This window comes from Phyllobacterium sp. T2-21, from assembly GCF_055378485.1.
This window is the reverse complement of the sequence record NZ_AP027916.1, coordinates 342,498-455,436: the sequence shown is the minus strand read 5'-3', so window position 1 is coordinate 455,436 and position 112,939 is coordinate 342,498. Positions and strand designations below refer to the sequence as shown.

The following is a 112,939-nucleotide window of genomic DNA, read 5'->3' as shown; positions in this document are numbered from 1 at the left end:
CGCTGGTATAACCGTAACCGCCCAGAACGCGGCCCGCCGTTGCTGTGCTCACTCCAGCCCGCTTCGCAACTTCGGTAATCGTCACTTTGTCAGCGCGTTTGTCTGCCATTCCACTTTCCCGTCACTGACTGCATCAACATCTTCACCGCTGAAAATCGACCGGACCTCGGCGGGAATGAAAGCGACGAATGCGGTCGGTCGGTTTCGGATACAACGCCAGGCCTATATTTGACAGGCCCCTTTGTTGGAATTTCCAGACGAAATGGCATTCGTGAACTTTATCCCTTGACGGATGCGAAAAACAGATGCTTGTATTGTGAGAACGTTCGCACAATTGGATCACAGGTTCAATCTCCAATTTTGAGTGGCCTGTTTCCGGTGCGAACCGGAGGAGCAAATAAAGACAAGAAAGGGGAATGACATGACGATCAAAGCTCTTGCCAGCAAGCTTCTTGCCGGAACGGTTCTGGTCATCGCCATAGCGGCATCAGCCAATGCCGCGGGCGTCGATCAGAAATTGCACGGCGCAGTTCCGTCGGAATACCAGAAGAATGGTGTCAATGTGGCTGCGTTTAACGACTGGCCACCCGATGAATTCGTCGAAACCGGCGAGTTGAAGGGATGGAGCATCGATATGGCGAAGGCCATGTCGGAAAAGCTCGGTGTCGAATTCAAGTTCACGCCGACGAGTTTCGATGCCATCATTCCAGGGCTGGCTAGCAAGCGTTTCGATGCTGGTTTCTCCTCCTTTGGCGTCACCGAGGAGCGGCTTGAGGTCCTTGATTTTGTACCACAACGCAAGGAAGGAACGGCCTATGCGTTCCTTAAGGAAAAGAGCCTGGACATCCAATCGGAGAAAGATCTTTGCGGTCATTCCGTTGCTGTTCTGACCGGTGCCTGGGATTTCCAATACTTGACCAAGGTCAGCGTTGAAACTTGCGCCAAGGAAGGTGCTGCGTCGATCGACCTGCAACAGTTCACGACACAAAATGCGGCGGAGCTAGCGGTTTCGTCTGGTCGTGTCGAAATGGTCGCGGCAGGTTCGGCCAAATTGCAGTATCTTGCCAAACAGACCGGCCGCTTTGGTGTATCGAAGCTGACCAGCAATGCCGTCTTCAACGGCATCGGCGTGCGCCGTGACGATCCGCTTGGGCCAGTTCTCAGGGACGCGCTTCAAGCAATGATCGACGACGGCACCTACACGGCGCTGATGGCGAAATGGGGTGTCGACGGTTCCGGCATGCTCGACAAGGCATTGCTCGTCAATAAGGCAAACCCTGTCACGAAGTAAGGGTGGATGATCCGCTCGATTCAATATCGCGGAGCCGTATGCAGCGGCTCCGATCCTTTTCTGCCAGAGGTGCAAATGGCTCACGACAAGAAACCCCCAGCATCGGCGCGTCCCAATATTCACGAGACCAAACCGGTGCCACTGCGCCATCCATCCTGGTGGATTGGCGGGGTTGCTCTTTTGATCTTCGTGGTCATGTTCATTCGCCTCCTGGTCACGAATGAGAACCTGCATTGGGAGGTCGTCGCGCAATATATGTTCAGTGCGGAAATCCTGGCTGGGCTCGGACGCACTCTGCTGCTGACCTTCATCGCCATGATCATTGGCCTTGTAATCGGAGTGGTGCTTGCCATCATGCGTCTGTCGCGCAATCCAGTGTTCCAGACCGCAAGCTGGGTCTGGATCTGGTTTTTCCGTGGTGTACCGCCCCTCGTTCAACTGATCTTCTGGTACAATCTGGCGCTGCTGATCCCGACTGTGTCGATTGGTGTTCCCTTCGGACCTGAACTCTGGTCCGCCAGCATGAATTCGCTGATCACGCCCTTCAGCGCAGCCGTTCTCGGACTGGCCTTGACTGAAAGTGCCTATGCCGCCGAAATGATCCGTGCCGGCATTCAGGCAGTCAACGCTGGACAAACGGAGGCGGCCGCAACGCTCGGGATGACCCGCTCCCAAACGCTGCGGCGCATCGTGCTGCCGCAGGCGCTGAAAATCGTCATTCCGCCGATCGGCAACGACACCATCTCCATGCTGAAATTCACCTCGCTGGTCAGCGTGCTCGCGCTTCCGGACCTGCTTTATTCCGCGCAGATGATCTATTCGCGCACCTATCAGACCATCCCGCTGCTGATCGTTGCGACGATCTGGTATCTGGTGCTTTCAACTATCCTGACCCTTATTGAGCATTACATCGAACACCGTCTGAACGACGGCAAGTCGCTGGAACTCAGCCTTGTCCTGTCGTCCCTGTTTTACAGCAAGTTCTGGGCGCCGCGCCGCGCGAAGGTTTCCGCATGATTGCCACCATGCCTCTGCTCAATGTCGAGCGCCTCTCCAAGAGTTTCGGAACGCATCGGGTGCTCCACAGCATCGATATGAGCGTCAAGCTGGGCGACGTCACCTGCATCGTCGGGCCGTCGGGCTCCGGTAAGAGTACGCTGCTGCGCTGCCTGAATTATCTCGAAGTGCCGGATTCGGGCGTCGTTTTTCTCGACGGGAACCCTGTTGGCATGCGCTGGCACGGCGACACGCTGCGTCAGATGTCGTTCAACGAACTGGCAATCCAGCGCCAGCGCATGGGTATGGTTTTTCAGAGTTTCAACCTCTTTCCGCACAAAACCGCCCTTGAGAACATCATCGAAGCGCCGATCATCGTCCAGCGTCGCAAGAAGGCTGAAGCCATCGAGGAGGCGGTAGCGCTGCTCGACAAGGTTGGCCTTAGCGATCGCGCGCACTACTATCCGAAACAGCTTTCCGGCGGGCAGCAGCAGCGCGTGGCGATCGCCCGCTCGCTCGCGATGCGGCCAGCGGTGATGCTCTTCGACGAGCCGACCTCAGCTCTCGATCCGGAACTGGTAGGTGAGGTCCTGGCCGTGATGCGTCAGCTCGCAGAGGACGGCATGACGATGGTCGTCGTCACGCATGAAATGAGCTTTGCCCGTGACGTTGCCGATCACCTGATCTTCATGGATGGTGGCGTCATCGTCGAAGCAGGTCCGCCGAAGGAGGTGCTGTCCAATCCGCAGCACGCTCGTACAAAGTCTTTCCTCGCTCGCGTGCTCTGAGCCAGATATCCAAATCCGAAAGCGCCCCATGCAGCATCTGAATGCCGATACCGTCCATGCCCTGCTCGACTATCCCCGCCTGGTCGAGGCCCTGCGTCGTGCCCACCGCGATGGCACGATGCCCCAATCCCGCCTACAGGTTCTGAGCGACACTGGCAACGAGGCCAACAAATTCGTTTCTCTGATCGCCTGGGCGTCAGGGGACGTGATTGCGATCAAGCTTGTCGGCGTGTTTCCCGACAATCCTTCGCTCCCGGTTCCAGAGCCGTCGGTACAGGGTCTGGTCACGCTGATCAACGGCAAGACGGGCGCGCCGCTGATGACCTGCGACGGTGCGGCCCTCACCTTCCGCAAGACGGCGGCCGACTCGGCACTGGCCGTCGATCTTTTGGCCCGCAAGGATGCCGAAGTGCTGCTCGTTCTCGGTGCCGGCGGTCTCGCGCCGCACGTGATCGAGGCGCATATGACCGTGCGCCCATCGATCACCCGGGTAATGATCTGGAACCGGCATCCGCAGAAGGCGACCAACCTTTCGGAAAACCTCAGACATCTGCCTGTTGACATATCTGCCGTCGATAATCTGGACAACGCCCTGGCGCATGCCGACATCGTGTCCTGTGTAACCATGGCGACGGCCCCGCTCGTGAAGGGTGCCTTGCTCAAGTCCGGCTGCCATGTCGACCTGATCGGCGCCTACTTGCCCGAGATGCGCGAAGCGGACGATCAAGTTGTACGGCGAGCCGGCCGCATCTTCGTTGATACCCGGACCGCCTGCGAAGGATCCGGTGACGTGGCCGAACCGCTTGCCCGTGGGCTGATAACGCGCGAGCAGATCGCCGCCGACCTGTTCGATCTGTGTCAGGGTCGACATCCAGGGCGCAGCGACAATGACGAAATCACAATGTTCAAAAATGTCGGTGGCGGTCATCTTGATCTCTTCACCGCGCGCCACTTGCTTGGTCGAGCAGACATTGTCGGATGAGCCGTCGCCGCTTGCTCGCGCCAGGAAGGGTTCTGAATGGGGTGACCGCCCCTCGACGGCATCGATGTGCCAGGATGGAGACGTTGATCACCATTTAAGGGGGGCGTCCACCCCATCAGAACCATATGATCTCCCCAGGCCAAAGAAGAGCGCGGTTTAAGTGCTCCAAGGATATCCCTATCTTGGTCATCTGCCGCTCGAATGAAAACTTCCATCACCGCTCCTGTGTGAATTGCTATCATTACACTTTGGCCCATTTTCTACCTTGGCGGTCGTTCGAGCCAAGGGCTTCGTAAACTTAACCTGAGGTATTCCCCTTCTGTCCAACGGCAAGGCATTCGGCAACCATCAAGCGATGCGCCGACAGACTTAGACAACGCAAAGTAACTCCAGCTTCGGCTCACATGCCGGTTGACTGGTTCTGTTGCAAATGTTTCGTCAATGAGATGGATGTAGCGTTTGGGCTTTATCTGCAGAGTATAATCGATGTTCAAAGGCCGCCATTTCGACAAATCCGTCATCCTTCTGTGCGTGCGATGGTATCTGACTTAGAATCTGAGCCTGCGTGATTTGAAGGAGATGATGGCTGAGCGCGGCATTGCTATCGACGATTCGACCGTGCATCGCTGGGTTTTACATTTCAGCCCCAAATTGCTTGAGCGCTTCCATCGCAGGAAGCGCCACGTTGGGCGGAAATGGAACCTCGACGAGACCTACGTGAAGGTCAAAGGTGAGTGGATGTATCTGTATCGTGCCATTGACAGCAACGCAGATACGGTTGAGTTCTATTTCAGAAGAAATCGCGATCTCCAGGCCGCAAAGCGCTTTTTGCGCAAGGCTTTGGCCCGTCATGGCAGGCCAAAGCGGATCACCATTGACGGAAGTCAGACCAATCGCACGGCAATCATGCAGTGCGATGCAGAGAACCGGCTTTGGCGAGGTGGTCATCCCATCGCCATTCGCTCCAGCAAATACATGAACAATGCCATCGAGCAGGATCACCGCCGGGTCAAACGCCGGATAAAGTCCATGCTCGGTTTCAAATCCGAGCAAGCCGCTGGGATCAGCCTTGCCGGTATCGAACTCATTCACATGATGCGCAAACAGCAGGGTGTCTTTGCAACAGCGAAAACCTTATCGCTCAGACAGCAATTCGCGGAACTCACTGCATAATTGCGTCCAGTGGTAAGCCGCGCTCCCTCAAAACCGATTTTTTGCAACAGATCCCAACATTCCCTTTTACACACAAGACTTTGTTAAAGGGGCTGTATTGGTCGGCGCCCTGGCTATTTCCTACGGTATTGGCCGGAGTTCATATTCCTGAACGTCTGAGCGATGGCGGACATCGCGGCAATGATATTGCTTATTTCAAAGGACCGCAGCACCACAGGTCGTTTCAAGAGCTGAAACGACTATGCGAAGCCGCAGGCCAGTCTGGTGTTCCTTTAACGGGCGCGCTTATGAAACAGCTTGGATGGTCCTGATCTTCTCAAGCCCTCCGACAACCGGTGCAAATTGCTCCCAGACGCCTTGTGCACCGCTTTCCCATGCAACCCTATTTTCCGGCTGGAGAACTTTTCCTCCATGATCAGCGGCGGTCTTTACCGATCCGGCCTCATCCTCGACAATCAATTGGCTGAAGTAATCGGCGCCGGCGGCTGACGCGTCAAGGAAGACCTGCTTCTGCTCGGCGTTGAGGCTGCTCCAAAACGCCGCGGAATAATAGACGACGCCGGACGCCCAGACATGGCCTGTCTCGGTCAGATAGGGCACGACTTCGTACAGCTTGAAACCCGCATAGGCCGATTTCGTCAGATCCATTGCGTCGGCAACGCCCGTTGACAGGGCATTGTAGGTTTCAGTGATTGGGATACCGATCGGCGTGGTGCCGAATGCCGCCCAGAGCTTAGTATGCAGAGGGCTCTGGATAACGCGGATACGCTTGCCCTTGAGCTGCTCCGGTCGCGTGACAGGTTCCTTGGTCAGGAGGTGGCGCGCGCCGTAGTTGATATAGCCGCCGACGACAAAATTCTGCGCAAGAAGCTTCTCCTTGAGCCCCGTTCCCACCTCTCCCTGCACGACTTTGCGCACATGCCCGGCATCGCGGAAGAGGAACGGCAGATCAAGAATCTGTAACTCGGGCACCCAGCCGGAAAGCCATGACACCGTTGACTGGCTGGCCTGGATCGAGCCGAGCCGCACGCCTTCCGCGACTTCCTTCTCGCCCCCGAGCGCGCCATTCCTGACGATATTGAACCTGAACTGGCCGGGCAGTTTCGCTTCGACAAGGTCGCGAATTTTGAACCATATCCTGGTTTCCGGTTTGTCATCGCCAAACAGAGAGGCAACCGTGATCGTTCGGGTTTGAGCGGCGGCACGGCCGACAAGCGCTGGGGCGGCAAGCACTGCCGTTCCAGCGACGGCGACGGACTTGATGAAGGTACGGCGATGCATGGTCATTGGATGGCTTCCTGATTTCTAGAAAATGATGGCCCAGGCGCAGATGATCGCCAGAGCTACAAGCAGTGCGAAGAGATAGGGAACAACAGCGCGAAACAGCGCCGATGCCGGCAGACGCGTGACACCGCTGACGACAAAGATCAGCATGCCAAGCGGCGGTGTCAGCCCATGGATCATCAGATTGACGACGATGATCACGCCAAAATGAACGGGATCGATACCAGCCACCACCGCGGCAGGGAGCAGGATCGGGCCAAACAGAAGTATTGCAGCCCCGATATCGAGCACCAGACCGACGACGAGCAATATGAGATTTGAAAGCAGCAGCACGGCGATTGCACTTCCGCCGAGCGCGGAGGTCAGGTTCGAGATAAGCCCGGAAACATCGTCCACCGCCAGCAGGAATGCAAACGGCCCCGCGGTTCCGATCAGCAGTCCGATGGCCGAAGCTTCCGTCGCCGCCTGTCGGAACGCGCTGAAGAGCGAACCGAACCGCAGACGCGCCCCGATCCCGAGAAGCAGGGTATAGATCGCCGCAAGCGCCGCCGCTTCCGTCGTCGTGACGACGCCCATGCGGATACCGACAACGACGATGATGCCGAGGCCAAATGCCGGAATTGCGCCGATGGCGGCATTCCAGCGTTCTGCCCTGCCCGCACGCGGTTGCGGCTGTTGCTCGCGAACGGTGAGGTGGATGGCAACTGCTAGACAGATGGCCATCACACCACCGGCAAAAAAACCGCCGACAAGCAGCGATCCCACCGAGAGATTGGTCGCTGCGGCCAGGATCAGGAACGCGACGGACGGCGGTATGATGTTGTCAAGAACCGAGGTGGAGGCGATGATGGCGGCAGCCTGCGCCGGCGGGTAGCCGCGCTTGACCAGTTCGGGCTGGAATGTCGATGCACCAAAGGCCGCATTGGCAACCGATGAACCGGACGCACCGGAAAACAGCACGCTGGTCAAAAGTGTCGTCTGCGCCAATCCGGCGCGGCGATGGCCGACAAGCGCGGATGCGAACCGCACCAATTGGTTGGCAACACCCGAGGCCGTCAGCAATCCGCCAGCCAGCAGGAAGAAAGGAATGGCTAGAAGCAGAAACTTTGACATGCCGGTGACCGTAGAGGCGACAACGGCAGGCTCGGGCAATGTACTGCCGAAGGCAATCACGACATAGGCGGCCGCAAGAAATGCGTGCGGCAGCGGCGCTGCCACCACCAGACCTATGGCCGCGATCAATCCGAGAACAATGCTTGGAGGCCAGGCGCGCCCCAAATCGAGGTGCGGAATAGCAAAGTAAAGGGCAGCCCCGATAATGCCGGCTGTGACGATCTGCACCGCTTTGCCGTCTGCCAAGCGTTGCAGCAGCACAGCGGCAAGCAACAATGAGCCGCCCGCGCCTAGGAAGCCGAACCGTATCCACTCCGGCAGCCCCAATGTCGGTGAAACGCCGCCGAGCATTGTCATGATCTCGCTGCCGCCGAAGCTCAGGATAAGTCCGGTCAAGACGGTAAAAATATCAGCGATGGCATTGGCAACAATCCTGCCGGATGGAGGCAACAGGTCGGCAAAGACGTCAAGCCGCATGGCCAGGGCGCTGTTCAGGCTGAGAGGCGCACCGAAAGCGATGAGCGCAACGTGCAGCCACACCGACAGATCCTCCGATCCCATGAAGCCGGCGCTGAAGACGTACCGCAGCACGACCGTTGCCAGGACAACCGCGAGCAGGATGGCGAGCAAAGCGGCACAGAGCCAGCCAAGCACGGCCTCCAATCGCCTGAGCAGTTGGCTTGAAATCCGGGCAAGCCCTTCACCGGGCAGAGGTTCTGTGGTCTCGATAAGGGTCACGTATCTGTCTCTTTCGCTCAAGTGGCAAAAACTTATGCGGATTTGGCACTGCCCAGGTCTCTGTCGAACAATGTCGACCAGGTGAAATGTTTCGCCTGCGAAACCTCTCGCGTTACGTCGAGACGCGGCAATACGAGTTCGCCGAAGCGATATGCCTCTTCCAGAAGCGGCATCCCGGAGAGAATGAACGTGTCGACGCCTGCCAGCCTGTAAGCGTCCATTGTCCGTAGAACGGTATCGGGAGAACCAACAATGGCAGTCCCGGGCCCTGGGCGGACGAGGCCGATTCCGGCCCACAGATTGGACGCTATTTCGAGATCGCGCAGATCGTCCGGTTTGTGGCCGCCATGCAGCGCGCTCATGCGTTGCTGACCGACGGAATCGCTCTTGGAAACAAATCGCTGGTTGGCAGCGATCGCAGCGGCATCCATGCGCGCATAGAGATCATTGGCCGCATCCCACGCCTTGGCATCGGTCTCCCGTACGATGACGTAGAGCCTGATCCCATATTCGAGCGTCCGGCCGAGCCGGGCCGCCCGCTCCTTGACCGCGTCGATCTTCTGCCTGATCTGGTCGGGTGTTTCGCCCCAGGAGAGGTAAACGTCGACATGTTTGGCCGCAACGTCGAGCGCCTTGTCGGACGAACCGCCGAACCAGAGTGGCGGCGGGGCGATGCCGGTTCCAACGGGAAGGGCGAGTTTGGCACCCTCCGTTGAAAAATACTTGCCCTGATGGGTCACGCTTTCGCCGGCAAAGAGCCGATGCCACAGGGTGAGATATTCGTCCGCCATGTCGTAACGCTGGTCGTGCGGCAATGTCATGCCATAGGCACCCAGCATTTTGGCATCGCCCGAGACGACATTGACGAGCAGGCGGCCGCGCGAAAATTCCTGGAACGTTGCCGCCATTTTGGCCAGCAGCGTTGGCGCAATCAGACCGGGATGCACCGCCACCAGAAATTTCATGCGCTCGGTATAGGGAAGAAGCGCACCCGCGAGCACCCAGACGTCATGAGCCCCGGTTGCAAAAAGTGCTCCGGTATAGCCGAGATGATCATAGGCCTGCGCCAATTGCCGGTAATAGCCGTAGTCAACCTGACGCGAACCTTCCGGCTGCCAGGGATATGCACCATCCGGTGCGCACATGTACCAAAGTACGTTCATGACATTCTCCTCCGCTCAGACGCTGCAGGCCAATTGTCCAAGGCGGACGGGGTTCTTGAAATATCCATGGCGATACAGGGTATCGGCCTCTTCCTGCTGCTCGGCGATGATGTCCGCATCGGCCGCCACAACGCTGAAGTCCCGGGATCGAACCACGCGCTCCCACGCATCAAGGTCGGCATCGCCGGCACCATTCGCGACAAGCCGTTCGGCAGCAATGCGCGTATCCGCTGCCACCTCACGGCCGATGCGGGACAATTCCGCGACAATGCCCTGACGCGTTTCCCGGGACAGCCGGCGATCGTCCGTCGTCCAGAACAGGGAGCGGTTGGGAATTGTCGAGCCACAGCGCGCAATCAGACGAATGTCGCTGCGTTCCATCGCCTTTTCCAGACGTGGCGCCATGGCAATCCAGGCATCCACACGTCCTTCAAGCAGGGCTGGCAATGAATCTGCGGCCCCGGTCTCGAGGCGGCTGACATCCGGCAGCCGCAGCCCTTCGCCTTCAAGGGCTCGCGCCAGAAGATAGGTATGAAACGAGCCATCGATCAGGGAAATGCGTTTTTCCCTTAGATCGGCAATGGAACGGATCGGGCTGTCCCTGGCAACGAAAATACCGCCATTGGCTGGCCGCGGCGCGGATGCCGCGATGTAGGTGACATTCCAGCCAGACGCTTCGGCAGCAATCGGTGGCGTCGATCCGGTGCCGCCAAAATCAATCTGACCATTGCCGATCAGTCTGATGGTATCGCGGCCTTCGTTGTAATTGACGAACTCCGGCTCAAGTCCCGAAAAAGCATCGGGCCAGGCCTGCGCGAGACGCAAGTGCAAGTTGCTCGGATGAACGCCGATTTTCATGCTGATGTTCCAATAGGATTGAAATGACTGCTGAAAACAATTTATATTTTTATATATCGTTCAGGAAAGGCGGCCATCCCAATTCATACACAGCGGCGAGACAAGATTTCCAATGGCCCGGGAAAAGAGAGAACAATTTTGCATTCTTATCAAAGGCTGCTTTTGCGCATTGAAAGCGAAGACACCTCAATCTATCTTTTTATGAATGATGAGGGACACCAGTCATGGCAAAAACGATTTCGCCCAAACTCTGCCGCAGCGTGGGAGACGCAAGCGAGCTGCTCAAGCACATTGCCAATCCCAACCGCCTTTCGATCGTATGCTATCTGATGGAGCAGGAAAGCTCCGTGTCACATCTTGAGGAGGAGCTCGGCATTCGCCAGCCCACGCTTTCCCAGCAGTTGAGCGAATTGCGCGATGCCGGCATTATTGAAGGGCGGCGTGACGGCAAGACCATTTTCTATCGTGTCGCCGACCACAGGATTAAAAGACTGGTGCAGACACTGCGCGACCTGTTTTCCGGACTGGACGATGTTACCGGCAAGCATTCGATGAAAAATTCTGGCGGCGTCCCCGTCGATGAAATGATGTTCGACTGAAGCCGCCGTGATTGACCTTTACACATGGATCACCCCCAACGGATTGAAGGTTGCCATCGCGCTCGAAGAGTTCGGCGTGCCATACCGCATCCAAGCCATCGACATCACCAGGGGAGAACAGTTTGCCGCCAGCTATCTCGATATAAACCCCGGCGGGAAAATACCCGCAATCATTGACAATGAAACCGGTATCAAACTCACGGAATCGAGCGCAATTCTGCTCTATCTGGCGGAAAAAACCGGAAAGTACCTGCCACGCAAGGGCGTTCCGCGTGTGCAAACCCTGGAGTGGCTGATGTGGCAGACCGGCGGGCTGGGGCCGACGCTGGGGCACGCGCATCACTTCCTGACCTACCACGAGGGGAAGGCTCCATTCGCAGAGGATCTTTTCCGCAACGACACCCGCCGTCTCTATGGAACACTGGACGCGCGACTGGCTGGCCGGCCTTATCTGGCCGGCGACTATTCGATCGCCGATATGGCGACGTGGCCGTGGGTTTCACGATTCATACGTCACAAGATTGCTCTGAACGACTACCCTCACGTGAAACGGTGGTATCTTCACATCGCCGGACGGGAAGCCGTCCAGCGCGGCTATCGTGTGCCCCATTTCACCGGAGAAATTCCGCTACCTTGACGAATCCGGTGCGGTCTGGACTTGCTTCAGAGAAGTGGAGAGGTTTTCTTGAGTTGGAAGGAAACCGGAATGCCGAAGCAGAAGAATTTTACCAAGGAATTTGAGAAAGAAGCGGTGCGCCAAAAACTGGCCCATTATCAAAATGGAGACGTTGCCGCCGCACGGTACGCATTTGGCAAAGGCCGCGCAGCTTTGATCGGACCTCATCCCGAAGCGACCCAGGATTGGTACGATGATTACGGCTTACACAATCCAGACGGAGTGAATTCGAAACTCATCCAAGGATTGCTGGACGCGGCAATGGCAGACAAAGGTATGCGTAGCAGGGGGCGCCTCATGTTTGCTTTCCCACAAGCGCGGCCATATTGGGACGTCGCTATCAATCCTTATAACGGGGCAGCCATTCAACCACCGATCCTCGCCGACCGGCATAGTCAATGTGTATCTCTCTACACTCAATCCAGCCGCCTGAGGTCACGTTGCCTTGCGCAGATGCCTCTCGAGCCACAGGCTGTAACGAGACGCCGCATAACAAATAATAAAATAGATAAGACCGGCAAACAGGTAGCTCTCATCATAGAAGCCGAGCCAGACCGGATCATTTGCGGCGTTCTTGGCTGCATTCAACAGATCGAAAATACCGATAACAGCAACCAATGTGGAATTAAGGAGGATACCGGTGGCCAGATTAACGAGTGCAGGAATTACTGCCCGCAAGGCCTGCGGAAGAACGATCAGCCATATAATGGGCCAATAGCCAAGACCCAGCGCGTAAGCTGCTTCCGCCTGTCCATAGGGAACCGCGTGAAACCCTGCGCGCACCACCTCCGCCAGATAGGCAGATACAAAAAGGGTCAATCCGATTTGCGCGCGCACCAGAGCCTCCGGCGAAAACCGTGCCGGCAGCATCATCGGCACCAGCAGCATGGCCACATAGAGAATGGCGATCATCGGAACACCGCGAACGGCTTCAATATAAAGGATTGCCAATATCCGGACCCCTGCCATTTTCGAGCGACGCGCCAGGGCGAGCAATACTGCAATGGGAAATGCACAGGCAAAGCCGACCACGGATATGAGGAGCGTTAACGCCAGACCACCCCAGCGGCCGGTCGGCACTTTCGGCCCGACGACCAACCCTGCCATCAGCATCCACACAAAAACAACAACCGCTATCCAGAGATAGACGAGATGGAGCGTCCAGAAACGAGGCATTCCCGTGATTGCAAGCAGTGCAACAATTGTAACGACAGTGACTGCAGGTCGCCAGTCAAGTTCCGGAGGATACAGCGCAAATAGAATAAAGCGCAGCTTCGCACCTATGAACGCCCAGCAGGCACCTGAACTGGCGGCACAGTCCTTGGCTGTGCCTGTCCATATCGCATCAAGCAAGGCCCAGCGGACCAGCGGCGGAATTGTCCACAACAGCAGTGCAACGGTCGCGAGGGTAACAATGGCATTCACCGGCGTGCCAAACAGTCCATGTCGCAACGCGGCACAATGCTGCTGCCGTTTCATCCTGATATCCGTGCGGTTGACGATAGGGCTCATCGTGGCAAGTATCCCTGACGCTCGATGCGCTTGTTGTACCAATTCATCAGTGTCGAGACCGAGAGATTGAAAGTTAGATAGCAGATCACGATAATGGCAAGCGCCTCCAATGCCTGACCGCTCTGGTTGGCTGTCGTGTTGAGAACGCTGACAAGATCGGGAAAGCCGATGGCAACGGCCAGGCTGGAATTCTTCGTCAAATCAAGATAGCTAGACGTCATCAGCGGGATGATCACACGCAAGGCCTGAGGCAGCACGACGAGCCGCATGATACGGGCGGGTTGCAGGCCAAGAGAGCGGGCTGCCTCCCATTGCCCCGACGGCACCGACTGAATACCGCTGCGAACGATTTCGGCGATTGTGGCGGATGAATTCACGACCAGGCCAATCAGCAATGCGGCAAATTCCGGGGTCAGATTGAGCCCGCCGACGATGTTGAACCCTTTCAGCGCCGGTACGTCGATCCGGATACTGACGCTGGAAAGACGAAAAACCAACCCGATACCGATGAGCGTCAAAAGCAGTATTCCCGCACGTTCTGTCATGGTCACAGCATTTCCGCTACGCCGCCGCAATGAGAAATAGGCGCCGGAAACGATACATAGTCCCACCGAAACAAGCAGCGTTTTGAGCGATAAGTGCCCAGCCCCGATGCTCGGAACAAAAATTCCCCTGTTGCTCAAAAAGATCGCTGTGAAAATGCTGAATGCCTGTCGCGGCGCCGGCAAGGCGTGGGTGACGGCACTCCAGAAGAACAATTGCAGAAGCAAGGGCGTGCTGCGCAATGTCTCGACATAAATCCGCACCAAGCCGGCCAGAAGCACGTTGCCGGAGAGCCGGGCTATCCCCAGAAACACCCCGAGGATTGTCGCAAGAATGCAGCCGGATATGGCGATCGCTACCGTGTTCAGCAACCCGACGAGGGCCGCGCGGCCGAAGCTGTCGCTGGGCGAATAGGCTATCAGGCTTTCGCCAATAGCGAAATTTGCGCTTTGTCCGAGGAATCCGAAACCTGGCGTGATCCCGAGCCGGTGCATGGATTGAAGCATGTTCGATCCAAGCAGCCAGAAGATGGCGGCAAGGGCGAGAAAGACGCCAAGCTGCGTGACGGGATAACTCCCCCACCAGCGCAGCAGGGAAAGGCGAAAACCGGACCCTTGCGGGCCCGGAATCCGGTAGTTCAAAATCGGCGTATCTGCAGACATGATCGGGACTGCACTCAACGGAACGGCGGAGAGTACAACAGTCCCCCCTTCGTCCACGGTTGATTGTAACCGCGCTCGAAACCAACCGGCGATCCCTTGCCAATGGTGCGTTCGAAAATCTCGCCGTAATTGCCGAGTGTTTTGACAATGTTGTACGCAAACTTCGGATCAAGTCCGATGGCTTGGCCCAATGCCGGATCTGTCCCAAGGAACCGTTTGATCGCTGGATCTTCACTGGTCAGGAACGTGTCGATGTTGTTTTTGGTGATACCGAACTCTTCAGCCTGAATGGTTGCGTAGACCGTCCAGTTGACGATTTCGAGCCAGCGGTCGTCGCCCGAAGCAATAGCCGGTGCCAACGGTTCTTTCGAAAGGCGCTCCGGCAGCAATACGAAGTCATCAGGCTTCGAAAGTAATGTACGGCGCAAGGCAAGATCGGACGCATCCTGCGTCAAGGCATCCACGCGCCCTGTCTCAAGCGCCTTGAGGAATTCATTGCTGTCTTCGATGGTTACAGGCGTGAATTTGTGTCCTGATTTGCGGAAGAAATCGGCAATGTTCAACTCGCCCGTCGTTCCGCTCTGCACACCGATCGTGGCGCCATCCAGATCGCTCCCCTTGGTTATACCAAGAGACTTGCTCACGAGAAGACCTTGTCCGTCATAGAAGATGGTCGGTCCGAAGTGGAAACCAAGCTTGAACGCGCGCGTGATCGTCTGGGTAACACCCGAAAGCAGGATGTCGAACTCGCCCGACTGCAAGGCAGGCAACCGTTGCTGAGGCGACGAAGACGTGAATTCGACCTTGTCCGGATCGTTGAAAACGCTGATTGCCAGCGCCCGTCCGAACTCGACGAAAAAGCCCTGCCATTTGCCGTTGCCGTCAGGGGCGAAGAAACCCGGTGAAGTGCCGACACCAACCTTGATCGTACCGCGATCCTTGATTTTGTCCAGAGTAGGACCTGCCAGCGCGACACCACTGAACAATGTGGATGCTGCGACAAATCCGGCGACAAGCCTCGTTCTCCAGATGCCGTACCGTTTGTTATTCTTCTGCATTCAATCTCTCCTTTGGCAGAGCGTTCTTGGGTCAGGTGAGATTTGATCCTGCGATCACCCCCTGCATTCCCGCTGTCGAAAGGGTAGAGAAGAACAGTATCGGGAGGAGATATCGTTTTGCGCATGAATGACTATCTTTGCAGTAACATGCTCAAGGAGCGGCAATTTTCGGCTTTATTTCTCAAAGGGTTTGCCTATGAAGTTCCGAAACCCAATTCATCATTGCCTGACTTCATGACAGGCCGGCGAGCAGATCGCCAGATTCCAGTCTCTGGCCAAGGGCACGACAATGACCGCCGAAGGTGCCCCCTCAATGGTCAGCTTGCACATTATGGCAATGCCCTCGTCGCATCTTGGACTGCTCACGGTACAGGTACCGTTTTGAGCCTCCCCCGGCGGGTTATCAGGTGCCGGGGAAGAGCCGCTGTCGAACCGCAAAAATCCTGAGTTGTTGCTCCGAGGTGATAATCATCGGGACCACACGGCCGTTGCCGGGAAATCTTGCGTAACACACGTCCGGCCAGATTTTCTGTGTCTGGCTTTAATCTCAAAACAAAATTACCGTTATGATGAAACAATTGAAACACGGTTCTGAATTCCGGACTACCTCCTGTACTCAGGATGTGGGACATATTTGCGAAATTTTGAGCGGCGATGTTCCACAGCCGGTCAATGGAGCAGCCAGTCTGTGCCCGCAATCTCAAACCAAAATACAACAACCATAAGAAAAACAGGAGCTCTCGCAATGTGCCTTCCCATCAGCCGAACGAAATTGCTCGGCGCGGTATTCAGTCTTGGCCTGGCATTTGCCGCCACGGCGGCTCAATCGGAAACGCCTCCCAATGTTCTGGTTGTCGCGCAGTCCATTGACGATGCTGTCAGCTTTGATCCTGCCGAGGGATTTGAACTTACAACGGTTCAGTCATTCAACAATATTTATCAGCGCCTGGTGCAGGCGAACCGGGATGATGCGACGAAAATTGAGCCAGCCCTTGCTGCATCCTGGGAGATTGGCTCTGACGGGAAGAGTTTGACTTTCGCGTTGGCGGCCAAGAGCGCCTTCGCCTCTGGCAATGCGGTTCGCCCTGAAGATGTCATCTTCTCCCTCACCCGCGCCGTTAAACTCAACAAAACCCCGGCGTTTATTCTCAATGAGCTTGGCTGGTCGGCTGACAGCGTGGATGCTGCTGTCACGAAGGTGGATGACACCCACGTCAAGATCAGCTGGAGTGCAGATGTCGGACCGGCATTTGCTCTGGCGATTTTGACAGCACCCATCGCAAGTATTGTTGATACGCAAGTGGTCACGGCACAGGCCAAAGACAACGATTTTGGCAACAGCTGGCTGAAAACCAACTCGGCTGGCAGCGGACCCTTTAAGATTGCCAATTACACGCCCCACGAGGCACTCGTGCTTGAGGCCAATCCCACCTCGCCCAATGGGGCACCCAAACTGGCGAGCCTTATTATCCGCAATGTCCCTGATGCAGGTGCGCGCCGCTTGCTTGTCGAACAGGGTGACGCCGATATTGCCCGGGGCCTCGGCGCGGATCAGATTGATGCGCTCAAGCAAAAGCAAGGCATTGAGGTCCTCGCTGTTCCCTCGGCGCGGACGGATTATTTGCTGATCAACTCAAAAGCCAATGCCACACTCGGCAATCCGGCCTTTTGGGAAGCGGCCCGTTACCTGGTCGATTACAACGGCATCTCCAAGGATCTCCTGCGGGGGCAGAGCCAAGTTCACCAGGCGTTTCTTCCGGTTGGATTTCCGGGCGCTTTGACCGACACGCCATTCAAACTCGACATCGACAAGGCCAAGAAAATTCTTGCCGATGCGAAGATCGCAACACCGATCAAGGTTGACTTCCCGGTGTTCAACGACCAGCCATTTCTTTCCATCGCGCAATCCCTGCAGTCGAGCTTCGCCAAAGCAGGTATCGAACTTGACATCCAGCCCGGCGTCGCCAGCGAAATCTACGCCAAGGGCCGTTCAGGAAATTACCAGTTCACCCTGCGCTACTGGATTCCCGACTACTTCGACCCTCACTCGAATGCCAGCGCATTTGCAATCAACAAGGATAGTTCATCCAATACTGTGGCCAAGCAGGCGGGTTGGATAATTCCCGAGTTAACAGCCGAAACGCTCGCTGCCGTTAAAGAACAGGACCCGGCCAAACGCGCCGTCCTTTACGGCGAACTGCAGAAGAAAATCCAGGCAAGCTCACCCTATGTCTTTCTGTTGCAGGGCAGCGATCAGGTGGTTTTGCGCGATGTCGTAAAGGGCTATAAGCAGGGACTCAACGCGGATCAGGTTTACTACGATAGGGTCGAGAAGTAATTGCCACAAAAACAGGGTTTGTCCCTTGGTGAGAATGTGGACTCCCGTCAGCTGCGAGGCCGGCGGGAGTTGCGACTTGTATGGCGGCTCGCCAGCTGGTTGACATCGATGGCGATCACCCTGCTTGGCCTTGCTGTCGTGACCTTCGCCATGACAAGACTCGCGCCCCTCGATCCGGCCCTGCAGCTGGTTGGAGATCATGCCAGCGCGTCCACCTATGCCGCAGCCCGGGTGGAGCTTGGTCTTGACCAGCCTCTGCCGGTCCAGTTCGTGCGTTATCTCCAGGCCGCATTATCGGGCAATCTTGGCCAATCGATTGCTACCGGACAGCCGATCGTCAAGGACATTGCCCGCACCTTCCCGGCAACCATCGAACTTGCAACCGTGGCAATCATCCTCGGTGCATTTTTGGGGGTGTCCCTCGGGATTCTCGCCGCCGTGAAGCCGGGTAGCTGGGTTGACGGGCTGATCCGTCTTGTCGCCCTCATTGGCTATTCCGTTCCCATTTTCTGGCTGGGTTTGCTGATGCTTTTGCTGTTCTACGCAAAACTGCGATGGGCTCCCGGCCCTGGCCGCCTCGATGTGGTTTTCCAGTACACGATCCCATCGAGAACGGGCTTTGCTCTCATCGATACATGGCTTTCCGGCAAGGCTGGAGCTTTTCGCGATGCGATTGCCCATCTTGCATTACCTGCAACAGTTCTCGCCTTTTATTCGCTTGCAGGCATATCGCGACTGACCCGGTCCCTTATCCTGGCAGAAATGGGACAGGAATATGCGCTGACGGCCTCTGCCAAGGGTGCGGCAATCCATCGTGTTATATTCGTTCATATTCTGCCCAATATTGCCGGCGCTCTCATCACTGTTATCGCGCTCTCCTATGCGAGCCTGCTCGAAGGAGCAGTATTAACAGAGACAGTATTCGCCTGGCCCGGTATCGGACGCTACCTGACCGTTGCCATGTTTGCCGGTGACATGCCGGCAATACTGGGAGGGACACTCGTTGTGGGTGCATCTTTCGTCATTCTCAATACACTGACCGATCTTCTGGTGTCCAAATCGAAACCGGGAGATCGTCTATGACATCGAGCATTGCAGCGACGTCCAACGAAACAGGCTTTATCCGCCGATTGCTGAGATCACCGTCAGGCCTGATCGGGGCAAGCGGCGTTCTGCTGATCTTTGCAATTGCCTTGCTGGCCCCGCTGATCGCCCCCTACGATCCTATTCTACAAGAGACCGCCAACCGTCTGGCACCACCCGGAGCGCTGCATTTGTTGGGGACCGACGCTTTCGGGCGGGACATTCTTTCGCGCCTTATCTATGGCGCGCGCCCGACGATGGCGCTCTTGCTCTTCGTCATTCTCATCATGGCGCCCCTCGGCATCACGATTGGTGTGTTTGCCGGCTATTTCGGCGGCTACATCGAATCCATTCTGATGCGCCTTACCGATATCGTCATGTCGTTTCCCCGGCTGCTTCTCGCATTTGCCTTCGTGGCTATTATCGGGCCGGGCTTGATCAACGGCGCACTGGCGCTCGCCCTCACCAGCTGGCCGGCCTATGCCCGGCAAGCGCGCGTGGAGACGACTGCTCTGCGCCGCAGCGATTATCTCGCAGCTGCCGAGATGGTGGGAATTCGCGGCATTCGCCTTTTGTGGGGTCACGTATTACCGCTGGTGCTTCCCTCGGCGATCATCCGGCTCGCCCTCGATATGAGTGGGATGATACTTGCGGCGGCAGGCCTTGGCTTCCTTGGCCTTGGCGTGCGGCCACCAACTGCAGAATGGGGAACCATGGTTGCCGGTGGTACCGAGGTCATTTTTGATCAGTGGTGGGTTGCTGCCGCTCCGGGATTTGCAATCCTCATTGCCAGCCTTGCCTTCAACCTGCTTGCAGATGGATTGCGCGACGTCATGGATCCGCGCAATGACTAGACCTCTTCTGCACGTTGAAGATCTCTCCATTTCCTTTTCCTCACCGGCAGGACGTGTGGAGGTGGTCAAGTCCGTCTCATTTGAAATCAACCGCGAAATCGTTGCCCTCGTCGGAGAATCCGGTTCCGGCAAATCCCTCACCGGCCGCGCCCTCATGGGATTGTTACCGCGGCGCGCTGTATCGGCGGCCTCGATCCTTTCGCTTGAGGGACGCGATCTAAATGCCCTTTCTCCATCAGGGTGGCGAAAGCTGCGCGGCAATGATATCGGCCTTATCCTGCAGGACCCCAAGTTTTCGCTCAATCCCGCGTTGCAAATTGGACGGCAGGTGGAGGAGGCCCTTCTGCTGCACACAAAACTGACTTCTGCCGAGCGGCGGGAACGGGCACTTGATATGATGAACCAAGTCGGCCTGCCCGATCCCGTGCGCCTCTATAAGAATTACCCTGGCGAACTGTCCGGGGGGATGGGCCAGCGTGTGATGATTGCAGCAATGCTGGTCAACAGGCCGAAACTTCTCATCGCGGATGAACCAACGTCCGCGCTCGATCATGACCTTCAGATTCAGGTGCTGTCACTGCTGCGCAATCTGACAGAGAAATTGGGGATGGGACTTCTGCTCATCAGCCACGACCTGAAACAAGTCGCTCGCTATAGCAATCGCGTGCTGGTTATGCGCCACGGCACGATCGTCGATAGACTTGCTGGCAGCGACCTTGAGCAATCGCCCCATCCCTACACCCGAGCGCTGTGGAATGCGCGTCCATCGGCACAAACCTATGGAACGATGCTGCCCGTATTCAACGAGACTGATTTAAGCGCATGAGCACCGTTGTTGTCGAGAATCTGTCCATCGCATTTTCGCGAGCGACCGAAAAATTTAACGCCGTGCATGACGTGACGTTCTCGGTCGAACCGGGCGAAACCTTTGGTCTGATCGGACCATCCGGTTGCGGAAAAACATCCGTTTTGCGAGCAATTGCGGGCCTCAACACGCACTGGACTGGCAACGTAAACATACTGGGCACAGCGCTAGCAGCTGGACGGAAACTCGAAGGCGATTTGCGCCGGAACGTTCAGATGGTGTTTCAGGACCCCTATTCTTCCCTGCATCCAAAGCACCGTATCAACCGGATACTCGGCGAACCGCTGTCTATCAGAGGCGTTGCCAACAGTGATGTGAGGGTGCGCGAGGTGCTGGCGCAGGTTGGACTCCATGCCCAAATCGCCGAACGCTATCCGCATCAGCTTTCAGGGGGACAGCGGCAGCGCATCGCGATTGCACGGGCCCTTCTGCTTGAGCCAAAAGTGCTTCTGTTGGACGAACCAACCTCGGCACTCGATGTCTCGGTGCAAGCGGAAATTCTCAATCTTTTGTCTGAATTGAAGCGCACACTTGGAATGACCTACTTGTTGGTCAGCCATGATCCTGATGTCATCGGCCATATGTGCGACCGCACCGCAAGAATGGCTTCGGGGCGTATCGAAGCATTCACCAATCGATGACCTATCCCCGTCCTCCTTCGCAAGTACGTCGATACTTCCCTTATGTGGGATCAGAGTTTGAGCGACGCACGAACAGCATCAATGCCGAGAGCTCCATCGAACGCCGCTACGTCCTTGAGCCAGAGGTTTAGCCGATCAGGATGTGCTTTGATCCATTGCTTTTCCGTGGCCCGTCCGTGCTGCCCCTCGTCCAGAATCCTTCCCATAAGCTCGTTCTCGATGCGGCTATAGCCGGGTCGGCAGCGCTGCGATGCCTACAAGTGAAATCAGCGTGGCCGAGCTCCTGCCGGCGGCCAGGCTGATCGAGTTTCAAAACATCATTTGGAAACCGTGGAAACGATGTTCGGCCCAAAGGATTCAAGTTTGTAGTTCAATATATTGGCGCGAACGCCGGCAACTTCCGTCTGCTGGAACAGGAGAACGAACGGGCTGGTTGCCAGAACCTTCTTCTGCAGATCCTCATAGGTCTTGGCGCGCTTGGCAGTGTCGCGTTCCAGCAGGGCCGACTTGGTTTCCTTGGTCAGATCCGGCACATCCCAGGCATTGCGCCATGCGAGCGTCTTGTTGGTGCCCGTATCGGCATTGTCCGGATTGCTGGTGAAGGTTTCCGCATTGGAGTTCGGATCCCAGTAATCCGTTCCCCATGGGCCAATGAAAATATCATGCCCCCTCGCCCTGTATTTTGTCAGCGTCTGCTTACCGTCGCCGGGAATGATCTCCAGCTTCACGCCGCCCTGGGCAAAGGTCTGCTGCACGGATTCGGCAATGCCCGTCACCGGCTGGCCGTTGCGCACATCCATCGTCACCGAGAAACCATCCTTCAGGCCGGCCTTGGCCAGAAGTTCCTTGGCCTTCGCCACGTTGAGGGAATAGGGCTTTTCGTCCAGCTCGCCCAGAATGCCCTTCGGCAGGAAGGTCTGGTGGATTTCGCCGATGCCCTTGATCAGCTTTTCGCCGATGGCGTCATAATCGACGAGGTATTTCAGCGCTTCACGCACTTCCGGCTTGGCCAGGTTCGCATTCTTCTGGTTGAGGCTGAAATAATAGATCGTGCCCTTGGCTGCGCTGGTCGTCTTGATGTCGCTGTTCTTGACCACCTGTTCCAGATCGTTGGGCTCCAGATTGCGGGCAACGTCGATATCGCCCTTTTCCAGGAGCAGGCGCTGCGTGGCGCTTTCCTTGACATGGCGGTAGATCACGCGGTTGAGCGGCGCCTTGGTGCCGTGATAATTGTCGTTGCGCTCCAGAACGAGGATTTCGTTGGCGCGCCAGTCGCGGATCTTCATCGGGCCGGAACCGGCATAATTGGTCTTCATCCAGGCATTGCCGTAGTCATTGTCGACCACATGCTGCGAGATCAGCTTCTTGTCGACGACGGATGCAACCGTCGATGTCAGGCAGTTGAGCACGAAGCTCGGGGCATAGGGCTGGTCAACGGTGAAAACGAAGGTGCTCGGATCCGTTGCCTTGGCCTTTGCGGTGACATTGTCCGGCTTCAGGCCGAACTGGGTGAGGATGAAGGCGGGGCTCTTGTCGATCTTGATGGCGCGCTCGAAGGAATAGGCGACGTCTTCAGCCGTCAGCGGATTGCCGGAAGCAAACTTCAGGCCCGGCTTCAGCTTGAACGTATAGGTCAGGCCATCGTCGGAAACCGTCCAGCTCTCGGCAACGTCAGGAATGATCTTCGAGGCATTTTCCGGTGACGGTCTGACGAGCCGGTCATAGGCATTTCCACTGATCTCGCCGCTCGTCAATTCAAACGCTTCCGCAGGATCGAGGGTGACCAATTCGTCAAGCGCCCACGCTTCCACCAGTGTGTCCGCGGGTGTCTCCGCATAGGCTGGTAACCCAGTGGCAAGAAGAACAGACAAGCCGATGCTTGCGGGCATCCCAATTCTGCATGATCTGGAGGAGGCTACAAAATATGCCATGGGACGGTGATCCTTTTTTGGCCAAGCCTCCACAACTCCGGTTTCTACATTCAAGTAGAATCTGGACAATTGCCGTTTTCGGCCGGCGGTGATTACAAATTCTTCCTAAAACTTCCGGGATTCACGGGCTGACCCCAGGCGGCAAGACCGATATCAAAACAGGCCGGTGGGACTCCAATCAGCCGTCGCATATGTCATGTTGATATCCTCCAAGCTTCTCCGCATCACAGGATGGGAACTGCCAAAATTCCGACCAGTCGCACCATTTAGCCGTATGTGGTCACAATACCCGCTACGGTTTTTCTGTATAAACACGCCGTTCCATTTTTGAGCTCCAGGGAAAAATGCATTTCCCCGGTTGAGTGTGTTTCGAAACAAAACAACCCGGAGTTTTAACGGCCTGACATCAACTGAAATTTGAGCTTCAATATGCCTTTGGCTTGATTTGCAACCAGGGCTCGAAGCTCAGGCGAAATTGCGCCCCTTGCCGGAAAACTGAAACGCAGTCCCGGATTGACCGCTACCAGTCATGGTCAAGACATGGGACAACGTGCAAATCGGTAGGTGATGGGTTTCCACAAACCACGATATGGGCACCGGGGTTTAGGCCGAGCTTCGGCTATGGCCGCGAGCCGTCCGTTTTGAGACATCCCCGTTAGCTGGGCCAAAAAGCGAGACCTTAGAAAACTCTTTGGACAAATTTGAAAGTTGTGAGAAATTGATCAGTTGTACGCGAGGCAGAACATAAGCCCTTTTGGCTGGCATATATTAGTAAGCCGTGTTTCCCTCTCACGTTGACCAAAAACCTGGATTCTGCGCAAGGACCAGTGAGCTCGATAGCCGTGGTGACCATGGACCAACAGCGGCCATATCTGCCGGCAACCGAAGCGATCGGGATGCTTCAATAGGCAAATGCCACTGGTAATTGCGTCATGGCCATCAGCCGGCGAGAGCCAAACTTCCGTGACGGCCAATGTCCCTCTCAATCTCGCAGACCAAGTTGTCTAGCGCCGGGTTCCTCGATTTCCTTGCTCGGCGGACGACATACGCCAAGGCTGGCGGCCGAGGCAGTCGTTCAACGACAACGTGCATCTCGCCACGGATATGGCGGTCGCTCAGGAGCGCCACGCCCATGGCCGCGTTGACGGCCGAAACGATGCCGGCGGCGCTCGAGCACTCGAAGATGGTCTCGAGAACAGCATCATCCTGGCCGATGTCCAGGGCCCACTGACGGTAGAAACACTCGTCGTCAAACGACAGAAACGGAATCGGGCTGTCCCGCGGTAGCGCCAAATCCGGATGCTTCACCCAGTGAAGGTCTTCACGAAAGAGGACAATGTCGGTCGGTCGCACCTCGTGGCTGAAGACCTGAACGATTGCGGCATCCAGCTCGCCACGTTCGAGCATGGCGCGCAGAACCAGACTCATACGGACCTTGGTACGGACCGAAACGTTCGGATGCACACGCCGAAATCGCCCCAGAATTCGGGCGAGGTCGGTACACGCCGTGTCTTCGGTGAGTCCGAGGGCAAGCCTACCCGCGAGCGTGGTCTTCGAAAGGCTGAGCAGAGCCTCGTCATGCAGACCGAGGATACGTCCGGCGTAGTCGAGCAAGTCTTCTCCCGTAGCGGTAAACATCGGACCGCCCGCTTTCCGACCGAGCAGCTCACAGTCTAGGCTGACTTCAAGCCTCTTTATCTTATGGCTCACAGCCGACTGTGAGAGGCCTAAAGCGACGGCCGCTCTGGTAATGCCGCCATATTGGCGAATTGCCGAAAGCGCCCGCAAAGCGTCGATCTCGAGGCGGCGACTGTTGAGTTCATTCATGGCCATTTCCGTTTCGTTCTTTTCAGAGAGAAACTTATCACGAACAATGCCGGTCATGACACTGATTCGTGAATTGTCATGTCATCATCGAAATTTGTCATGTGCGCGTATTGTGCGATCCGCATATCAGTGGATCGTATTCCTCGCATCAGAGCGCTTAATGACCGACATTTCTCTTCCTTCCGTCACTGCGAGCCGCCATCCTCTGCTATGGCCACTGCTCGCCTCTCTCCTGATCATCGGATGGAGTTCAGGCTTCGTGGGCATTCGGTATGCCAACGAGGAGGCGAGCGTCATGCTTCTGCTGTTCTGGCGGACATTGCTTTCGGGACTGATCCTTCTGCCCTTCGCGTTGGCGATCGGGCCGAGCATATCCATGCGTGCGGTCAGAGATCAGGCCCTGTTCGGCATCATGGCCGTGTTCCTGTATCTGGGAGGCTTCGCGCTGGCTATCGAGCAAAAAGTGCCCACGGGGCTGGTCGCGCTCATCGCCGACCTTCTTCCGCTGGCGATCGCCGTCCTTTCCCAACCCGTCCTTGGCGAACGGCTGACCGCACGCCAATGGCTGGGCACTTTAACTGCCGTCATCGGTGTTTTGGTCGTGTCCGTCGACAGTCTCAGCTTCGGTACGGCCCCGGTGTGGGCATACGGACTGACGGTGGGTTCCATGCTGATATTCGCTGTCGCCTCGGTCCTGCACAGGAAACGCAAGACGCAGCATATGCCTGTCCATCAGAGCCTTTGCATCCAAACACTGATGGGTTCGGTTCTCTTCGGCCTGTGCGCGTTGACGCAGGGCAGCCTTACTCCACCAATGACCCGTGATTTTGCGGTCGGGATGATCTGGCTGGTCCTGATCGCGACGTTCCTCGCATACGCCGTCTACTATACCAGTCTGCGGCTATTCCCCGTGGCCAAGGTGAGCGCAGCAATCTATCTCAGCCCGCCCGTGACGATGCTATGGGCATGGATTCTATTCTCAGAACCTCTGACAGTCGCGATGTTCGCGGGGCTAGTGGTGACACTGGTGGGTGTGTGGATGACATCGCGCGGTTGAGCAACAAGCTGGGGCGGCCGGTATTTGGAGTTGTGCCGGCCGTGGTGCGTCAAGTCCGCCGAATGGCGGACCAATCCGGCGTCCAGCCGTGACGAGAAGCCATCGGCTTTGGCCGGTGGAGCATTTACTTTTCTAAAATCACACCGGTCAGGCATTCATTCAGATCCCGAAAATCGTTAACTGTCCACGCATGCGAAGGCAGCTTTACACCATTTTCTCGCAGGGTTTTGGGAATTAGATCTCCGTTTGGACGAAGTGTTACTGATGACACAATGACTCCTGGATAATCGAGCAGACGTTTCTTGAATGCTGTTCTCGTCAGGTCAGGTGTTGGGGGATCACTTTTATTCGCCAATGGTCCTGAACCTTTGGCATCGGTTCCGTGACACATTGTGCATCTTTCAGAAAAGAGCTTTTCCATTACCACTATCAGCAAAAGCGGATAATGATCCACAAAGCACGATAGAAAATGCAATGCTGGAAACTATTTTGAGTTTTATGAAGTTAGCTGGCGTGATGACGAACATAATTGAGTGTCCTGTTGCGACGCGCGCTAAACCGGGCCGAGAATACCTTGCCCATTCTTCGTTAAGGCTTAAGTAGCCTCTATGCTGGAGTGAGATAAATACCACAGCATCCCAAGGGCTGAGTCCTTACGATTGATCTTAATTTGGCCGTTTCTCCATTGCCCAAAGATGGCACCAATGGCTATTTCAGGGCAATGACAACTTTACCCTTGGCTCGGCCCGTCTCGACATAAGCCAGTGCCTCGTTCGCCTTCTCGAACCGGAACACCCTATCCACTACCGGCTTTATAACCCCTGCTTCTATCAAGGCAGTAATCTTGCCGAGCTGTCCGCCATTTGCCGTCATGAACAGAAAGGAATAGCTGACTTGATGGCGTTTCGATTTCCTTCGAATCCCAAAGCTCAGCAGGCGCATGACCTGCTGGAGCAACCAGCCTGAACCGTTCTGCTTGGCGAAGGCCGGATCAGGCGGACCGGAGATTGATATAAGCTTTCCGCCGGGCTTTAGCGCGCGGAGTGATTTTTCCAGCGTGTCCGTGCCAAGACTGTTGAGTACGACATCATAATCCTTCAGGACTTCCTCGAAATTCTGTGTCTTGTAGTCGATCACAACGTCTGCTCCGAGACTTTTGACGAGATCGACATTAGAAGTGCTCGTGGTCGTTGCGACCACCGCCCCGAGATATTTGGCAAGCTGGATTGCAATTGTGCCGACGCCGCCGGAACCTGCATGGATCAGAACTTTCTGTCCCTTTTGCAAGTTGGCCCGCTCGACAAGCACCTGCCATGCTGTCAGAGCGACAAGTGGGATCGAGGCGGCCTCCTCCATTGTCAGGTTTTTCGGCTTCATGGCCACGTCGGCCTCATTCATTGCGATGAACTGCGCGAACGCACCGATGCGGTCTTTGTCCGGACGTGCATAGACCTCATCGCCCGGTTTGAAACGGCTGACCTTTGACCCTACCCGAACCACAATGCCTGCCACATCGTTGCCAAGGATCAGGGGCAGCCGGTACGGCAGGATAAGCTTGAATTCGCCATCCCTGATCTTGGCATCGAGAACGTTGACGCTGGCAGCGTGAATCTGGACCATGACGTCAGTCTCCCGCAGCTCCGGCTCAGAAGTTTCGCCGAACCGCAAAGCAGCGCCTTTTGCATATCGATCGACCAGAAAAGCTTTCATGAGAATTGCCATTGTCTGTGAGTTAGCGATCCGCCGGAAAACACAACCCAGCGGTAAGTGTTTAGGCAGGAAGCTTATTGTATTTGCGAAGGTTTTTATCGACGAATGACTCGGGCAGGAAGCGGCGCAGAAAGTGAACTTGTCCTGCCACTTTTCCTACGGTGTAGCGCCTCTTGGGTGAAAATGCGTTTGCCGCCGTCACGACCACATCGGCGACCATCTCTGGCGTGTCCCCTGCTTCCACAATTTCACGCATCAGTCTTTCTGCGTCGGCACGAACGGTATCATACAAAGGCATCGGCTGATCTGCTCTGGTGAGGTTTTCCTCAAAAGAGGTACGAGTAGCGCCGGGCTCAACGAGAACGACGCGAATGCCTTGCGTGCGGATCTCGTGATCCAAGGATTCGGAATAGCCCTCGATTGCATGCTTTGTGGATGCATAGAGCGCGTTGTAGGGTGCAGGGATCAACCCGAGAATGGAGCTCATGTTGATAATTCTGCCTTTTCGCTGACGTCGCATGATCGGCAGGACCGTATTCGTTACCCGCAGGACGCCGAACACGTTTACGTCAAACAGAGCCCTGGCTTGCACTGCTGAGGATTCTTCAGCGCCGCCAAGCAGCCCAATCCCGGCATTGTTGACGAGAAGGTCGATCCGTCCAGTAAGACGTACGACCTCGTCGACCGCTTTCGCTACGGATTCTTCATCCGTGACATCGCAGACCAGCATTGTAATGCCCTGAACGTCAGCAACCTGCTTGCGGCTCGTTCCGAACACCCGGTAACCATCACGTTGCAGTGCTCGTGCGGTTGCCAGCCCTATACCAGAAGACGCGCCTGTGATCAGGGCAACGCCATGTTGTGTCTTGCTCATTTCATTGTCTCTCTTTTGGTCTGGATTATTGCCTGAGGATCATATACTATCGTTTCGATACTAAGTCACTATCAAAAAGATACCGACATGAAGAATCTTTCAGACCAGCCGTGTCTCATTGCCCGCAGCCTCGCACTTGTAGGCGATGCGTGGAGCATGCTCATCATGCGCGATGCCCATGCGGGGCTGACCCGCTTTGATGATTTTCGCAAGAGTCTGGGCATTGCGCCAACGATCCTGACCCGACGTCTGGCAGCCCTGACAGAAGACGGCTTGCTGGAGAAACGCCGCTACTCGGAGCGGCCGCCACGGGACGAGTACGTGCTGACGGTGGCGGGCCACGACTTTCTGCCGGTGTTATTTACAATCGGCGCATGGGGGCGCAAGCATCGGGCCGACGGAGCTGAAGTGACTCGGTTTTTTGACGCTGAATCCGGGACCGAAATCGACCCCGTAACCATCGACCGGGCGACCGGCGCGGAGATCGGCACCCGTCCCATTCGCATCGCTGAGCCTGAATGAGACTTTAAAGCGCGAATGTTTGCATTCCTGATCGACTTTATTGGCAGTGACCGCGGGACGGTTTATCAGCTCTCAACATAGCGCATACGGCCTGTTGATTTCTGCATCAAATTGACCCTCATTGCCACAGCGCGCTGACCCGACTTCTGCAGATAGAGGAGCATGCCGAATTACGGCTTTCACAACGAACTACTTTCCGATTTCCTCATCGACTGAGCGGCATGACAATTCGGACGCCAGCTTTGCTGCGCCTGCAATCCATCTTTCATAGAGAAGCATTCTATCTATTCTGCAGCCCTTGGCGTGTTCACTTCCAGTGCGCCTGCCGACACAGCAGGCCTGGGCACCTCATCCGGGGTCGGCTTGATGCGGAACCATGCGGCGTAGAGAGCGGGCAGAAAGAGGAGGATCAGCACCGTACCGGCTGCTGTACCGCCAATCAGCGTGTAGGCCATCGAGCCCCAGAACACCGAATGGGTGAGCGGAATGAAAGCCAGAACAGCGGCGAGCGCAGTCAGGATCACCGGGCGCGTCCGCTGAACCGTAGCCTCGATGACAGCATGATAATCATCAAGGCCCGCAGCCTGGTTTTCCTTGATCTGCTCGGTCAGGATCAAGGTGTTGCGCATCAGGATGCCAGCCAGTCCAATCAATCCGATGATCGCGTTGAAACCAAAGGGCTGGTTGAAAGCGATCAGCATCGGAACCACGCCAGCAAGGCCGAGCGGTGCCGTCAACATGACCATGCTCATTGTCGAAAGGCTCCGAACCTGCAGGATGATGACGATTAGCATGGCGGCGATCATGACCGGAAAGATTTTCACGAGCGCAACGTTGGCCTTGAGAGATTCCTCGATATTTCCACCCATTTCGATGCGATATCCGATCGGAAGCGAGGAGATCAGCGGCTGCAGCGCCGTCATGACCTGCTGCGAGACCTCCGGGGGCTGCGTCGCCTCATTGATGTCCGAGCGGATCGTGATGATTGACGTTCGATCGCGACGTTTGAGGATCGGCTCTTCAAATTGAATTTCGGAATGTCCGATCTGGTCGAGGGGAACCTGGCGGCCGTCCCGGCTCATCAGCGAAAAATCGGCCAACCGTGCCGGATCCAAACGGTTTTCGCCGGCACTGCGGGCAATGACAGGCACGTTGCGGATGTTCTCGCGGACCTGCGTAACGGGAATACCCGTCAGCAGCAGCTGCGTCTGCTGGGCTGCCTCTGCGGGCGAAAGGCCAATCAGATTAAGCCGCTCCTGGTCGGGGATATAGCGAAGAACAGGCGTGCGATTACCCCAATCACGGTTTGCCTGCCTGACATCCGGAACGCCCTTCATGATGTCGAGTGCTTTCTCCGAAATCTGGTACAGTTGCTTCGGATCAGGCCCCATAATACGGAACTCGACGGGAAATGGTGTGTATGGACCGAATACGAGCTGCGTGACGCGCACAAAGGCCTCCGGGGCGAGCCCTGCCGCTACTGCTTCCCTGAGCCGGTGCTTCAACGTCTCACGCGCCTCCGCGTCAGGGGTAAGCACGACCATCTTGGCAAATGCGGGATCGGGCAGCTCGGGTGCCATTGCGAAGAAGAAGCGCGGAGCTCCCTGCCCGATGTAACTCGTGACGATCTTCGCCTCGGGCTGGTCCTTCAGCCATTGTTCGAGCTTTTCGACGGAGGCGGTCGTCGTTTCGATGCTTGTGCCCTCCGGCAGGCGGACCTCGATGAGGACTTCGGGTCGATCCGACGTTGGGAAGAATTGCTGTTTCACTACCCCCATTCCGACGACGGAGAGAGCCATGATGATGCCGACGACGGTGCATGTCAGGAACTTATGGCGCACGGCATATGTGATAAGTTTCCGTAGTCGCCGGTAATTTGGAGTATTGTAGATCGCGTGGTGCCCTCCCTTCACCGGCTTGATCGCTGGCAGCATCTTGACGCCGAGGTAAGGGGTGAAGATCACGGCGACGATCCAGGAAACAATCAGCGCGAAGCCCACGACCCAGAAGATATTGCCGGCATATTCGCCGGCTGCTGATCTGGCAAAGCCAACCGGCATCAATCCGATGATTGTCACGAGTGTTCCGGACAACATAGGTGCTGCGGTATGGCTCCAGGCATAGGCGGCTGCCTTGATGCGATCCATGCCCTCTTCCATTTTCACCACCATCACCTCGATGGCGATTATGGCATCATCAACCAGAAGTCCGAGCGCCAGGATGAGCGCACCGAGCGTGATACGGTCGAAAAACCTGCCGGTTTCCAGCATGATGAGGAACACGACGGCAAGCGTCAGCGGAACAGCGAGCGCCACTACTATGCCGACACGCCAGCCGAGACTGACCAGGCTCACGAACAACACCACGCCAAGCGCCATCGCGAATTTCAGCATGAACTCGCCGACCGCCTCATCAATGTTCACCGCCTGATCGCTCACCTTGGCGAGCGTCATTCCGAGGGGTAGTGTCTGTGCGATCGCCGTCGATCTTTCTTCCAGAGCCTTGCCGAGATCCAATCCATTCCAGCCCTGCTGCATCACCGCTCCAAGCATGATGGTGGGCTCACCGTCGTGGCGGATGACATAGGTCGCCGGATCTTCATATCCACGCCGAACATCGGCGATGTCGGAGAGCTTCAACGTGCGTCCGGCAGCAACAATCGGTGTGTCGGCGATTGCCTGGCCACTGTTATATGCACCGTCAAACCTGATGAAGACCTGCGGGCCCCGCGTATCGATCGATCCTGCCGGTGTGACGGTGTTTTGCCGCTGCAAAGCGGCAGCGATGTCTTGCACGGAGATTCCGAGAGTAGCGAGTTTATCATAGGAGAACTCGACAAAGATCTGTTCAGTCCGCTCTCCGAGAATATTGATCTTCTTGACGCCTGGCACATGCAGCAGGTCCTGTCGGACCAATTCCGCCTGTCGTGCGAGCTCCCGCATGGGCATTCCCTTTGCCTTCAAGGCATAAAGAGCGAAGCTCACGTCAGAGTACTCGTCATTGACAAAAGGCCCGAACACACCTTGCGGCAAGCTTCGAGCTTCGTCTCCAAGCTTCTTGCGAGCCTGATAAAACTCTCCCTCGACCGCACCGGGTGGTGTGCTGTCCTTCAGTGTGACTGTCAAGAAGGCAAAGCCCGGGCGCGTTGTTGTCTCGACCCGGTCATACCAGGTCAATTCCTGAATCCGCTTCTCGAGTGGTTCGGCGACCAGATCTTGCATCTCGCGCGCCGTCGCGCCCGGCCATGCAGCGGTGACCGTCAGGGTCTTAATGGTAAAGGATGGGTCCTCTGCGCGCCCGAGCTTGGCAAAAGCGTAGACACCTGCCGCGGCCAAAAGCACGATGAAGAACAGGGTAACGGCTCGCTCGCGAACCGCGAGCGCGGAAAGATTGAAGCTCATCAGTTTACTGCCTCTGCCTGAACCGCGGTCTTGACGGCGACGCCTTCCTTGAGGAGATGCGCGCCGAGCGCCACGACCTCCTGTCCAAGTTCGATACCTGTGACAATCGCGGTTTCCCCGCCGAGCTGTTTGATCTGGACGGGAGCAAAGCGCACGGTCGAAGAGCCCCGATCAAAAACCCAGACCCCTGCGCGATTGCCGTCATCCAGCACGGCACCGATCGGCACCAAGACTTCTGATTGCCTTTCGGTGTTGGAGATTCTGATCGTTACCGTCGAGCCGAGTGGTGCCGAAGCGGCATTTCCTTCGAGCACGTAGCGCGCCTCATAGGTACGGGTCTGGGCATCGGCGGCATCGGAAATTTGCCGGAGGCGCGCAGTCCCGCCCCGCTCGGTGCCACCATATATGCCGGCTTCGGCTTCTGACCCGATCACGGGACGTATCGTTTCGGGAAGAGCGACCACCGCCTCACGCGGCCCGGCATGCGCCAGTTGAACCACAGTCTGTCCGGCAGCGACGACCTGTCCGGGTTCTCCGAGAGCCGCAACCACCGTTCCGTCTGCGCCAGCCACCAGAGTGGAATAAGTCGCTTCGTTCTCGGCAACATTCGCTTCCGCCTCGGCCGCGGCAAGCTGTGCTTCGGCCGTATCCAGCACGGCCTTGGCCTGCTCGTAACGCTGCGGGGTCGCCGCGACCCTGTCCCTGACAAGGGACGCGTAGCGCTTCTCGTCCGCGCTCGCCTGAACAAAGACCGCCCGCGCGGCGACAACCGCATTGCGTTTCGCGGTCAAGGCGAGACGCAAATCCGTGTCATCGATGCGCATCAAGGGTTGACCAACCTTGACCTGCTGGCCAACATCCACAAGACGTTCGACAATCTTGCCGGGAACGCGAAAACCAAGATTGCTCTGCACCCGCGCTGCAATCGTGCCTGTGAAAGACCTCACAGCGCCGGCCACGCGCGCAGTTTCGACAATTTTGACAAGTTGCGGCGCGACGCGGGGATCGGTTGCAGCTGATGCGTCCCGATTCGGCCACTGTGAAAAAAGAACAGCCGCTGTGATGGCGACCGCCGGCAACACAAGTGCGCCAATGAGAAGAAGCCGTTTGTGCCTCATGCTTGTGATCCTCGCAAGATTGCGCGTTACGACGCGCTTTAGATTGTGATCGAACTCTATATTCCATTTAAAGTTCGAGCGCAATCTAAATTGGGAGCAATCACGGGCAAGGCGAGTTGTCGCAGTGCCGGCAGGGCGACAGCGGGCACCTTGCGTCACGCGGCATGTGTCACGGCAATGATGGACTGAGAAAAACTTGCATAGTCATTGCCTATGGATTATAGAGTTCGAACGAAATCTAAAAGGAAGAATACCGCGATGCGTGTAAGTCGGGTTCAAGCCTCGGAAAACCGCCAGGCCGTCATTGATGTCGCAAGCCGCCTTTTCAGGGAGCATGGCTTCGATGGAATCGGGCTGAAGGGTTTGATGGAGGCCGCTGGATTGACGCAAGGTGCGTTCTACAAACAGTTCGCCTCCAAAGAGGATCTCATTGCGCTGGCATCAGCCCGGGCCTTGGAGAGCGCAACACAGCAATGGTCTGCTGCTGCGGCGGCAAAGCCCATGGATTCTCTGGGCGCAGTTGTCGCGTTTTATCTGAGCACGGATCATCAGTACGAAAAGATGGACGGCTGTCCCGTGGTCGCGCTTGGGGCAGATGCCGCCAGGCAAGGCACGACTGTAAAGGCGTCGTTCGAAGCGGGAATAAGGGCATATCTTGAAATGCTCAAACGTATGATTTCCGAAAAGGGCGATGAAAAGTCAGAGGGTAAGGCCATGGCCATTCTCTCCATCATGGTTGGTGCAATGACACTCGCACGCGCGGTTAATGACCAAACTCTCGCTCAGTCTCTCTTCGATTCAACCATCGAACAGGTTCAGAAGATTGCCGCGTCATGAGGAAGAACAACAGATGCTTCTTAAGTGAGCATTGATGATCGCCGATATCCCCGCGCAGGGGTCTGGTTTTTTGGAAACGCCGATCGAGCGTACTGTCGATATGATCCAGCTCAACATCACGGCGCTCACAGAACTAAGTTTTCTATTTGGCCGCGATATGGCCGCGCGAAATTCCGGACACATTCTTCTTGTCGCCAGTCTATTGGCTTTCCAGCCCGTCCCCACCTTTGCGGCGACGAAAGCTTATGTGTTGGCACTGGGTGAGGCATTGCACGATGAAATGCGCTCCCAAGGTGTGGTGGTAACCAGCCTTTGCCCGGGGCATACCGAAACAGGTTTTGATATTGCGGCCGGCGCAACCGTCTCGACCTTGCTGCGCATCCTCACGATGAAGCCTCGTCCCGTCGCAGCGAGTGGCATTAAGGCGCTTTCAAAAGGACGGGACAGCGTCGTTGCCGGTGTTCTGAACAACCTCGTTGTGCTTTTAAACCGACTGATACCACGCTCGATGCAACGATCGTCAATGCGAAAAGTGTTGGAATCCTAATGTTCGGTGACTCTCATTGGCTCATGTATAAAGTCGTTAAAAAACGATCGTTTGTACGCGCCGCAGACGCCTTGGAAATCTTACTTTGAAAAACCAGATAACAGGCGAGTTTGGGGCAATTTCATTGTAGCTCGAAAGTCTACAATCTTGATCAAAAGCCTGTTTTGTCTCGCCTGTTCAATACATCTCGGACAGGGTGTGGACCGCAGAACCGCTAGTTATCCCCTCCTGTTCCGAACAAATACCCGCACGAAGGGGTGGTTGCGAGTGTTTGGCATGGCAAGCAAGACATTTACACAATTATCGAACGAAATAAACACAGCTGTCGCGAACAGCCCACAGCTGCGATTTACGATGCCAAACATGGGCCAGCTGAACACCATCCAGCGTGGGCTTGAGGAAAAGCATGCCCGATTAGTCGAAGCAAAACGACGCATGGAGAGGTTGAAGAGCGAACTCAATTTGTCCGATGAAGATATGGCAAGCTTGGTCGAGGACGAATGAATGACGCGCGACGAGTTCAATGCGAGCGTTCGCGCGATACGTAGCTTCTTCGACAGTGAGAACTTTGTAGAAAGCGCCGTCTATTTGGTAGCGCTACCGCGATCAGAAGAATTCAATCGCACCAGTCTTACGTCGCTAGACTATAATGTGGTCTATGAGGCTGGCTTGTCCTTATCCCATTACAATTTCATTCTAAAAGACCTTGCATACTTTCAATTTTCGCACTCAACGGAAAGTGAATGGGCGCTGGCATATTATCCAAACCCGCGGGTGAGCGGGTCTCCAGACGCACTTGTCCAATTCAATGAACTAAAGGATGCCGCGAATAGAGGCGAGATTGACGACGAGGAGTTCTCCTCGTTAGCATCAAGCTTTCAAGTGGGGAACTACATCCCTCGGGTGCGGTTTGAATATAGCGAAAGCCAGTACAGACGCGTGCGGCACCCGGGAGCGCATTTTCACATTGGTATGTCAGGTGAGGATCGGTGGGCCTCATCCCGAAAGCTATCGCCCCGATCGTTTGGTCTTCTTATAGCCAAGCACTATTATCCAGACCTCTGGTGGAAGAATTCGAGGTTTTCGCTCGCCGAGAAGGATCAGGAGCTAGTGGGGAATATTGCAACCTGTATTGATGAAACACTTCTTACGTCAATTCGCAACGATGGAGTCTGCCAATCTTTTTCTGACTTCGAAAGGTTGACATTCCACTTCGGAGCCATGCAACCCGGGTCGGCAGCATAGCCAACGTTGGAGAAGGCCCCGCCGCAACACTCAACTGACCTAAGTCGAACTCTGCTGCAGGTGTCGATTTATAGTTCAAACTGAGACTCAGGCATTAAATGTTTTCAATAACTTGCGTAAGACGGAAGGGCATGTCGTGTCCCTTCATGTGAGACTGCAGAGGATAGGCGCCGCTGGCGGTCACGAAAAGTCAGAGGGTAAGGCCATGGCCATTCTCTCCATAATGGTCGGCGCAATGACACTCACACGCACAGTTAACGACCAAACCCTTGCTCAGTCATTCTTCGATTCCGGAATCGAACAGGTCCAGAAGATCGCGGCGTCCTGAGATATGGAAAATGGGCGCTTTTTTGGGGTTTTAAGCCGAACCTGAAACAAGCAGAGCCAGCTCTGAAGCAGATTGTCACAGCCGCCGGTTTGTCCACGGCAGAGTTTTCCAGTGTGGTAGATTTCGGCAGCAACGCAAGCAAAAGGTCCATTCATGCGCAACCTCCGGAAACCAACCAAGGTCCATCCAAGATTGCCGCATCCGGCGTTGGCGGAGGCCGATTGGGCGGATTGCTATCAGTTGCGTATCGAAAACCCTGACCTGACGGCCATGGATGCCGCCAGATTGGTGCTTGGGCATTTTCCGCGATGGGTACGGGTGCTGATGGCGATCCGGAATACACTTGTTGCGCCCTTTGGCATCAAGTCTTCTGCGGCCCATTCTCCCACCGAAATGGAAATGGTTGGCGTCTTTCCCGTCGTCAGCCAGTCCGCGCACCAAGTGGTGCTTGGCTTCGACGATCGCCATCTCGACTTTCGCGCCGTGATCGATGTCCGCAATGATGACGGAGAAAAGCTTGTCAGCGTGATGACGCTGGTGAGGCGCAAGAACCTGTTCGGTAAGCTCTACCTTCCTGCTGTCATACCGTTTCACAAGTTCATTACCTTGGCAATGATCGCCAATCTCAATCGCCAACCCTCCCCGTAAAATATTGCTTCCTAACCTCGGTCAGTCGGTTAGAGGTGATGTCAATTTACACTTGAAACGGGTCTTCCTCACTTTGTGTGGTGACCCCGTCAATCGAGCGGTAACATGCGTTCTCCAACCATGCTCCGGGTCATTTTGGCCATAAAGCGTAGACTTGATCATCGTCAATCGGTTGATCTGATCTCAGCAAAGACTTCATTATCATGGAACCGCTTGACCCAACAATTCACCAATGGAAGGTGGCGGCAGGCAGCAACTGAACTTGCCAGCGCGCTGTTGGAATTTCCTGTAATCAATTTCATGGATTTATCCTGCGGTGACATTGGCAGCCCCTACCCTTTCAAAGGCGACAGTGTGATGACAATATAAAATGGCTACCCAGATGGTCAGGCCAACTTACACGTCTTGGGGTCCTGATGCCGGAAAGCCTTGTGATGATTAAATATCAGAAGAGTATCAGATAATGAAAGTCGCTTTGATCTGGGCAGGGGTGATGTTGGCGAGCTCGACAATTTCAGTTCGACCACTTCTTGCCGACACCCTTTCGCGCGAGCAGGCTGAGCAAGAAGTCAATAGCTTGCTGCAAAAGCGCTCCGGCGAGGCATCGCGGCATATCAACCTTACGGAGGTGTTGGGTTGCCTGCCGGCATTTGGTGAGCCGGACACTGTTTGGGTATGTCCTGTCAAGTTCGCCGACTATGAACATCCCTTGGAATTCACCTTCGTCAACGCTAGCGGCGTCGCAACAGCACGCGAAGACGACGCCGACGCAGCCTGCCCGCCATTGCAACTTGCGGAAAAAGCCCTGAGGCAGATCGACGGTGATCCGACGCTTCGCGTGCGTGGCGAGGTTGATGATGGCAAAGGCCTGTTTACCAGCGATCGCGGAATGTTACGCAAGCAGAAGGGCAACTATCGACTCATGTGCCGGTATGAAATCTCAAACGCCGTTTTCGATGACCGGCTCTACTTGACCTATGTTTGGTACGGGCCGGCCGGTTATATCTTCGACAAGGATGTCGAGCGGTGGTGAGCAGGCCGCGCTAGTCAACATGGGACAAGAATAAGAGGGGCTGATTGCCTTGCGAAAAGATTTGAAACGAGATGAGTGGTAAGCTGCTTACCCCTTACGCCGTGACTATCTTCAAGCCCGGGGGCAAGCGCAATGAGGCTTGCATAAGTACCGGGCTTGGAGAACATGTCCTGGCATACCGGCCAACAACGATACATAGAACGTCAAAAGCTATAATGTCGGCACGAATTTAGATTTCAGGAGAAAAACTTGGCTTCGACCGCGATTTTGATTGGAAATGCAACCTACCAGAACGAAAATGACTTAGACTGCTGCGCCAACGATGTTGCGGCAATGCGAGAGCTGATGGAGGCGACTGGAAAATTCGACCGAGTACATGTCCGCGTCGATATCGATGCCAACGCTATGCGTGACATTGTTCGGGAAGCGCTGCCGGCTGACGAAGAGCAATCCGAGGTGTTCTTCTATTTCTCGGGCCACGGCGCGCAGGTCAACGGTGATTTCTACTACTGCGGCACCGGGTTCGACAGTAGGCGCCCTAATGAAACAGGCGTCTCGCATTCGGAGCTTCACAGCCTATTTCGCGCTTCTTCTCCCCAGACCGTAGTTGTTGTTATAGATGCGTGCTACTCAGGCGCGTTATTGGTTAAGAGTGACAGTCCACCCCCGTCTCTGATCAAAGAAGGCTTTCGAAACGTACTCCAATTTTCCTCTTCAATGGACAATCAGGTGTCAATGGGGGGAGAAACCCTCAGTGACTATACCCGCGCTTTTCTGGAGGCGAGCATCAGAAAGCAGGAAGGGCCGGTATATTATGGTGACATCTCCAACGCGATACGAGACATCTTCATCCATGATGACAGGCAGACGCCATACTTCATACACCAAGGTAGCGGCCGCGAAATGTTGGTTGATGACGTGGCGAAGCTGAGCGACTTTCGGAAACAACTCGTCCGTTTCGACATTCCAGACAGCAAGACAAAGGACGAGGAGGACACCGAGGGCGGCGGCGATCTCATCCTCGCTAATCCTCCGACTTTGACGCAACGGTTACTCGCAGCTGAGGAAAAGATGGGATCGCCGGAAGATGCGAAGAAACTGATCGATGAACTTTTCGGCGGCCTGCGGACGAAGATCAAAGAGGAGGAGTTCGCCGAGTTCTTCGGAACAGAGGTGACCGAGCACTCACAGTACTACGAGCCTACTATTGAGGAATTCATGATCCGTGTGCTTTCCCGTGAGAAGCGCCCGGATCGGCTGGTTACCGCAGAAATAAACCGCACTCGCCGCAAGCCCAACCCTTTCGAAGCGGCTAGAATCGGCCTTCTGTTCGCAATGGGTCAGGATGTGACGGAACACTTTACGCTTGAGTTGAACTGCTCGCTTGATCGGGCTCAAATCAAGGTGGTGCTGACCCCTAGGTACCGGGTGCTTCAACGGATGATTTTGGTCTTAAGCTGCGCGCCAAGTTTGGAAAAATGCTACGTTTTTGAGATGGTGACGCGCCATCCGAGGACAGACTGGGCTGCCTATGCTAGTGAAGGTGAAGAGGTCGTGAGACGATGGTACACTCTGGAGTGGGGCAGTACCACCTCATGGCTCGTCGATAAAATATGCGATGCTCTTACTACTGCGGTCAAAAAACACATTGAGGAAACAACCGGACGGTTAGCGGAGGAGTGAGCCCGTCTATGTCTGAATTTGTTTCAAGCTTGCCCAAAAATGGCGAAACTTCCGTCTACACCACACGCCGATCGATTTTATTCTGTCTATGCAGCCTGGGGTAGCTTCACCTGCAATTGACACGCGAGCGCGGTTCGCAGATGAAGTAATGGCAAGATTCCTCAGTCGTTCGAAGGATTATTCCTTGGCAACACGATCCGCCGACGCGACTATCCTTGGCTACTTCTACCAGTTCGATCACTCGATCTTCCAAGTCCTATCGCTGGCATCCAACTCGTCAAGGATGGTTGTCGAAGGGGTCGAGGATGTCGATCTGACAGAGAATGACCAGTCGCTGTTCATCCAGTGCAAATACTACAGGGGTTCGGACTACAATCATTCGATAATTAAAGACGCCGTCATAGCGATGCTGAAGCATTTCGCAGCAAAGGGCTGTCCGACCGACGGGTCGCTAAAATATCGCCTTTATGGCCACTACAAGTCTGGTCAGGACAAGCTGCCGACCCCTTACGACATAGGCTTCCTGAAAAAGCACTTTCTTACATTTACGAAGACCGGCAAGGACGACATCAAGACGACAACCGAAGTCTTCACCGAACTCGGTCTCACCGACACCCAGCTTGAGACTTTCCGGCAGCATCTGGAGATCGACCTGTACGCCCAATCCTACGAGAGCCAGCAGGCGGAAGTGGCGAAACTCATTCAGGGGTTGATCTCGGGTTCCTCCCCGGAGGACACGGATGCCTTCTACTATCCGAATGCCATCAATGTAATACAGCGCCTGGCCGTAGATCCGATAGAAGAAAATCGCGGGATCACCAAGCGTGAGTTCATTGCGAGGATGGACCGTAAGAAGGCCGTCTTCAGCCTTTGGCTAAAGGAAAAGTTCGGTGAAGATCACTACGTAAACAGTCTTCGTCGAGAGCATTTCACCTTCAAATTGAAGGTGCCGACCGCGTGGCGCATAATAGCTCTGGAGTTTGGCCCGGCTCTCGATTTACAGGCCACCGTATCGATGCTGGCGGATATCGCCTCGAAGCTCTCTCACAGGGAGTCGGCACGTATCGCGGCGTCCGATCGCTTCTGCCCGTATGTGCTGCTGCGCAACGTGGAGCCCGGAGACCTCGCGGCGTTGAAGAACGCGCTATGGAACAGAGGCATCAGGCTAGCCGACGGATATGCCTTCCTGGGAGCTGATTTCGACGCGGCCTACTTGGCCACACTGCCCAACGCAGGCAATGTCACGACGCTGAAATTCCTATCCAGCGAGGATGACATAGCCGAGATCGCCAAGCTCCATCGCGGGGTACAAACTGACATCTTCGACTTCTATATCGGCACACCCATAGCGCCGAAGATTCCATCATGGGTGCAACACCACAAAATCAAGGTCGACAGCCCGCACCATGCTAGAAAGGCCATCTGCAAATGAACGATGAAATCAAAAGCATGGCAGAGGTTATTTCGGTCTTCCCTGACCGGGTGCGAATCGCCGTCAGCGATATTGCAGCTTTTTCGGGAGGAAAAAGCCTCAAGGTGGGTTCCTATCTGAGGATCACCGATACCGAAGACGCCGCACTGATCGCGACGATCGAGAACTTCTGCCTCGAGGCGGCCAACGAAAAGGGAGTTTCACGCCATGTCATTGAGGCGCTGCCGCTAGGACTGATCAGCGACGGGAAGTTCGTACGAGGCGGGGACGCATTGACCATCCCACCGACGGGGGTCGAGCCTGCGACAGACGACGACATACGGATGATATTCCAAGACTCCGTCGAGAAAAGCAATAGCTTCACGTTTTCGGATCTGGCATCAAACCCAAGTGTGTCCGTGCCTGTCGACGGCAATAGGTTCTTCAACAAGCACATCGCCGTTGTCGGATCGACCGGAGCTGGTAAATCTCACACGATATCGAACATCATCCAAACCGCAGTGGCCTCGAAAGATGGAACCTACGACGGCCTGAACAACTCACATGTCGTCATCTTCGACATCCACTCGGAATACAAGGCAGCTTTTCCGGATGCGGGCTATCTCGACGTTACTTCACTCAACCTCCCCTACTGGCTCCTGAACAGCGAGGAGCTGGAAGAGATCATTCTGGATACGGGCGAGCGCGACAACTACAATCAGTCGTCGGTTTTCCGTCAGTTGGTCACCGTGAACAAGACCAAGCACAATCCGAAGGTAAAATCTGTTTTCTACGATAGTCCATTGAAGTTTAGCATCCATGAGGTGCTCAACGCGCTTTTCAATATCAAGAACGAGACGCTGAATTCCAAGGACGAGACGAGGTACATGGTGGTCGACGCTGCTGCCTACACGCTTCCGGCGGACGGCAAGACCGACAAAACTCATGGTATCGAGCTCGACGGAAAACAGCGCCTTGAGCTTTATTTCAAAGAAAAGTTGAAATTCCACCAAACCAAGCGCGAAAGCATCACCAGCGGCTACTATGCTGACAGCTCGCTCGAGAAATTCTTCGTTCGGTTCGAATCGAAAGTCGCTGATGAGCGGCTCGATTTCCTGTTCGGCAAGGCTGCCGAGACCGCGACCTTGGAGGGAACCCTACAAGCGCTTTTAGGATACGGCGCGAGCAAGTCGAATGTCACGATCGTCGATCTTAGCGGGGTGCCGTTCGAAGTGCTCAGCATCACGGTCTCGCTCATATCGCGGATCGTGTTCGAATACGGATACCATTACAAGGTTCTCCGCAACAAAGCGGGTGAGACGGTCAACACCGACGCGCCGATCCTTCTGGTCTACGAGGAAGCGCACAAATACGTTCCGAACAGCGATCTGACCAAATACCGCTCATCGAAGCTTTCCATCGAACGGATCGCCAAGGAAGGCCGTAAGTATGGGGTCACGCTTATGCTTTCGAGCCAGCGCCCATCGGAAATTTCAGAGACGATTTTCTCGCAGTGTAGCAACTTCCTCGCGATGCGGCTGACTAACCCTGCGGACCAGGCCTATGTTGCCCGGCTGCTGCCAGACACCTTGGGAAACCTCTGCGAAAAGCTTCCAACGTTGAAGGCCGGGGAAGCCCTGCTCATCGGCGAGGCTGTGGTCATGCCATCCGTGGTAAAGATCAGACCCTGCGCGCCAGTACCTTCTTCGAATGACATTCCATATTTCGAACTGTGGAAAAAGAACTGGGCGAATGTACCCTTCGAAAACATTAAGAAGGAGTGGCTCAAGGAATGAATGGAGACAAAAGAGTCCGCTGCACTTCAGGGGTAGGGGTGGTGACTAAATACGCTGAGTACAGTCAAAAAAGGTTTGATCGCTAAAACCATGATACTCATAAATCCTCGCCTAACCGACTATTTCGGAATCTCAACGCCACAATCGCAGTTGGATTTCGCCGTCCCATTTTTCAGTGAGGATATTCCGCTATACGTCGATCCGTTCCTTCTGTGGGCGTCTCCGTCACAGCAGGATCAAGCGCTTCACACCGCTCTTATCAGTGCCTTCAACCAACTGGGCCAGCTCTACCTGCGCGGAGAGCAAGAGCGGGCCGTGAAAACGTTAGTCGCCGCATCCGAATGTGATGAGGTTGGTCTCGGTGCGTCGGCGACGAGAAAGGGCAAACGTTTGGGAGAGGCGAAAGCGCACGAAATTCTCTCGCTGTTCAAGATCATGCCGCAATATGCAAGCGCCGGATTCCGCCACTTCGAGGAGATCCAGTTTTTCATCGACGGCATTTCGAAAGACAGAATCAGTGACATCACTTGCAGCTTCATAAAGTCGTTTCTCATTGACTACACCATCGAGCAATGTCGTCGGCATGGGATTCCCATGAAGGAACACACGCTCCTTGTCTACGACTACCGAAAAAACGAGTTCAAGCTGGAACGCGGTATCGAACTCCCTTTTCATCCAGATACGCAGGTTGCGCTCATTCTGGTGCCCAAGCGCTGGCTCCGTTTCGGGCCATGGATTTCTTACGACGACTATTTCAAAGGGCATTGCCCCCAGGATGACATCTCCCACGACACGGACAAGCTCGAGCGGGTAGACATCTTGAATTACAACCGCGCGAACTACAACGTGGTTGACGCCTATATCAGGGAAAAGGAACGGACTTTCGAAGATTGCAAGAACGATCCGCTCTTTGCCCAGATTCCAGTTGTTTCCGCACGCCGCAAAATGGCTGCGATTAAGAAATTGCCTTCAGGCAAAAATGACAACGCCGACCGCGAATACGAGAAGATGATTGGTGAACTTTTCCCGTCGCTCCTCTATCCGCAGCTTGATTTCGCTGCAGTCCAGAGTCGAACCGACAGTGGCTCGCTCGTGCGCGACCTCATTTTTTACAACTCCCAGTCTGATCCCTTTCTTAAGGGATTGTTTGACGAATATGCTTCAAGACAACTGATCTTTGAGCTGAAAAATGTTCGGGAAGTTAGCCGCGATCATGTGAACCAACTCAATGGTTATATGAGTGATAGTTTAGGCAAATTTGGCGTGTTGGTTACACGCAACCCACTGACTGCAGCCCGAAAGCAACGAACAATCGATCTCTGGTCTGGTCAGCGCAGGAGCATAATCACACTTACTGATGTCGATGTCGAACAGATGGTGGAGCTGTTCGAGAGCAAACAGCGATTGCCTATCGACGTCATTAAAAAGAAATACATTGAATTTAGACGGGATTGCCCGAGTTAGGATTGAAAAAATGGCTTTGACGGTTCAACAAGTAGAAAAGCTAGAGAAGATTTCCGGGCAGATGGATGGCCTTCACAAGGAGATTACAACGCTTGTTAAGAAATCTCCAAATGACGGCTTGAACAATTTCAAGCTGAAGTTCGTCAACGCGGTCCTTGCGGAAGCGAACGATATCTTGGGCCCGACACACAAACCGTTGGCGGATTTCGACCAGTTCGATGCGGACGATGTTCCGACCACAAGTGATGTCGCCTTTATTCTCGGCCAGTATATTGAAGAGCTTGAGCGCAAGAGGGCCGACAATATCCGACGGGAACCGCTAGGATATTGGGAATATCGGATCGAAGGCTCAAGCGCTGTAGTCCGGACAGCTCCACCAAAAAAAATACAAGAGAAAAAGTGATGTCGAATAAGTATTACACTACCGGGGAGAAAGTCAGACAATACGAAGCCGTGATAGGCGTATTCACTGAGCTTTTCAAAGAGCTGAAAGACCTCGGAAAGAAGAAGCCGGAGGCGACACTCAGCGTTAGCAAGGTAAAGCTCATCAACCGCGTTCTGGCGGATGTCATGGCTTTACTGGAAGGGGCGCCTGACCACAAATATCTTGATCTTCTAGAAAGCGATGCGCTGCCGCAGTACGGTGACGCTATCCTGATCCTGTCGCAGTACGATGGTGCGCTGAAGTCATTTTACGAGCGGCACTATGGGTATGAAAGCAGTGTGGGTCATACATGGCTCATCCAGCCTAAGACGAAGGTTTGAACGATCAAGTACTCAATCGAGCTGTTCAACGCGCTAGGTAAACCACTGCATGCTTGCATCCTTCTGGCCAAAGTCTTGGCCTGCCGGCAATTCAAGAAAAACGCCGACCCGATATTGAAGTTGCTTGCGGAAGGCCCGAAGCTTTATGAGGTCGCAGTGGCGTGGTTGTTTGTTCGTGGTCAGCTTGATTTCAACTGCTAGAATGTTCTCTTGGTTGTCCCCCCGCCGATGCACGACGATGTCTGGAAAACACGCGCGTTCGCACCACCGCATTCCATCGGTAGATTCAGGCGCTTGGCACTACCATCAAGGCCGACGCGATTGTACTCGGCATCGACACGGTGGCCGGGAAACATCACTCGCACGAACAAATGGGCAAGCGTTGCCCCGACTGCGCGCTCATTAGCATTAAGTTCAAGCAACTGGGCTTGATCGTCTATAAACATCTGAACAGCCCGGTGGAAACGACCTTGGATGTCTTCTATTTCCATATGCCCATTCTGACACAGGTAGCTTCGCTCGTCACCTAGCCATGAAGATGCGTTTTAGCGCTCACAATGCCACGGAGATTGATCCGCGCTCACGCGTAACCATGCGACAAATCTCCAACGATAAAACTAGCCTTGATGGTCGGACACGATACTTTGTATCATTATGGGGCGGCGACAAGGTTGTCGCGAATGCGTACGAGTTAACGATCCTTCTTACTGCCAAACGCGGCCTCACTACGCAGCCGTTCCATCAAAGATTTAAATCGCTTTAACCATATTGGACGAATGGCTCTGAAATGACGATCCTGAAGATCATGTCTGCAAATCCCATCATTCTATGTCACGCGTTCCGAGCCTGATCGTAAAGTGGCGCGGTTTTATAGTCTGACGATGCAGCCAACATTCTTTGGTGAGGTGTTACTCATACGCAACGGAGGACGGATTGGGACAAGAGGACAACATAAGGTCGACACAGCTCCATTCGACAAAGCTTATGAAAAACTCACCCAACAGAAGCTCCGCAAGGGCTACCGTAAGTTCCATTTTAAATGCCGACATGTACTGTTTTGCTGATCCGATTGGTGCCGACGTCTGGCCTATTATGTAATTTGACCATCCGCTTTGCGCCCGCATGCCGGACGTTAGCGTTGCATTGACATACTCTCCAAAGCGGTCGTTCGACTTGCAACACCGTTGACGCTCGTGAAAGGGTGGGAAGCGACCAGCCAGCTTTCGCGCGGACAGAGGGAGGAAGCGGTCTTCCAGTCAGGGCTCTCACATCACACGTTTGCGATAAAGAACGCCCTGAAAAACCAGCATCTGAGATTTTCTCGCGCGGATTAGGCTGATTGTCTGAAACCCGCGGCCTGTACTAAGGCGCAAGCCTTTGACATATTAGGTCTTAGGACTTACGCAGTACGTTCCCTGCCATCAACGCATCGTTTTCAGCGCTCGATCCGACCTTTCCAGGAGCAAATAATTGATCTGTAACGTGCGTCGCCCGCCCCGTGTCATCGTCGTGGGAGGAGGTATTCTGGGCGCATCGATAGCCTGGCATTGCGTGCGACAGCACATGCAGGTGACAGTTTTAGAGAAAGAACCAGAGCCCGCAAGCGGCGTTACCAAGTGGTCGTATGGTTGGGTTGGAACAGCCAGTGTGTTGCCTTCAGACGATCCGATTAACTTCGCGACGAAGCTGGATGCGATCGCTGAGTTTGATCGCCTTGAATTGGAACTTGGATCCCTGCCAATCGCGACACGTGGAGCTCTCGTTTGGTGCGACCAGGAGGAGAATACCTCGAAACTGATCGCGGAGCAGCAGAACGCCGGTGCGAGTATCCAGAATTTGGGTCGCTCACGGGTGAAAGAGTTGGAACCGCTCCTGATCACTCCTCCGCCATTGGCCGCATGGGCTCCCCATGATTTCGCCGTGGAGCCCATTGATCTGACGCACCAACTTGTCAAGGCTGCACGCGAAGCAGGTGCCGAGGTTGTTTGTGGATCACGCGTTGCGGGTATAGAAACACTGGGAAGTCGTGTGGTCGGGATACGAACCGCACTTGGAATTCTGTCAGCGGACTTTGTCATTATTGCAAATGGTGCTTCTGCGGGCTCACTCGTTGCTGAATTGGGAATTGTGCTTCCCGTTCACGTTGCGCCGGCAGTTCTCATGCGCTTTTCAGCGGAAGCGACGATCAACCATCTTCTATTGGGAGATGATGTGGAGCTGCGCCCTGGGCGATTTGGCGGTCTTGTTTCAGCGGAAGATTATCCAAGCGCAGGTGAATCAGGATTTGCTGAACTTGCAGGACGAACTGCCAAAACGATTACTCGAATGTTTGGATCATCAATGAAGCCATCACTGCGTTCCATTGCTGCAGGGTATCGTCCCATGACTGACGGGGGGGCACCGTTGCGCGGATTTGTTCCAGGCATTGAAGGGCTGTATGTAGTCGTTGCTCACCCAGGTGTTATCCTCGCACCATATCTGGGCCGACTCTCAGCTGCCGAGATCGCTGAATCAATGCAGTGAGAGACAGACAAGGTCCGTTTGCTGGGCAAGCCGGCATCTACTCCATCTGAATCGTGCTTGGATCAACTGAAGGTTCGCTGGAACACCGTCCATTTCCATGCAGTCTTAGAGGGCGTCCAGATGACCGTTAAGGAGTCGAAAGCCGCTGGACTGCTTTGCGCCCGCATCCTCGCCGTTCTCGGGCAAAGTGAGTCGTCCCGAAAGCGGCCATCTATTCCAGATACGGCGTCAGCACATCTTCGATCCATTTCATGAATGCGCGAACTCGGCGCGACAGATTGCTCCGATGTGCTACGACCAGGGATACGGCGAGCGCCCGGCGGCGAAAATCGGGTATGATCTCCACAAGCGTTCCACTCTCCAAGTAACGGTCAATTCCCAAGAGTGGCGCCTGAATCAGGCCAAGCCCCGCGAGGGCAGCCGCTTCGTAAGTCTGCGCGCTGTTGACGTGTAGCGCACCTGGCAACTGAAGCGTCGCGTAGCTGTCGCCGTCCGGATATTCCCATCCATAGGGTTTTGCGCCCAGTACCGTCGAAAAGTGAATTGTCCGATGCTCCTGACGCTGGAGATCTTGTAGCGATCGAGGAACGCCGTAGCGTGCCAGATAGGCGGGACTGGCAGCGTTGACCATGCGCAACTTGCCCAGTGGGCGGGCGATCAGCGTCTCGTCCCTGATGGGACCAAGGCGCAATACACAGTCGAACCCCTCCTGAACCAGATCGACTTGTCGATCCGTACTGGACACCTCCAGTTCCAACTCGGGATGAGCAGCCATGAAATCCGGCAAGGCCGGCACGATGGTTGTGCGCGCCACCTCGGTCGGAAGATCGACCCGCAGACGCCCGCGGAGTGCCACGCGATCGTCTGCGAACATCGAGTGTAGGTCATCGACTTCAGCAAGCAGATCGCGGGCACGGGCATGAAATGCGCGTCCGTCCTCCGTCAACTGCACGTTGCGCGTCGTCCGGTGCAGGAGCCTGACACCGACATCTTCTTCCAGCTTCCGAACCGCCGTTGAGGCCCTTCCCTTTTGGATGCCCAGGCTATCGGCTGCGCGGGTGAAGCTCTCCATTTCCGCCACCGTTATGAAAACTAGGATGGGTTCGAGATTCTGCATTTTTCGTGCCTCGGCATTGTTCTCTTTAAAGATAACAGTGAGTTCCATTCCTCGGTATTTATCACACCCAGGAGACACAGTAACCTTTGAATATGGGATCTCCTCCATTGAAGAATGACAAATGATCGAAACCATGAACCCACATCAGGTGCCTGAAACTATAACCTTGCACCGCGCCCTGTGGGCCGGTCGCATGATGAGCGCGATAGTCGTTATCGCTCTGGTGGCAGATGGCTCTATTCAGCTTTTCGCGCCGGCACAGATCGCGAACATGTTGCAGGAAACCGGGTTCGCGACGGATCTTTCCCGTCTCGTGGGTCCGATTATACTCGCCTGCGCCATCTTTTACGCCATTCCGGCCACCGCTGTCCTCGGCGCGATCCTGGTGACGGGCTTTCTGGGAGGTGCCATCTGCGCCCATGTCCGCATTGGTGAGTTGGGATCGCCGCCGGAAATCATTTCCCTGCTTCTGGGCGCGATGACTTGGGGCGGCCTCTACGCGCGCGATCCCCGAATCCGGACCATTCTACCATTCATCCATTGAACCAATAGGGGCCGTGCTCTGCCCCTCAACATCAGGAGAAAATACATGTTTTTAGTAATGGGAATCACGGGAAAAGTTGGCGGCGCAACGGCAGAACATCTGTTGGCACAAGGCAAGAAAGTACGCGCGCTCGTCCGCAATCGCGAAAAGGCGGTTAACTGGGCGGCCCAAGGCGTGGAGCTGGTAGACGGTGACTGGAATGACATGGCAGCCATCGAGCGGGCGCTCAAAGGCGTTGAAGGTGCGTTTGTCATGTTGCCGGCTGTCTGGGCGCCCTCGCCCGATTACAAAGAAGCCAAGGGCGTGATTGCAAACTATGTTGGAGCGCTCACCAAGGCAGCGCCGCCGCGAGTGGTTGCGCTTTCATCGATGGGTGCGAACAGAACCAGCGGACTGGGGATGATCACGGCCTTGTCGCTTCTGGAGCAAGGTTTTCGCAACCTGACATCTCCGGTTGCCTTCGTGCGTGCAGGCGGATTCTTCGAAAACTTCCTTTACGGCTTGCACGTCGCCCAAGGTGGAATGTTACCGGTCTACTATAATCCGACAAACCGGAAATCGACCATGGTTGGGACGAACGACATCGGAGCGGAGGTAGCGACCCTTTTGACCGGGCCAGCGTGGTCTGGGCAGCGCGTTGTCGAGCTTGGTTCGATGGTCAGCGCCGATGAAGTCGCGAAGCAATTGGGTGAAGTCCTCAATCTCGACGTGAAAGCCTTTGCGGTCCCGCGTGCAGGGTGGGCGGAAGCGTTCGAGCGGTTCGGCATCCCGAAGGGCCGCACCGGACCCGCCGAAGAAATGTATGATGCCGTGAATGCAGGATGGCTGGACCTCGGCGTCGAGGGTACGGAGCACGTAGCGGGTACAATGACCGCACGCAATGTCTTCGCGGCTGCACAGAACGCCGCCAAGGCGTAAGTCGGGGACGGATCAGGCATGACGGAGACTACCCGCTTCTGCGTCGGACGCGTCGCGGGAAGCAGTCAAAAGTTCAAGTCAACCCGAGGCGCGTCTACTCCCGCCCAATCTTCTAAATCTCCGAATAGCGGACTTTTGGCTTAGGAAAAGTCCGCTATTCGCGCCTTTTCATTTCATAGCGGCCGGACTGCTCTCGGCCGCAAAGCGGTCATTGATCGCATTAGTTGAGTTGCCACAGTGACGGGTAGATGATGATCTTCATGACTCGTTGAAAATCTCGCTCAAAGTGCCCGCCTTGGTAGTCCAAGTTTTCGTCCGCACCCCGGGCGGGTCAAATTCGAAGCAAAAATCAACAGTGTAGATGTTGCAAAGGCCAGTGGTGGCGCTCTGGCAGCGGGAGAGTACTTAAATTACCGATCGGCTCAAGGTTCAGCCCCATCGTATTCGCGACGACATACCTCGATGTGAGACAAGTTGTTCCTAATCCAAGAGTTGATTCCTTCAAGGGCACGCAAAACGCCAGCGCCCATCTCAGTCAGTTCATATTCGACCCGTGGCGGCACCTCGGGAAAGTAATGCCGCACCACCAGACCGTCCCTTTCCAGATTTCGAAGCGTCAGCGTCAGCATGCGCTGGGTAATCCCGTCGATCTCGTTCTTGAGTGCCGAAAAGCGAAGCCGATGCCCGCTCGCCAGTGACAGACGCCAGATGACTTGAACAGTCCATTTGTCGCCGAGCCGCGTGCAGATACCGTTCGACGGCATCGGCCTGAAATCTGGATCGCTCTTCGCTTCCTCACCGGACCTGCGATGGATAAGTCTTTCCATGCGTATCATCCTTGTGCCTGAGGCTGAATAATGTGCTGTCTTCCAACAGCATTCCCATCATTATATATGGATGCCCTCACTCAACACGAGGGTTCTCAAATGACAAATGACAAACATCCAATCCTGGTCTTCGGTGCAACAGGCCAACAAGGCGGAGCGGTCGCTTCCGCACTGTTGAAGGCCGGTTGGCCAGTGCGCGCGATGGTACGCGATCTTAGCTCGGCAAAATCGATCGCGCTTCGCGACGAAGGCGCCGAACTCGTGCAGGGATTATTCACAGACATCGACGTGATGCGTGCAGCAATGAAAGATGCTTACGGTGTCTTCAGTGTGCTGCCGGGGAATTTGGCCATTGAAGATGAAGTGCGCGTCGGGAGTGAAATCGCGGATATGGCGTCCGAAAGCGGCGTCGCGCACCTGGTCTATTCTTCGGGCGCCAGCGTCGGGGACGCGCCGAGTGGCGTGGCGCGTTTCGATGCCAAGGGTCGCGTCGAAGCGCATATTCGAACACTGACTGTCACTGCTACCATCGTGAGGCCGGTGATCTTTATGGAAATGCTGGCGAGACCCGGCTTTGGATTGGAAAAAGGTCGGTTCAGCTTCTTCGTCAGACCGGACCAGCCGGTGCAGCTTATCGCCGTAGAAGACATTGGTAATGTTGTCGCGGCGATCTTCGCCGACGAGATGCGCTTCGGCGGCGAGACGTTCAAGATCGCAGGCGATACTGTTACGGGCTGCGAGCTCGAATCCGTTTTTTCCGAAGTCGCCGGCCGTCCGATCGCCTATGCGCGCTTTTCCGACGACGATCTTGCCGCCAATCCCGGTTTTGCACTGATCTCCGCGAGCCTGGAAGACGGACCGCTGTCAGATCATGTGGATCTGAACTTCGTGCGTAATATCTATCCAGAGATTCTCTCGTTCCGGTCCTGGCTTTCAGGAGCCGGGCGCGAGGCTCTCAGCGACGCCCTTGGGTACGGCAGTGAGCGAGCCGATCGCCGGGTATAGGCACTTGTTGATCTGAACGGTGGTCGCAACCTACGCTTTGGAGGGCTGAATGGCGCGCCTTTTGTGGAATTGCCGCCTGCCTTTCGGCAGTTGCAGGACCAGATGCTTCATCGCCCCGGCGGCGATCGTGAGATGGTCGACATCCTTGCCCTCGTCCCATGAACGAAGGGCAGCTTTCAACGCCTGCTAATGGCCCCTTCCCGGTCGTTCGATTTCATTAGTTCAATGAATGCTAATATCACAGCGACGAAATCTGCTCCGTGACTCCCTGAAAAGCACTACCCAAGAGCGATCCATGGTCCCACAGACGTTGTTTTTATTCATTTTATTCTATTAACACGCACCTATTACCACGATAGTTTCCGCATTATGGACAAATGATCTTCATTCAACCGCGATCCAAATGCGATATTCGCCGTGTGGGCAGCTTTACGAGACTAACTTCGACCTATGGCCGTGCTGAGAGCCGATTTGCTTGATTTTTCTGCTTCTGCTCAACGTTTTAAGCCTCCCCTGCTCTATCCGCCCAGCCATTTTTGACCAAGAAATGCGTTATCGGCATATATAACTGTTCGTTTTCTTATGACTTTCGAGTTTGTACAAACCCGTTACAATAGGGGTATTTGTCGATATAATTTTGTTTCGTCGACACGTAGTCCCGATATGTCGCCCTCATCGACATATCGGGACTATTTTCGTGAAGACAGCGATAGGTGCAAATCTCCAAATTGCGTGAACAGGACAACTTGGTGCCAAGTGTCTTTAGTAAACCGTACAACAAGCGCCTTATCTGCGATTGTCGAATACAGCTCCTGTCGCTTTATAACGACAACACAGATCAAAAATCCCAGGGGGATATCAATTCAAGACCAGTCGTGGTGAAGTCGGCCATGTTACGAGTAGCAAGACGGCCGCCATTGATGCATGCAATAGCAGCAATCATTCCGTCCGGCGCTGACATCCCCCGCCCCTGCTGACTTGCGACGCCCATAATCTTGCCATACGCAAGAGCGGCCTCTTCCGTCAGTCCAAATATCCGATCAGCAAAGCGTCGCCGCCAGTCTGAAAGACCTTGCTCCAGACGATCAGCCCGTTGATCAGGTCGAATTTTCTGAATACCGTAAGCAATTTCAGCGATGGTCACAGTCGGTAAAGCAAGTTCAGCGTCGTGGCGGATCAACCAAGCAATCACGGCGGGATCTGGGGACTTCTTTAGCGTCTCCGAAATCACGTTCGTATCGAGAAAAATCACAGCTCCAGGCCCGAATGAATCTGCCGATTTTCACGTATTAGGCTATCAAGGTCTACGTCGCTGCCGTAAGTCATTGCTATACGAGTATAGAACGTCGCCGCAGGCTCGCGCCCGGCTTCCCGAACTTCGTAGGATTCAAGCGCGCGTTCAACTATATCGGCGATTGAACGGTTCTCACGTCGAGCAAGCCGGTGTGCGAGATCACGAGCTCTGGCACTGCGCACAGATAATTGAGGTTCAGCCATATCAAATCTCCTTCAAACAATAACATAGCATGATAAGCACCAGCCATCAAGATGGCTTGTGCTAGCATGATGTCTAACATAGGGGGGGGCTCGCCCAAAGCATCAGCTTGTCTGTAAGCAATCTAGCGTGGCTGAATCCAGCCCGTTAACGCTGAGAGTGAGTGCTCTATCGATCACCGCTCGTTTAAGCAGTGGGAAACACAGCACCATCATCAGCATCGTTGCCCAGAACGTCCAACCGGATGCAAACGGGTAGCTCTCTGAAAGAGGTGAAATGTAGATAAAATCCAGTGATGGAAACAGTATTCCTGCGAACAAGAACATGAGCTCTCTTTGAGTAGGTTTGGTCATGTCGGTTCCTTGTTTGAAAAGCATGCTGAGGAAAGTGATGCTGCGTCTCCAATTATTAGTTGCTTCTTTCCTCATTCCAGCTGCCCCTTGACCAGCCTGACATGGGTGCCATTGGCCCTGAGCTGGGCGAGCAGCATCGGCCAGACGGAGAATTCGCCCTTGGCCGCCTTGTCGGTGAGGGAGCGGAGATAACCGCCGGCCGAATTGATTTGATCGGCCCTTTGCAGGATGCAGGCGATGGCAATGGCGGCGTTTTCCTGGCCGAGCACCGCACAGGCCTCCTCATAGGCGGACGGGCTGACGCCGAGCATGGAGCGCACGACAATGGCCGCGCCCATCAGTTCGGACCAGCTGGCAAGGCCGTTTTTGGCATAGGCCGCTATATCCGGACAGGCCTGGCGCACCAGTCCGAGCGGAACCGGCTTTGCCTCGAAGGCTTCCGCGCCTAGCCCGGAAAGATCGACGCTGCGGCCGGACATATCTGCCGGCAGCCCGGCGGCCTCCGGCATCCTCTGGTCCGGGCCCGGGTTTTCCGCTGCCTGGTCTTCCTCCTGCTCTTGCTGCGGTTCGCTCGGCAGATCCCCGTTGTGGTTGTGCGTGTCGGCTTGGCCTTGGTCTTTTCTAAAGCCAGGTTCAAGATCAGAAGTGGATTGGGTATTTGAATTTTGTTTGTGGCGCTCAGAATGAGACTCTTTGGCGCTTGTTTGTATCAAATTCAGCTTATCCTGCAACAACTTGGAGATCTCCAGCTGGATGCATTCCAGACCGTCGACAATCGGCTCCAGATCGCGGATCGTCGCCTGGCGGGGAATATCATCAATCACACCGCGAAACGCCGTGTAGTGGCCGTTCCAGTCGATGTCAGGCATTTCCTCAAAGCCGAGCTCAATCAGCTTGACGATGTCGCGGCGCAACAGCGTCACCTTCTCCTTCATCAGCTTCAGCTGCAGCCGCTCGGCCCGCACCGTCTGCGCCATGGTGTCGAACTCCTGCGCCCGCACCACCAATGGTGCCAGCGAGAAGCCAAAGGCCTCGCCGCCCTCCCCTGCCCCCGCTGTTCTGGCTTTGCGCGCATAGCGCTTGCCGTTGGGGCTGTCCTTGCGGAAAATCAGGCCGCTTTCCACCAGCGCGCTCAAATGCCGGCGCAGCGTTGCCGGCGCCATGCCGTGCGCGCGCAGCGACAGTTGCACATTGGACGGAAACACCACCAGGCCACCCGCCTCGCTGAGCTCGCTCTGCGGATAGAACGTCAGCAGCGCGTTCAGAACCACCAGCGCCCGGTCGGAAATCCCGATCAGCGCCCGCGCCTCGCATAAGGAGCGAAACAGCTTCCATTTGTCGACCGAAGCCTCTGGATCGACGTCGCTCGCCTGCGCCTGCGTTGCCAGCATGCCAAGCGACAGCGATCGCCGCCCGAAGGGCGTCGTGAATGCATTCCCCGACTGCATCGTCTTCTACCTTTCAATAGGCAAAAGAAATCCGCTCGCCCAAACGACGCCAAAATGTCTTGACACTGATTCCCGGAAATGCGATTCTCGACCTGCTAAGAATACGAGAGAGGCCTTCCCAGACAGAGATGTTTAGGTGGGCTTTTTTCTTGTGCGGGTTCTAGTCTCCATTGCTACTTTTTTGACTGCCTGAAAGTCGAATACAGGCTGTCCAAATTATTCGAAATCCATTCACCAAATGGCTTCGCATCCCTATCTGTCAGGTCAAGTGAAAACCCCTTCGGTCTTGGCCTACTCGTTACGCTGACCAACCTGTCATCGGGAATCCAGGCTCCCTGAGCAACCACACGCTTCGGTGCTTTCTGCTTTTTTGATGACTTGATGTGATTGAGAAGGAGATTAAAGCCTTCTTGGGTTCCAGCCTTGAAGTCCTTGGATCCAATATATTCGATTGCTTTGGTCGCATTGCCTGTGATCTGCACGAGCTTTTTCAGCTCCTCCCAGCGATCCCGACCGACGCCCTTTGCGGCACCGACTGCATCCAAGACAGTCGCTGGCACCGTGTCGACGACAGAGACCATTCTGGATAAGAGGGTATCATCGATAGTCAGAGCAGACTTTACAGTCTCCTTTGTCATCCCACTGTCCATGAGTTTGCGCGCAAACAACGCTTTCTCAATGAACGAAAGATCGGCTCTCGCCGTGTTTTCCTGGCCTTGCGCGAGCACATGTTCGATATCAGCCAGCGGCTTTATGATGGCCCGAACTTTGAATCCAAGCTCTCTTGCGACCTTTGCCCGTCTGTGACCGAACACGATCATATACCGTCTGGGATCATCTGGATGGGGACGCACCAGAATAGGCGTAGATTGTCCTGAGTGGCGGATTGCTTCCCTTAGTTCTAGATATGCCTCATCGTCCTCCCCAATTCGATCAGCGATGAAGGAACCATCAAGATCGCCGGGATCAAGCGAAACGACAGTTTCTCCGTCCAGCATCCGAATAGAATTTTCAGCAAGTTCATCGAGCGACTGCATCATTGAGCGGGATGCGCCACGCTTGGCGTACTCGGATCGGGCTCCGGACGGTGAATGCGCTGGTTGGTCCTCCGCCAAAGAAGCAGTTATGCTTGCTAAAAGGTCCTTTCTAGCCATCATTGCCTCCACAAATCGACCCTAGCGTTTTGAAATAACACGTAAAATTCACGTTCTGCACGGCTGTCAAAATCATTATTTGCGCCCCCATGCCTTATGAACCAGGGAAACGATCTCCGAATTGACCAGATTCAGGCTTTCTATTGCCCGCTCGTAGGTTGAACGCGTGAACTGACTCTTTTCAACTTCATAAAGAGTTTGCTTGGTAATGCCCGCATCCGAAACCGCAGTTGACTTTAGCATTTGGCTTTTGAGCATTCGTTTGTTGAAAAGCGCCTGCAGAAAACCAACCATCTGGGCCTGCGGCCCATCTGTCGGCTCATAGCGGGTCACAAGATAGCGAAACCACTTCAGCCTAACGGCAGCGCCCGCGCCCTTGATTGACTGAAGTATTCCGCCCAGCATCAGCAGAAACTGCGACATCGACATTACGTCCAGCATCTGGGGATGCACGGTAATCAAAACAGAAGTTGAAGCCGTAAGCGACGTCAGCGTCAAATATCCGAGCTGCGGTGGGCAATCAATGACAACGACATCATAGCGATCATCAACCTCTTTCAACGCCGAGGAAATGCGGGTGAAGAAAAGCCGTCCCTCCGGTGAACTCTTATTCGAGGCCGCCAGCGGGGTTTCATATTCATACTCTTGCAATTCCAGATTTGCTGGAACGATATCCAAGCCCGGAAAATTGGTGGGGCGAATAATGTCCCGGATCGATTTTCTATCTTCGTCGTAGCGCAGCGCTTCGTACAATGACGGATTTTTATCCAGTTCAGGTTGTATCCCGTGCAAAGCTGATAGTGACGCCTGGGGATCAAGGTCGATTGCCAAAACGCGATGTCCGGTCAATGCAAGATACTGAGCGAGATGCGCTGCAGTGGTGGTTTTGCCGGAACCACCTTTAAAATTCACGACAGAGATAACCTGAAGCGCTTCGCCATGCCGACGATGTGGGACATAGCGTTTAAAGTCCGAGCGGCCATGTTTGTCGAGATACTGTCTCAGCTCAAGCATCTGCTGGGCTGTATACGAACGCCGGCCAGAACCAGACACTTCAGGAGCGGGGCCCTTCCCCTCCAAATGCAGTTTCTTGATATGGTTTTGTGTCACACCAAGAAATTCAGCAACTTCCGCAGATGAAAATTGCCGTAGGCTTTTAAGCGCATTAGGAGGATACTGCTCCAGACGCAACATGTTCAATTTATCCGAGATGAGTTCTCCTTGTTCGAGAATCTCCTCATCAAAATCGAACTGAACTTCGTGATCGGGCAGCAAATTCATATTTGGTAATTTCCGGAATAACGCTTTTCTCAAGCGATGTGCTCGTGAAGCGTGATTAATCCCCGATTCGAAAGCAACAGCAAGAAGTTTTTGGTTAACAAAACCTTAACCACTTTTCCTCGTTGTTCGATTGTTAAATTTATCTAGCTCAAGCAGCAAATTGAAAACCAAGAATTTCCTGACACATGATCTTGAGGTATCGCCATAGTATCATTACATTTTTTCATGTTCTGCACGGCTGTCAACTTTTGATTTCAACTCCTTCAAATCTGACTCTCGGACAAAACGTATGTCGAGCCACACAACGTCAGAAAGCTGTTCAAAACGATTCCGTTCCCGTGCTGTGTCCCGAATTCAGTCCTGTGGGGGAAAGGAATTTCTGATTAACAGGGTGAGGGACATCAGTACCCTAGCCAAATTCCTCCGACCAGTGTCACGCTACCTGACAAGCCCCAAATGCGCTGTCGTGTGGCGCTGCCAAACGGTCGTGGGTATGCTCCGTCCAACACGCTAGCGCGAGCGCCACTTCTTACAAAAGCCGATGAAGGCCTTTCCGATATTCTGTTGGGCAAGATCGATACCTCCCTTTGCGCACCACATCCTGAACGCGTTCACCACATTTCAATAATGGGCGTCGAGTTAGGCGCAGCTCTCGCATCAAGTCCGCCCAAGACGACGACCACCTTATGGTCTCCAGCGGAAAGCCACGATTGAGCGTCCCAACCCAGATAGCAGCTCCAATTGACGTTGGTTCTTGGCGTCTACAAACACGAACAATGAGCGGCTGATCCGCAATTTGTCGTTCTGCCAGCGCTGAAGGAGCGTTCGGAATTAAGCGCCTGGGCGGATGACCCACCCGCCGTCGGCGCGTTGCACGGAGACGGCGAGAGCGGTAATCGCGGTGTCGGCGCAGAGATAGACTTCTGCTTCACGCGATACTTGCGCATTGATCGCTGCAGCGACGCTTGGCTGGCCCCGTGTCGCTGAACCCTGTCCAACTGTCGAAGATTAACGGTATGTGCTTCTGAAGGGCGAGGCAGGCTGACCGAACAAGCCCCAGAGATACCTCACCGATGTCATCAGCGAGGCGCACACCGCGCGTTGGATCAACCCAAACATCCGACTGGCACCCTGCTACTCTCCTTCCGGAGGCTAAGCCGTGAACCCATAAACGCGAACGGCTGAGATGGGTGAAGAGCCGTCCTTTGCAATTGTCTACGGCGCAGCGGAGTATGGATGTCAGCGACACGCCGACATTTGCGAGCGATCCACGCTCCGTGGTATTCTGCTAGTGGAGGAGGGATCATGCAGATTGTCGATCATAGCCTTCAGCCGACTGAAGAGTGGCGTCCCGGCGTGTTGACCAGGATGCAGGTTTCTGCAGTCACCGACGCTGCAGCGCTCTGCATCTTCGAACAGTGGGTGGAACCGGGAGCTGGCACACGGTCTCACACCCATCCTGTCGAGGAAGTCCTGACCGTCCTGGAAGGTCAAGCCGAGCTCTGGTTGGGAGATGAAAGCGAAACGGTGTCAACGGGACAATCCGTTATCGTGCCGGCTGGCAGATGGCACGGGTTTCGCAATACCGGAAGCGCGACATTGCACATGCAGGCAATATTGGCCGCGCCAACGTTCGAGGCCTCATTCAAGGAGCATCCCGAGGTGATGACACACTGGACCACTGCAAAAACATAGTCCGCCATTTGCGATGTCCGCAACGAAGTTGTTTGCCGAATAGCTCCTTTCACATCGCACAGGATTCTGATTCAGGGCTCACCATGAGCCGATATGACCTTACGGACTTTGAATGGCGCGTGATCGAGCCGCTGCTGCCCAACAAGCCAAGAGGTGTGCCGCGTGTTGATGATCGGCGCGTGCTGAACGGCATCTTCTGCGTGCTGCGATCCGGTGCGCCTTGGCGCAACCTACCCGTGCGCTATGGCCCGCGCACCACCTGCTACAACCGCCTCGTACGATGGCAAAAGGCAGGCTTTTGGGATCGGCTGATGGACGCTGTCACCGCTGCCAATCACGGTGACATCCAAATGATCGACAGCACCTCCGTTCGCACCCACCAGCAAGCCGCGACGGCAAAACAGACCCGTTCCCCGAAGTAGCGTTTCGACTTGATAGGAATTGGGGCTTTTGCGACTATACGACTGTTGCTGCCGGTTCTCGTCAAAGAGCCTGCTTTTCAGAATCCCGTTCTTCAATGAACCGACCTTGGAAGCATCAACTTCCGAGGTCATTCTGTTTTTGTCGCATGGCTTCTCCATCAACACAGTTTGTCTATGCGAAACGAATCAGTCTGCCATTTCAGGCGGGTGAATTGCGCTTCGTGTATGCTTACACGGTCTAGCACAAGCAATACTGTGCGTTTTTGCAGCATTATGGACGTAGCTTTTGCAACGAATGCGAAGCGCGCCGGACCCGTCACGCTCGGTAGACGCCGCCGAGCTTTTCGAAGATCTCTGGCGCGATCTCGTATTGACGCGCCTTGCCGCGACCGATCGAGGTGCGGCCCCAGGACTCTTTCAAGAGGCCGCGCACGACGAGCGGATCAATCGCTTCTTGCGCCGCTTTCCTAGTCATTCCGGTCACTTCCGTAACGTTTGTGATGGTCAACGCGGTGTCCGCTTTCTGAAGGGAGTAGAGCAGGTTCATCATGCCGAGCTGACGAAGACGCGAATTTGGCGTCTCATTGGGGAGGTGTTTCGACATGATTTCGTGCGTTGTCAAGGTCGCAAAAACCGTATTGTGCCAACGGCTCTCTAATTGTCTTGGCATCTTCTTTCCTATGCGTTATCGTGTAGTATGAAAAGATGGAGAATTCGCCTCGGCAGCACGCCAAGGGCGGTTTTGACGAGGACATCGCATGAAAAACGTATTCATTCGAGCACTTTCCAGGATTTTACTATGCGTTTCATTGTATACCTTTTCGACATCCATAGCTCGTGCAGATGACTGGGGTTGCCAGGTTCTCCTATGCCTTTCCAACCCTAGCGGCGCTACGCAGTACAGCGAATGCCGCCCACCTATTGAGCGGCTGTGGTCACACTTGGCGAAAGGTCGATCCTTTCCGATCTGCAGGGGTGTTGGCTTCACCGCGTCCAAACCCCGCTATGAGCCCTATTTCTGCGACGCCGGGTTCCAGCTGGTCACCAGGACCGGCGATCGTGGGCACAACGAAGTGAGCTGCGCGGCTGCAGAGCCGAAGGCCGTCAGCGACGACGTTTGCAGGAGCGATCGCAGAGGGGGAGGGGGCGGCGCGCAAGGATCCGGCCACTTGTACTTCGAAGATGGTCGGCGGGTGTGCAAGGTTATTGTGACTGCGCGTCCACATATCAGAGAACAGCCGAGATATGTCGATGTCACCATCGACGGCGCTGGTCGCCAACGCGTGTGGTTCTAACCCATGCCGGTCGCCTTTCTCGAACTCGCACAGCAATGTGCGCCACAGATTGCTCCGGAGACGCTCGCGGCCATCGTCAGCGTCGAGAGCGGGTTTCAGCCCTTTGTGATCCGCACCAATTCCGATCGTCCGTTCGCCGAGCAACCCGAAACAAGAGCGGAGGCAATCGAGGCGGCAACAATGCTGATCGCGGAAGGCCACGACATCGATCTTGGCCTCGCCGGCATCAATTCAGGCAATCTTGGACGGTTGGGGCTTTCGGTCAGCGACGCATTCGACCTCTGCCTGAACCTGAAGGCAAGCGGGTCGCTGCTCGATGGCTATTACCAAGTAGCGCTGCAGGGCGGAGCAACGGCCGGGCAGGCCGAGACCGTGATGCTGCGATCCTATTATGGCCACGGCGACACCTTGGTCGGCGAGATGGTCGGCTACGACGGCAAGGTGCTGGCAGAACGCAAGCGCCTTGCCGAACGTCTTGAGACTATCGAAATCGCGGAAGGCAATGCGAACGAGCGCGCACCGCGGGAACGGGGAGGGGGAGGGGAGGCCATCGCCACTTCGACCGAGGCGGTCACAGGGGAGAAGGCGTTGGAGCGCACGCGGAACGCTGCCCCGCGATGGGACGTATTCAATCCAGGACGGCGATCCTCCGTCCTGGTCTTTTCCAACGAGCAAAAGGAGTGAAGAGCATATGAGCCTATCTGCACGCATCAGGCCGATCGCGACCATCGCGACGATGGCAACCGCGTTCTCACTTGCCTTGATCGAACAGAGTTTCGCCCAGACGGGCGGAATTGAGAGCGTGCTTCAGAACATCGTCGACATGCTGACCGGCAATGTCGCAAAGTTGCTGGCGATTATCGCGGTGATTATCGTCGGTATTGCATGGATGTTTGGCTACCTCGATCTTCGCAAAGCCGCGTTCGTGGTGCTTGGCATCGGCATCATCTTTGGCGCGACTGAAATCGTCAACACGATCTCCGGCGGCTAGCTGATGAGCGGAAAGATCGTGCTGGAAGTAGACACCCTGTTCCTCGCCTGCACCAGGCCGGCGATGATCGGCGGGGTTACGATGGAGGCGATGGGGATCAACATGATCTTCACGACGATCCTCTTCATCGTGGCTGGTTCGGTGGCCTATGCGCTCGTCGGTCTCGCCTTCCATGCTCTTTTCAAAGCGATCGTCAAACACGACCACAACATGTTCCGGGTTCTGCTAGGTTGGGTCGAGACGCGGGGCAGAGCGCACAACACCGGCTTTTGGGGCGGATCGAGCCTTACGCCGATGAGGCTCGTCCGGCGCTATGATGAAAGGGACCTCGGCTTTGCCTAGTACCGCCATCGTCAAGAGCCGCGAGCTCGAACCGGAGACTTTCATTCCGTATGTTCGCCATGTCGACGAGCGGGTGATCGCGCTCGATTCCCGTGCCCTGATGGTGGTCATCGCGCTGGAAGGGGTTTCCTTCGAGACGGCAGACACGCTCGACCTCAATGCACTGCATCGCGATCTCAACACGCTTTACCGCAATATTGCGGACGAGCGGCTGGCGCTGTGGACCCATATCATCCGACGCCGCGACAATGAATATCCCGACGGCGCTTTCGAAAATTCCTTCTCGCGCACGCTGAACGACAAGTACCGAGCCCGCATGATCGATGAGGACCTGTTCCGCAACGATCTCTATCTCAGTCTTGTCTGGCATCCTGGCCGGGATGCCGCCGAGCGGGTGGTTGCGTTCCTGTCGAAGCTGCGCAAGGCGCGGCGGCGTGGCGTTGAACTGGACGAGGATGCGCTCAAGCATCTTGATGACGCGATCGTCAACGTCACCGCCGGTCTGAAGCGCTTCGGGCCGCGGGTCCTCTCGTTGCAGGAACGCGATGGGCTGATCTTCTCCGAACCGAGCGAGGTCCTGCACCAGCTCGTCGGCGGCCGCCGTGAGGCCGTGCCGCTGACCGAAGGGCGTGTTTCTTCGGCGATTTATTCCGACCGCGTGATTGTCGGGCGCGAAACAGTCGAAATTCGGCATGAAGCTTCGAGCCGCTATGCCGGCATGTTCGGCTTCAAGGAATATCCGGCGCGCACGCGCCCCGGCATGTTCGATGGATTGCTCACCGTTCCCTACGAGCTGATCCTGACGCAGAGCTTCTCCTTTCTGTCAAAGTCGGACGCCAAGACGGTGATGGGGCGCAAGCAGAACCAGATGGTCAGCGCCGGCGACAAGGCGGGATCGCAGATCGAGGAGCTTGACGACGCGCTCGACGATCTCGAGTCGAACCGCTTCGCGCTCGGCGATCATCACCTGACGCTCACAGTGTTTGCCGGCTCGGTAAACGCACTTACCGACAATATGGCCAAGAGCCGGACGCATCTGACGAATGGCGGAGCGGTGGTCGCCCGGGAGGATTTAGGGTTGGAAGCCGCCTGGTGGGCGCAGTTGCCCGGCAATTTTCGCTACCGCGTGCGCTCCGGGGCGATCACCTCGAAAAATTTTGCGGCCTTCTCGCCGTTTCACTCTTATCCGATCGGCCAGCGCAACGGCAATGAATGGGGCCCAGCCGTCGCGATGCTGAAGACCGCATCCGGCTCGCCATTCTACTTCAACATGCATTATGGCGATCTCGGCAACACCTTCATTGGCGGACCGTCCGGCTCGGGCAAGACGGTTTTGCTCAACTTCATCCTGTCGCAAGGCGAAAAATTCGACGCCCGTATCGTGTTCTTCGACAAGGATCGTAGCGCCGACCTTTTCGTGCGCGCCGCTGGCGGAACCTATCTGCCACTGAAGAATGGCCGCCCGACAGGCTGCGCTCCCCTGAAGGGAATGGAACTGACGCCGGAGAACAAGGTCTTTCTGGCGCAATGGGTAGCCAAACTGGTTGATTCACAGACCCGCGAACTTTCCGTCGCGGATGTTCGTGACATCGCTCACGCGATTGACAGTCTCGCCGATTTGCCGGTCGAACGCCGCACTATCGGCGCGCTGCGCACTTTTTTGAACAACACCGACCCTGAGGGCATCGCCGCGCGCCTGCGCAGATGGGAGAGGGGAGGGCCGCTTGGCTGGGTCTTCGACAATGTCGTCGAGGACATCGGCTTGGGCGAATTCGGTGTCGGTGGCAAGTTCGTCGGCTATGACATGACGGACTTCCTCGATAATGAAGAGATCCGTACGCCGCTGATGGCATACCTGTTTCATCGGGTCGAGCAACTGATCGACGGGCGCCGCATCATCATCGTCATTGATGAATTCTGGAAGGCGCTCGCCGACGAGGGCTTCCGCGATCTTGCCCAAAACAAGCTCAAGACCATCAGAAAGCAAAACGGCCTGATGCTGTTCGCCACGCAGAGCCCGCGCGATGCGATTAACTCCCCCATTGCCCACACGATCATCGAGCAGTGCCCGACACAGATATTCATGCCGAATTCTCGCGGCAGCCGCACCGACTACGTCGATGGGTTCAAGCTCACCGAACGCGAATATGAGCTGATCGCACGGGAGCTTTCCAACGAAAGCCGCCGTTTCATCGTCAAACAGGGCCACAACAGCATTGTTGCCGAGCTCAATCTCAGTGGTTTCGGCGATGAGCTGGCCGTGCTGTCCGGTCGCACCGCTAATATTGAACTCGCCGATACCATTAGAGCAGTTGCCGGCGACGATCCGGAAGCCTGGCTTCCTCTCTTCCAGCAGCAAAGGAGTGCAGGCTGATGCATATGGGCAAATCCATGACGGCGGCCGCCGCTATCCTCGCTTTCTCGGCCGGTGTTGCGAGCGCTCAGGGTGTTCCGGTGATCGACAAAACGGCCATCCTGCGATGGGCGAGCCAGCTGGACGCGATGAAGGAGCAGTATGACGCGCTCAATCAGCAAATCACGCAAGCCGAGCAGTTGTTCGGATCGCTGAACAAGCTGACGAACATGGCCGATGTCGCATCGCTCTTGAACAAGCCGGAAATCCGCAAGGCGCTGCCACAGGATTTTGCGGCAATCGAAAGCCTGCTTGGTGGTAACGGCTCGGGCGCATTCGGCGATGCCGCGTCGAAGTTCCGCGAAAGCAATTCGACCTATCAGACGTCCGCCAATGATTTTTACGCCCAGGAGCTGGCACGCGTGCAGAACCGCAATGCCGGACAGATGTCTCTCGGCCAGCAGATCTATGATGTGGCAACAAAGCGGATCGACGGGATCGATCAGCTGCGCCAGCAGATCTCGTCGGCGAGCGACGCCAAGGACATCGCCGACTTGCAGGCCCGCATCCAGGCCGAAAGCGCGTTCCTGCAGACCGATCTCCTTCGGATGCAGGGCTTGCAGATGGTGCAGCAGGCTCAGGCCCAGGTGGAAGGGCAACGCCAGACCGAGGGCTGGCGCAGGCGGATCGACACGATGAATTCGGCGCTCTCCAAATGAAGCGCTTTGCAGTGTGCGGCATCACAGCATTGCTCGCGGCGTGTTCAGAACCGCCACGGGAGACGGTTATTTCCGTCAGCGAGTTTCTCGCCGACGGTGATTTGCGGACCGATCACATCACAAGATGCCGGAACAATTTAGGCGGCCTGGGGCAGACGCCCAACTGCCGCAATGCCGAAGTGGCCGAAGGCAAGGCCAGGCTCGATCGCATGAACAGGGCGCTGGGGGGATAGCGTGATGTATACCGTCTTCGACGTTCTTGATCGCCAGTTCACGTCGCCGCTGCAGAATTTCATCAGTTCCGGAACGAGCGGCATCAGCGCATGGGTGACGGGCCCATTGACGGCAGCACTTACCCTTTACGTGATCCTCTACGGCTTTCTGATCCTGCGCGGATCGGTCCAGGAGCCGATCATGGAGTTCGCCTTCCGGTCCATTAAACTGGCCATCATCCTGATGCTGGTGAGGAATGCCGGCGAATACCAGACCTATGTGACCGACATCTTTTTCGAGACGCTTCCCAAGGAAGTTTCCGAGGCGCTGAACACCGGCGGGGTGCCAAGTGCCACAACGTTCGACAGCCTGCTCGACAAGGGCCAGAAATCCGCCAACGACATCTGGGCGCAGTCGGTATGGCCGGTCGATCCGCTGACCGGTTTTGCCGGGCTGGTCGTTGTATTCATAACCTTCGTCGTCGCCTCGATCGGCTATGTGGTTTCACTCTATGCGCGGGTGGCGTTGGCGATCGTTCTCGCAATCGGGCCGATCTTCATCGCGCTCGCAATGTTCCAGTCGACGCGTCGGTTTACCGAGGCCTGGATTGCACAGCTCGCAAACTTCGTGATCCTGCAGGTGCTGGTCGTCGCGGTCGGTTCCCTGCTGGTCACCAGCTTCGCCACGACGTTCAGCACGGCCGATGCTTATACCGACGTGCTGATGCGTCCGATCGCGATCGGCGCCATCGGCCTAGCATCACTCTACGTCTTTTACCAGTTGCCGAACATTGCTTCCTCGCTCGCCTCCGGCGGAGCCTCCCTTTCTTACGGCTACACGGCCGCGCGTGACGGGCACAACAATACCGTGGTGCGCGCGATTGGTTGGGGCTGGAACAAGCTGACCGGCAAGAACGCTTGACCCCATGACCGTGAGGAGAGTTACCGCGTGCCTATAGTTCGAGTTATCACATTGATTGGCCTGTTAGTCATCACCTCCGGATGCGCGTCCCTGACCAATCCCCTCCCGAAATGCGATGGTTATTCGAAACGGCCGCTCAATCGCTCGATGTGGGAGTGGGAGGGAGGCAAGAAGCCATCGTCAGAGCAGCGTTCTTCCCTTGCCGCAGAGAATGGGCTCGCGCTGGCGTTCGCCTCAACGCAGGGCGATGAGGAAAGCCATGTCGCTTTCGTCGGGTTCGATGAGGCCGGCTCGCATCGCGCCTGCCAGGCGGGGTAGAGATGGTAACCACGGACAGCCTCAAGGATTACTTCACCAAGGCGCGCCGCTTCGATCAGGACCGCATGCTCTCGGCCGAACGCTCAAAGCGCGTTGCCTGGTTCGTCGCCGCTATCGCCAGTGCGCTTGCCTGTGTGTCGATCGCGGCCGTGGTGGCTCTCACACCGCTCAAAACAGTCGAACCCTTCGTCATCCGCGTCGATAACTCGACCGGCATTGTCGATGTCGTGTCCGCGCTCTCGTCAGCAGCCGCCAGCTATGATGAGGAAGTCAGCAAATATTTTGCAGCCCGCTATGTCCGGGCACGCGAAGGCTATGTTTGGTCGGAGGCCGAGGAAAATTTCCGCACGGCTTCGCTGATGTCGAACGCCACCGAGCAGCAGCGTTTCGCAGCCACATATCGCGGCAGCAATCCGGAATCGCCGCAGAATGTCTATGGCCGTTCGTCAACTTCGCGGATCGCGATCAAGTCGATCTCGCTGATCAACAGCAATGTCGTATCGGTCCGCTACACACGGACAATCACCCGCGGCGATGATGTCCGCACGACCCATTGGGTTGCGACAATCACCTATTCCTATACCAATGCCCCGATTTCCTCCAGCGACCGGTTGGTGAACCCGCTTGGGTTCGTGGCGAGCGAGTACCGGGCCGATCCGGAGGCCTTGAATTGAAGAAACGATTTATCTTTGGCGCTGCCGTTATGGCAGTGCTGACCGTGTCAGCCTCTCAGGCACTCGAGATCCCTGCCAGTGCGCAACAGGATAATCGCGTGCGCTTCGTCAGCTATCAGCCCTACAACATCACCCGCATTGTCGGGACGATCCGCTCGTCGGTACAGGTTGAGTTCGCGCAAGACGAAGAGATCGCCCATGTCGCGCTCGGCAACTCGGTTGCCTGGGAGGTTGCACCAGCCGGACACATCCTGTTTCTGAAACCGCGCGAGAACCAGCCGGCCACGAACATCTCGGTTGTGACGACGCGGCGCGACGGCTCAAAGCGCAGCTATCAGATGGAGCTGGTCGTCCGCGATGGTTCTGTCGATGCGGGGCAGAACACCTATTTCTATGTAAAGTACCGCTACCCAGCCGACGAGGCTGAACAGCGGCGCCTCGAGGGCGAGGCGCGCAAGCGCGCAACCGAGGCGGGTTATGCCGATCAGGTTCTTGGCATCCATGAACAATATGGACCGCGCAACTGGCGCTACGCCGTGCAAGGGTCGACCGCAATCGAACCGCAAGCGGTCTACGACAATGGCAAGGTGACGACGTTCACTTTCAGCGGCAACCAGCAAATGCCAGCGATCTACATCGAGAATTCGGACGGTACTGAAAGCCTGGTGCCAAAGACGGTGCAGGGCGCTCTCGTTCTCGTTCACGCGATCGGTCGGAAGTTCATCCTGCGGCGTGGCTCCGACACGCTGTGCATTTTCAACGAGGCCTATTCACCGGTCGGCGTCGATCCAGGAACCAACACCACCTCGCCGTCAGTCAAGAGGGTGGTCAAGGTTCCGGCCGCCGGCCAGTAGGGGAGGGGACAATGGCAGAACCCACAGACACAACGATCCCCGGTGAACGCGCGCAGACCACTTCCGCACGCCAGGCTAACAATAATCCGCTGGTGAAGCGCGGCGCCGTCGTGCTGGCGGTTGTCGCCTTCGTCGCCTTTGCCATGTGGTCAATGCGGCAGGGCGCCAAAGAGGAAGTCGAGCAGCCGGGATCGGGCGTGATCCGCCAGACCACCCAATTCGAGCCCGCCAAGGCAGAACCAGAGCCGGTGGTGCTTCCCGTGCCGCAAATCAAACTGCCGGCGCCCGCCATGGCGACGGCCGAAACGCCAGCCGTCGATGAACTGCTAGATGCGGCGCGGCGGGCGCCGGTCATGGCCTTCAACGGCAGCCAATCCAGCAAGCGCCAAACTACGAGCGCCGACACAACCACCGACCCCAACTTCCTCCCGGTCGATGGTATGCTGGGAGCAAGCGCCCAAGGAGAAAACGAGGATCAGCGTTTCAACAGAATGCTGAAGCCTGCGGTGCTTGAGGGCTCGAAGGCGGGGCACCTGGGCAACCGTAACTTCATCGTCGCCATGGGTACTTCGATCCCGTGCGCGCTGGAAACCGCGCTATCGTCGGACCAGCCGGGCTTCACCAGCTGCGTGATCACTCGTGACGTCCTTTCCGACAACGGCCGTGTGGTGATGATGGAAAAGGGCACTCAAGTTGTTGGCGAATACCGGGGCGGGTTGCGGCGCGGGCAAAGTCGCTTATTCGTCCTGTGGAACCGGGCCAAGACGCCGAAAGGCGTGATCATAACATTGGCATCGCCGGCAACTGACGCGATCGGACGCGCAGGCTTTGACGGCTATGTCGACACTCATTGGTGGGAGCGGTTTGGCGGCGCGCTATTGTTATCGGTGGTCGGCGATGTTGCGACTTGGGCAGGCCAAGAGCTTCAGAGCAGCAATATCGAGGCGCAGGGGACAACAAGTGCGGGTAAGGAAGCAGCCGCCATCTCGGTCGAGCAGTCGATCAACATTCCGCCGACGCTCACCAAGCACCAGGGCTCGCTGGTGTCGATCTTCGTGGCCCGTGATCTCGACTTCTCCAGCATTTATGGGCTGCGCGTAACCGAGCCGCGCAACACGATTTACGATCGTGCGGTCATGGGCGATTTTTACCCGCGATCCGATCTGGTGACGAAATAGGGCAGGGTATGGGCGAAACTTCTGATGCCGGGGTCGTCCGGCAGCTCCTCCTGCCACTCGATCGCTTTCTTAAGGACAAGAACCTCTATGAGGTTGTCATCAATCGCCCCGGCGAAGTGCTGACTGAGGGAGCCACGGGCTGGCAGCGTCACGAACTGCCGGACCTGTCATTCGACAAGCTCATGCGGCTGGCGCGAGCCGTGGCCAGCTTCTCCAATCAGGGCATCGACGAGACCCGCCCGTTGCTGTCCGCGACTCTACCGGATGACGAGCGCATCCAGATCGTGATTCCGCCCGCTACAACCCGAAACACCGTCTCCATCACCATCCGTAAGCCCTCATCCGTTCTTCTGTCGGTGGAGAATATGGAGACCGAAGGGCTGTTCGAGAACGTTGTCGTCAGCACCAATCAAAAGCCCGACGATTGTCCCTTGCTGATGGCCTATCGCAGCGGCGAATACCGTACCTTTCTTCAGGCGGCAGTCCTCGCGCGCAAGAACATCATCATTTCCGGCGCAACGGGCTCCGGGAAGACAACCCTCTCGAAAGCGCTGATCCAGCACATTCCGGAAGACGAACGGCTTATCAGCATCGAAGACACGCCTGAACTCACCATTCCGCAGCCGAACCATGTCAGGTTGTTCTATTCGAAGGGTGGGCAGGGGCTGGCAAAGCTCGGCGTAAAGGATCTGCTTGAGTCCTGCCTGCGCATGCGACCAGATCGCGTGCTCTTGCAGGAGTTGCGCGACGGAACCGCCTTCTATTACATCCGCAACATCAACTCCGGACACCCTGGCTCGATCACCACGGTCCACGCGGACTCGCCAAGTCTGGCGTTTGAACAGCTCACGCTCCTGGTCAAGGAATCCGACGGCGGCCAAGATCTCGATCGAGATGACATTCGAAACCTACTCAAGATATCGATTGATGTGATCGTTCAGTGCAAGCGCGTCAGCGGGCGGTTTCGAGTGACGGAGATCTATTTTGCCGATCACGCTCGATTGATGAACGAAACTCTATGAGCGGCCGCACAAGGAAATGCGCACCGTTGGGATTTCCATTCCAGGTCTGGTGAGCAAGGGCGAGGTCCTGACCCGATCGCCGAACCTTGGTTGGGCAAATGTGTCCCTTGGGGAGGTTCTTCAAAACAGCCTCGAATATCCGTTTTACGTCGACAACAATGCCAACGCATCGGCCATTGCCGAGTATTATTTTGGACGTGGTGTCGAAACCGGTGATTTCGCCTATATCGAAAGCGGCGTCGGTGCCGGTCTTTTACGGAATCCTTACTTCGGCGGCGCTACAGCAGGCAAGCCACATGGGATTCAACGCTTTCGGTTCGATCTTTCTGCGCCAGCATGGATATATCGAAGCGACCATCGCGGCTCTTTGGGCAATCGCCGCGATTTTTGAGATTTGCATGTTCTGGGCAGGTTCGGAGCAACTTACGTCGGTGCCGGGGATAGGACCGCTGGCAGTACATCGTAGAGCGGGCGAGATTGCCTTTCGAAATATCGTAAATTAACTTATCGAACTAAGAGATATCTTTTGAGTTTGAGATGTCGCCGGGGTATCCATCAGGTCGTACCTGCCGGAACGAAAAGTGCCTGTATTGAAAAAGCCCCGCCCAAAAACCGTAGATTTCCTTCCTTCACTCACCGATAGTGCTCGGGCAGTGCTTAAGATGATTGTGAATGATGGCCCGGCAACCAGACCGCAATTGGGCTCGGCGCTGTCATTCTCAAAACCGACAATGTCTGCTGCGGTCTCTGAGCTGGAGGCGAGCCGACTGCTAGCATCGCATGGTATTTCGAAGGGCGCCCTGGGCCGAACGGCGGTAACCTACGGACTGGGACAGCACGCAGGTTTCGTGATCGGCCTCGACTGCGGCACAACACAGATAAACGTCGTGGCTTCCAAGCTCGATGGGCAACGATTTTTCGAAACGGAAACATCTGTCAACGATGAGGGTATGAGCTCGGATCGTTTTCACTTAGCGAAGGTAAGGCAGGCTGTTGCATCCGTCATTGCCCAATGCCAGACCACGGACGGTCCGTTGAGAGCAATCGCGATCGCCCTGCCGACCATCATATCCAAATCGATGGGATGGCTGACCGAACAAAAGGTCCTGGTTGAGATGCTGGAGGACTTGTTCGAGGTCTATGACGTTCCGATTCTTCTGGAAAACAACGTCAATTGTGCGGCCCTCGCTGAATTTCACGAGGGCGCCGCCAAGGATCATTCTTTTGCCATCTATCTCCAGATCGGAGTGAAGATCGGCCTGGGGATCGTTGTCGACGGCAAACTCTTTCGCGGCTTTCGAGGCGGGGCAGGCGAAATCAGCCATATGGCTTTTCCGTGGTCGCATACTGAAAGGCCTGTATTTCAAGGATTGGAGACCTATCTGGGCGCGGTCGAACTGATCGACCGCTGCCGTCGGGATTGGCCAGGGCATGATGGAACGCCGCCGCAAACTGCGGCTGAGCTGTTCGCACGTGCAGAAACGTCACAGCACGCCAGAGCCTGTATCGAGACGCATGCAGTCGATATCGGACGTCTCGTCGCCACATGCGTCAGTGTTCTTGATCCGCAGCTTGTCGTGCTGGGCGGCGGCGTAGGGCAGAATGCAATTCTCATCAAAGGTGTCGAAAAAGCCGTTGAGGAATTGTGTTGGCCGGTGAAGATTGCCATTAGCCATCTATCCAGGAAGGCGACTGTTCTTGGTGCCGTACGACTGGCGATCGACTTTGCGGTTGGCAACTTGCTTGGGAACGACAGCGGCGCCGTCTTCGCCTATGATGCTGGCTGGTCTGAGGACAGAATCGACACCTTGCCCGAATAATCAAATGGCTGGATCGAGCCAAGGTAGCCGATGGTGTACATCGGCTACCTTGGCAGAGTCTGCCAAATGCATTCCGCTATGCCGGCGTGAGTTTTGTATCGGACTGGCGGTATCGGAACTCGCAGACTGGCAAACCGGCAGCTTCCGACAGGCTGGCGACCAGCAATTGAGCAGGAATAGCCTGCAGAATGGCATCTGCAAGACCGGCAGAAAATGCAGGAATATGAACGATAACCAGATTTTCAGTATCGTCAACGTCGGTAAGGTCGGTAATGAGCAGAGTTGGGATGCCGAACCCTGCAAGTGTGCGGGCAAGCGATACTTCGCGGCCGTTTCCGAAGAGAATGACGCCTGAATCGCGATCGTTCGGCTCCATCGGGCCATGGAGGAAATTCAATGTATCCCAATCTTGTGCAGCAACGCGAACAGCCTCGCGGATCAAAAGTGCCGCATAGCCAGCGGTGCCATAGGCGCAGGCAGAGCCAACGCAATCAATTGCCTTACGGCCGTGAAACAGCTTTGCCGCCTTTTCAACCTGCCCCTGCACACTGGCAAGGACCGCGGCGGCGGCGTTTGGAAGGGCATTCCAATCCGTGCCGGAGGCACGACCCACCTTGTCAGCCAAAAGCCCCATGGTTAGCAGCGAGCCGAGATAGCTTGTCGTGTTAGGTCCACTGTCGACGCCGCTTTGCGTGGCAAGCTTGTAACGAACGACTTTGGACAGCGGCGTGCCGGCAGCCTTTGCAATACCGTAGGTGGGCGCACTGGGTCGAATTTCCACGGCACGGGCAGGTTCGACGCTGCGCCCGGAGGCCGATAGCGCAATATAGGCATCAGCGGCATCGATCGAAGCGTCGTAAAGATCGGTCCCGGGAAGCGCGAACGCTCGGATACCCTGCGAACGCATCTGCGCGGCGCCGACATTGGCTGCATAAAGGCTGGCCCCGATCCCGACAATGACGTTCGTCCCTTGTTTCAAGGGCTCAACGTCCAGTGCCTTCAATGTGGCAGAAACGGCCGAAAGGCTTGCCTCAAGGGCAGCCGGCTGCAAGGCGATCGCCTGGCGGTAGGTAATTTCACTCATATCTTGGATTCCATATTGCGCTGTCTGCATGGAGCGGGAACAGCTTCCAGCTGTACCTTCCCAACACCGTGCGAGGTGGGAGGATGCGGCTGCGCCGCTCGCGCGGCGCAGCCGAAGGTTCTGTTACTCGTCGAGCTTCAGATAGTCGGCGAACCGGGCGCCGTCGTTGACCATGATCATTTTGATCATGTTCTCGGTGAGCTGGTACTTGCCGAAGATTTTGGCGTAGCTGCCGTCATCGATCATCTTCTGCAGCGTCGCCACGATAGCGTCGCGCAGTTGCGTGTTTTTCTTACCGACCATGATGCCCTGATAGCCGGCGGCGTATTTCGCACCTTCGACCAATGCGAGCTTCTTGTCGCCAGCAGGCTGATTGGCGAAGCTGAAGGCGGCAACCCCGGTCGTGTCCATTGACAGGTCAATGCGGCCGCTGCGCAGCGCGATCTTGATCTGGTCGTTGGACGGGAACTGCATGACATTCAGCGGCTTGTCTGCCGGGCAAAGGGTTTTCTGCTTGTCAAGCAATTCCAGCGGTATGGAGCCCTGAACAGCGCCGGCACGCAGGCCGCAGCTGTCTTTAAGTTTGGTGATCTTGTGCGGGTTTCCTTCCAGCACGACGATGCTCGTGCCTTCCAGCGTGTAGTCGATGATGTCAACGATCTTCTGCCGCTCAACGAAATCACCCATGGCGGACATGCCGATATGGAAACGTCCGGCCTGAATGCCGGGAATGATGCTGGCGAACTGCGATGGAAGCACCGTGAACTTGACGCCCAGACGCGCGGACATCTCGGCGATCATATCCTGCTCGAGGCCGATAATAGTGGTGTTATCTGCGCCGTAATAATCATAAGGCGGAGCCTGTGGCTCGGTACCGACCTTGATCTCGCCCGACGCTTTGATATCGTCGGGCAGCATGTTGTGAAGCGTCTGATCGACCTCTGCGGCCAAGCTCGATACTACAGTCCCAACGATCATCGTTGCGGCCAGAGATATCTGCAGAAGTTTCTTTCTCATCGTATTTCCCCTTTTGTTGTGCACGTGAAAGACGTGCGGCCTTTTAGAAAACTGCCCGTGGACAGAGCGGATCAGTGCATTCGCCTGAGAAATGCTTTGGTACGTTCGTGCTTAGGTGCATCGATCACCTCGCGGGCCGGACCCTCCTCAACGACCACGCCCCGATCCATGAAGACGACCCGATCCGCGACGTCGCGAGCAAAGCCGAGTTCATGCGTGACGACGAGCATGGTCATCCCTTCCGATGCGAGGGTGCGCATGACGGCCAGCACCTCTCCGACCAGCTCGGGGTCCAATGCCGAAGTCGGCTCATCGAAAAGCATTAGCTTGGGTTTCATCGCAAGCGCGCGGGCAATCGCCACCCGCTGCTGCTGCCCGCCCGAAAGCTGGAAGGGATAGGCGCGCTCGCGCCCCTCGAGATCCACCAGGCGCAACAGCTCCCGCGCCCGCGCAACCGCGGTTTCACGCGTCTCGCCCCGGATCAGCATCGGCGCCTGAGTGATGTTGGTCAGGACATCCTGATGGGCAAAGAGATTGAAACGCTGGAAGACCATGCCGATATCCCGACGCTGCCCTGCCAGATCCCTGGTGTTCATTTCATAGAGCTTGTTGTTGTGTTCGTGATAACCGATCAGTTGACCGTCAACGACGATCCGTCCGGCTGACATCCGCTCGAGATGATTGACACAGCGCAGGAAGGTCGACTTGCCGCTGCCAGACGGCCCGAGAAGGCAGACCACCTCTCCCTTGTGGACAGTCAGATTGATATCCTTCAGGACTTCCAGCGAACCGAAGGATTTTCTGACGCCAATGGCTTCCACCATGGGTTCTGTGGGGTGGGCGGGGTGTTCCATCAGCCATTTCTCCCTTCGCCCCGTAGCAGGCGCTGCACCGTCCGCCAGACTATTGGCGCTTCATTGGTGGAGCGCCCGAGGCGGCGTTCGATCAGATATTGAAGAGTGGAGGCGACCGTGGTCATCACCAGGTACCAGATGCTGGCGACGATCAGCAGTTCGATGATGAGGAAGTTCTTCGCATAGATGTTCTGGGCTCGCGTGAGCAGATCCTGCGCGGCAACGACGGACACGAGCGACGTCGTCTTCAGCATCGAAATCGTCTGGTTGCCGATCGGGGGAATGATGACCCGCAAGGCTTGGGGAAATATGATGCGTAGCATCGTCTGGGAAGGGGTGTAGCCGAGCGCGACCGCCGCTTCACGCTGTCCGTCATCAACGGCCAACAGACCGGCGCGCATGATCTCCGCCATATAGGCAGCCTCATTGAGGCTGAGCGCAAGCAAGGCGGCAATGAAGGCCGTGACGATCGCGTTGGTTTCGAGATGAAACGGCCCGATGTCGATGCTCGGTATGAAGAGCTGAATGTTGAACCAGAAGATGATTTGCACCAGTAACGGGGTTCCACGGAAGAACCAGACATAGAGGCCCGCAAGCCCATTGATGACCGGGTTTTTGGATAGCCGCATCATCGCCAGAACTGCGCCTGCAACGATGCTGATCACCATCGAGAGTATGGTGAACAGGAGAGTCAACTTGATCCCTTCCAGAATGGTCCCGTCGAACAGGTAGAGCGGAATGGTGGACCAGGCGACGTTGGGGCTGCTGAGCACCATCACTCCGAGAAAACCAATTGCGACAACCAGCATCACAGCGACAATCCACTGACCCCAGTCTCTTGCTGGAACGATTTTCATCTCATGAGCCATGCCGGGCTTCCTTCCTGTCGCAGTCCAGCTTCATCTCGCTCTCCCTCGGAATTGATTTCGGGGCTGGCCGGGTGCGTGTGGCGTCGGCAATCGACCAATCGGTTCGCCCCGCGCGAGCCTCCCGGCCAGAACGATTGCGCCAATGACGGGCGGCTCATGCAAAAGAGTGATGTCCCAGTCGGGCGCGGCGGACGAAAGTGCGTCTTTGAAGGCGCTCATAAGCCGTGGCTGTCGGGTTATTACTCCGCCGCCTGCGACGACTGTGTTGCCCTGCGCGCCGCGGTCGATCAGGCGCTGTACCGTTTCCGCCAGGGCACGCCCACCTTGCACGATTACGGCTTGGGCGATGGAGGAACCCGCCTCGGCGGCATTAAAGACGATTGGGGAAAATCGCCCAATATTGGCAGCACTTCCTTCCTCCGCGAGGCAATGGCCGATTTCGACGGGATCGGAGATCCCGATCGCGGCGAGCAAGGCATGCCCTAGTTCGTCCAGCGGCTTGCCTTGATCCAGAGAGGTGCGAATAGCGCGTGCGGATTCGCGAACGATGCCGCTGGCGCTGCCTTCATCGCCAAGAAACCAGCCCCATCCACCGGACGCCATCATGGCACCATTGCCATCGCGTGCTACTGCAATGGATCCGGTACCAGAGATGACGGAAATACCTTCTTCCTTGCCCGCGGCCGGCAAGAGCAATTCGGAATCGTTAAGAACCAGAATCGTTGAGGGAAGGAGTGCTGCCAGGCGGCTCTGAAGCGCCATGCATTCCACGTCGCTGTCGCAACCGTGAGAGCCCACGACCAGGATTGTGGGGGTGACGCCCGAAGTCTGACGGAGGATGGCTGCGACAAACGCAGCCGCGTCTGCATCTGCATCGATCCGGGCGCGCCACGCGCTAGTAGCGATCACTTTGTCAAAGTGGGTGGAACCATCCACAACGCCCAGGAGGTGCGTCTTTGTCCCACCGATGTCTACGCCGACATGCAATACCATGATCTTCCGTTCGTTCATTTCAATTTATTTCGGAAACTTACCTAACTAATTAGATTATGGCAATCCCTTATTTGCAACGGCCCGGATTATGGCAGGCATCGAGCAGTCGCCCATTCTTCGCAGCGGGAGGATCTGGTTTGGACCGCCGTGCAGTAGTTCCAGGATGAAAGTCGGAATTCCCGAGAGGTGGCGCGATCTGGCGGAACATGGAGCCATCGCGTGGAATGAAAGCAGCAGGACTGTTTTTTCCAGGAGCGCTGTTCGCCGATATCGCTCGTGGTATTCTAGTGAGCCTGTTTGGTCCGCGCGTGTTGCCGCTCGTGGCCGCGCGGCCTCTCGCCAGCATCGTTATGGGATACTCCATGGCAGTGCGTGGTATCGGCCGGCAAACTTGTTGCAGCGAACAAGACCGAGGCGGCATCTTGTCGGGAGGCGGCCACCAAGGCCGGAAAAGACTAGCGTTGCACCATTACTGTGTCGGCGCCGTTGCAGTAGCAAGCAATTGAGTTATCCGGCCTTGAGTTGGGTCAGATTAATATAGGCGACGCCGTCAGCAGCCGGTCTGTTCATACTGCCATGCTGGACGCCCTGAGGCTTGGGGGCTGTTCTGATTGATTACAGCACTATCTATGCTGGTGCTGCGGCGACAGAGTCGCGCTCGACGATCTCCGTCTGCAGGACAGCGAGGATGGCTTCTACCCGACTTCCATTCAACCGTTCGACGAGCAGCTTGGCGGCAGTCTCGCCAAGGTTGTATACAGGTTGGCGCACTACCGTGACGGGCGGTGTGGTGACAGACGTCCAGTCCGCATCGTGGAACGACACCAGCGACAGGTCCTCCGGAATACGTAGACCGAGTTCGCGGCGGATCTTGAACACTTCGAGCCCAATCACGCTGTCCGACGCGATGATCGCCGTTGGTCGCTCCGAAGACTTGAGCATCGCCGTGACGATGCGGTGCGTGCGCTCTGGCGTAACAGCACCCACGCGCACCCATTCTTCCATTCTTTCCAGGCCGGCCTCCTGGCAGACGCCGAGGAAGCCCTCGATGCGCCGGCGCACCGAGCCGGTATTGATGTCCGCGGGCGCGCGGAATTGATGATCCGGAGTGTCGCACGCGGTGAGATAGGCGATGCGGCGGTGGCCAAGTGCGATGAGCCGGCGCGTGACGCCTTGGGCGGCGTGCCTGTCGTCGGCAATGATCGTGTCGACGTCGAGCATCTCGCTGCCACGGTCGAGCAGCACAAGCGGCCGGCCGGCGCGTATAACGTCCCGGAGGTGCTCGACATCACTGTCCTTTGCCGGCGAAACGATCAAGCCATCCACGCGCTTTGCAAGCAGCGTGCGGATTGCTTCCTTTTCCGCGGCGACGTCCTCGCCCGAATTAATGAGGATGACGGTAAAGCCTGCCTGCCGAGCGACATCTGTAATGCCGCGCATAGCGAGGCTGAAAAATGGGTTCTCCATATCGCCGACAACCACGCCGATCGTGCCGGATCGTCCTGTCGTCATGCTGCGAGCAAGCTCATTGGGCCGGTAGTTGAGTGCGCGGGCGGCTTCGCTCACGGCCTCACGCACCCGGTCGCTGACGGTTCCGTACCCGCCCAGCACTCGTGCAGCCGTCGCCTTCGAGACGCCCGCCTTGTGCGCGACATCGGCCACGGTGACGGAGGAGGTTCTGGGTGGGCTCTGGTCCATAACGAATAGCTTTACAAGAGAACTTGACGACTGGCAAATACGAAGATATGAGTTGTTAAACGTGAAAGAGACCGGTCTCTTTTTAATTGAGACCGGTCTCAGCATTAAAATAAAAATCACGACATGTGGTGGCATGGGCCGGACACACGGTGTCTGCCGTCGTAGAAAAAGGGATCCGCGCGCCTTGAGACAGCCGCATAAAACATCACCAGAGGAGAATGAAACAATGAAACTTCCCAAAACGATCATGTCCCCCTTCGCCAGACTGCGCACCGCGCTTGTCGCGGTCGCCTTCAGCGTCACGATGGGCGCAGTGCCGGCTGTTGCGATTGACAATCCCTATGGCTTGCTCGACCCCAGCGTCATCAGCGTCGGCACGATGGGCGACGCCAAGCCTTATGCCTTCACTACCGCTGACGGCAACTTCACCGGCTTCGACATTGAACTCTTTCTGAACGTCGCAGAGCGCATGGGCTTCAAGAAGGAGCAGGTGATCTTTACCGGTCAGGAATTCTCCGCCCTGATGCCATCGGTCGCCAACAGTCGCTTCGACGTCGCGGCGGCCGCCATCGGCACAACCGCCAAACGCAAGCAGACCGTCGATTTCTCGGACGGCTATCTTGCGGGCTTCCTCACCGTTCTAACACCGGATGCCGGGATCAAGGACGCGGCCGGTCTTAAGGGTAAGCGCCTCGGCGTCGTTCAGGGCACGCTCCAGGAAATCTATGCCGAGAAGAACTTTACCGGCGCCGACCTCGTGAAATTCCCGGATAACAACTCCGCTGTGTCGGCGCTCAACAACGGCACGGTCGACGCGCATTTCCTCGATTACGAGGCGGCCAAGGACTATTCGGCGCGCTATCCGCAGCTGAAAGTGGCGGTCAACATTCCAAGCTTCGACGCCCCGGCTGGTTTCGTTATCCGCAAGGGCAATGACGCCCTGCGCGAGGCGCTGAACAAAAGCCTTCAAGCCGCCATGCAGGACGGCACCTGGAAAACGCTGCACGAAAAGTGGTTCCCCGGTACGCCGATGCCGGACGTATATCTTCCCAAAAAGTGATGCCACCTTCCGGTCCGACCTTGACCGCTCGGACCGGCCTTTCTTTCAAGGGATCTCCTGATGAACTGGCTTGAAAACCTGCGCCGCAGCTTCCTTGACTGGAATGCAATGGCTGAAGTCCTGCCGACCATGATCACGGTCGGCCTCAAAAACACGCTAATCCTTGCGGCGGCCTCGACGGTGCTTGGCCTTATCATCGGCATGGTACTCGCCATCATGGGGATTTCCCGCTCTGCCTGGCTGCGCATTCCGGCCCGCGTCTATACGGACGTCTTCCGCGGCCTGCCGGCCATCGTCACCATTCTTCTCATCGGGCAGGGCTTCGCCCGCCTCGGGCGCGAGCTCTTTGGCCCTTCGCCCTATCCCCTTGGTATTCTCGCGCTCAGCCTGATCGCCGGCGCCTATATCGGTGAAATCATCCGCTCGGGCATTCAGAGCGTCGAGCGCGGCCAGATGGAAGCCTGCCGCGCGCTCAGCATGAGTTACGGGCAGGGTATGCGGCTGATCGTCGTGCCGCAGGGCGTGCGCCGCGTGCTGCCGGCCCTCGTCAACCAGTTCATCGGCAATGTGAAGGATTCGAGCCTCGTCTACTTCCTCGGCCTGCTTGCCTCCGAGCGCGAGATTTTTCGCGTTGGGCAGGACCAAGCCGTGGTAACCGGTAATCTTTCGCCACTGCTGCTGGCGGGCGTCTTCTATCTCATCGTCACCGTACCGCTTACGCATGTCGTCAATGCCATCGACGACCGCCTCAGGATTGGCAAGCAGAGACCAGCAATCATCACCAGCGGGCTTGAAGAGGTCAGCGAACTCGATAGCGCCGGCCGCGCCTCCGGGGCCAGCTTCAAGGGTGGCAGCCTCGATGTGCGAAGCCTCGGCATGGCCTATGGCGAACTCGACGTGCTGAAGGGTGTCGACCTTTCGGTCAAGCCCGGTAGTGTCACCTGCGTCATCGGCCCGTCCGGCTCCGGCAAGTCCACGCTGCTGCGCTGTCTCAACCGGCTGGTCGAGCCGAAAAGCGGGGAGATTCTCATCGACGGCGAAAGCATCCTCGCAATGAAGCCCGAGCTGTTGCGCCGACGAGTGGGGATGGTCTTCCAGCACTTCAACCTCTTCCCCGATCACACCGCCCTCGAAAATGTCATGCTGTCGCTCACCGAGATCAAGGGCCTACCCAAGGTCGAGGCGGAGCGCATCGCCAAGGCTCGGCTTGCCGATGTGGGTCTTGCCAGTCGCGCGCATCACCGCCCCGGGGGCCTTTCCGGCGGCCAGCAGCAGCGCGTCGCCATTGCGCGCGCGCTGGCAATGGAGCCGGAGGTCATCCTGTTCGATGAAGTGACGAGCGCGCTCGATCCCGAGCTGGTCAAGGGTGTACTCAACCTCATGGCCGATCTCGGGCAGCACGGCATGACCATGGTCGTCGTCACCCACGAAATGGGCTTTGCCCGGCGCGTTGCCGATCAGGTCGTTTTCATGGACGAGGGACGCGTGGTCGAGGCGGGCACGCCCGAAGCAATCTTCGACAATCCGCAAAGCCCGCGCCTGCAGCGCTTCCTCGCGGAAGTGCTCTGAGCCTGGCGCAAGGAGAAAAGAATGAAAGACACGATACGATGGGGGGTGCTTGGCTGTGCGGGGATTGCGGCCAAAGCGGTCATTCCGGCGATCCAGTCAAGCCGGCTGGGGCAGGTTACGGCCATCGCCTCGCGTGATCTGGAAAAAGCAGAGGAGATGGCAGCACGCTTCGGCATTGCCAAGGCCTACGGCAGCTATGAAGAATTGCTTGCCGATCCTGAGATCGATGCGATCTACAACCCGCTTCCCAACCACATGCATGTGCCCATGACAATCAAGGCGTTGGAGCAGGGCAAGCCGGTGCTGTGCGAGAAGCCGATCGCACTCAATTGCGCCGAAGCAACGGCGCTGGAGGCCGCGCGAAAGGCCGTCGGTTTGCCGGTCGTCGAAGCCTTCATGGTGCGCCATCACCCGCAATGGAGGAAGGCGCGCGCACTGATAGCGGAAGGACGGCTCGGTGATGTCAGGGCTATCCATACGATCTTTTCCTACTATCTCGACGATCCGAAGAATGTGCGCAATCAGGCCTCGATCGGCGGAGGCGGTCTCTTCGATGTCGGGTGCTACGCCATCAACACCGCGCGCTTCCTGTTCGATGCCGAGCCGCTTCGGGCCATCGCGCTGATGGAGCTGGATCCGGCTTTTGGCACTGACCGACTGACGAGCGGGCTCATGGAGTTTCCCGGCGGGCGACAGCTTGCCTTCACCTGCGCCACGCAACTTGCGTTGACCCAGAAGGTGACCGTTCTCGGTAAGCGCGGGCGCATCGAAATCCCCATTCCCTTCAATGCGCCGACCGATGCGGCAACGATGCTCCTCATTGACGACGGCCGCGACCTTACCGGGGGCGGGCGCGAGGAAATCGCCATCGAACCGGTCGACCAGTATCGCGAGCAGGCCGACGCCTTCGCCGAAACTGTTCTCTCCGGCAAGCCGCCCGAAGCGGGGCTGGACGATGCGATCGCCAACATGAAGGCGATCGACGCCCTCATTCGCTCGGCTGCGAGCGGCCACTGGGAAGCGCCCTGACCCTTTCCCGATCTTCATGACCAACGGATTGAAAGACACGACCATGAAAAATAGCACCATCACCTCGGCGGTCATCATCGGCGCCGGCATTTTCGGCGTTTCCACCGGTGTACAGCTTGCGCGGCGCGGCATCCGCGTAACGATCGTCAATGACGGCCCGCCCGCGAATGGCGCCTCCGGCCGCTCGCTTTCCTGGCTCAATTCGGCCCGCATGCGTTCCGAACCGTATCATCGCCTGCGCATGGCGGGCATCGATCGCTATCGCACGTTTTCCGCGCGCTTCCCGAGTGCGGACTGGCTTCGCTTCGAAGGGGGTCTGACGTGGGACGCCGATGGCCAAGGCAACGAAATCGATGCCGCTTACCGCTATGAAACCTCTATCGGCTATGACGCGCAGCACCTTGCGGCCAGCGACATTGGCCGCGTCACGCCGGGCCTTGACGCGCGTGCCATAACCGAGGCGGGGGCGATCTTCAATCCCGGCGAGGGTTGGGTCGACCTGCCAATCCTGATCGGAGTGCTGCTGGAAGAGTTCGCCACCCTTGGCGGCACACTCGTGACTGACCAGGGGGCGGCAAGCGTCATGATCGAGGGCGGCCGGGCGATCGGCGCCGAGACCGCGACCGGCTCCCGTTTCACGGCCGATGCCGTCGTGCTCGCCACGGGGCCCGCCGTGCCGAAGATGGCGAGGGACGTCGGGCAAACGATCGGCGACGGAACCCCGATCGCCCTCCTGGTACAGACAAAGCCGCTCGCGCATCCACTGCGCGCCGTGCTGAACACGCCGCGCGTCGCCGTCCGCCCGGCGCCAGGCGGCACGTTCTCACTGGATGCCGACTGGGCGGCAGACGAAGGGGTGAGGGTGCGCGAGGACGGCAGCTATGACATCGATGACAGGGTTGTCGAAGCCCTGTTGGACGAGGCCTCGAAGGTGATGGAAGGCAATCCGAAACTCGAAGTCGCCTCCATCGGCGTTGGCGGCAAGCCTATTCCGGGTGATGGCGAGCCTGTGGTCGGCGCGCTGAAGGCGATCCCCGGCTACTATGTCGCCTTCAGCCACAGTGGGGCGACGCTCGGATTGATCGTGGGCGAGCTGCTTGCCTACGAGGTTGCGACGGGGACAGAACATCCCATGCTCGCCACCTTCCGGCCTGAGCGCTTCTCGGCGCAATAGTAAGAAGTGATGGTTGCGCTTCAACAACAGGCATCTGCGGTCGTCAGGCGGCAAATGCCTGTTGCCTTTTCCTTGGCGTTAAAGGCTCGCAATTGCGTGATCCGATAGTGCGGCGCAAATTGGACGTTTCAGAATCCGTCTCCGCCACTTGACATATCGGTTCGATAACTGTTAGTTTACCTAAACGTTTAGGTCGCCAATTGGAGGATGATTTTGGCTCGCTCGACAATGCGCGATATCAGCCGCGTCACGGGGTTTTCCGTGTTCACCGTCTCGCGCGCGTTGGATGGCGGAGAAGGGGTTTCCGAACAGAGCCGGGAGCAAATCCTCAAAGTGGCGCGAGACCTTGGTTACGTTGTGAACCGGGCAGCGCAGGAACTGCGGCGGGCAAACCGCGATACGGTCGCGGTGATCACCGCAAGCACGTCCAACTCCTATTATCTCGATCTCATGGGCGGCATCCAGCAGGCACTCGATCCGTCCGAATGGACCGTGATCGTCGGCGACGTGGCGGTGGACGGTTCCTACGATACGCGCCTCGAGGCGCGCATGATCCAGCGTCTCATCGAGTCCAGGACGGCGGGTGTGATTTCCGCGTTGACGCTCCAGCCGGAGCATACCGAGCTTCTGGCGAAATGGGATATTCCGGTGGTCTTCGTCGACTCTTCGCCGCCCCCGGAAGCCGCGCATTTCCCGAGCGTCACGACCAACAACCACGAGGCCAGTCTGATGGTGGGCCAGCATCTGGCCGGCCATGGCTATAAGGACTGGCTGTTTCTCGTCTATCCCTCCAAGTGGTCGTCGCGTTTCGGTCGCGAGAGCGGCCTTTGCGAGGCCGCGCGCCTGGCTGGCGCGAACCTCGTCGTGCTGGAGACTGCCAACGATGCGGCATCGGCGCGCGAAACCCTGGCGCGACATCTCGATACCCGCGCTGCGCTACCCCATGCCCTGATCGCCGGCAACAATCCCTTGCTGCTCGGGGCGATGAGCCTGCTCAGAGAACGGGCGGTCCGCATTCCCGACGACATAGCGGTCGTCGCCTATGACGAATTCGCCTGGTCCGCGCTCACCAACCCGCCGATCACCGTGCTTAATGAGCATAGTGGGGAAATTGGCCGTAGGGCCGCCTTGATGCTGCGCGATATCATCGAGAAGCAGGAAGTCGCGGAGTTAAGGGGAAAATCGCCGAGCCCCGTCTATCTGCCCGAACATCGCCAGCAGGTGTCCGCGCGCTTGATCTTGCGGCGTTCGTGCGGTTGCGTACAGAGCGAATGTGCAGCCGTCACAGACAGTTCCTTCCAGATAGCTTGAGAGGAAAACAATACTCGATATGGGGAATTTCCAGTGCTCGAACCTAAACGATTAGGCTCACCCGGAAAATAGAAATCGCGGTGATCGTCGCGATCGTTTTGTCAGGAGGCCGCCCGTCACATCACGGCAGGCGATCGAAAATGGAGGAAACAATGCAGTTCAAAACCTATTTGCAGCTTGCGGCAACGGCATCTGTTCTGGCGCTCGGCGGCCTGCTAGCATCCCAACCGGCAGCGGCTGCGGACGCAAAGAAAATCGAGAAGATCGGCCTGATGGTGCAGGACATGTCCAACCCGTTCTTCTCCGCCATGACCAAGGGCGCGGAAGATGCCGCCAAGGCGATCGGCGCGACGGTCAACACCCAGGATGCTCAGCTCGACCTTGCCAACCAGAACACCCAGATCGACGCCTTCATTCAGCAGGGCGTGAACCTCATCGTCATCTCGGCTGTGGATGAGGCCGGCATCGAGCCTGCCATCGTGCGCGCCAAGGAAGCCGGCATCATCGTGATCGCGGTGGATACGCCCGCCAAGGGCGCCGATGCCGTGATCATGACCAATGCGGTGCAGGCGGGCGAACGGTCCTGTGACTACCTGTTCAAGCAGATGGGCGGCAAGGGCGAGGTGCTCCTGGTGGACGGCACGCCGATCCAGACGATCATCGACCGCATTGCCGGCTGCAAGACCGTCGCGAAGAACTATCCCGACATCAAGGTCGTCGGCCAGCAGGCCTCGAAGAACGACCGTGCTTCCGGCCTTGCCGTTACCACCGACATGCTGACAGCCAATCCCGACGTTACCGGCATCTTCGGCATGAACGACCCGTCGGCGCTCGGCGCGGTGCTCGCCGTCGAACAGGCCGGCAAGGCGGGGCAGATCAAGGTATCCGGCGTCGACGGCAGCCCGGAAGCGGTAGCGGAGTTGAAGCGCGAAGGCTCGCCTTTCACCGGCACGGCGACGCAGAACCCAGCCGAGATGGTGCGCCAGGCCGTCAAGGTTGCGCAAGCCATGGTGGCCGGCAGTCCGCCCGCGGAAAAGACGATCCTGATCGAGAGCGTGCTCATTGATCGCCAGAACGTCGCCCAGTACTCCGGCTGGTAAGAAGCGAGCGACCGGCCCCCAGGCGGGAAGCGGTCTTCTCCCTCCGCTTCCCGCCACCCATTCGAGGCAAGATAGCCATGTTCCATCCTTTGTTGACACTTGAAGGCATCTCCAAGCGGTTTGGCGCGACGCTCGCGTTGAACGACGTGCGTTTCGATCTCCATGCGGGAGAGGTGCACGCGCTTATGGGCGAGAACGGCGCCGGCAAGTCGACCCTGATGAAGATTCTCGCCGGCAATATCGAGCGCGATTCCGGCCGCATCCGCATCGACGGAGGGGAGGTCGATATCCGCTCGCCGCGCGATGCCGCCCGCCACGGTATTGCGATCATCCACCAGGAACTGAACACGGTGCCCGAAATGACGGTCGCCGAGAACCTCGCGCTCGGCCGCGAGCCAAGGAAGCGGTTCGGCATGCTCGACCGGGCTGCCATGGAAGAACAGGCGCGCGAAAAGCTGGCGCGCATCCATTCTTCCATCGATCCCCGCCGCAAGCTGGGCTCGCTCAGCGTCGGCATGCAGCAGATGGTGGAGATCGCCCGTGCCGTCGGCGAGAATGCGCGCGTGCTGGTTCTCGATGAGCCTACCGCCGCGCTCTCGCGCGCAGAGGCACTGGAACTCTACAAGCTCATCGCGCAGATGCGCGCGGCCGGCGTCGGCATGATCTACATTTCCCATCGCATGGAGGAAGTCTGGCAGCTCGCCGACCGCGTCACCGTGTTTCGCGACGGCACCTATGTCGGCACGGGGTCGCTCTCCGAGATCGGCCCGGCGGACGTGGTGCGCATGATGGTCGGGCGCACCGTCGCCGACCTCTATCATCACGAACCGCGCGAGGCGGGGCGCCCGCTGCTGACAGTCAGGGGCCTGGCCGGCCATGCGGTCGGGCCGGTGGACCTGACGGTGCATGCGGGCGAGGTCGTCTGCATGGCGGGCCTCATTGGCTCCGGCCGCACGGAGGTCGGACGACTGATTTTCGGCGCAGACGCGCGCAGCCAGGGCCATGTCGAGATCGACGGGCGCAAAAGCGATCCGTCCGATCCCACCGAGGCGATTGCCGACGGCGTCGGCATGGTGCCGGAAAACCGCAAGGAACAGAGCCTCTTCCTCGATCATAACGTGGAGGACAATGTCGCTATCAGCTCGCTTGATCGCTTCGTTTCGGCTGGCGTTATCCGCCGGCAGGAACGGCGCTCGGCCGTGCTGGGCGAGATGGAGCGCCTGCGCCTCAGGCTCAATGCCGTCAACCTGCCGGTCAAGGCACTGTCGGGCGGCAACCAGCAGAAGGCGGCGCTGGCGCGCTGGCTGCTGCGCGATTGCGACGTCTTGATCCTCGACGAGCCGACACGCGGCGTCGACATCGGCGCCAAGCGCGAGATCTACGAGCAGATCGACGGCCTTGCCCGCGCGGGCAAGGCGATCCTCGTCATTTCCTCCGACCTGCCGGAGGCGATCGGCATCAGCGATCGCCTGCTCGTCATGCGGCAGGGACACATCGTGGCCGAACTGGAATCGGCAAGAACCTGCGAAGAAGAAGTGATGCTGCATGCCACCGGCACGGCGGCGACCGCAGCCAATACGGGAGCGCAAGCATGAACAGCCAACAGACAGACGTCGTGAACCCGGCAAAGCCGGCCCGCGAACCCTTCGACTTCGCCCGGTGGTGGGACCGGGTCGGCATCCTGATGGTGCTGGTGGCGCTCGTCCTCCTGATGGCCGCCATCGCGCCCAACTTCAACCGTGTCGACAATCTCCTCAACATCGCCCGCGCGATCTCCATCAACGCCATCCTCGCCGCCGGTATGACCGTCGTCATCCTGACGGGCGGGATCGACCTTTCGGTCGGCTCGACCATCGCCGTCTCGGGTGTCGTCGCGGTGATCGCCGCCATTGCCGGTGTGCCCGCGCCGCTCGCGGTGCTGCTCGGCATGGGAGTGGGCGCGCTCTGCGGCCTTGTCAACGGCTGGCTCACCGCTTATCTCGCGCTCGCGCCCTTCATCGTCACGCTTGGAACGATGACCTTCCTGCGCGGCCTTGCCTATACGATCACCCACGGCCAGCCAATCGTCTCCTCCAGTCTCAATTTCCGCGATCTCGGCAACGGCTATGTCGGCCCCATCCCCGTTCCGGTCATCGTCATGATCGCCGTTTACGCCGTGGTCTGGTTCGTGCTGGAACGCACGCGTTACGGCCGCCACGTCTATGCGGTCGGCGGCAATGCGGAGGCCGCCAAGCTCGCAGGCGTGCGGGTCAAGCGTGTCGTCACCTCCGTCTATGTGCTGGCCGGGGTCTGCGCGGGATTGGCCGGTGTGATCTTCTCGGCCCGTGTCATCTCTGCCCAGCCGACGGCCGGCACGGGATACGAGCTCGACGCCATCGCCGCCGTGGTGCTCGGCGGCACCAGCCTTGCCGGCGGGCGCGGGCGCATCGTCGGCACGCTGATCGGCTCGGTCATCCTGGGCGTCTTGAGCACCGGCCTCATCCTGCTCAACGTGCAGTTTTTCACCCAGCTGCTCATCAAGGGCGTGGTCATCATCCTCGCCGTTGCCATCGACAGTCTGAAGCAGCGTCCGCTGTTCATGCGCTCCGGCGGGCCGAAGACACCCGGCAAATCCTGACCCCTCCCATCCTGCCCGCATCGGCGGGCAAGCCCTTGCATCGATAAACTTCGGAGACATGCCCATGGCCCATTCCACCCTGATCACCGACCCGCTCGACGGAGCACGCGACCATGAACCTGTCGTGTTCACCGTCAAAGCGGAACTCAGCGAACCGCTCTGGTGGGCGCGCGACGACACCGGTAACAAGGTGCTGTGCCAACGCCTCGAACGTGGAGCCGTCGCCGGAGAGACGCGGTTCGTCGCCTGCGTCAGCTTCACCGGGTCTTGCCGGCTGACGCTGGAGGCACCGTGCGACACTGCGAGCGAAAAGCCGGCCGGCATCGCGCGGCTGGAGGGCAGGGAAGCTGATTGCTTCGTGCGCCTCGATACCGGCGCCTTCGACCTCGAACTGTGCTCGGGCACCGCCAAGGGCCTTGGCTCGTCGAAATGGGGTATTCGGCATTTCAAGGCGGTTTCGGACGGCGTCGAACTGCTGCCCTCCGGCAACAACGCAATCGGCGGTTTCTACGGCCCGTTCTTTACGCCGGAAAACGGCCTGATCAACCCCCCAGAGCACACCACCGTGCGGATCGAGACGCTGGAAAAGGGGCCGGTCCTGCACCACTACCGTATGCATGGCGTCATCCCGGACGGCCTGCTGGAGGAGTTGAAGGGCAAGCACTTCACCATCGACTGGACGTTCACCTATGGCACGCCCTTCTTCCAGCGCCGCTACGTCGTGGATTCCTTCCAGACCGTCATCAACGGCCGCTCCGTCACCGACAAGATCACGGTCGGCGACGAGTTCGAGGGCGGCAAGGGCGAACTGGTCTTCGACCGTTTTGCAGCTTTCGGCGGCACGCGCTACCGGGCGGGCGATCCTTATGCGGGCGACCTCGTCGACATGGTCGCCGACACCGTGGCAAACTCAGGGAACCAAAGTCGGAAGTTCGAGGAATTCCGATCCCACCTGGAGGATATCGAATCCGCCCACTGGGACCTCTACTGGCGGCTCTTCTGCGCCTGGGAGGGCGTGCTCAGCGAGGCCGAGCTTCGCAAGCGGTTGGCGAAGGTTCGCGCCAGCGCCCATGTGAAGGCCGATCTCGGCGAGCGGCCATGGATCCTCACGGATCAGCCCGTCGACGTCTCCGCCGTCCCCCACGAAACCATCTTCCCGGGACCTGCCGACAAGACGGTCGAGTATCACGAGGCGAGCGGGCGGGCCATGATCTGGTGGACCTCGAAGCCCTCCGGCGCCTTCCAGATCGTCCAGCGCCGTCAGTCCGGCTGGGTCAACTGGGGCAGCAACGGCGAGAACGAGTGCCCGGAACTGCCCGTCGGCGTCAACATCAAGACCGCCTACGGGATATTCGCTAACCGGTGGAAGGAGATTGCTCTCCAGCTCGAAACGCCGCCACGGATCAAAACTGGCTCATAGCATGGGCCTCTTTGCGAAGGCACAATCACGATCTCCACATGATATTCTGACGCCCTAATTATCCGCGAACTATGGTTTCAAAGAGCTTCAAGGCAGCATCCAAATCCCGCTTGCTTGATGACCCGCGGCTGCGCTCAAAGCCGAAGACATGGACGCCTGGCTGTCCCGGCGGATTGAGACTGTCCAGTGAGCCTTGCAAGTGCGCGTCATACGAGAGGACCATGGTGCGGATCTGACCCTTGCACCAGGGTTGGTCCTCAAGTCAGGCACAGAGTCATAACCGTCAGTCTGATCCGAGACGTACTTGACGAACTTGCCCTGCGAGCCCGCATGGTCAAAAGCCGGGCACTGGACTTGATCGTTCAGCCGCAGTGACGAAATACGTTCACGGACTTTGGCCAGAATGTCAGAATGAGTAACCATCCAGGATGTCACGTTGTATCGCTGCGGCGGCTTTTGGGGGATCTTTCGCAACTATCGCATCATAGACTTCACGGTGATGACGAGCCGCGCTTTGAAATAACACATCGTTGGGCACAGACCGGCGGACCGATGGTCCAATATGCATCCACAGTGGCTCCAGGAGGTTGCCGATGAACGACAACCGGCTCATATCGGCGACGAGCATATGGAAGTGATAGTTCGCCTCTAGAAAGAGGTCGATATCGTTCGTCTCGGCCGACCTTACAATATCGTCTACGTGCGAGCGGAGAGCGCCGAGTTCCTCCTGTGTTCTCAGCAACGCTGCGCGTTCGGCCGCGGCGCCTTCGAGAATAGTACGCAGAGTGCAGATGTCCTGAAGTTGCTTGGAGCTGAACTCCGGCACCATCATCGTGCGATTGGGCATCGAGACGACGCAGCCCGTGCTTTCGAGACGCTGGAGTGCGTCGCGGACCGGCATGAGGCTCGTGCCGAGGCTCTTGGCCAAGATCCGCAAAGGCAGCTTCTGCCCCGGCACGAAGCGTCCCATCATGAGATTGCGCTTGAGGCGCGTGTAGATTTGCTCGTGAAGCATCTCTCGGGAAACCGGGGATAAATCAGGTTCTTGCACGGATGCCGTCGATGGTTCTGGGTCAAAGTTCAAGGTTGAGTGGCTCCATTCGGGAGGTAAATTCGTTATAACAGTAAACGGAGCTATTGACAGCAAAATGATTGCGGGTAAAGTTGCCTCATAAAGTGTTATAACACTAGACGGATGAGGGCAACGATGATCACGCTGAACTGCGACATGGGGGAGAGTTATGGCCATTGGCGCTTCGGCGACGACGCGGGGATCATGCCTTTCGTCGACTGTGCCAACATAGCGTGCGGCTTTCACGCTGGAGATCCGTCGACGATACACCGCACCGTTGAACTCGCCGTATGCGAGGGCAAGAAGATCGGCGCGCATCCGTCGTTGCCGGATCGGGAAGGCTTTGGCCGGCGCGAGATGCGTCTTGCGCCAGACGAATTGCGGTCCGCTTTCATCTATCAGATCGGCGCGCTTTCCGGTTTCGCCCGCGCCGCCGGCACGCAATTGAGTCACGTCAAGCCGCACGGCATCATTTACGGCATGGCGGCCCGCGAGATGGCGCTCGCCACTGCACTCGCCGAAGCGGCGAAGGCCTTCGACCTTCCTCTTTTCGGCATGGCGGGAACCATGCACGAGAAAGCGGCGGCAGCTGTCGGCACGGTCTTTATCGGGGAATTCTTCGCCGATCTTTCCTATGGGCCGGTCGGCGAGTTGATCATTCCCCGCACGCATGCGGCTGTCGATGTCGAAAAGGCGGCGATTCGTCTGGAGCGCGCTGTGCGCGAGGGCACGGTCGATGCTGTCGACGGAACGGGTCTCGAAATATCCTTTCAGACCGTCTGCATCCATTCAGACCCGCCGAATGCGCGGGACGTTGCGGCGGCTATGCGCCGCGTACTCGATACCGCGCAGCGGTAAACCATTCGGGCGAAAGATCCGAAACCAAGAAAAAAGAAACCTTTCAGAGGATTGGAACATGAGAAAACTTATTGTGAAGGGCATACTCGCGCTGATGGCGGGGGGAGCCTTTGCGGGTGTCGCCCACAGCACGGAGGCGGTCACCAGCTTTCCGGTACAGCTTGTCGACGGCGACAAGAAGACCGACGCGGACTGGAAGCTCCTCAAGGTGGAGGAAGTGACCAAGCCGTGGAACATCTGCGTGCTGTTTCCGCATCTCAAGGACAGCTATTGGGTTGCCGCCGACTATGGCATCGCGGACGAGATTCACCGCACCGGAACGGCGATGACGCTCTACGAAGCGGGGGGCTACACCAATCTCTCCACGCAGCTCAGCCAGATGGACAATTGCATTGCGCAGAAATTCGACGGCATCATTCTAGGCGCCATCAGCGCCGATGGCGTCGGGCCGCTGGTCAAGAAAGCGACGGACGCCGGCATTCCGGTGATCGACTTCGTCAACGGCGTCAACGAAAAAAGCGTATCCGGCCATGCGCTCGTCAGTTTCTACGACCTCGCTTATCAGACCGGAAAATACATCGTCGAGCAATCCGGCGGCAAATCCACCATCGTCGGTTTCTTCCCTGGTCCGCAGGGAGCGGGATGGTCCGACGATGCGGTGCGCGGCTTCACCGACGCCATCAAGGGCTCGAAAGTCGAGATCGCCGTGACACGGCGTGGCGACACCGGCCTGAACGTTCAGCTCGACATGATCACAAATGCCCTGCAAACCTATGACAACCTCAATTGGCTGGTTGGTGTGGACATCGCCGGTCAGGCCGCGGCGGTCGCGGTGCGCAACGCCAATCTCGGTGGCAAGATCGACGTCGCCGCGTTCGACATCATTCCACCGGTCTATGACGACATCGCGGCTGGAGCGGCCAAGGCGTCGCCGACCGATTTCACCGTTCTTCAGGGCCGTCTCGCCGTTGACATGGTTCTGCGTCTACTGCAAGGCCAGCAACTGCCGGCCAAACGCGTCGGCCCGAAGCCGGAGATGGTGACGGCGGAAACCATCAAGTCGTTCAACAAGACCGATATGTTCGCTCCGGCGGGCTACAAGGTCGAGTTCTCCATCGAAGCGACCAAGAAATGACGGTCGTCGGCGATTTCAAGGAGCGCGAGGTTTTCGCCTCGCTCTCCGGGGTTTCGAAGTTCTATGGAAGCTACGCCGCACTGCAAGACGTCAGCATCACGCTGAGATCGGGCGAGGTGCATATGCTTCTGGGAGAAAATGGAGCAGGCAAATCGACGCTCGTTTCCCTCCTGACGGGAACGAACCGGCTCAACAAGGGCGAGCGCGTGCTGTGCGGGCGTGCTTGTCCGAACCTGACGCCCCTGGAGGCGCGCGAAAGCGGCGTCAACACCGTCCTTCAGGACTTCGGCTTGGCGCCTTCGCTGACGGCAGCCGAAAACTATGCGCTCGGACGCGAGAAGACCCGGAACCGGCTTCTCGACAAAGCCGCCATGCGTGAGGACATGGTGAATTCGATGCGCAAGCTCGGCGTCACCATCGATCCGGACGCGCGCGTCGATACGCTGACCCGCGCCGAGCAGCAGCTTCTGGAGATCGTGCGTGCGCTCGGCGGCAAGGCGGGGGCGTTGATCCTTGACGAACCGACGGCCACGCTCAGCCACGACGAATCCGAGCACCTGTTCGCCACCGTGGATATGCTGAAGAAAGAGGGTTGGGCGATCCTCTACATCAGCCACCGCATGGAGGAGATCAGGCGTCTCGGCGATGTCGTGACCATTCTGCGCGACGGACGCTTCGTCGGGTTTCATCGCCTTGCCGACGTCACCAACGAGCAGATGATCGCCGAGATGGTCGGGCGCGAAATGGCGAACTTCTATCCAGACATTCCCCGCAATCCGGGTGCGGTGGCGCTGGAGGTCAAAAGCCTGTCGTCGGGCCGCAAGGTTGACAACGTGTCCTTTACGCTCCGCACGGGCGAAATCGTTGGGCTTGGCGGGCTGGTGGGCTGTGGTAAGGCGGAGGTCGCGCGCGCGATCTTCGGCCTGCAGGAGATCGATGCGGGCGAGATCGTGCTTGCGGGTGAAACCGTCCCGTCGCCGACGCCAGCCATCATGCTCGACCGAGGACTGATCTATCTGCCGCAGGACCGGCGAGGAGAGGCGCTCGCGCTCAATCGCTCCATCGCCGAAAACATGGTCATCGAGGTGCTCGGACAGGTCGGCTCGGTGCGGGCCGGTTTTGTGCGGACCTCGGTGCTGGGCGATCTCGTGAGGGATCTACTCGTTCGCCTAAAAGTCCAACCGGCGGAGCCTGACAAGCCGGTGCAGGAGCTTTCCGGCGGCAACCAGCAGAAGGTTGTTCTGGGCCGGGCGCTGAGCCGCGAGCGCAAAGTCTATATTTTCGACGAGCCCACCGCCGGCGTCGATGTCGGCGCCCGTCTCGATTTCTACAATCAGCTTCAACGGCTATGCGCGGATGGCGCGGCGATCCTGCTTATAAGTTCCGACCTCCAGGAGCTCGTCCACCTCTCTCACCGGGTCTACGTCATGCATGAGGGTTTGTGCACGGCGGAACTGGAAGGAGACGACATCAATGAGAATGTGGTGATCGCCTACGCCTTTGGTGAGACGCCGAAAGAGGATATTCAATGACACAGAACCGATCTCTCGCCGGCGCCGCTCCTTCGGTGGGCGCCAACGCCGTTTCCAAACTGCTGACGTTCGGCGCGCTCCCCGTCGTCCTCGTCATCTGCATCGTGGTGTTCCAGATCGGAAATCCGCGCTTCCTGAGTTCGGCCAACATGCTGAACATGCTGCAGCAGGGCGTCTTCCTGATGCTGATCGCCTTCGGGCAGATGCTGGTCCTGCTCGCCGGCGGCTTCGATCTCTCCGTCGGCGCGGTCGTGGCGCTGACCTCCGTCATCTCGGCGCAGGTCATGGTCGCCGTGTCGCTCGCGTATCCGGAGGCGCCCGGCCTTGCCATCGCGGCTGGCTTCCTCTCGGTTATTGTCGTCGGCGTGGCGTGCGGGTTGGTCAACGGGCTCGGCGTCGCGGTGCTGAAGGTCAACGCCTTCATCGTGACGCTGGCGACGGCCTCGATCTTCCGTGGCGTGACGCTCGTGATCTCCCAAGGGCTTCAAGTCAGCGGCCTGCCGCGCGATTTCGTCTACGGTATCGGGTCCGGTTTCTTCCTCGGTCTGCCGATTTCCGTCTACTTCGCTATTCCGGCGCTGGTCGCGGTCTTCCTGTTGGTGCGCCACATGCGCTTCGGCCGCTACATCTACGCGATCGGCTCGAACATCCGCTCGGCGGTCGTGGCAGGGGTCAATATCAACCGCTACCTGATCGCTTGCTATATTCTGTGCGCCACCATCACGGCCTTTTCCGGCTGGTTGCTGACGGCGCGCGTCTCCTCGGGCGAACCCATGCTCGGCGGCGAATTCCCACTCAACTCGATTGCTGCTGCCGTCATTGGCGGATGTTCGCTGCGAGGCGGCGAGGGGACCCCATTTGGCGTGTTCATGGGCGTGGTCTTCATCACAGTGCTGGCCAACGGCATGGACCTCCTGCGTATCGGTTCGAACTATCAGATGATCGTTCTCGGCATCGTTCTCGTCGGCGCCGTGGTGCTGGATCGCTACCGGCTCGCCAACGCGGCGAAGCGCTGAGGACACGCAAACCTGCCGGAGGCGTGCATCCCGTGCCTCCGCCACCCGACCGGCGTCCGTGCGGACGCTATGACGAAACAGCATCAATGCGGGCGCGACTGCGTCCGCCGGGGTCCGTGTGTTTAACGGAACACCCCGGAGAGGAACCCACTATGGCGAACCAGCTTTCGAATTCCCTGGCGCATGCGGATATATCGACGACCCTGCATCCTTACACCGATGCGCGCGCTCATGAGCGCCAGGGACCGATTATCGTCGATCGCGGCAAGGGCATCTACATTTACGACGACGCGGGCAAGGAATACATTGAGGGTCTGGCCGGCCTCTGGTCGGTGGCGATAGGCTTCGATGAGCCGCGCCTCGTGAAGGTGGCGGCCGAGCAGATGGCCAAGCTGCCCTACTACCACACCTTCAGCCATAAGGCGCACGAACCCTCGATCCGCCTGGCGGAGAAGATCGTCGAGATGACGCCGGAGCCGCTCACCCGCGTCTTCTTCACCAACTCCGGCTCCGAGGCCAACGACACCGTCGTCAAGATGGTCTGGTACATGAACAATGCGTTGGGGCGGCCGAAGAAGAAAAAGTTCCTCGCCCGCAACCGTGCCTATCACGGCATCACCGTCGCCTCAGGCAGCCTGACAGGGCTGCCGAACAACCATTCGGACTTCGATCTTCCGGCAATCCCCGTCCGCCATCTGACCTGCCCGCATCACTATCGCTTTGGTCTTCCGGGCGAGACGGAGGCACAGTTCGCCGAACGCCTGGTCGCAGAGGCGGAAACGGTGATCCTCGAGGAAGACCCGGAAACCATCGCTGCCTTCATCGGAGAGCCGCTGATGGCGGCAGGTGGTGTGATGCCGCCACCGGCCGGTTACTGGCAGGGGATCGAGGCGCTGTGCCGCAAATACGATATCCTGCTTGTCACTGACGAAGTCATCTGCGGCTTCGGCCGCCTCGGCACGACCTTCGGCTGTGAGCATTATGGCTTTACGCCTGATATCATGGTCGTGTCCAAGCAACTCACCTCCTCTTATATGCCGCTTGCAGCGGTGGTCTTCACCGAGGCGGTCTATGACGCCATTGCGGACAATACGGCGAAGATCGGCACGTTTGGGCACGGTTTCACGGCGTCGGGCCACCCTGTGGCGACCGCCGTCGGATTGGAAAACCTGAAAATCATTGAGGAACGGGACCTCGTCGGCAATGCCGACCGCATGGGCCGCGTGTTCCAGAAGCGGCTTTCGACGCTCGCCGGCCATTCGCTTGTCGGAGAGGTGCGCGGGGCCGGTCTCATCGCCGGCCTCGAACTGGTGGCGGACAAGGCCACGCGCCGTCCGTTCTCGATGGCCGGTCGCGCCGGCGCGCGGGTTTTTGCGGCGGCGCACGAGCACGGCCTGGTGGTGCGCGCCATCGGCGACGTCGTTGCGCTCTGCCCGCCGCTCATCATCGACGAGACCCAGGTGCACGAACTGGTCGACCGTTTGCAGAAGGCGCTGGACGACACAGCCCGCTGGTGCCTTGCCGAAAGCCTGAATTAACGCCGCGAGGAGAATAACGTGATCTACGAACAGCCGAGATTTATGCCCGCGGGCGACAGATACCTGCTCATCGAGTTCGGTAACGAGATGAACCTCGACCTCAACTTCATGGCGCAGGGGCTGGCCTCGGCTGCGGCGGCCGAAAACATCCGTGGCGTCATCGAAACTGCTCCGTGCTTCGCCTCGCTGCTGGTCCATTACGAGCCGACGCTCATCGGCTATGACGACGTCGTGCGGGAATTCGCCCGGCTCGCCGCCTCGCTCGGTTCATCCGAGGATATCGAGCTGAAAAGCCGGCTCTTCTACCTGCCAGCACTCTATCTCGATCCGTGGACGAAGGCCTGTGTCGAGGATTACTGCGCGAAGATCACCAAAAAGGTGCCCGATCCCGAGCTGCTGGTACAGGAGAACGGACTGGAGGACGTCAATCATCTGGTGCGCCTCCATTCCTCGTCCGAATATTGGGTGGCCTCGCTTGGCTTCTGGCCGGGCCTGCCCTTCCTCATGCCGCTCGATCCGCGCGCGCGCCTGACCGCGCCGAAATACAATCCTCCCCGGACAAACACGCCCCAGGGGGCGATCGGTCTCGGCGGGGCCGCAAACTCGATCTATCCCGTCGCAACGCCGGGGGGCTACCAGATTTTCGCCCGCACGCCGGTGCCCATATGGGATTCCACAGGAAGGCGTCCGGCCTTCGGGGGTGGCCTCTGCCTGTTCCGGCCGGGCGACCGTATCCGGTTCGTGCCTGTGACGCGGGAGGAATACGACGCCACCGAGGCGCAGGTGAACGAGGAGCGTTACGATTACACCATCGTCGAATACCAGAAATTCGTGGTGCGCAGCTATAACGGCTGGATTGCGAAGGTCGGTGGCGGCGCAAAGACGGGAGCAACGGCATGATCAAGGTTCTCAAAGCCGGTCTCGAGACCTCGATTCAGGATTATCCTGGCCGCATCGGCTACTGGAACCAGGGTTTTCCGCCATCCGGCCCGATGGATAGCTGGTCCTTCCGGATGGCCAACGTGCTGGTCGGCAATGCGCCTGGGGCAGCAGGGCTGGAGTGCCAACTTCTCGGCCCGACGCTGGAGTTCGGAGCGGACATGGTGATCGCCGTAACGGGTGCGGACATGCGGCCCACGCTGGACGGCGAAGCGTTCCCGATGTGGCGCTCGATTGCCGTGAAGGCTGGCCAGACGCTGGCACTGGGCGCAGCGCGGACCGGCGCGCGTACCTACATCGCGGTCGCCGGTGGTTTCGACAATCCACCAATGCTCGGCTCTCGCTCCACCTTCAACAAGGCGGGCGTCGGCGGCATCGACGGCCATTCCGTGAAGCCGGGGCAGGAACTACCTGTCGTTGTGGCCGAAGGTACGCCAGGCCTTCTCGTGCCTGAAGCGCATCGTCCGGACATCCGTACGGACCGCAACTGGACCGTCGAGGTCTGTGCCGGCCCCAACGACGACTGGATCGACGCGGCGGGCCAGGAGCGCTTCCTGACCTCCGCCTGGACGCTTTCGGCAAAGTCCGATCGGACCGGCTTCCGCCTGGAGGGTCCGGAATGGACCTTTGCGGAAAGGGCCTACAACAAGCCGAAAGAGCACGGATCGCTGCCGTCCAACATCATCGACCATGGCTATCCCATGGGTGCGATCAACCTTGCGGGACAGACGCCGATCATCCTGGTCAATGACGGCCCGTCGATGGGCGGGTTCATCAACCCCTACACGGTACCGTCCGCCTCCTTCTGGAAACTGGGGCAGGCCAAACCGGGCGAGCAATTCCACTTCCGGCTCGTCAGCGTGCCGGAAGCCCAACGCATGGCCACGCAGATCGCCGCACGCTGCGTGCCCGCAAATCTCGTAAAAGCTTGAACGACAAGAGGGAACACAAACATGGTCAAGCAGCTTCTCGCGCCCCTTCCGGGCATCTTCTATCGCCGCCCCTCGCCGGACGAAGCGCTGTTCAAAGAGGATGGTGATGCCGTTGCGGCCGGCGAAACCGTCGCGCTCGTCGAGGCGATGAAATCCTTCTTCCCGATCGAGGCGGAGACGGCGGGGACGAGCCTGCGCTTCCTCGTCGAGGACGGCGCGGCCATCGACGCCGACCAGGCCGTGGCCGAGATGGAGTAGGAGATATGACCATCCGATCTCTCTTCATCGCCAACCGCGGCGAAATCGCGGTGCGAATCATCCGCGCCGCCAAGGCGCTGGGCATCCGGACGATCCAAGCGGCCAGTGAGGCCGATGTGGATTCGCTGGCTTGCCGCCTCGCCGACCAGGTCGTCGTCATCGGTCCGGCTCCAGCCACCAAATCCTATCTCGACGTGGACGCCGTTCTTGCGGCGATCCGCGAGAGTGGGGCTGATGCCGTGCATCCAGGTTACGGTTTCCTCTCCGAGAATCCGCGTTTCGTCGCTGCCGTCGAGGCGGCGGGCATCACCTTCGTCGGTCCCGACGCCTCGACCATTGCAAAGATGGGCGACAAGGCCATGGCGCGGACCGAAGCCGTGGCGGCCGGTGTGCCGGTCGTGCCGGGCAGCCAAGGGCGCATTGGCGATCTCGACGACGCGCGCCGGCAGGCCACCCGTATCGGCTATCCGGTGATGATCAAGGCCAGCGCCGGCGGCGGCGGGCGGGGCATCCGCATCGTCGAGGACGAGGCGTCGCTGGAAAAGCTGGTGCCTCAAGCCATGGCGGAGGCGCGCGCTTCCTTTGGCGACGACGGCCTCTATATGGAACGCTACATACAGCGCGCGCGCCATGTGGAAGTGCAGGTGCTGGGCGATGGCACGGATGTTGTCCACCTCTTCGAGCGCGAATGCTCGCTGCAGCGCAAACGCCAGAAGGTGTGGGAGGAAGCGCCGGCGGCGATGCTGCCGCGAGCGGTGCGCGATGCGCTTTGTGCTTCCGCCGTCGCACTGGCAAAACGCGTGAACTACCGCAATGCCGGCACGCTGGAATATCTCTACGACAGCGACACCCAGGAGTTCTTTTTCATCGAGATGAACACCCGCATCCAGGTGGAGCATCCCGTTACCGAGGCGATCACCGGCATCGATCTGGTGCAGGCGCAACTTCGCATCGCCGGGGGCGAACGCCTCTGGTTCGGACAGGACGACGTCGTCCAGCGCGGGCACGCCATTGAGGTGCGCATCAATGCCGAAAACCCGGCAAAGATGTTCATGCCCTCGCCGGGCCTCGTCGCCGCCTATGCGCCGCCGCAGGGGGTGAATGTGCGTTTCGATACCTTACTCTTCGAGGGCTATCACGTCGCGCCTTACTACGATTCCCTTGTCGGCAAGCTGATCGTCTGGGCCGAAGATCGCGCGGCTGCCATCGCCGCCTTGCAAGCGGCGCTGGGCGACTTGAAGGTCGATGGCATCAGCACGACCGCGCCGCTGCACCAGGCGCTCGCCAGGGATAGCGACGTGGGCGAGGGGGCCTTTCACACGGCATGGCTGGAGGATTGGGTTGCCTCCGGCAAATGGCAGGGCGCCAGCCGGTAACCGGCAGGGCCGCCCTGACCGATTGAAAAGAGAGACGTGAAGTGCGCGGGCCCGACCGGCCCGCTTCCTTCCCCGTCAAACGACCGAGATCCGACTGATTTCTCCTGGCCTTTCGCCGGCTGGGTAGAATTTTTGTCGCCGGCGTACAGGAGAGACGAAACATGAAGACCTATTCAATCGCCCTCATTCCCGGCGACGGTATCGGGACCAGCGTCACCGAAGCCGCCTGGACGGTGCTGCTAAAAGCGGCCAGCGATAGCTTCCGGCTGTCGGGCACGATATTGCCGTGGTCTTGCGCCTTCCATAAGGAAACCGGCGCGATGATGCCGCCTGACGGTATCGAGACTCTGCGGGGATATGATGCGATCCTTCTGGGAGCCGTCGGCTGGCCAGCGGAGGTTCCGGATTCCGTTTCGCTGCATGGCCTGCTGCTGCCGATACGCAAGGCCTTCGTGCAATACGCCAATATTCGCCCGCACCGCCTGCTGCCAGGTGTCGAGGGTCCGCTGAAGGCCAAAGGCTTCGACATCCTCTGCATTCGCGAGAACACGGAAGGAGAATACTCCGGTGCGGGCGGGCGAGTCCACCAGGGCACCGCGGACGAAGTCGCGGTGGAGACCTCGATCTTCACGCGCACCGGCGTCGAACGCATCCTGCGCTTTGGCTTCGAGCAGGCCCGCGCTCGCCGTGGCAAGCTCGCCTCCGTCACAAAATCCAATGCGCAGAAATATTCGATGGTGTTCTGGGACGAGATCACCCGGCAGCTTGCGGCCGAGTATTCCGACGTGGAGGTCGTGAGCTATCACATCGACGCGATGGCGGCCCGCATGGTGATGGCACCGGAAAGCCTCGACGTCGTCGTCGCCTCGAACCTCTTCGGCGACATCCTGACCGATCTCGGCGCGGCGATCCAGGGTGGCCTCGGCTTTGCCGCCTCCGCCAACATCAATCCCGACCGCAGCGCCCCATCCATGTTCGAGCCCGTCCACGGCTCCGCACCCGACATCGCCCATCTCGGTATCGCCAATCCGATCGCCGCGATCTGGTCCGGCGCCATGATGCTTGACCATCTGGGAGAGTGCGAGGCGGGCGCTCGTGTCATCGCCGCCCTCGAACGGGCGACGGCACAGGGCATCGGCGTCGTTCCCGGCAGGGACAGCACACAGACCATCACCGCCGCAGTTCTTGCGGCACTCGACTGACGAAATGGAGACTTCGACATGACGGATGAAACCTATAACGGCCTTCTGCTACAGAAGGGCCTCGTCGACGGTACCTGGACGGGAGCTGCCTCCGGCAAGACCGTGGACGTGCACAATCCGGCAACCCAGGCCGTGATCGGTTCGGTGCCGGACATGGGGCGGGCGGAAACGCACGCCGCGATCGAGGCCGCCGGCCGGGCCTTCGGTCCCTGGAAACGCAAGAGCCATGCCGAGCGCGCTGGCCTCTTGGAAACCTGGCACCGGCTGATCCTCGAAAATCTGGAAGACCTCGCGCAGATACTCACCCTGGAACAGGGTAAGCCGCTCGACGAGGCGAGGGGCGAGATCCGATACGGCGCTTCCTTCGTAAAATGGTTCGCGGAAGAGGCGCGACGCATCGGCGGGCACACGATCCCCGCACCGACGGCCGATCGCCGCATCCTCGTCCTGAAAGAGGCCGTCGGCGTCTGCGGTGTCATCACGCCCTGGAACTTCCCGAGCGCCCTCGTTACCCGTAAGGTCGCGCCGGCGCTCGCCGCCGGCTGCACGGTGGTCGTAAAACCCTCTGAATTCACTCCGTATTCGGCCATCGCGCTCTGCGCCCTTGCAGAGCGCGCTGGCATTCCCGCCGGCGTCATAAACGTCGTCACCGGCATGCCGGCGGATATTGGCGAGGAACTGATGCGGAACGAGACGGTGCGGAAGATTTCCTTTACCGGCTCGACCCGGGTCGGCTCGCTGCTAATGCGCGGCTCGGCCGACAATGTGAAGCGGCTCTCACTGGAACTCGGCGGCAACGCCCCCTTCATCGTCTTCGATGACGCCGATCTCGATGCCGCGGTCGAGGGAGCGATCGTTTCCAAGTTCCGCAACGGCGGCCAGACCTGCGTCTGCGCCAACCGCATCCTCGTCCAGGCCGGCGTCTACGATGCCTTCGCGCAGAAACTCGCTGCCCGCGTCGACGCCATGACCGTGGGCGACGGTAGGCAGGCCGGCGTCTCCATCGGCCCGATGATCAACGAGGCGGCCGTCGCCAAGATCAACCGTCATCTCAGCGACGCCCTTGCCAAGGGCGCATCGATCCTGACGAAACCACGCACGCTGCCGGCAGGCTCGCAATATGTGGCGCCGGTCGTGCTGGGCGGGGCGACAACAGCCATGGAACTGTCGGGCGAAGAGACTTTCGGCCCTGTCGCCCCGCTCTTCCGCTTCGAGAATGAGGAGGAGGCGGTTGCGATCGCCAATGGCACCCCCTTCGGCCTCTCCGCATATTTCTACACGGAGAGCCTCAAACGCGCCTGGCGTGTCGGCGAGGCGTTGGAATTCGGCATAGTCGGCCTCAACACCGGCGCCATCTCGATGGAGATCGCTCCCTTCGGCGGTGTCAAGCAATCGGGCCTCGGCCGCGAGGGCGGGCGGGAAGGTGTTGAGGAATACCTCGAAGCAAAGACCTTCCACATGGCCGGCCTCGGCTGAGACGATCCCTCATTTCAATTCTCAACATTCGTTCAAGGAGAAGCAGCATGGCTGCAAGCGAAAGAACAACCGAGGAACTACTGGCGGCGCGCACGAACAACATCCCCCGCGGCGTGCTGACGGTCCATCCGATCGTCATCGACCGGGCAGAGGGGGCCTATGTCTGGGACCGGGAAGGTCGCCGCTATCTCGATTTCGTCGGCGGCATTGGCGTGCTCAATATCGGCCACAATCATCCTCGCGTGGTGGCCGCCGTCGCCGAACAACTCAAGCGGGTCACGCACACTGCCTTCCAGGTTGCCGCCTACGAACCCTATATCGCGCTTGCCGAACGCCTGAACGGGCTGGTCGGAAAGGGCGAACGCTACAAGACGGCATTCTTCACTTCCGGCGCGGAGGCGGTGGAAAACGCCATCAAGATCGCCCGCGCCCATACAAACCGCCCCGGTGTGATCGCGTTCCGCGGCGGCTTCCACGGCCGCACTCTGCTCGGCGCGAGCCTGACTGGCTTCGCCCAGCCCTACAAGCAGAATTTTGGCCCCTTCGCCGGGGAAATCTACCACACCGCCTATCCCGATCCCTATCGCGGCATCACCACAGAGGTCGCGCTGCGGGCCTTGGAAGACGTCTTCACGACGCAGGCAGCGCCCGATCGCGTGGCGGCCATCCTCATTGAGCCCGTGCAGGGTGACGGCGGCTTCCTGCCCGCGCCGGCGAACTTCATGCAGGCCTTGCGCGAGATTTCGACACGGCACGGCATCGTACTGGTCACGGACGAGATCCAGACCGGCTTCGGCCGGACCGGTACTCTGTTCGGTTTCGAGAATTCCGACATACAGCCGGACCTCGTTACCGTCGCCAAGAGCCTTGCCGGCGGTTTTCCGCTTTCTGGCGTCGTCGGGCGGGCGGAGATAATGGACGCACCTGCGCCGGGCGGTCTTGGCGGCACCTATGGCGGCAATGCCATTTCCTGCGCCGCCGCGCTCGCGGTTCTCGATGCCTTCGCTGAGGACGACCTGCTCGAACATGGGCGGACGCTCGCCGCGAAACTGCAAGCCGGTCTTGAAGACCTTGCCAGACGGCATGACGCAATCGGCAACGTGCGCGGCCTCGGCTTCATGCAGGCCATCGAGTTCGTCACCGACCGGAGCAGCAAGACGCCGGATCCGGATCGCTCACAGCGGGTGGTGGATGCGGCACGCGAGCGCGGCCTTCTGGTGATCAAATGCGGGGTTCACCGCAACACGGTGCGTTTTCTCGCACCGCTGGTCCTATCCGAAGGGACCCTGGACGACGCGCTTGTCATCCTCGGTGATGCGTTGAACGCAACCGCGGCACCCCGTTCGGCGGGCTGAACAGGCCGGCAGCGGCATGGCGTCGTGGGCCATGCCGCATGCAGGCGATCGTCCCGGCAAAACAAATTTTCCCAGCCCTGCCGGAATCTCCCTATCTTGGCCGTCCTTGCAGCGTCAACCGCTTCAACCCGGAGGTTCATCATGGAAAACGCTCAAACGGCCTGACAGACTGCCGCCATTCTCATTGCCCGCATTATCTTCGCCGCTGTCTTTTTGATGGCTGTCTTCTTCAAATTCATGGATATGGGCGCGACGGCAAGCTACATCGCCGCCGCCGGCTTCCCGTTCCCACTGTTTCTGGCCTGGTGCGCAGCGATCCTCGAAATGCTGCTGGTCATTGCCTTCCTGACCGGCGCCGTTTTCACTCCGGCGGCGATGGTCGCGGCCGTTTACGTCATCTTCCTCGGATTTTCATTCCACGGCCCGTCGCACTGGGCCAGCAACCAGGCCGAATTCGGCTTCTTCGTCGACCATTTCACTTTTGTAGCCGGTTTGTTCTTCGCCGCCGTGCACGGGCCGGGAAGCGTGCTTGCGCTTGGAGCGGGCTGGCAGGGCAGGGCCTGAGCGCCGAGCTTGTCATAGCGTGTGGCGACGCATCGGAAGTGTTTCAACTTGGAGAAAAACCGCTCGATCAGATTGCGCTCACGGTAGAGCCTCCTGCTGAAGCGGGGTTTCCAACGCCGGTTTGCCCTTGGACATACCCGTAAATGGTCCTTTGCGATGTTCTGCGACCCGTGACAAAACCGCAAGATCGGACGAGCCCGTTGTGGTCATTGGCGACTAGCTGGAGCTACCATGCCAGGAGGCGTTGTCAGGTTGTCTGTAGCTCAACGGAGAAATCTTCTACACATTGTGAGTTCTCGGCCAAGCGCGACTTGCACGCTTTTGAAGCTAACCCGCACGCCGTCTCTGCGCGAGTAGTTTTTGCCGGAAGACTTCTGCTGGCGTTTTGTAGCCAAGGCATTTGCGCGGTGTGGAATTCAGCCTGTTGCAGATTTCCGTGAGATCACGGTCGCTGATCGACAGCGGATCAACCTCTCTCGACAGCCATTTCCTGGCCCGTCTGTTGGTGTTCTCGACAGTGCCTTTCTGCCAGGGCGACTGCGGATCGCAAAACCATGTTTGCGTTCCGATGCCGGCCTGCAGGTAGGGCCAGTCAGTGAACTCGGTGCCGCGGTCGAAGGTGATGGAGCGGCGGGCAAAATGGGGCAGGGATTGCAGTGCTTGGATCAGACCGTCCATGACAGGTTTCGACTGCCGATCGTTGTTGCGTAGAAACACGGCAAACCGGCTGACGCGTTCGACCAGAGACGTCACATTGGCTTTTCCGAATTTCTTGCGAAATTGGATGAGGTCACATTCCCAATGCCCAAACTGTTTGCGCGTCGCCACGACATCCGGGCGGTGCAGGATATTGACGTCCGGGCTGAACCTGCGGCCATGACGCCGTCTGGCATGCCTCGGCCGCCGCCGGGCACGGTGTTCCGGCAGGTGCCGCCAAAGCTTGATCGCATGACCGTCCGGTGAATAGGCGAACTTGTAGATCGTCTCGTGGCTCACACAAATCGGATGCTGCTCCAGCTGCATCCGACCGGCTATCTGTTGCGGTGACCAACCATGAATAATGCGCTCGATCACGGATTGGCGCAGATGCGCGAACCGTGCCAGTTTGCGGAGCTTGGCACGTCGTTCACGTGCCATGTCGTTCGCCGTCACACAGTAATACCCGTTAAGTTCGGGCATTTGCACGTCGGTGAAGGTATTACGCCTGAGCTCACGAAAAATCGTCGAGCGATGACGCCCAAGTTTTTCAGCAATGATGTCGACCTTGACGCCTGCCGTTCGCCAGTGAGCGATCTTGCGGCGTTCATCCATGTCAATCTGGGAGTAGGTGCGTTCCACGGGCGATTCCTTGCATTGGATAAACCATTGTTATCTATTGCAAGTCGCGCTTCATCCTTGAACCCACCCGGCTACACCATTAAGATCGCATAAGATATATTATGGAACTGTTAGCCAGCCTGACCCACGCCATACCAATCAGGCTCGCCGCCCAATTCCGAGATCGCCTGAGCCAAGCTCGCCACAAGCTTTCCTCTCAGAGATTCCTCCATCGTGCTCAGACTTGTAGTGATGGCCTCGCGCCAGGCCTCACCACGATCCCAGGCTTCCATGAATGTGTCGGCCAAGGCCTCCGTCTGGCGGGAGTCGATCAGGGCCTGCATCAAAATCTGCGCCTGCAAACGATCCTTGCGGCTCTTGGCTGTTCCTTCTATATCGGCGCGCCGTCTCGACCCGACAATGAGTTTGTGAACGGCATAGCGTTCGGGCGCGGGCACGAGAATTGATACGCCCGATGCGTGCAGCAGCGTGGCACGTACAGGCTGATGGACGAGAAAGTCCAGAAAGCGTAGTGGTTCGGCAGCAGCACCACCGAGAGCTGGCATGGCCGAAGGCTTGCCACTGTGTTGATCCGAGCCTGTATTGGGTGTCAGGAACTCCACCTTGTAACCCGAACGGCTGGTGAATTTAGTCGATTGACGGCTGTCCGTCTGGTGCGGAATTTCCCGGAATGTCGGATCCACTTTACGCAGTACGTCAAGGATCGGTGGCAGCGCATCACCGACAGCGGCGGAGATGGAGTGAAACTGGGCAAAATCGGCATCCGCCGTCTGCAGTGCCGTGTTGGGCAGGCGCATGCCAAGGACGGCCGAGTAGCATTGAAAAGCAACCGTGCCGATGAGAACACCGCGCAACCGGAAGAAGCCTGCGTCTGCCAAGGTTTCGACGACATCGCCAACGAACCGTTCAGGGCGCGGAAGGTAAGCCTCGCGCACCAGTGTTGATACGATCTTGCGACGTGCTCGTGCATCCGCCTTCAAGTCCCTGAAATTTTCGACGCGACGCGTAATCTCCGCATCATCAACTGGGCCGACATAGCGACGGTGCTTCCCTCCCCCCTCTTTGGCCGTGTCAAAGTACCAGTATCGCCGTTCCCTGCTCTGCATCGAGACAAAGCGGCCATGGATCGGAAAGTCACTGGTGAATGATGCATCCAGTGCACGCTGGGTCAGTTCGGAATAAAGCACCTGGTACGTGTGATCGAGCTGTTGCATAGTCGTTATTACCATTCTTGTGAGATTGGTAATATCACGTTTCGTCACCGCTGTCATTACCAATTCTGCGAAAGTGGTAACAACAACTCGCCGGGCAATTAGGCTTTACCGTCGAGCATGATGACAATTCCGAACCGGAAATCTGGCTTGGCACCTGCCTTGGAGAATTTCCGACGCTTGAATCCCCTTATCGAGGAAACGAGGTCACGCGGCTACGAGATTTCCTTGCTCTGCCATGTCGATATGATCGCCATGCTGGCCGAGGCAGGCCAGAAGTCGGAGCCGAGTATTAGCGAACGTCTCGGTTGGTTTTTTGAGAGCGGATTTGTTGGAAGAGGTGTTGTTATTATTGACAACGATCCGACGTGTTGTTATTGATAACAACATGAAGGCCAAGCTGATTCAAAGAACGCGCAGAAATATCGATGATGCAACGTTTTTCGAGGTTGTTTTGTGGGAATTGCCAGATCCGGCCCCCGGTAGCGAACATCGGTTCAAGTACAGGCTGGCCCTCGTCGTTAACAGTGAATGCGTTCTGCGCTGCGATAATGAACGGGCAAAGGCGATCATCGGTACATCGGAGACCGAGAAGAAGCCATCGAATTTACATCGCTTGAAGCTTTGTTCGATGCCTTCCTGGCTGACATGGAAAGGATACTCGCATGAACACATTGGTTATACATTTGAGCACAATAGCCGATATTAAGGCCCGCTTTGTTGCGGCGGGAAAGCTCGCCCTTGAGGGCAAGGCGGGCGAGGCGGTTCCTTCGGTAGAGTTCGGCAGTTATGACGATATGCACCGGGTGCTTGCCCCCTCTCGTCTCGCCATCGTCAAGACCCTTGCTGGACAGGGTGCTTTGTCGATCCGCGAAGTTGCGCGGCGCGTTGATCGGGATGTGCAGGCCGTTCATAGAGACATCACCACTTTGATAAATTCCGGTGTCATCGACCGCACCGATAGCGGCGTCGAGTTTCCCTATGACCGCATCCATTTCGAGTTTGATGTGAGCGCAGCTGCCTGAAAGAGGGGCGCGAAACCCGTGTTTTCATGCGGTTCCAAAGTGGCAGTTTGCAATCCTTACGCTGCGTGCGATACGGCAGTCCCCGCCCTGGCGCGAAACCCTAAGGGTTCTCCTCTCCGCTCCGCTGCGTTCCGACCGCTGCGCGGTGCAATTGGCAGTTCCAGACGTGATCGAGCTACGCGATTGCGCACAACCACTTTGGCGGAATTGCCCATGCAAAGGCTCGTAACCTTCTGCCAACAAACCGGCCGCCACGTGGCAAGTCATATGCCGAACCTCCCTGAGCGGTCAGCGCGGATAGGTTTCCAGTCCACACGCGCTGCACCATGTCCGCATAGATAGTTTGAATGGCGACTGGCAATTCATCAACTTTTGCCACTGGGGCTCTATTGTAGGCAAGTTTAGTGAATTGCCTACAACAAGCTTACGAATGAGGTTGGCGAGCTGCTGGTTTAATTGTGGAGCTTATGTTCAAGGGATGAAGCCAAGCCTGAACGGAGCGCGATACCGTCCCCTTCGACCTCCTGATCGAAGCGAAGGGTCATCAAGACGCCCTCGGCATTTATCGAAGGGCCGCGGACCCTGAGGTCAAGATCGCGGGCAAGAGCCGAGTAGCCAGCTTTTGCTAGCATGTCCAAGAATGTCGCGGCAATTCAGTTAAGGATGTCCCGGTGATTTGCGACGGGCATGAGATGTGCTGCTATCCTGGGTAAGACTCTTGATCATGACCTGTAAACATGGCAGACCGGTTTGCAGTCTGGCTCTGCCCGAGGGTGTTGAGAATCCTGTAAGGAAGCGCACTGCATCATGATGAAATCCAGCATCGCTCATCTGCCTGAACGCAAACAACGCGAGCTTGGCCGCATTGTCGAAATCATGCTGGAAGAATTTGAAGATTCCTTGAAAGACACAACGGCTGATTTCAAGAAGAAGGGCCGCGTTCTCAAAACCATTCTGTTTGGATCTTATGCCCGCAACGATTGGGTGGATGAACCCCACACCATGAAGGGGTATCGCTCGGATTACGATTTGTTGATTATCGTCAACAACAGAAAACTGACTGACTTTGCCACCTATTGGTACAAATTCGCCGACAGGCTTTTGCATGATAAGGGTGTCAACACGCAGGTCGGTTTCATCGTCCATTCACGGCGCGAGGTGAACACGGCATTGCGAAAAGGCCAGTATTTTTTCTCTGATATCCGCCGCGAAGGCATAGTACTTTACGAGCTTGATGACGAACCATTGGCGGAGCCAAAGCCGCTCACACCTTTGGAAGAATACAAGGTAGCGAAGCAACATTTTGCAAGACTACCCGACGCACAACGATCTCTCGAAACAGCTGCATATCAGATCGTACGATCGATAGATGATGTAAACTGGATAAAAGACGCCGCCTTTGCCACTCATCAAGCAATCGAACGATTGTATTCGACCGCTTTGCTCAGCTTGACTAACTATGCCCCACCTTCCCACAACCTGAATTTCCTGCGAACAATGGCGGAAGGGCGTGACCGGCGCCTAGCCGAGGCCTGGCCGCGCGATCAACAGCGGCATCGCGCCTGGTTCAACACGATCAACGAAGCCTATGTGAAGGCTCGCTATTCAGAGCATTATGAAATCAGCGAGGAAGCCCTCAACTGGCTCGGGCAGCAGACTGCAATCCTCCACAACCTCGTGGAGACAATCTGTACGGAGCATCTGGAAAGGCTTAAACAAGAGGCTGGTATATAACGTCGTCGAACCAATGGCAGCAGAGATAGACCGGCTGTTCCCATAGCAGATCTATGTCATTAGGGTACGCTTGACACCTCAAGGAGGTAGCCGTACGAGCGCACCGTTTTTATAGGGCAACGCCGGCCCCGACCGGTCTTCAGGGCTTTTCTCAACCGGCTAAGATGAACATCCACCGCTCGTAAATCGACGCCTTCATTGTCCGGCCAGACAACGCCGACCAATTCTTCCCGACTGTGGACGCAATTGGGATAATGTAGCAAATGGCAAAGTAGCCGAAATCCGATGGGTCCAAGGTCAAGCCTGCGTTCCTTGAAGGTCGCACAACGCGCGTCGAGATTGATCTCGAAATCACCTTGACGCAAAATTTGAGCGGCGCGCTCAGGATGGTACTTCGGGACATCATCATCAACCGGAGTGATCCCGTGAAGAAAGTGCAGTAATTTATCTGGCATCAGCGGCCGGACAAAGCCATCGTCGACACCGGCCTTTATCAATTTGACGAACCGATGCGCATCATCGGGACTTAACAACGCCGCTATAGGAACACGTTCGGTTGCCTCCTCTGATTTGAACCGCCGACATAATTCGATAGCAGTGTCATAATCGTCGCAGCAGTCAACGATGATCGCATGGAGACTGTTTTCGCAAAAAATGCGCCTCATCTCCGACAGTTCTGTCACCACGGCGCTTCCATAGCCCTCAGCTTCAAGAACATATTTTAAAAGCAGATAGAGCTCAGGATCGTTTGAACAAACTGCGACTGTTGGCTTCACCATCAAATTGACATCCTTCGATCAACCGCAGCTATTTTATGGGTTCCCGAAAGTGACTTCCTGGAACAGGTGCGCGAGTTTGATCTACGTCAGGGAGCAACAAATTCGCCACCATTGATATCGATGGTTGCGCCATTGATGAAGCCCGCAGCTTCACCGGCAAGGAATGCGACAAGCGCTGCAACCTCCCCCGGTTTTCCAAAACGCCGCGAAGGAATCCGCTCAAGGGCCGCCTTATTTGACGGTCGATCGGCGGGCCCAGACATGTCGGTCAAAATGCGCCCAGGCGCCACAAGGTTGACCGTAATTCCATGGTTTGAGTACGGCTCGATCAAGGCCCTTGCCAAGCCGGACAACGCGGCTTTCGAGGCCACATAACTTGCCCCAGCAATTTTGGGGCGGCCGCGGGCTGCTACCGAGCCGACAAGTACGATGCGGCCAAATCCGGCTTCCACCATATCTCGCACCACAGCCTGACAGCATAGCATCGCGCCGGTCAAATTGATGGAGATCACTCCATTCCACTCGCTGAGCGCTATACCGGAAAATGGCAGGGCACCATTTGCGCCTTTTGGCGAAACTCCGGCATTGCAGACAAGGATCGTGGGCGCTGCCCATACTGCCCTTAATTCGTCAAAAAAAGCTGTGATCGCCTGGGGATCTGCGATGTCAGCGGTGCGGGCAAAAACATTCTCCGATCCAAATTCCTGGCCGAGGGCTGCGCTTGCCGCGATGACATTGTCCTCGCGCTGACTGAAAACTCCGACCCGATGTCCAGAACGTAACAGGGACCGGGCCGTTTCAAAGCCAATGCCAGTAGTCCCACCAGTAACGACTGCAACGCGCGACTGTATTCTGTCCATTATGCCGCCACCCTGTCCATCGATGCAAACAAGGATAGTGGCGGATGG

Annotated in this window: 108 protein-coding genes and 7 pseudogenes (2 of these 115 only partly in view); 76 read left to right on the top strand and 39 right to left on the bottom strand. The window is 57.5% G+C overall.

Features of this window, described 5'->3' with window-relative positions; genetic code table 11:
* Window positions 1-109: the 5' portion of a LacI family DNA-binding transcriptional regulator gene (locus ACZ5FP_RS27010; RefSeq protein WP_464665063.1), read on the bottom strand. It extends 998 nt beyond the left edge of the window; 109 of the gene's 1,107 nt are visible here — the first part of the coding sequence; it begins with the start codon at window positions 107-109; its stop codon lies off the left edge, out of view.
* Between the two features lie 312 nt (window positions 110-421).
* Here ACZ5FP_RS27010 and ACZ5FP_RS27005 point away from each other — a divergent pair, with 312 nt between their 5' ends.
* The 5 genes and pseudogenes from ACZ5FP_RS27005 (at window position 422) to ACZ5FP_RS26985 (ending at window position 5,230) form a co-directional block, all read left to right on the top strand.
* Window positions 422-1,291 (top strand): transporter substrate-binding domain-containing protein, encoded by an 870-nt coding sequence (locus ACZ5FP_RS27005; protein ID WP_464665062.1) that lies wholly within the window; start codon window positions 422-424, stop codon window positions 1,289-1,291.
* A gap of 75 nt (window positions 1,292-1,366) precedes the next feature.
* A complete protein-coding gene (locus ACZ5FP_RS27000) occupies window positions 1,367-2,308 on the top strand; it encodes an amino acid ABC transporter permease (protein WP_464665060.1) in 942 nt (313 codons plus the stop codon).
* Window positions 2,305-3,075 carry an amino acid ABC transporter ATP-binding protein gene (locus ACZ5FP_RS26995; protein WP_464665058.1) on the top strand — a complete coding sequence of 257 codons (771 nt, stop codon included), beginning with the start codon at window positions 2,305-2,307 and terminating at the stop codon, window positions 3,073-3,075. The genes ACZ5FP_RS27000 and ACZ5FP_RS26995 overlap by 4 nt, the downstream gene beginning before the upstream one ends.
* Window positions 3,076-3,103: 28 nt before the next feature.
* Entirely contained in the window at window positions 3,104-4,057 is a 954-nt protein-coding gene (lhpI, locus tag ACZ5FP_RS26990) for a bifunctional Delta(1)-pyrroline-2-carboxylate/Delta(1)-piperideine-2-carboxylate reductase (protein ID WP_464665056.1), read from the top strand.
* A gap of 486 nt (window positions 4,058-4,543) precedes the next feature.
* Window positions 4,544-5,230 (top strand): annotated as a pseudogene (locus ACZ5FP_RS26985) (IS6 family transposase).
* A gap of 285 nt (window positions 5,231-5,515) precedes the next feature.
* On the opposite strand, the gene ACZ5FP_RS26980 reads toward ACZ5FP_RS26985, so the two are convergent.
* Genes ACZ5FP_RS26980 through ACZ5FP_RS26965 form a run of 4 tightly spaced genes read right to left on the bottom strand, consistent with a single transcriptional unit; the run spans window position 5,516 to window position 10,386 of the window.
* Window positions 5,516-6,517 carry a TRAP transporter substrate-binding protein gene (locus tag ACZ5FP_RS26980; protein ID WP_464665054.1) on the bottom strand — a complete coding sequence of 334 codons (1,002 nt, stop codon included), beginning with the start codon at window positions 6,515-6,517 and terminating at the stop codon, window positions 5,516-5,518.
* An 18-nt stretch (window positions 6,518-6,535) separates the two neighbouring features.
* On the bottom strand, window positions 6,536-8,338 hold the full coding sequence (locus ACZ5FP_RS26975) for a TRAP transporter large permease (protein WP_464665427.1): 1,803 nt from the start codon (window positions 8,336-8,338) through the stop codon (window positions 6,536-6,538).
* A 59-nt stretch (window positions 8,339-8,397) separates the two neighbouring features.
* Entirely contained in the window at window positions 8,398-9,528 is a 1,131-nt protein-coding gene (locus tag ACZ5FP_RS26970) for an LLM class flavin-dependent oxidoreductase (protein WP_464665053.1), read from the bottom strand.
* A gap of 15 nt (window positions 9,529-9,543) precedes the next feature.
* Complete coding sequence (locus ACZ5FP_RS26965; protein WP_464665051.1) at window positions 9,544-10,386, bottom strand: ABC transporter substrate-binding protein; 843 nt, start codon at window positions 10,384-10,386, stop codon at window positions 9,544-9,546.
* 224 nt (window positions 10,387-10,610) lie between these two features.
* Here ACZ5FP_RS26965 and ACZ5FP_RS26960 point away from each other — a divergent pair, with 224 nt between their 5' ends.
* Window positions 10,611-10,985, top strand: coding sequence for an ArsR/SmtB family transcription factor (locus tag ACZ5FP_RS26960; protein WP_464665049.1), 375 nt, complete (start codon window positions 10,611-10,613; stop codon window positions 10,983-10,985).
* A 7-nt stretch (window positions 10,986-10,992) separates the two neighbouring features.
* On the top strand, window positions 10,993-11,622 hold the full coding sequence (locus ACZ5FP_RS26955; protein WP_464665048.1) for a glutathione S-transferase family protein: 630 nt from the start codon (window positions 10,993-10,995) through the stop codon (window positions 11,620-11,622).
* Window positions 11,623-12,096: 474 nt separating this feature from the next.
* On the opposite strand, the gene ACZ5FP_RS26950 is transcribed toward ACZ5FP_RS26955, so the two are convergent.
* The 3 genes from ACZ5FP_RS26950 to ACZ5FP_RS26940 are packed head-to-tail and all read right to left on the bottom strand — an operon-like array spanning window position 12,097 to window position 15,436.
* Window positions 12,097-13,173: an amino acid ABC transporter permease gene (locus ACZ5FP_RS26950; protein WP_464665046.1), complete on the bottom strand. Its 1,077-nt coding sequence runs from the start codon at window positions 13,171-13,173 to the stop codon at window positions 12,097-12,099.
* Window positions 13,170-14,378, bottom strand: coding sequence for an amino acid ABC transporter permease (locus ACZ5FP_RS26945; RefSeq protein ID WP_464665044.1), 1,209 nt, complete (start codon window positions 14,376-14,378; stop codon window positions 13,170-13,172). Before ACZ5FP_RS26945 ends, ACZ5FP_RS26950 begins: the two co-directional genes overlap by 4 nt.
* Before the next feature lie 14 nt (window positions 14,379-14,392).
* On the bottom strand, window positions 14,393-15,436 hold the full coding sequence (locus ACZ5FP_RS26940; protein ID WP_464665042.1) for an amino acid ABC transporter substrate-binding protein: 1,044 nt from the start codon (window positions 15,434-15,436) through the stop codon (window positions 14,393-14,395).
* A 312-nt stretch (window positions 15,437-15,748) separates the two neighbouring features.
* On the opposite strand from ACZ5FP_RS26940, the pseudogene ACZ5FP_RS26935 reads away from it, so the two are divergent.
* The 6 genes and pseudogenes from ACZ5FP_RS26935 to ACZ5FP_RS26910 all read left to right on the top strand — a co-directional run.
* A pseudogene (locus ACZ5FP_RS26935) lies at window positions 15,749-15,827 on the top strand (DMT family transporter); the annotation flags it as partial.
* Between the two features lie 354 nt (window positions 15,828-16,181).
* On the top strand, window positions 16,182-17,774 hold the full coding sequence (locus ACZ5FP_RS26930; RefSeq protein ID WP_464665041.1) for an ABC transporter substrate-binding protein: 1,593 nt from the start codon (window positions 16,182-16,184) through the stop codon (window positions 17,772-17,774).
* Between the two features lie 108 nt (window positions 17,775-17,882).
* Window positions 17,883-18,857 (top strand): ABC transporter permease, encoded by a 975-nt coding sequence (locus tag ACZ5FP_RS26925; protein WP_464665039.1) that lies wholly within the window; start codon window positions 17,883-17,885, stop codon window positions 18,855-18,857.
* Window positions 18,854-19,711: an ABC transporter permease gene (locus tag ACZ5FP_RS26920; protein WP_464665038.1), complete on the top strand. Its 858-nt coding sequence runs from the start codon at window positions 18,854-18,856 to the stop codon at window positions 19,709-19,711. Before ACZ5FP_RS26925 ends, ACZ5FP_RS26920 begins: the two co-directional genes overlap by 4 nt.
* Window positions 19,704-20,537: an ABC transporter ATP-binding protein gene (locus ACZ5FP_RS26915; protein ID WP_464665036.1), complete on the top strand. Its 834-nt coding sequence runs from the start codon at window positions 19,704-19,706 to the stop codon at window positions 20,535-20,537. The genes ACZ5FP_RS26920 and ACZ5FP_RS26915 overlap by 8 nt, the downstream gene beginning before the upstream one ends.
* Window positions 20,534-21,217 carry an ABC transporter ATP-binding protein gene (locus ACZ5FP_RS26910; protein ID WP_464665035.1) on the top strand — a complete coding sequence of 228 codons (684 nt, stop codon included), beginning with the start codon at window positions 20,534-20,536 and terminating at the stop codon, window positions 21,215-21,217. Before ACZ5FP_RS26915 ends, ACZ5FP_RS26910 begins: the two co-directional genes overlap by 4 nt.
* A gap of 317 nt (window positions 21,218-21,534) precedes the next feature.
* On the opposite strand, the gene ACZ5FP_RS26905 is transcribed toward ACZ5FP_RS26910, so the two are convergent.
* Window positions 21,535-23,106, bottom strand: a complete 1,572-nt coding sequence (locus ACZ5FP_RS26905) for an ABC transporter substrate-binding protein (RefSeq protein WP_464665033.1) — start codon at window positions 23,104-23,106, stop codon at window positions 21,535-21,537.
* A gap of 981 nt (window positions 23,107-24,087) precedes the next feature.
* Entirely contained in the window at window positions 24,088-24,975 is an 888-nt protein-coding gene (locus ACZ5FP_RS26900) for a LysR family transcriptional regulator (protein ID WP_464665426.1), read from the bottom strand.
* 160 nt (window positions 24,976-25,135) lie between these two features.
* Between ACZ5FP_RS26900 and ACZ5FP_RS26895 the strand changes: the two genes are divergently transcribed.
* Window positions 25,136-26,032, top strand: a complete 897-nt coding sequence (locus tag ACZ5FP_RS26895) for a DMT family transporter (protein ID WP_464665032.1) — start codon at window positions 25,136-25,138, stop codon at window positions 26,030-26,032.
* A 124-nt stretch (window positions 26,033-26,156) separates the two neighbouring features.
* On the opposite strand, the pseudogene ACZ5FP_RS26890 reads toward ACZ5FP_RS26895, so the two are convergent.
* The 3 genes and pseudogenes from ACZ5FP_RS26890 to ACZ5FP_RS26880 form a co-directional block, all read right to left on the bottom strand.
* Window positions 26,157-26,559, bottom strand: a pseudogene (locus tag ACZ5FP_RS26890) (c-type cytochrome).
* Between the two features lie 181 nt (window positions 26,560-26,740).
* Window positions 26,741-27,742 (bottom strand): NADP-dependent oxidoreductase, encoded by a 1,002-nt coding sequence (locus tag ACZ5FP_RS26885; RefSeq protein ID WP_464665030.1) that lies wholly within the window; start codon window positions 27,740-27,742, stop codon window positions 26,741-26,743.
* A 61-nt stretch (window positions 27,743-27,803) separates the two neighbouring features.
* Entirely contained in the window at window positions 27,804-28,616 is an 813-nt protein-coding gene (locus ACZ5FP_RS26880) for an oxidoreductase (RefSeq protein ID WP_464665029.1), read from the bottom strand.
* An 87-nt stretch (window positions 28,617-28,703) separates the two neighbouring features.
* On the opposite strand from ACZ5FP_RS26880, the gene ACZ5FP_RS26875 reads away from it, so the two are divergent.
* Window positions 28,704-29,138: a winged helix-turn-helix transcriptional regulator gene (locus ACZ5FP_RS26875; protein ID WP_464665027.1), complete on the top strand. Its 435-nt coding sequence runs from the start codon at window positions 28,704-28,706 to the stop codon at window positions 29,136-29,138.
* Between the two features lie 284 nt (window positions 29,139-29,422).
* Here the strand turns inward: ACZ5FP_RS26875 and ACZ5FP_RS26870 are convergent, their stop codons facing one another.
* A complete protein-coding gene (locus tag ACZ5FP_RS26870; RefSeq protein ID WP_464665025.1) occupies window positions 29,423-32,539 on the bottom strand; it encodes an efflux RND transporter permease subunit in 3,117 nt (1,038 codons plus the stop codon).
* Window positions 32,539-33,657 carry an efflux RND transporter periplasmic adaptor subunit gene (locus ACZ5FP_RS26865; protein ID WP_464665024.1) on the bottom strand — a complete coding sequence of 373 codons (1,119 nt, stop codon included), beginning with the start codon at window positions 33,655-33,657 and terminating at the stop codon, window positions 32,539-32,541. Before ACZ5FP_RS26865 ends, ACZ5FP_RS26870 begins: the two co-directional genes overlap by 1 nt.
* Before the next feature lie 258 nt (window positions 33,658-33,915).
* Here ACZ5FP_RS26865 and ACZ5FP_RS26860 point away from each other — a divergent pair, with 258 nt between their 5' ends.
* The 5 genes and pseudogenes from ACZ5FP_RS26860 (at window position 33,916) to ACZ5FP_RS26840 (ending at window position 37,262) form a co-directional block, all read left to right on the top strand.
* A complete protein-coding gene (locus ACZ5FP_RS26860) occupies window positions 33,916-34,494 on the top strand; it encodes a TetR/AcrR family transcriptional regulator (protein WP_464665022.1) in 579 nt (192 codons plus the stop codon).
* A 67-nt stretch (window positions 34,495-34,561) separates the two neighbouring features.
* Window positions 34,562-35,041 (top strand): annotated as a pseudogene (locus ACZ5FP_RS26855) (SDR family NAD(P)-dependent oxidoreductase); the annotation flags it as partial.
* Between the two features lie 276 nt (window positions 35,042-35,317).
* Window positions 35,318-35,545 carry a hypothetical protein gene (locus ACZ5FP_RS26850; RefSeq protein ID WP_464665021.1) on the top strand — a complete coding sequence of 76 codons (228 nt, stop codon included), beginning with the start codon at window positions 35,318-35,320 and terminating at the stop codon, window positions 35,543-35,545.
* Window positions 35,546-36,286, top strand: coding sequence for a DUF2290 domain-containing protein (locus ACZ5FP_RS26845; RefSeq protein ID WP_464665020.1), 741 nt, complete (start codon window positions 35,546-35,548; stop codon window positions 36,284-36,286).
* Between the two features lie 481 nt (window positions 36,287-36,767).
* On the top strand, window positions 36,768-37,262 hold the full coding sequence (locus ACZ5FP_RS26840; RefSeq protein WP_464665018.1) for a DUF2867 domain-containing protein: 495 nt from the start codon (window positions 36,768-36,770) through the stop codon (window positions 37,260-37,262).
* 164 nt (window positions 37,263-37,426) lie between these two features.
* On the opposite strand, the gene ACZ5FP_RS26835 is transcribed toward ACZ5FP_RS26840, so the two are convergent.
* Window positions 37,427-37,564, bottom strand: coding sequence for a ribose-phosphate pyrophosphokinase-like domain-containing protein (locus tag ACZ5FP_RS26835; protein WP_464665017.1), 138 nt, complete (start codon window positions 37,562-37,564; stop codon window positions 37,427-37,429).
* A gap of 161 nt (window positions 37,565-37,725) precedes the next feature.
* Here ACZ5FP_RS26835 and ACZ5FP_RS26830 point away from each other — a divergent pair, with 161 nt between their 5' ends.
* The 7 genes from ACZ5FP_RS26830 to ACZ5FP_RS26800 all read left to right on the top strand — a co-directional run bounded on the left by ACZ5FP_RS26830 (window position 37,726) and on the right by ACZ5FP_RS26800 (window position 45,414).
* Window positions 37,726-38,295, top strand: coding sequence for a hypothetical protein (locus ACZ5FP_RS26830; RefSeq protein WP_464665016.1), 570 nt, complete (start codon window positions 37,726-37,728; stop codon window positions 38,293-38,295).
* 249 nt (window positions 38,296-38,544) lie between these two features.
* Window positions 38,545-39,978: a caspase family protein gene (locus ACZ5FP_RS26825; RefSeq protein ID WP_464665014.1), complete on the top strand. Its 1,434-nt coding sequence runs from the start codon at window positions 38,545-38,547 to the stop codon at window positions 39,976-39,978.
* 184 nt (window positions 39,979-40,162) lie between these two features.
* Window positions 40,163-41,410, top strand: coding sequence for a DUF4297 family anti-phage-associated protein (locus tag ACZ5FP_RS26820; protein WP_464665013.1), 1,248 nt, complete (start codon window positions 40,163-40,165; stop codon window positions 41,408-41,410).
* The gene (gene herA / locus ACZ5FP_RS26815) at window positions 41,407-43,185 is read left to right on the top strand and encodes an anti-phage-associated helicase HerA (RefSeq protein ID WP_464665012.1); all 1,779 of its coding nucleotides are present in this window, start codon (window positions 41,407-41,409) and stop codon (window positions 43,183-43,185) included. The genes ACZ5FP_RS26820 and herA overlap by 4 nt, the downstream gene beginning before the upstream one ends.
* A 75-nt stretch (window positions 43,186-43,260) precedes the next feature.
* The gene (locus ACZ5FP_RS26810; protein WP_464665011.1) at window positions 43,261-44,649 is read left to right on the top strand and encodes a hypothetical protein; all 1,389 of its coding nucleotides are present in this window, start codon (window positions 43,261-43,263) and stop codon (window positions 44,647-44,649) included.
* A 10-nt stretch (window positions 44,650-44,659) separates the two neighbouring features.
* On the top strand, window positions 44,660-45,052 hold the full coding sequence (locus ACZ5FP_RS26805; RefSeq protein WP_464665010.1) for a hypothetical protein: 393 nt from the start codon (window positions 44,660-44,662) through the stop codon (window positions 45,050-45,052).
* Window positions 45,052-45,414, top strand: coding sequence for a hypothetical protein (locus ACZ5FP_RS26800; RefSeq protein ID WP_464665009.1), 363 nt, complete (start codon window positions 45,052-45,054; stop codon window positions 45,412-45,414). The genes ACZ5FP_RS26805 and ACZ5FP_RS26800 overlap by 1 nt, the downstream gene beginning before the upstream one ends.
* A 197-nt stretch (window positions 45,415-45,611) precedes the next feature.
* Here the strand turns inward: ACZ5FP_RS26800 and ACZ5FP_RS26795 are convergent, their stop codons facing one another.
* Entirely contained in the window at window positions 45,612-45,905 is a 294-nt protein-coding gene (locus tag ACZ5FP_RS26795; RefSeq protein ID WP_464665008.1) for a hypothetical protein, read from the bottom strand.
* Window positions 45,906-46,295: 390 nt separating this feature from the next.
* Between ACZ5FP_RS26795 and ACZ5FP_RS26790 the strand changes: the two genes are divergently transcribed.
* On the top strand, window positions 46,296-46,478 hold the full coding sequence (locus tag ACZ5FP_RS26790) for a WGR domain-containing protein (RefSeq protein WP_464665425.1): 183 nt from the start codon (window positions 46,296-46,298) through the stop codon (window positions 46,476-46,478).
* A 418-nt stretch (window positions 46,479-46,896) separates the two neighbouring features.
* A complete protein-coding gene (locus ACZ5FP_RS26785; RefSeq protein WP_464665424.1) occupies window positions 46,897-47,937 on the top strand; it encodes an NAD(P)/FAD-dependent oxidoreductase in 1,041 nt (346 codons plus the stop codon).
* A gap of 211 nt (window positions 47,938-48,148) precedes the next feature.
* On the opposite strand, the gene ACZ5FP_RS26780 is transcribed toward ACZ5FP_RS26785, so the two are convergent.
* Window positions 48,149-49,054, bottom strand: a complete 906-nt coding sequence (locus ACZ5FP_RS26780; protein WP_464665423.1) for a LysR substrate-binding domain-containing protein — start codon at window positions 49,052-49,054, stop codon at window positions 48,149-48,151.
* 121 nt (window positions 49,055-49,175) lie between these two features.
* Here ACZ5FP_RS26780 and ACZ5FP_RS26775 point away from each other — a divergent pair, with 121 nt between their 5' ends.
* Window positions 49,176-49,598, top strand: coding sequence for a DoxX family protein (locus ACZ5FP_RS26775; RefSeq protein ID WP_464665006.1), 423 nt, complete (start codon window positions 49,176-49,178; stop codon window positions 49,596-49,598).
* 45 nt (window positions 49,599-49,643) lie between these two features.
* Window positions 49,644-50,516, top strand: coding sequence for an NmrA family NAD(P)-binding protein (locus ACZ5FP_RS26770; RefSeq protein WP_464665005.1), 873 nt, complete (start codon window positions 49,644-49,646; stop codon window positions 50,514-50,516).
* 422 nt (window positions 50,517-50,938) lie between these two features.
* Here ACZ5FP_RS26770 and ACZ5FP_RS26765 read toward each other — a convergent pair whose 3' ends face one another.
* The gene (locus tag ACZ5FP_RS26765; protein WP_464665003.1) at window positions 50,939-51,343 is read right to left on the bottom strand and encodes a winged helix-turn-helix transcriptional regulator; all 405 of its coding nucleotides are present in this window, start codon (window positions 51,341-51,343) and stop codon (window positions 50,939-50,941) included.
* Between the two features lie 99 nt (window positions 51,344-51,442).
* On the opposite strand from ACZ5FP_RS26765, the gene ACZ5FP_RS26760 reads away from it, so the two are divergent.
* The gene (locus tag ACZ5FP_RS26760) at window positions 51,443-52,348 is read left to right on the top strand and encodes an NmrA/HSCARG family protein (protein ID WP_464665002.1); all 906 of its coding nucleotides are present in this window, start codon (window positions 51,443-51,445) and stop codon (window positions 52,346-52,348) included.
* A gap of 838 nt (window positions 52,349-53,186) precedes the next feature.
* Here the strand turns inward: ACZ5FP_RS26760 and ACZ5FP_RS26755 are convergent.
* The 6 genes from ACZ5FP_RS26755 to repA all read right to left on the bottom strand — a co-directional run bounded on the left by ACZ5FP_RS26755 (window position 53,187) and on the right by repA (window position 58,079).
* Window positions 53,187-53,600, bottom strand: a complete 414-nt coding sequence (locus ACZ5FP_RS26755) for a PIN domain-containing protein (protein ID WP_464665000.1) — start codon at window positions 53,598-53,600, stop codon at window positions 53,187-53,189.
* Entirely contained in the window at window positions 53,597-53,845 is a 249-nt protein-coding gene (locus tag ACZ5FP_RS26750) for a plasmid stabilization protein (RefSeq protein WP_464664999.1), read from the bottom strand. The genes ACZ5FP_RS26755 and ACZ5FP_RS26750 overlap by 4 nt, the downstream gene beginning before the upstream one ends.
* Window positions 53,846-53,947: 102 nt before the next feature.
* On the bottom strand, window positions 53,948-54,196 hold the full coding sequence (locus ACZ5FP_RS26745; RefSeq protein ID WP_464664998.1) for a hypothetical protein: 249 nt from the start codon (window positions 54,194-54,196) through the stop codon (window positions 53,948-53,950).
* Between the two features lie 71 nt (window positions 54,197-54,267).
* On the bottom strand, window positions 54,268-55,644 hold the full coding sequence (gene repC / locus ACZ5FP_RS26740; RefSeq protein WP_464664997.1) for a plasmid replication protein RepC: 1,377 nt from the start codon (window positions 55,642-55,644) through the stop codon (window positions 54,268-54,270).
* A 173-nt stretch (window positions 55,645-55,817) separates the two neighbouring features.
* Window positions 55,818-56,798, bottom strand: a complete 981-nt coding sequence (gene repB / locus ACZ5FP_RS26735; RefSeq protein WP_464664995.1) for a plasmid partitioning protein RepB — start codon at window positions 56,796-56,798, stop codon at window positions 55,818-55,820.
* Window positions 56,799-56,873: 75 nt separating this feature from the next.
* A complete protein-coding gene (gene repA / locus ACZ5FP_RS26730) occupies window positions 56,874-58,079 on the bottom strand; it encodes a plasmid partitioning protein RepA (protein WP_464664994.1) in 1,206 nt (401 codons plus the stop codon).
* A 1,305-nt stretch (window positions 58,080-59,384) separates the two neighbouring features.
* On the opposite strand from repA, the gene ACZ5FP_RS26725 reads away from it, so the two are divergent.
* Both ACZ5FP_RS26725 and ACZ5FP_RS26720 read left to right on the top strand, forming a co-directional pair.
* Window positions 59,385-59,774: a cupin domain-containing protein gene (locus tag ACZ5FP_RS26725; RefSeq protein WP_464664993.1), complete on the top strand. Its 390-nt coding sequence runs from the start codon at window positions 59,385-59,387 to the stop codon at window positions 59,772-59,774.
* Window positions 59,775-59,857: 83 nt separating this feature from the next.
* Window positions 59,858-60,178 (top strand): annotated as a pseudogene (locus tag ACZ5FP_RS26720) (IS5 family transposase); the annotation flags it as partial.
* A 334-nt stretch (window positions 60,179-60,512) separates the two neighbouring features.
* On the opposite strand, the gene ACZ5FP_RS26715 reads toward ACZ5FP_RS26720, so the two are convergent.
* The gene (locus tag ACZ5FP_RS26715; protein ID WP_464664992.1) at window positions 60,513-60,866 is read right to left on the bottom strand and encodes a MarR family transcriptional regulator; all 354 of its coding nucleotides are present in this window, start codon (window positions 60,864-60,866) and stop codon (window positions 60,513-60,515) included.
* 88 nt (window positions 60,867-60,954) lie between these two features.
* Between ACZ5FP_RS26715 and ACZ5FP_RS26710 the strand changes: the two genes are divergently transcribed.
* The 16 genes from ACZ5FP_RS26710 (at window position 60,955) to ACZ5FP_RS26635 (ending at window position 72,896) form a co-directional block, all read left to right on the top strand.
* On the top strand, window positions 60,955-61,491 hold the full coding sequence (locus tag ACZ5FP_RS26710; RefSeq protein ID WP_464664991.1) for a hypothetical protein: 537 nt from the start codon (window positions 60,955-60,957) through the stop codon (window positions 61,489-61,491).
* A gap of 3 nt (window positions 61,492-61,494) precedes the next feature.
* Window positions 61,495-62,175, top strand: coding sequence for a lytic transglycosylase domain-containing protein (locus ACZ5FP_RS26705; protein WP_464664989.1), 681 nt, complete (start codon window positions 61,495-61,497; stop codon window positions 62,173-62,175).
* 7 nt (window positions 62,176-62,182) lie between these two features.
* The gene (locus tag ACZ5FP_RS26700) at window positions 62,183-62,482 is read left to right on the top strand and encodes a TrbC/VirB2 family protein (RefSeq protein WP_464664987.1); all 300 of its coding nucleotides are present in this window, start codon (window positions 62,183-62,185) and stop codon (window positions 62,480-62,482) included.
* Between the two features lie 3 nt (window positions 62,483-62,485).
* A complete protein-coding gene (locus ACZ5FP_RS26695) occupies window positions 62,486-62,824 on the top strand; it encodes a VirB3 family type IV secretion system protein (RefSeq protein ID WP_464664985.1) in 339 nt (112 codons plus the stop codon).
* Window positions 62,796-65,198 (top strand): VirB4 family type IV secretion/conjugal transfer ATPase, encoded by a 2,403-nt coding sequence (locus ACZ5FP_RS26690; RefSeq protein ID WP_464664983.1) that lies wholly within the window; start codon window positions 62,796-62,798, stop codon window positions 65,196-65,198. The genes ACZ5FP_RS26695 and ACZ5FP_RS26690 overlap by 29 nt, the downstream gene beginning before the upstream one ends.
* Window positions 65,198-65,896 (top strand): P-type DNA transfer protein VirB5, encoded by a 699-nt coding sequence (gene virB5, locus ACZ5FP_RS26685; RefSeq protein ID WP_464664981.1) that lies wholly within the window; start codon window positions 65,198-65,200, stop codon window positions 65,894-65,896. The genes ACZ5FP_RS26690 and virB5 overlap by 1 nt, the downstream gene beginning before the upstream one ends.
* A complete protein-coding gene (locus ACZ5FP_RS26680) occupies window positions 65,893-66,129 on the top strand; it encodes an EexN family lipoprotein (protein WP_464664980.1) in 237 nt (78 codons plus the stop codon). The genes virB5 and ACZ5FP_RS26680 overlap by 4 nt, the downstream gene beginning before the upstream one ends.
* Before the next feature lie 4 nt (window positions 66,130-66,133).
* Window positions 66,134-67,030, top strand: a complete 897-nt coding sequence (locus tag ACZ5FP_RS26675) for a TrbL/VirB6 family protein (RefSeq protein WP_464664979.1) — start codon at window positions 66,134-66,136, stop codon at window positions 67,028-67,030.
* A 33-nt stretch (window positions 67,031-67,063) separates the two neighbouring features.
* Window positions 67,064-67,348, top strand: a complete 285-nt coding sequence (locus ACZ5FP_RS26670; RefSeq protein WP_464665422.1) for a type IV secretion system protein VirB7 — start codon at window positions 67,064-67,066, stop codon at window positions 67,346-67,348.
* A gap of 2 nt (window positions 67,349-67,350) precedes the next feature.
* The gene (locus tag ACZ5FP_RS26665; RefSeq protein ID WP_464664978.1) at window positions 67,351-68,022 is read left to right on the top strand and encodes a VirB8 family type IV secretion system protein; all 672 of its coding nucleotides are present in this window, start codon (window positions 67,351-67,353) and stop codon (window positions 68,020-68,022) included.
* 29 nt (window positions 68,023-68,051) lie between these two features.
* On the top strand, window positions 68,052-68,876 hold the full coding sequence (gene virB9 / locus ACZ5FP_RS26660) for a P-type conjugative transfer protein VirB9 (RefSeq protein ID WP_464665421.1): 825 nt from the start codon (window positions 68,052-68,054) through the stop codon (window positions 68,874-68,876).
* A gap of 11 nt (window positions 68,877-68,887) precedes the next feature.
* On the top strand, window positions 68,888-70,054 hold the full coding sequence (virB10, locus tag ACZ5FP_RS26655) for a type IV secretion system protein VirB10 (RefSeq protein WP_464664977.1): 1,167 nt from the start codon (window positions 68,888-68,890) through the stop codon (window positions 70,052-70,054).
* 8 nt (window positions 70,055-70,062) lie between these two features.
* Entirely contained in the window at window positions 70,063-71,076 is a 1,014-nt protein-coding gene (gene virB11 / locus ACZ5FP_RS26650) for a P-type DNA transfer ATPase VirB11 (protein ID WP_464664976.1), read from the top strand.
* A 16-nt stretch (window positions 71,077-71,092) separates the two neighbouring features.
* Window positions 71,093-71,467, top strand: coding sequence for an ROK family protein (locus ACZ5FP_RS26645; RefSeq protein WP_464664975.1), 375 nt, complete (start codon window positions 71,093-71,095; stop codon window positions 71,465-71,467).
* Window positions 71,373-71,579: a hypothetical protein gene (locus ACZ5FP_RS26640; protein WP_464664974.1), complete on the top strand. Its 207-nt coding sequence runs from the start codon at window positions 71,373-71,375 to the stop codon at window positions 71,577-71,579. The genes ACZ5FP_RS26645 and ACZ5FP_RS26640 overlap by 95 nt, the downstream gene beginning before the upstream one ends.
* A gap of 159 nt (window positions 71,580-71,738) precedes the next feature.
* Entirely contained in the window at window positions 71,739-72,896 is a 1,158-nt protein-coding gene (locus tag ACZ5FP_RS26635; protein WP_464664972.1) for an ROK family protein, read from the top strand.
* A 76-nt stretch (window positions 72,897-72,972) separates the two neighbouring features.
* Here the strand turns inward: ACZ5FP_RS26635 and ACZ5FP_RS26630 are convergent, their stop codons facing one another.
* From ACZ5FP_RS26630 to ACZ5FP_RS26605, 6 genes are all read right to left on the bottom strand, one after another.
* Window positions 72,973-73,980: an SIS domain-containing protein gene (locus ACZ5FP_RS26630; RefSeq protein WP_464664971.1), complete on the bottom strand. Its 1,008-nt coding sequence runs from the start codon at window positions 73,978-73,980 to the stop codon at window positions 72,973-72,975.
* A 123-nt stretch (window positions 73,981-74,103) separates the two neighbouring features.
* Window positions 74,104-74,997: an ABC transporter substrate-binding protein gene (locus tag ACZ5FP_RS26625; protein ID WP_464664970.1), complete on the bottom strand. Its 894-nt coding sequence runs from the start codon at window positions 74,995-74,997 to the stop codon at window positions 74,104-74,106.
* A 71-nt stretch (window positions 74,998-75,068) separates the two neighbouring features.
* Window positions 75,069-75,851: an amino acid ABC transporter ATP-binding protein gene (locus tag ACZ5FP_RS26620; protein ID WP_464664968.1), complete on the bottom strand. Its 783-nt coding sequence runs from the start codon at window positions 75,849-75,851 to the stop codon at window positions 75,069-75,071.
* On the bottom strand, window positions 75,851-76,660 hold the full coding sequence (locus tag ACZ5FP_RS26615) for an amino acid ABC transporter permease (protein ID WP_464665420.1): 810 nt from the start codon (window positions 76,658-76,660) through the stop codon (window positions 75,851-75,853). Before ACZ5FP_RS26615 ends, ACZ5FP_RS26620 begins: the two co-directional genes overlap by 1 nt.
* Window positions 76,661-76,750: 90 nt before the next feature.
* Window positions 76,751-77,731, bottom strand: coding sequence for an N-acetylglucosamine kinase (locus ACZ5FP_RS26610; protein WP_464664967.1), 981 nt, complete (start codon window positions 77,729-77,731; stop codon window positions 76,751-76,753).
* A gap of 609 nt (window positions 77,732-78,340) precedes the next feature.
* Complete coding sequence (locus ACZ5FP_RS26605; RefSeq protein ID WP_464664966.1) at window positions 78,341-79,411, bottom strand: LacI family DNA-binding transcriptional regulator; 1,071 nt, start codon at window positions 79,409-79,411, stop codon at window positions 78,341-78,343.
* A gap of 226 nt (window positions 79,412-79,637) precedes the next feature.
* On the opposite strand from ACZ5FP_RS26605, the gene ACZ5FP_RS26600 reads away from it, so the two are divergent.
* The 9 genes from ACZ5FP_RS26600 (at window position 79,638) to ACZ5FP_RS26560 (ending at window position 90,691) form a co-directional block, all read left to right on the top strand.
* Window positions 79,638-80,471, top strand: coding sequence for an ABC transporter substrate-binding protein (locus tag ACZ5FP_RS26600; RefSeq protein ID WP_464665419.1), 834 nt, complete (start codon window positions 79,638-79,640; stop codon window positions 80,469-80,471).
* A gap of 60 nt (window positions 80,472-80,531) precedes the next feature.
* Window positions 80,532-82,040 carry an amino acid ABC transporter permease/ATP-binding protein gene (locus tag ACZ5FP_RS26595; RefSeq protein WP_464664964.1) on the top strand — a complete coding sequence of 503 codons (1,509 nt, stop codon included), beginning with the start codon at window positions 80,532-80,534 and terminating at the stop codon, window positions 82,038-82,040.
* 21 nt (window positions 82,041-82,061) lie between these two features.
* On the top strand, window positions 82,062-83,069 hold the full coding sequence (locus ACZ5FP_RS26590) for a Gfo/Idh/MocA family protein (RefSeq protein ID WP_464664963.1): 1,008 nt from the start codon (window positions 82,062-82,064) through the stop codon (window positions 83,067-83,069).
* A gap of 43 nt (window positions 83,070-83,112) precedes the next feature.
* Complete coding sequence (locus ACZ5FP_RS26585) at window positions 83,113-84,243, top strand: NAD(P)/FAD-dependent oxidoreductase (RefSeq protein ID WP_464665418.1); 1,131 nt, start codon at window positions 83,113-83,115, stop codon at window positions 84,241-84,243.
* 213 nt (window positions 84,244-84,456) lie between these two features.
* Entirely contained in the window at window positions 84,457-85,554 is a 1,098-nt protein-coding gene (locus tag ACZ5FP_RS26580) for a LacI family DNA-binding transcriptional regulator (protein WP_464664961.1), read from the top strand.
* A 152-nt stretch (window positions 85,555-85,706) separates the two neighbouring features.
* Window positions 85,707-86,654 (top strand): ABC transporter substrate-binding protein, encoded by a 948-nt coding sequence (locus ACZ5FP_RS26575; protein ID WP_464664959.1) that lies wholly within the window; start codon window positions 85,707-85,709, stop codon window positions 86,652-86,654.
* Window positions 86,655-86,731: 77 nt separating this feature from the next.
* Window positions 86,732-88,249, top strand: coding sequence for a sugar ABC transporter ATP-binding protein (locus tag ACZ5FP_RS26570; protein ID WP_464664957.1), 1,518 nt, complete (start codon window positions 86,732-86,734; stop codon window positions 88,247-88,249).
* Entirely contained in the window at window positions 88,246-89,271 is a 1,026-nt protein-coding gene (locus tag ACZ5FP_RS26565) for an ABC transporter permease subunit (RefSeq protein WP_464664955.1), read from the top strand. The genes ACZ5FP_RS26570 and ACZ5FP_RS26565 overlap by 4 nt, the downstream gene beginning before the upstream one ends.
* Before the next feature lie 64 nt (window positions 89,272-89,335).
* A complete protein-coding gene (locus tag ACZ5FP_RS26560) occupies window positions 89,336-90,691 on the top strand; it encodes a hypothetical protein (RefSeq protein WP_464664953.1) in 1,356 nt (451 codons plus the stop codon).
* Between the two features lie 406 nt (window positions 90,692-91,097).
* On the opposite strand, the gene ACZ5FP_RS26555 is transcribed toward ACZ5FP_RS26560, so the two are convergent.
* Window positions 91,098-91,775: a GntR family transcriptional regulator gene (locus ACZ5FP_RS26555; RefSeq protein ID WP_464664952.1), complete on the bottom strand. Its 678-nt coding sequence runs from the start codon at window positions 91,773-91,775 to the stop codon at window positions 91,098-91,100.
* A 123-nt stretch (window positions 91,776-91,898) separates the two neighbouring features.
* Between ACZ5FP_RS26555 and pxpA the strand changes: the two genes are divergently transcribed.
* The 13 genes from pxpA to ACZ5FP_RS26490 all read left to right on the top strand — a co-directional run bounded on the left by pxpA (window position 91,899) and on the right by ACZ5FP_RS26490 (window position 105,944).
* Entirely contained in the window at window positions 91,899-92,621 is a 723-nt protein-coding gene (gene pxpA / locus ACZ5FP_RS26550; protein ID WP_464664950.1) for a 5-oxoprolinase subunit PxpA, read from the top strand.
* 58 nt (window positions 92,622-92,679) lie between these two features.
* Complete coding sequence (torT, locus tag ACZ5FP_RS26545; RefSeq protein WP_464664949.1) at window positions 92,680-93,756, top strand: TMAO reductase system periplasmic protein TorT; 1,077 nt, start codon at window positions 92,680-92,682, stop codon at window positions 93,754-93,756.
* Complete coding sequence (locus tag ACZ5FP_RS26540; protein ID WP_464664948.1) at window positions 93,753-95,288, top strand: sugar ABC transporter ATP-binding protein; 1,536 nt, start codon at window positions 93,753-93,755, stop codon at window positions 95,286-95,288. The genes torT and ACZ5FP_RS26540 overlap by 4 nt, the downstream gene beginning before the upstream one ends.
* Window positions 95,285-96,304 (top strand): ABC transporter permease, encoded by a 1,020-nt coding sequence (locus ACZ5FP_RS26535; RefSeq protein WP_464664947.1) that lies wholly within the window; start codon window positions 95,285-95,287, stop codon window positions 96,302-96,304. Before ACZ5FP_RS26540 ends, ACZ5FP_RS26535 begins: the two co-directional genes overlap by 4 nt.
* 152 nt (window positions 96,305-96,456) lie before the next feature.
* A complete protein-coding gene (locus ACZ5FP_RS26530) occupies window positions 96,457-97,842 on the top strand; it encodes an aspartate aminotransferase family protein (protein ID WP_464664946.1) in 1,386 nt (461 codons plus the stop codon).
* Window positions 97,843-97,929: 87 nt separating this feature from the next.
* A complete protein-coding gene (locus tag ACZ5FP_RS26525) occupies window positions 97,930-98,742 on the top strand; it encodes a 5-oxoprolinase subunit B family protein (RefSeq protein ID WP_464664944.1) in 813 nt (270 codons plus the stop codon).
* Complete coding sequence (locus ACZ5FP_RS26520) at window positions 98,739-99,713, top strand: 5-oxoprolinase subunit C family protein (RefSeq protein ID WP_464664943.1); 975 nt, start codon at window positions 98,739-98,741, stop codon at window positions 99,711-99,713. The genes ACZ5FP_RS26525 and ACZ5FP_RS26520 overlap by 4 nt, the downstream gene beginning before the upstream one ends.
* A 21-nt stretch (window positions 99,714-99,734) precedes the next feature.
* Entirely contained in the window at window positions 99,735-99,971 is a 237-nt protein-coding gene (locus ACZ5FP_RS26515) for an acetyl-CoA carboxylase (RefSeq protein WP_464664942.1), read from the top strand.
* Window positions 99,972-99,976: 5 nt separating this feature from the next.
* Window positions 99,977-101,347, top strand: coding sequence for an acetyl-CoA carboxylase biotin carboxylase subunit (locus ACZ5FP_RS26510; RefSeq protein WP_464664940.1), 1,371 nt, complete (start codon window positions 99,977-99,979; stop codon window positions 101,345-101,347).
* A gap of 161 nt (window positions 101,348-101,508) precedes the next feature.
* Window positions 101,509-102,549 (top strand): tartrate dehydrogenase, encoded by a 1,041-nt coding sequence (locus tag ACZ5FP_RS26505; protein ID WP_464664939.1) that lies wholly within the window; start codon window positions 101,509-101,511, stop codon window positions 102,547-102,549.
* An 18-nt stretch (window positions 102,550-102,567) separates the two neighbouring features.
* Window positions 102,568-104,025, top strand: coding sequence for an NAD-dependent succinate-semialdehyde dehydrogenase (locus tag ACZ5FP_RS26500; RefSeq protein ID WP_464664938.1), 1,458 nt, complete (start codon window positions 102,568-102,570; stop codon window positions 104,023-104,025).
* A 47-nt stretch (window positions 104,026-104,072) separates the two neighbouring features.
* On the top strand, window positions 104,073-105,380 hold the full coding sequence (gene gabT, locus ACZ5FP_RS26495) for a 4-aminobutyrate--2-oxoglutarate transaminase (RefSeq protein WP_464664937.1): 1,308 nt from the start codon (window positions 104,073-104,075) through the stop codon (window positions 105,378-105,380).
* A 216-nt stretch (window positions 105,381-105,596) separates the two neighbouring features.
* On the top strand, window positions 105,597-105,944 hold the full coding sequence (locus tag ACZ5FP_RS26490; protein WP_464664936.1) for a DoxX family protein: 348 nt from the start codon (window positions 105,597-105,599) through the stop codon (window positions 105,942-105,944).
* Here the strand turns inward: ACZ5FP_RS26490 and ACZ5FP_RS26485 are convergent.
* From ACZ5FP_RS26485 to ACZ5FP_RS26475, 3 genes and pseudogenes are all read right to left on the bottom strand, one after another.
* Window positions 105,935-106,075: pseudogene (locus ACZ5FP_RS26485) on the bottom strand (IS5/IS1182 family transposase); the annotation flags it as partial. The gene ACZ5FP_RS26490 and the pseudogene ACZ5FP_RS26485 sit on opposite strands and share 10 nt — an antisense overlap.
* A 196-nt stretch (window positions 106,076-106,271) precedes the next feature.
* Window positions 106,272-107,282, bottom strand: a complete 1,011-nt coding sequence (locus ACZ5FP_RS26480; RefSeq protein ID WP_464664934.1) for an IS30 family transposase — start codon at window positions 107,280-107,282, stop codon at window positions 106,272-106,274.
* A gap of 110 nt (window positions 107,283-107,392) precedes the next feature.
* Window positions 107,393-108,496 carry a nucleotidyltransferase family protein gene (locus ACZ5FP_RS26475; protein WP_464664932.1) on the bottom strand — a complete coding sequence of 368 codons (1,104 nt, stop codon included), beginning with the start codon at window positions 108,494-108,496 and terminating at the stop codon, window positions 107,393-107,395.
* Between the two features lie 147 nt (window positions 108,497-108,643).
* Here ACZ5FP_RS26475 and ACZ5FP_RS26470 point away from each other — a divergent pair, with 147 nt between their 5' ends.
* The 4 genes and pseudogenes from ACZ5FP_RS26470 (at window position 108,644) to ACZ5FP_RS26455 (ending at window position 111,252) form a co-directional block, all read left to right on the top strand.
* Window positions 108,644-108,874: a hypothetical protein gene (locus ACZ5FP_RS26470; protein WP_464664931.1), complete on the top strand. Its 231-nt coding sequence runs from the start codon at window positions 108,644-108,646 to the stop codon at window positions 108,872-108,874.
* A 7-nt stretch (window positions 108,875-108,881) separates the two neighbouring features.
* Window positions 108,882-109,162 (top strand): annotated as a pseudogene (locus ACZ5FP_RS26465) (toxin-antitoxin system TumE family protein).
* Window positions 109,159-109,518 carry an HVO_A0114 family putative DNA-binding protein gene (locus tag ACZ5FP_RS26460; protein WP_464664930.1) on the top strand — a complete coding sequence of 120 codons (360 nt, stop codon included), beginning with the start codon at window positions 109,159-109,161 and terminating at the stop codon, window positions 109,516-109,518. Before ACZ5FP_RS26465 ends, ACZ5FP_RS26460 begins: the two are co-directional and overlap by 4 nt.
* An 810-nt stretch (window positions 109,519-110,328) precedes the next feature.
* Window positions 110,329-111,252: a nucleotidyltransferase and HEPN domain-containing protein gene (locus tag ACZ5FP_RS26455; RefSeq protein ID WP_464665417.1), complete on the top strand. Its 924-nt coding sequence runs from the start codon at window positions 110,329-110,331 to the stop codon at window positions 111,250-111,252.
* A gap of 59 nt (window positions 111,253-111,311) precedes the next feature.
* Here ACZ5FP_RS26455 and ACZ5FP_RS26450 read toward each other — a convergent pair whose 3' ends face one another.
* From ACZ5FP_RS26450 to ACZ5FP_RS26440, 3 genes are all read right to left on the bottom strand, one after another.
* Window positions 111,312-112,031: a response regulator transcription factor gene (locus ACZ5FP_RS26450; protein WP_464664929.1), complete on the bottom strand. Its 720-nt coding sequence runs from the start codon at window positions 112,029-112,031 to the stop codon at window positions 111,312-111,314.
* Between the two features lie 86 nt (window positions 112,032-112,117).
* On the bottom strand, window positions 112,118-112,891 hold the full coding sequence (gene fabG / locus ACZ5FP_RS26445; protein WP_464664928.1) for a 3-oxoacyl-ACP reductase FabG: 774 nt from the start codon (window positions 112,889-112,891) through the stop codon (window positions 112,118-112,120).
* Window positions 112,891-112,939: the 3' end of an acetolactate synthase catalytic subunit gene (locus ACZ5FP_RS26440; RefSeq protein ID WP_464665416.1), read on the bottom strand. 1,670 nt of this gene lie beyond the right edge of the window; only the last 49 of its 1,719 coding nucleotides appear in the window; its start codon lies beyond the right edge, outside the window; its stop codon occupies window positions 112,891-112,893. Before ACZ5FP_RS26440 ends, fabG begins: the two co-directional genes overlap by 1 nt.

Bases quoted from the DNA above. Each gene is read 5' to 3' on its own strand.
- ACZ5FP_RS26710 (WP_464664991.1), top strand. From the start codon at position 60,955: ATGAAAAACGTATTCATTCGAGCACTTTCCAGGATTTTACTATGCGTT.
- ACZ5FP_RS26595 (WP_464664964.1), top strand. From the start codon at position 80,532: ATGAACTGGCTTGAAAACCTGCGCCGCAGCTTCCTTGACTGGAATGCA.
- ACZ5FP_RS26515 (WP_464664942.1), top strand. From the start codon at position 99,735: ATGGTCAAGCAGCTTCTCGCGCCCCTTCCGGGCATCTTCTATCGCCGC.
- ACZ5FP_RS26525 (WP_464664944.1), top strand. From the start codon at position 97,930: ATGAACCTCGACCTCAACTTCATGGCGCAGGGGCTGGCCTCGGCTGCG.
- ACZ5FP_RS26940 (WP_464665042.1), bottom strand. From the start codon at position 15,436: ATGCAGAAGAATAACAAACGGTACGGCATCTGGAGAACGAGGCTTGTC.
- ACZ5FP_RS26745 (WP_464664998.1), bottom strand. From the start codon at position 54,196: ATGACCAAACCTACTCAAAGAGAGCTCATGTTCTTGTTCGCAGGAATA.
- ACZ5FP_RS26725 (WP_464664993.1), top strand. From the start codon at position 59,385: ATGCAGATTGTCGATCATAGCCTTCAGCCGACTGAAGAGTGGCGTCCC.
- ACZ5FP_RS26780 (WP_464665423.1), bottom strand. From the start codon at position 49,054: ATGCAGAATCTCGAACCCATCCTAGTTTTCATAACGGTGGCGGAAATG.
- ACZ5FP_RS26750 (WP_464664999.1), bottom strand. From the start codon at position 53,845: ATGGCTGAACCTCAATTATCTGTGCGCAGTGCCAGAGCTCGTGATCTC.
- virB5 (WP_464664981.1), top strand. From the start codon at position 65,198: ATGCATATGGGCAAATCCATGACGGCGGCCGCCGCTATCCTCGCTTTC.
- ACZ5FP_RS26610 (WP_464664967.1), bottom strand. From the start codon at position 77,731: ATGAACGAACGGAAGATCATGGTATTGCATGTCGGCGTAGACATCGGT.
- pxpA (WP_464664950.1), top strand. From the start codon at position 91,899: ATGATCACGCTGAACTGCGACATGGGGGAGAGTTATGGCCATTGGCGC.
- ACZ5FP_RS26510 (WP_464664940.1), top strand. From the start codon at position 99,977: ATGACCATCCGATCTCTCTTCATCGCCAACCGCGGCGAAATCGCGGTG.
- ACZ5FP_RS26605 (WP_464664966.1), bottom strand. From the start codon at position 79,411: ATGGACCAGAGCCCACCCAGAACCTCCTCCGTCACCGTGGCCGATGTC.
- repB (WP_464664995.1), bottom strand. From the start codon at position 56,798: ATGGCTAGAAAGGACCTTTTAGCAAGCATAACTGCTTCTTTGGCGGAG.
- ACZ5FP_RS26625 (WP_464664970.1), bottom strand. From the start codon at position 74,997: ATGAGAAAGAAACTTCTGCAGATATCTCTGGCCGCAACGATGATCGTT.
- ACZ5FP_RS26690 (WP_464664983.1), top strand. From the start codon at position 62,796: ATGATGAAAGGGACCTCGGCTTTGCCTAGTACCGCCATCGTCAAGAGC.
- ACZ5FP_RS26950 (WP_464665046.1), bottom strand. From the start codon at position 13,173: ATGAGCCCTATCGTCAACCGCACGGATATCAGGATGAAACGGCAGCAG.
- ACZ5FP_RS26885 (WP_464665030.1), bottom strand. From the start codon at position 27,742: ATGAAAGCTTTTCTGGTCGATCGATATGCAAAAGGCGCTGCTTTGCGG.
- ACZ5FP_RS26980 (WP_464665054.1), bottom strand. From the start codon at position 6,517: ATGACCATGCATCGCCGTACCTTCATCAAGTCCGTCGCCGTCGCTGGA.
- ACZ5FP_RS26575 (WP_464664959.1), top strand. From the start codon at position 85,707: ATGCAGTTCAAAACCTATTTGCAGCTTGCGGCAACGGCATCTGTTCTG.
- ACZ5FP_RS26775 (WP_464665006.1), top strand. From the start codon at position 49,176: ATGATCGAAACCATGAACCCACATCAGGTGCCTGAAACTATAACCTTG.
- ACZ5FP_RS26900 (WP_464665426.1), bottom strand. From the start codon at position 24,975: ATGAATGAACTCAACAGTCGCCGCCTCGAGATCGACGCTTTGCGGGCG.
- ACZ5FP_RS26600 (WP_464665419.1), top strand. From the start codon at position 79,638: ATGAAACTTCCCAAAACGATCATGTCCCCCTTCGCCAGACTGCGCACC.
- ACZ5FP_RS26790 (WP_464665425.1), top strand. From the start codon at position 46,296: ATGCAGCCAACATTCTTTGGTGAGGTGTTACTCATACGCAACGGAGGA.
- ACZ5FP_RS26695 (WP_464664985.1), top strand. From the start codon at position 62,486: ATGAGCGGAAAGATCGTGCTGGAAGTAGACACCCTGTTCCTCGCCTGC.
- ACZ5FP_RS26615 (WP_464665420.1), bottom strand. From the start codon at position 76,660: ATGCTGGTTGTCGCAATTGGTTTTCTCGGAGTGATGGTGCTCAGCAGC.
- ACZ5FP_RS26860 (WP_464665022.1), top strand. From the start codon at position 33,916: ATGCGTGTAAGTCGGGTTCAAGCCTCGGAAAACCGCCAGGCCGTCATT.
- ACZ5FP_RS26475 (WP_464664932.1), bottom strand. From the start codon at position 108,496: ATGCAACAGCTCGATCACACGTACCAGGTGCTTTATTCCGAACTGACC.
- ACZ5FP_RS26945 (WP_464665044.1), bottom strand. From the start codon at position 14,378: ATGTCTGCAGATACGCCGATTTTGAACTACCGGATTCCGGGCCCGCAA.
- ACZ5FP_RS26905 (WP_464665033.1), bottom strand. From the start codon at position 23,106: ATGCCCGCAAGCATCGGCTTGTCTGTTCTTCTTGCCACTGGGTTACCA.
- ACZ5FP_RS26490 (WP_464664936.1), top strand. From the start codon at position 105,597: ATGGCTGTCTTCTTCAAATTCATGGATATGGGCGCGACGGCAAGCTAC.
- ACZ5FP_RS26630 (WP_464664971.1), bottom strand. From the start codon at position 73,980: ATGAGTGAAATTACCTACCGCCAGGCGATCGCCTTGCAGCCGGCTGCC.
- ACZ5FP_RS26635 (WP_464664972.1), top strand. From the start codon at position 71,739: ATGATTGTGAATGATGGCCCGGCAACCAGACCGCAATTGGGCTCGGCG.
- ACZ5FP_RS26715 (WP_464664992.1), bottom strand. From the start codon at position 60,866: ATGCCAAGACAATTAGAGAGCCGTTGGCACAATACGGTTTTTGCGACC.
- ACZ5FP_RS26560 (WP_464664953.1), top strand. From the start codon at position 89,336: ATGGCCCATTCCACCCTGATCACCGACCCGCTCGACGGAGCACGCGAC.
- ACZ5FP_RS26645 (WP_464664975.1), top strand. From the start codon at position 71,093: ATGCGCACCGTTGGGATTTCCATTCCAGGTCTGGTGAGCAAGGGCGAG.
- ACZ5FP_RS26760 (WP_464665002.1), top strand. From the start codon at position 51,443: ATGACAAATGACAAACATCCAATCCTGGTCTTCGGTGCAACAGGCCAA.
- ACZ5FP_RS26620 (WP_464664968.1), bottom strand. From the start codon at position 75,851: ATGGAACACCCCGCCCACCCCACAGAACCCATGGTGGAAGCCATTGGC.
- ACZ5FP_RS26640 (WP_464664974.1), top strand. From the start codon at position 71,373: ATGGGATTCAACGCTTTCGGTTCGATCTTTCTGCGCCAGCATGGATAT.
- ACZ5FP_RS26895 (WP_464665032.1), top strand. From the start codon at position 25,136: ATGACCGACATTTCTCTTCCTTCCGTCACTGCGAGCCGCCATCCTCTG.
- ACZ5FP_RS26910 (WP_464665035.1), top strand. From the start codon at position 20,534: ATGAGCACCGTTGTTGTCGAGAATCTGTCCATCGCATTTTCGCGAGCG.
- ACZ5FP_RS26840 (WP_464665018.1), top strand. From the start codon at position 36,768: ATGCGCAACCTCCGGAAACCAACCAAGGTCCATCCAAGATTGCCGCAT.
- ACZ5FP_RS26930 (WP_464665041.1), top strand. From the start codon at position 16,182: ATGTGCCTTCCCATCAGCCGAACGAAATTGCTCGGCGCGGTATTCAGT.
- virB11 (WP_464664976.1), top strand. From the start codon at position 70,063: ATGGGCGAAACTTCTGATGCCGGGGTCGTCCGGCAGCTCCTCCTGCCA.
- ACZ5FP_RS26865 (WP_464665024.1), bottom strand. From the start codon at position 33,657: ATGAGGCACAAACGGCTTCTTCTCATTGGCGCACTTGTGTTGCCGGCG.
- gabT (WP_464664937.1), top strand. From the start codon at position 104,073: ATGGCTGCAAGCGAAAGAACAACCGAGGAACTACTGGCGGCGCGCACG.
- ACZ5FP_RS26800 (WP_464665009.1), top strand. From the start codon at position 45,052: ATGTCGAATAAGTATTACACTACCGGGGAGAAAGTCAGACAATACGAA.
- virB10 (WP_464664977.1), top strand. From the start codon at position 68,888: ATGGCAGAACCCACAGACACAACGATCCCCGGTGAACGCGCGCAGACC.
- repA (WP_464664994.1), bottom strand. From the start codon at position 58,079: ATGAATTTGCTGCCCGATCACGAAGTTCAGTTCGATTTTGATGAGGAG.
- ACZ5FP_RS26535 (WP_464664947.1), top strand. From the start codon at position 95,285: ATGACACAGAACCGATCTCTCGCCGGCGCCGCTCCTTCGGTGGGCGCC.
- ACZ5FP_RS26565 (WP_464664955.1), top strand. From the start codon at position 88,246: ATGAACAGCCAACAGACAGACGTCGTGAACCCGGCAAAGCCGGCCCGC.
- ACZ5FP_RS26880 (WP_464665029.1), bottom strand. From the start codon at position 28,616: ATGAGCAAGACACAACATGGCGTTGCCCTGATCACAGGCGCGTCTTCT.
- ACZ5FP_RS26520 (WP_464664943.1), top strand. From the start codon at position 98,739: ATGATCAAGGTTCTCAAAGCCGGTCTCGAGACCTCGATTCAGGATTAT.
- ACZ5FP_RS26705 (WP_464664989.1), top strand. From the start codon at position 61,495: ATGCCGGTCGCCTTTCTCGAACTCGCACAGCAATGTGCGCCACAGATT.
- ACZ5FP_RS26770 (WP_464665005.1), top strand. From the start codon at position 49,644: ATGTTTTTAGTAATGGGAATCACGGGAAAAGTTGGCGGCGCAACGGCA.
- ACZ5FP_RS26805 (WP_464665010.1), top strand. From the start codon at position 44,660: ATGGCTTTGACGGTTCAACAAGTAGAAAAGCTAGAGAAGATTTCCGGG.
- ACZ5FP_RS26850 (WP_464665021.1), top strand. From the start codon at position 35,318: ATGGCAAGCAAGACATTTACACAATTATCGAACGAAATAAACACAGCT.
- ACZ5FP_RS26970 (WP_464665053.1), bottom strand. From the start codon at position 9,528: ATGAACGTACTTTGGTACATGTGCGCACCGGATGGTGCATATCCCTGG.
- lhpI (WP_464665056.1), top strand. From the start codon at position 3,104: ATGCAGCATCTGAATGCCGATACCGTCCATGCCCTGCTCGACTATCCC.
- ACZ5FP_RS26680 (WP_464664980.1), top strand. From the start codon at position 65,893: ATGAAGCGCTTTGCAGTGTGCGGCATCACAGCATTGCTCGCGGCGTGT.
- ACZ5FP_RS26965 (WP_464665051.1), bottom strand. From the start codon at position 10,386: ATGAAAATCGGCGTTCATCCGAGCAACTTGCACTTGCGTCTCGCGCAG.
- repC (WP_464664997.1), bottom strand. From the start codon at position 55,644: ATGCAGTCGGGGAATGCATTCACGACGCCCTTCGGGCGGCGATCGCTG.
- ACZ5FP_RS26875 (WP_464665027.1), top strand. From the start codon at position 28,704: ATGAAGAATCTTTCAGACCAGCCGTGTCTCATTGCCCGCAGCCTCGCA.
- ACZ5FP_RS26450 (WP_464664929.1), bottom strand. From the start codon at position 112,031: ATGGTGAAGCCAACAGTCGCAGTTTGTTCAAACGATCCTGAGCTCTAT.
- ACZ5FP_RS26795 (WP_464665008.1), bottom strand. From the start codon at position 45,905: ATGGAAATAGAAGACATCCAAGGTCGTTTCCACCGGGCTGTTCAGATG.
- ACZ5FP_RS26995 (WP_464665058.1), top strand. From the start codon at position 2,305: ATGATTGCCACCATGCCTCTGCTCAATGTCGAGCGCCTCTCCAAGAGT.
- ACZ5FP_RS26500 (WP_464664938.1), top strand. From the start codon at position 102,568: ATGACGGATGAAACCTATAACGGCCTTCTGCTACAGAAGGGCCTCGTC.
- ACZ5FP_RS26830 (WP_464665016.1), top strand. From the start codon at position 37,726: ATGAAAGTCGCTTTGATCTGGGCAGGGGTGATGTTGGCGAGCTCGACA.
- torT (WP_464664949.1), top strand. From the start codon at position 92,680: ATGAGAAAACTTATTGTGAAGGGCATACTCGCGCTGATGGCGGGGGGA.
- fabG (WP_464664928.1), bottom strand. From the start codon at position 112,891: ATGGACAGAATACAGTCGCGCGTTGCAGTCGTTACTGGTGGGACTACT.
- ACZ5FP_RS26835 (WP_464665017.1), bottom strand. From the start codon at position 37,564: ATGAAATTGATTACAGGAAATTCCAACAGCGCGCTGGCAAGTTCAGTT.
- ACZ5FP_RS26925 (WP_464665039.1), top strand. From the start codon at position 17,883: ATGGCGATCACCCTGCTTGGCCTTGCTGTCGTGACCTTCGCCATGACA.
- ACZ5FP_RS26870 (WP_464665025.1), bottom strand. From the start codon at position 32,539: ATGAGCTTCAATCTTTCCGCGCTCGCGGTTCGCGAGCGAGCCGTTACC.
- virB9 (WP_464665421.1), top strand. From the start codon at position 68,052: ATGGCAGTGCTGACCGTGTCAGCCTCTCAGGCACTCGAGATCCCTGCC.
- ACZ5FP_RS26675 (WP_464664979.1), top strand. From the start codon at position 66,134: ATGTATACCGTCTTCGACGTTCTTGATCGCCAGTTCACGTCGCCGCTG.
- ACZ5FP_RS26845 (WP_464665020.1), top strand. From the start codon at position 35,546: ATGACGCGCGACGAGTTCAATGCGAGCGTTCGCGCGATACGTAGCTTC.
- ACZ5FP_RS26455 (WP_464665417.1), top strand. From the start codon at position 110,329: ATGAAATCCAGCATCGCTCATCTGCCTGAACGCAAACAACGCGAGCTT.
- ACZ5FP_RS27005 (WP_464665062.1), top strand. From the start codon at position 422: ATGACGATCAAAGCTCTTGCCAGCAAGCTTCTTGCCGGAACGGTTCTG.
- ACZ5FP_RS26540 (WP_464664948.1), top strand. From the start codon at position 93,753: ATGACGGTCGTCGGCGATTTCAAGGAGCGCGAGGTTTTCGCCTCGCTC.
- ACZ5FP_RS26585 (WP_464665418.1), top strand. From the start codon at position 83,113: ATGAAAAATAGCACCATCACCTCGGCGGTCATCATCGGCGCCGGCATT.
- ACZ5FP_RS26505 (WP_464664939.1), top strand. From the start codon at position 101,509: ATGAAGACCTATTCAATCGCCCTCATTCCCGGCGACGGTATCGGGACC.
- ACZ5FP_RS26700 (WP_464664987.1), top strand. From the start codon at position 62,183: ATGAGCCTATCTGCACGCATCAGGCCGATCGCGACCATCGCGACGATG.
- ACZ5FP_RS26915 (WP_464665036.1), top strand. From the start codon at position 19,704: ATGACTAGACCTCTTCTGCACGTTGAAGATCTCTCCATTTCCTTTTCC.
- ACZ5FP_RS26570 (WP_464664957.1), top strand. From the start codon at position 86,732: ATGTTCCATCCTTTGTTGACACTTGAAGGCATCTCCAAGCGGTTTGGC.
- herA (WP_464665012.1), top strand. From the start codon at position 41,407: ATGAACGATGAAATCAAAAGCATGGCAGAGGTTATTTCGGTCTTCCCT.
- ACZ5FP_RS26920 (WP_464665038.1), top strand. From the start codon at position 18,854: ATGACATCGAGCATTGCAGCGACGTCCAACGAAACAGGCTTTATCCGC.
- ACZ5FP_RS26530 (WP_464664946.1), top strand. From the start codon at position 96,457: ATGGCGAACCAGCTTTCGAATTCCCTGGCGCATGCGGATATATCGACG.
- ACZ5FP_RS26460 (WP_464664930.1), top strand. From the start codon at position 109,159: ATGAACACATTGGTTATACATTTGAGCACAATAGCCGATATTAAGGCC.
- ACZ5FP_RS27000 (WP_464665060.1), top strand. From the start codon at position 1,367: ATGGCTCACGACAAGAAACCCCCAGCATCGGCGCGTCCCAATATTCAC.
- ACZ5FP_RS26590 (WP_464664963.1), top strand. From the start codon at position 82,062: ATGAAAGACACGATACGATGGGGGGTGCTTGGCTGTGCGGGGATTGCG.
- ACZ5FP_RS26960 (WP_464665049.1), top strand. From the start codon at position 10,611: ATGGCAAAAACGATTTCGCCCAAACTCTGCCGCAGCGTGGGAGACGCA.
- ACZ5FP_RS26665 (WP_464664978.1), top strand. From the start codon at position 67,351: ATGGTAACCACGGACAGCCTCAAGGATTACTTCACCAAGGCGCGCCGC.
- ACZ5FP_RS26765 (WP_464665003.1), bottom strand. From the start codon at position 51,343: ATGGAAAGACTTATCCATCGCAGGTCCGGTGAGGAAGCGAAGAGCGAT.